We start from the raw sequence: 113,687 nt of genomic DNA on the forward strand, positions 1-113,687 counted from the left end.
AGCAGCCTCACGGGCCTTGCGGATCGCGGTCTTCAGGGAGGACTTGACGGCCTTGTTGCGCAGCCGGGCCTTCTCGTTGGTCTTGATCCGCTTGATCTGGGACTTGATGTTCGCCACGAATGAGCCTCTACAGATTCAGGCACGCGAGGATGGACCGCGGACGGCCCGCCTCACGCGCCGGTGATTTCTTGAAGACGTGCCCCGTACGACCTCCCGAGGAGGGGCATGAGACACAGCGCATCAGAGTACCAGTGGCCCTCCGAGTGGCCCAAACCGGTCACCGGTCCGCGGCCGTGGGACCATGGAGGCTACGTATCGATCCGACCCGAGACCGCAGACGGACAAGCACACGTATGCGGACGCCTCAAGAATCAGGACCCTGCGTGCCCGCGACCCCTCTCCATGCGCCCGAGCCGAGCCGTACCGACCCGGCTCTGCTCCGCAACTTCTGCATCATCGCGCACATCGACCACGGCAAGTCCACGCTGGCCGACCGGATGCTCCAGCTGACCGGTGTGGTCGAGCAGCGGCAGATGCGCGCTCAGTACCTCGACCGCATGGACATCGAGCGCGAGCGCGGCATCACGATCAAGTCCCAGGCGGTGCGTCTGCCGTGGGCCCCGACCGGCGATCCGGGCAACACGCACATCCTGAACATGATCGACACCCCGGGTCACGTCGACTTCACGTACGAGGTCTCGCGGTCGCTCGCCGCCTGTGAGGGGACCGTCCTCCTCGTCGACGCCGCCCAGGGCATCGAGGCGCAGACCCTCGCCAACCTCTACCTGGCGATGGAGAACGACCTCACGATCATCCCGGTCCTCAACAAGATCGACCTGCCGGCCGCCCAGCCGGAGAAGTTCGCCGAGGAGCTCGCCAACCTCATCGGGTGCGACCCCGGCGACGTGCTGAAGGTCTCCGCCAAGACCGGTCTCGGCGTCGACGCGCTGCTGGACCGGGTCGTCGAGCGGATCCCGGCCCCGGTCGGCGTCGCCGACGCCCCCGCCCGCGCGATGATCTTCGACTCGGTCTACGACTCCTACCGCGGCGTGGTCACCTACGTCCGGGTCGTCGACGGCAAGCTCAACAAGCGCGAGCGGATCCGGATGATGTCCACCGGCGCCACCCACGAGCTGCTGGAGATCGGCACCAACTCGCCGGAGATGCTCCCGGCCGACGGCCTCGGCGTCGGCGAGGTGGGCTACCTCATCACCGGTGTGAAGGACGTCCGCCAGTCCAAGGTCGGTGACACGATCACCAGCCAGGCCAAGGGCGCCCAGGAGCCGCTGGGCGGCTACAAGGACCCCAAGCCGATGGTCTTCTCCGGCCTGTATCCGCTGGACGGCTCCGACTACCCCGAGCTGCGCGAGGCGCTGGACAAGCTCCAGCTCAACGACGCCGCCCTGGTCTACGAGCCGGAGACCTCCGCGGCCCTCGGCTTCGGTTTCCGCGTCGGCTTCCTCGGCCTGCTCCACCTTGACGTGGTCCGCGAGCGGCTGGAGCGCGAGTTCGGGCTCGACCTGATCGCCACCGCGCCCAACGTGGTCTACCGCGTGATCATGGAGGACGACACCGAGCACACCGTGACCAACCCGAGCGAGTTCCCCGAGGGCAAGCTCGCGGAGGTGTACGAGCCGGTCGTGCGGGCCACGATCCTCGCGCCCACCGAGTTCATCGGCGCGATCATGGAGCTGTGCCAGACCCGGCGCGGCACCCTGCTCGGCATGGACTACCTGTCCGAGGACCGCGTCGAGATCCGCTACACGCTCCCGCTCGCGGAGATCGTCTTCGACTTCTTCGACCAGCTGAAGTCCAAGACCCGCGGCTACGCCTCCCTCGACTACGAGCCCACCGGCGAGCAGAACAGCTCCCTGGTCAAGGTGGACATCCTGCTGCACGGCGACAAGGTGGACGCCTTCTCGGCGATCACCCACAAGGACCAGGCGTACGCGTACGGCGTGCGGCTCGTCGCCAAGCTCAAGGAGCTGATCCCGCGGCAGAACTTCGAGGTGCCGGTGCAGGCCGCCATCGGCTCGCGGGTGATCGCCCGCGAGACCATCCGCGCCATCCGCAAGGACGTCCTCGCCAAGTGCTACGGCGGCGACATCTCCCGCAAGCGCAAGCTGCTGGAGAAGCAGAAGGAAGGCAAGAAGCGGATGAAGATGGTGGGTTCCGTGGAGGTTCCGCAGGAGGCCTTCATCGCGGTCCTCTCCAGCGATGACAGCGCGGGGTCGACCAAGGGCAAGAAGTAACCAGGGGTTACCCGCGGTTGCCCCGGCAAACCGGGTGGAAAGGGGGTCCGTCATGCGAAAGCGCGGCGGGCCCCTGTGCGTGCGGGCGGTAGCTCTCTGTAGGAAGTGACAGTCCGCTGCCCCTTACGCGGTGGCCGGTCGCGCTTTACTCTGATCCCTGCTCGATAGTTACTCGCGAGTTAAACAAGGTCGCGAGTCACCCCAGCCGCACTGAGCCAGCCGCACTGCCGCGGGCCCCGGAGGATGTCGTGAGCGACGCACAGACCCTGATCGAGAACCGTCCGCCGACTGTGGCGGCCCTCTTCCTGGAGCGCGTGGCGGCCACGCCGGACGCCGAAGCCTACCGCTATCCGGTGCCCCCCTCCTCGGGTACGGGCCCGGACGACTGGAAGTCGCTGAGCTGGGCGCAGGCCGCCGAGCGGGTCTACTCGATCGCGGCCGGGCTCATCGAGCTGGGTGTGCAGCCCGAGGAGCGGGTCGCTCTCGCCTCCTCCACCCGGATCGAGTGGATCCTGGCCGACCTGGGCATCATGTGCGCCGGCGCGGCCACGTCCACCATCTATCCGCAGACCAACGCCGAGGAGTCGGCGTTCATCCTCTCCGACTCCGAGAGCCGGGTCCTGATCGCGGAGAACGCCGAGCAGCTGGCCAAGGTGCTGGAGAAGCGCGCCGAGCTGCCCGACCTGCACCACGTCGTCGTCGTCGACCCGGCCGGCGTGGAGACGAGCGACTGGGTCCTCACCCTCGCCGAGCTGGAGAGCCGCGGCGCCGCCCACCTGGAGAAGCTCCCCTCGCTCATCAAGGAGCGGGTCGGCGCGATCACCCGGGAGCAGCTCGCCACGCTCATCTACACCTCCGGCACCACCGGCCGCCCCAAGGGTGTCCGCCTGCCGCACGACAACTGGTCGTACATGGCGAAGGCGATCGCCGCGACCGGGCTGGTCGGCGGTGACGACGTGCAGTACCTGTGGCTGCCGCTGGCGCACGTCTTCGGCAAGGTCCTCACCTCCGGCCAGATCGAGGTCGGGCACGTCACCGCCGTCGACGGCCGTGTGGACAAGATCATCGAGAATCTGCCGGTGGTGCAGCCGACGTACATGGCGGCCGTCCCGCGCATCTTCGAGAAGGTCTACAACGGCGTCGCCGCCAAGGCGCGCGGGGGCGGCGCGGCCAAGTACAAGATCTTCCAGTGGGCGTCCGAGGTGGCCCGCGAGTACGCCAAGGTCTCGCAGGACAACTTCCAGCGCACCGGCACCCACGCCGTGCCGTTCGGCCTGGCCTCCAAGCACAAGGTGGCCGACCGCCTCGTGTTCGCCAAGATCCGCGAGGCCTTCGGCGGCAACCTGCGGGCCTGTGTGTCGGGCAGCGCCGCCCTCGCGCCGGAGATCGGCTACTTCTTCGCCGGCGCCGGCATCCACATCCTGGAGGGCTACGGCCTGACCGAGTCCTCCGCCGCCTCCTTCGTCAACCCCGGCGAGGCCTACCGCACCGGCACCGTCGGCAAGCCGCTGCCCGGCACGGAGGTGCGCATCGCCGACGACGGCGAGATCCTGCTGCGCGGCCCCGGGATCATGCAGGGCTACCACAAGCTGCCCGAGAAGACCTCCGAGGTCCTGGAGACGGACGGCTGGTTCCACACCGGGGACATCGGCGAGCTGTCCGCGGACGGCTACCTGCGCATCACCGACCGCAAGAAGGACCTCATCAAGACCTCCGGCGGCAAGTACATCGCGCCGGCCGAGGTCGAGGGCCAGTTCAAGGCGGTGTGCCCGTACGTCTCCAACATCCTGGTGCACGGCGCCGACCGGAACTTCTGCACCGCGCTCATCGCCCTCGACGAGGTCTCCCTGATGGAGTGGGCGAAGGAGAACGGCCTCGCGGGCAAGTCGTACGCGGAGGTCGTCGCCGCGCCCGCCACGGTCGAGATGGTCGACGGCTACGTGAAGCAGCTCAACGAGGGCCTGCAGCGCTGGCAGACCATCAAGAAGTTCCGCCTCCTGCCGCGCGACCTCGACGTCGAGCACGGCGAGATCACGCCGAGCCTGAAGCTGAAGCGGCCGGTCGTGGAGCGCGAGTACAAGCACCTGATCGACGAGATGTACGCGGGCACCCGCGAGGCCTGAGCTGCCGTACGGCGGGAGCGGAGTCCCTGTGGGGCCCGCCCCCGCGGGCCCTAGTGGCCCCGCTCCCGCCGGATCGAGTCCACCAGCCGGTGCAGTTCGCGGACCTGCCGGTGTGCCTCCGGCACGTCCGGCGGGTCGGCGGCCAGCAGCGCGTCCACCGCGGCCAGCCGGGCGGCCACCGCGGCGCAGTGCGCCTGCTCCTGCGTCAGCATCCGTTCCAGCTGCCGGTTCTTGCGGTGCAGGTCGAGGAAGACGGAGACCTTGGCGCGCAGCACCCACGGGTCGAAGGGCTTGCGCAGGTAGTCGGCGGCCCCCGTGGCGTACCCGCGGAAGGTGAAGCCGGGGTTGTCCTCCGCGGCGGTCAGGAAGACGACCGGGACGTCCTTGGCCCCCTCCAGCCGCCTGATGCCCGCGGCCGTCTCGAAACCGTCCATGCCCGGCATGTGCACATCCAGCAGGACCACGGCGAACCGCCGCCGCGCCAGCGCCGCCAGTGCCTCCTCGCCCGAACGCGCCCGGACCAGAGGCTGGTCGAGGGGTTTGAGGACCGCCTCCAGGGCGGTCAGGTTGTCCTCCATGTCGTCCACGAGGAGGATGCCGGCCGTGTCGTCGGCCGTGCCCTCGGCGGTCATGCTGACGATGCCTCATTCGTTCGTGGTCGTGGTGAGCGGGCGGCGCGCCGCGAGTGCTCGGACTTCGGCCGGAATCCGTCCCTCTTCGAGCAGGCGCGTGGCACTGTTCTCACTCAAGGCGGCCCAGTTCGGTAACTCGGCGCTTATGGGTGCAGCCAGTCTGTCACTCTGTCCGCATCGACCGAGGCGTATTCGTCCGAACTTCTCGGGGAGTTGCCGATGGGGGTCATTCCCACGCAGCGGGAGACCGTCGCCCGTGCCTCCGAGGTGCCCACGCACCCGGGCGTCGAGGTGCTCACGCACCTCGACGCGGGCGGGCGCGCACAGGCGCGGGCGACCCTGCCCGGCGGCCCCCTCGCGCCCGGCTCCGCCCGCGCCCTGGTGCGCACGGCGCTGGCCGAGTGGGCGGAACACGGCCACGCCGTCGCCGCCCGGCTGACCGAGGACGCCCTGGTCGTCGTCAGTGAGCTGGTCACCAACGCCGTCGTGCACGCCGGCACCGACGTGGAGCTGGCCTGCCAACTGGAGCCGGACAGCGGCGCGTTCGTCGTCCAGGTGTCCGACCACCACCCCTCGCGCGCCCCTCGCGACACTTCCGCGGACCCGGCGCACCAGGCCCCGGAGTACGGCCGCGGCCTGCGCCTGGTCGCGGCGCTCTCCGAGGAGTGGGGCATCACCTACCGGACCGGTGCCAAGACGGTGTGGGCGCGGCTGCCCGCCGAGGGCGGCCCCGCGGACGACACGGGGGACGAGGGCGAGGAGGGCGAGGAGTACGCCGGGCAGCGCCACCTCGGCGTGGCCCAGGTCCTCGCCCCCGAGTCGCGGCGCGCCGAGTGGGACCGGGAGTGGCTCGGGCGCGGCGCCCTGTCCTTCCTCGCCGAGGCCTCCGACCTGCTCGCCGGGCAGCTCGACGAGGACCTGGTCGCCGCGCTCACCGGGCAGCTGATCGTGCCGCGCCTGGCCGACTGGTGCGCGGTGTGGCTGGAGGACGAGGCGACCGCCCGCGGCGGCTGGGTCGACGGGACCGGTGCGGCGGGGCCGCGGCTCGCCCGCGTCTGGCACGGCAGCGAGAACCGCATCGAGGAGCTGCGCCGGGCCCTGGAGAAGGACCCGCCGCGCGCGCTCGACGGCGTACGGTCCGGCCCCGCTCCCTACCCCTGGCCCGGGGAGGCCCTCGGCCCGGCAGGCGCCCACGGCTCCGCGCTCGCCTACCGCCTGATCGCGGGCGGCCGCCCGCTCGGCACGCTGGTCATCGGACGGGCCGGGCTGCAGCGCTTCCCCGACGAGATCACCGGGCTGGTCGAGGACCTCGGCCGCCGGGTCGCGCTCGCCGTCGGCGCGGCCCGGCAGTACGCCCGCCAGGCCACCATCAGCGCCGTCCTGCAGCGCGGACTGCTGCCCGGCGCGGTCGCGCAGATCCCCGGGGTGCGCAGCGCCCTGGTCTACGAGCCGTGCGACAAGGGCGGCCCGAGCGGCGACTTCTACGACCTCTTCCCGGCCGGGGACGGCCGCTGGTGCTTCGCCGTCGGCGACGTCCAGGGCAAGGGCCCCGAGGCAGCCGTGGTCATCGGGCTGGCCCGGCCCTGGCTGCGGCTGCTGGCCCGGGAGGGCTACGGCGTCGCCGACGTCCTGGACCGCCTCAACCAGCTGCTGCTCGACGACGCCACCGAGGCCGCGGACGCCGCCGCCCGGGTCCTGGTGGCCGCGGGCGGCCGCACCCCCGCCCCCGGCGACGGCCCGCAGACCCGCTTCCTGTCCCTTCTCTACGGCGAGCTCGCCCCCTTCGAGGGCGGCGTCCGCTGCACCCTCGCCTGCGCCGGGCACCCGCTGCCGCTGCTCCTCGGGCGCGAGGGCGACGTCCGTACGGTCGCCCGCCCCCAGACCCTGCTCGGCGTCGTCGAGGACGAGACGTACACCAGCGAGACCTGCGAGCTGGAGCCCGGCGACACCCTGCTGTGCGTCACCGACGGGGTGACCGAGCGGCGCTCCGGCTCCCGTCAGTTCGACGACGGCGACGGACTCGCCACGGCCCTCGCCGGGTGCGCCGGGCTGGACGCGGAGCTGGTCGCCGAGCGCATCCGGCGGCTGGTGCACGAGTTCGGGGCCGGGCCCCCGGAGGACGACCTGGCGCTGATGGTGCTCCAGGCGGAGTGAGCGGCCGAGGGCGGGCGCCCGGGGGCAGGGGCCTGGCGTGTGCGGCCGAGGGCGGGCTCCCCGTCGGAACCCGGCGGGGAGCGAACGTCCCGGAGCGGACGCCCGGGGTGTACGGCCGAGGGCAGGGGGCCTGGCGTGTGCGGCCGAGGGCGGGCGCCCGGCCGGGCCCCGGCGGGGAGTGAGCGCCTCGGAGCGGGCGCCCGGCCCGGGCCCCGGCGCCGGTGCTGGACAATGGAGGACATGCCTTCCGCACTTCCCGACGGCGAGCCCGTCCCCGAGGACGGCGCGCTGCCCGCGCGGGCGCTCGCCGGAGCCGCCGAGCGGCCCCTCGGGTTCTACCTGCACGTGCCCTACTGCGCGACCCGCTGCGGCTACTGCGACTTCAACACCTACACCGCCACCGAGCTGCGCGGCACCGGCGGCGTGCTCGCCTCCCGGGACAACTACGCCGGGACGCTGACCGACGAGATCCGCCTGGCCCGCAAGGTCCTCGGCGACGATCCGCGCGAGGTCCGCACCGTATTCGTCGGCGGCGGCACGCCCACCCTGCTGGCCGCGGAAGACCTGGTGCGGATGCTGCGTGCGATCCGCGACGAGTTCGGCCTCGCGCCCGACGCCGAGGTGACGACGGAGGCCAACCCCGAGTCGGTCGGCCCGGAGTATCTGGCGGCCCTGCGGGAGGGCGGCTTCAACCGGATCTCCTTCGGTATGCAGAGCGCCCGGCAGCACGTGCTGAAGGTCCTCGACCGCACGCACACCCCGGGCCGCCCCGAGGAGTGCGTCGCCCAGGCCCGCGCGGCGGGCTTCGAGCACGTCAACCTCGACCTGATCTACGGCACCCCCGGCGAGTCGGACGACGACTGGCGGGCCTCCCTGGACGCGGCCCTGGGCGCCGGCCCCGACCACGTCTCGGCGTACGCCCTGATCGTCGAGGAGGGCACGCAGCTCGCCCGCCGGATCCGCCGCGGCGAGATCCCGGCGACCGACGACGACGTGCACGCCGACCGCTACCTGATCGCGGAGGAGACCCTCTCCGCGGCGGGCTTCGCGTGGTACGAGGTCTCCAACTGGGCCACCTCCGAGGCGGCCCGCTGCCTGCACAACGAGCTGTACTGGCGGGGCGCCGACTGGTGGGGCGCGGGCCCCGGCGCGCACAGCCACGTGGGCGGCGTGCGCTGGTGGAACGTCAAGCACCCGGGCGCCTACGCCGCCGCCCTCGCCGGGGGCCGCTCCCCGGGCGCCGGCCGCGAGCTCCTCACGGACGAGGACCGCCGGGTGGAGCGGATCCTGCTGGAGCTGCGGCTGCGCGAGGGCGTACCGCTGTCCCTGCTGCGGGAGGCGGGACGCGCGGCCTCCCGCCGCGCGCTGTCCGACGGTCTGCTGGAGCGGGGGCCGTACGAGGCGGGACGCGCCGTGCTCACCCTGCGGGGCCGGCTGCTGGCCGACGCGGTGGTGCGGGACCTGGTGGACTGAGGGGCCGGCCCCCGCGGCCGCGGCTTCGCGGGCCTCGGGGAACGGTCACGTGCCTCAGGGCACCGTCACGTGGTCGATGAGACGCTCGACACATCCCAGCAGATCCGGCTCCAGGTCCCGGTACGAGCCGACCCGGGAGAGGATCCGCTGCCAGGCGGCGCCCGTGTTCTCCGGCCAGCCGAGTGCGCGGCACACGCCCGTCTTCCAGTCCTGCCCGTGCGGGACCCGGGGCCAGGCGTCGATGCCCACGGACGACGGCTTCACGGCCTCCCAGACGTCGATGTACGGATGGCCCACGACCAGCGCGTGCTCGTCGGTCACCGCCTCGGCGATGCGCCACTCCTTGCTGCCCGGCACCAGGTGGTCCACCAGGACGCCCAGGCGGGCGTCGGGGCCGGGTGCGAAGTCCGCCACGATCGACGGCAGGTCGTCCACGCCCTCCAGGTACTCGACGACCACGCCCTCGACGCGCAGGTCGTCGCCCCACACCTTCTCGACCAGCTCGGCGTCGTGCCGCCCCTCCACGTAGATCCGCCCGGCGCGGGCCACCCGCGCGCGGGCGCCGGGCACGGCGACCGAACCGGACGCCGTACGGGTGGGCCGCACCGGCCCCGACGCCGGCTTCGCCAGCGTCACCACGCGGCCCTCCAGCAGGAAGCCGCCAGGCTGGAGCGGGAAGACCCGGTGCTTGCCGAAGCGGTCCTCCAGCGTCACCGTGCCGGCCTCGCAGCCGACCACGGCCCCGCAGAAACCCGTACCCGGCTCCTCCACCACCAGACCCGGCTCCGCCGGCACCTCCGGCACGGGCCGGGACTTCTTCCACGGCGGGGTCAGGTCGGCGGAGTACTGGCGCATTCGAATGACGATAGGGAGAACGCCGCGGGCGATCAGCGCGACACGCCGAAACGCCGCGCCAGGGCGTCACGCTGCGCCCGGACGAACGCCGCGTCCACCACCGCGCCGTGACCGGGCACGTACAGCGCGTCCTCGCCCCCCAGGTCCAGCAGCCGGTCCAGGGCGGCCGGCCACCGCGATGGCACGGCGTCGGTACCGGCCTGCGGCTCCCCGGACTCCTCGACCAGGTCGCCGCAGAAGACCACATCCGGGTCGCCCGGCACCACGACGGCGAGGTCGTGCCGGGTGTGCCCCGGGCCGACGTCGTGCAGCAGCACCTCCCGGCCGCCCTTCAGCTCGACGACGGCCGTGCCCCGGACCTCCTCCCGGGGACGGACCAGGGTGTCCGCCGCCACCTCGGCGGCCCCGGCCTCCAGCCCGTTGCGCACCGCGTCCGCGCACAGCTCCGCGCCTCCGTCCTCGAACACCGCACGGGAGCCGCCTGCGGCGAAGACGTGCGCGCCCGCGAACACGGCCGCGCCGAAGACGTGGTCGAAGTGCGGATGTGTGAGTGCGAGAAACCGCACACGGCCGCCGGCCAGCCGCTCCGCCTCCCGGCGCAGCCGGACCCCCTCCGCCAGGCTCGACCCGGCGTCGACCATCAGCGCGCCGTCCTCGCCGAGGACCAGGCCCACGGTGCAGTCCCACACCGGAAGGCGGCAGCGGCCTACCCCGTCCGCCAGCCGCTCCCACCCCAGCTCTTCCCAAGTCACCGTCATACGGCGACGCTAGCCGTGACGGCCGTCCGGGCCCAGCCGTGACGGCGGTCGCGGCACGACCTCGCAGGCCGTCGCCGGACCGGCCTTGCCGCGGGCGTACCCCACAGCCGTACACTGGGCCGGGTAAAGCTGGCACTCGTATGCGTCGAGTGCCAGGCAAGGAGCCACGGGACGACTTCTGGAGGTGTGCGCGATGCTCAGCGAACGAAGGCTCCAGGTGCTGCGCGCCATCGTCCAGGACTACGTGGGCACCGAGGAGCCGGTGGGCTCCAAGGCCCTGACCGAGCGGCACAACCTCGGTGTCTCGCCCGCCACGGTCCGCAACGACATGGCGGCCCTGGAGGACGAGGGCTACATCGCCCAGCCGCACACCAGCGCCGGACGCATCCCCACCGACAAGGGGTACCGCCTCTTCGTCGACAAGCTGGCCGGGGTCAAGCCGATGACCGCGCCGGAGCGCCGGGCGATCCAGAACTTCCTCGACGGCGCCGTCGACCTCGACGACGTGGTCGCCCGCACGGTGCGGCTGCTGGCGCAGCTGACCCGGCAGGTCGCCGTCGTGCAGTACCCCTCGCTGACCCGCTCGACCGTGCGGCACGTGGAACTGCTGTCGCTCGCGCCCGCGCGTCTGATGCTCGTGCTGATCACGGACACCGGCCGGGTCGAGCAGCGCATGGTCGACTGCCCGGTCCCCTTCGGCGAGGCGTCCCTGGCGGACCTGCGCGCGCGGCTGAACAGCCGGGTCGCCGGCCGCCGCTTCGCGGACGTGCCGCAGCTCGTCGAGGACCTGCCGGACGCCTTCGACGTCGAGGACCGGGGCACGGTCTCGACGGTGCTGTCCACCCTCCTGGAGACCCTCGTGGAGGAGAACGAGGAGCGGCTGATCATCGGCGGCACCGCCAACCTGACCCGCTTCCCGCACGACTTCCCGCTCACCATCCGGCCCGTCCTCGAGGCGCTGGAGGAGCAGGTGGTGCTCCTGAAGCTGCTGGGCGAGACGAAGGATCCGGGCATGACGGTGCGCATCGGTCACGAGAACGCCTACGAGGGACTCAACTCCACATCCGTGGTGTCGGTGGGCTACGGTTCGGGCGGCGAGGCAGTCGCCAAGCTCGGCGTGGTCGGACCGACCCGCATGGACTACCCGGGAACGATGGGAGCGGTACGCGCAGTGGCACGGTACGTCGGACAGATCCTGGCGGAGTCCTAGGTGGCCACGGACTACTACGCCGTACTCGGCGTGCGTCGCGACGCGTCGCAGGAAGAGATCAAGAAGGCCTTCCGGCGGCTCGCGCGCGAGCTGCACCCGGACGTCAACCCGGATCCGAAGACCCAGGAGCGGTTCAAGGAGATCAACGCCGCCTACGAGGTGCTGTCGGACCCGCAGAAGAAGCAGGTCTACGACCTCGGCGGCGACCCGCTCTCGCAGGCGGGCGGCGGTGCGGGCGGCTTCGGCGCGGGCGGCTTCGGAAACTTCTCCGACATCATGGACGCGTTCTTCGGCACGGCGTCGCAGCGCGGGCCGCGCTCGCGCACCCGCCGGGGCCAGGACGCCATGATCCGGCTGGAGATCGAGCTGGACGAGGCGGCCTTCGGCACCACCAAGGACATCCAGGTCGACACGGCCGTCGTCTGCAACACCTGCAACGGCGAGGGCGCGGCCCCGGGCACCACCGCCCAGACCTGCGACATGTGCCGCGGCCGCGGTGAGGTCTCGCAGGTCACCCGGTCCTTCCTGGGCCAGGTCATGACCTCGCGCCCGTGCCCGCAGTGCCAGGGCTTCGGCACCGTCGTGCCCACCCCGTGCCCGGAGTGCGCGGGCGACGGCCGGGTGCGGTCGCGCCGCACCCTGACCGTGAAGATCCCGGCCGGTGTCGACAACGGCACCCGCATCCAGCTCGCGGGCGAGGGCGAGGTCGGCCCCGGCGGCGGCCCCGCCGGCGACCTGTACGTCGAGATCCACGAGCTGCCGCACCAGACCTTCCAGCGGCGCGGCGACGACCTGCACTGCACGGTCACCATCCCGATGACCGCGGCGGCCCTCGGCACCAAGGTGCCGCTGGAGACCCTGGACGGCATGGAGGAGGTCGACATCCGCCCGGGCACCCAGTCCGGCCAGTCGATCCCGCTGCACGGCCGGGGCGTCACGCACCTGCGCGGCGGCGGCCGGGGCGACCTCATCGTGCACGTCGAGGTGCAGACCCCGACCAAGCTCGACCCCGAGCAGGAACGCCTGCTGCGCGAACTCGCCAAGCTGCGCGGCGAGGAACGGCCCCAGGGCCAGTTCCAGCCGGGCCAGCAGGGCCTGTTCTCCCGCTTGAAGGACGCGTTCAACGGGCGCTGAGCCGGGTTGCGGCCTCGGCCGGGGTTCCGGGGGTTGTCCCCCGGGCGGACACGGTCAGCCGGGCCGGCAGGCCCTGTTCTCCCGGCTGAAGGACGCGTTCGACGGGCGCTGAGGCGACTCCGTTCACGGGGGCGCCGAGCCGGCTTCGTTTCCGGCTCTGTTCGGCCTCTCCGGCCGCCCCCCCGGCCGTCCGCCCGGACCGCCGGGGGGACGGCCGGATGCGGTGCGGTGGGCCGGACGTGACACCATGCGGGCATGTCCACCGCACTGACCGATCTCTTCCCGTATCCGATCGTGCAGGCCCCCATGGCGGGCGGAGTCTCCGTGCCGCGGCTCGCCGCCGCCGTGTCCGAGGCGGGCGGGCTCGGGTTCCTCGCCGCGGGCTACAAGACCGCCGACGGGATGTACCAGGAGATCAAGCAACTGCGCGGGCTGACCGGCCGCCCCTTCGGCGTGAACCTCTTCGTGCCGCAGCCGGACTACGCCGAGTCCGGCGCCGTCGACCTCTACGCCCACCAGCTGGCCGGCGAGGCCACCTGGTACGAGACCGAACTCGGCGACCCGGACAGCGGACGCGACGACGGCTACGACACCAAGCTCGCCGTGCTCCTGGACAACCCCGTGCCGGTGGTCTCCTTCCACTTCGGCGTCCCCGCCCCCGAGGTGGTCGACGCTCTGCACCGCGCGGGCACCTTCGTCCTCGTCACGGCGACCACCCCCGAGGAGGCGCTCGCCGTGCGGCAGGCCGGCGCGGACGTGGTGATCGCGCAGGGCCTGGAGGCCGGCGGTCACCAGGGCAGCCACCGCGACCTGCCCGAGAACGGCTGCCCCGGCACCGGCGTGCTCGCGCTCGTCGCGCAGGTCCGCGAGACGGTGGACATCCCGGTCGTCGCCGCGGGCGGCATCATGCGCGGCAGCCAGATCGCCGCGGTCCTCGCGGCGGGCGCGAGCGCGGCCCAGCTGGGCACGGCGTTCATCGCCACCCCCGAGTCCGGCGCGCACGCCCTCCACAAGGAGGCGCTGACCGACCCCGTCTTCCCCCGCACGGAGCTGACCCGCGCGTTCTCCGGACGCCCGGCGCGCGGCCTGGTCAACCGCTTCCTGCGGGAGCACGGCCCCTACGCGCCCGCCGCCTATCCCGAGATCCACCACCTCACCGCGCCGCTGCGCAAGGCGGCCGCGAAGGCGGGCGACGCGCAGGCCATGGCGCTGTGGGCCGGGCACGGCCACCGCATGGCCCGCGACCTGCCCGCCGGGCGGCTGGTGGAGGTGCTGGCGGCCGAACTGGACGCCGCCCGGGCGGCGTTGTCGGGCTTCCCCACGGCCGGAGGTGAGGTGCGATGACCGCGCCGGTGTTCGTCGTCGACCGACTCGACCGGATCGGGCCGGAGTTCGTGCTCGACGGCCCCGAAGGCCGGCACGCGGTCTCCGTCAAGCGGCTGCGCCCCGGGGAGGACGTCATCCTCACCGACGGGCGCGGACGCTGGGTCGAGGGCGTGGTGAAGGCCGCCGAGGGCAAGGACCGGCTGGTGGTCACGGACCTGGAGTCCGTGACCGAGGAGCCCGCCCCGTCCCCCCGGATCACCGTCGTCCAGGCGCTCCCCAAGGGCGACCGGGGCGAGCTGGCCGTGGAGACCATGACCGAGGTCGGCGTCGACGCGATCGTGCCGTGGGCCGCCTCCCGCTGCATCACGCAGTGGAAGGGCGACCGCGGGCTGAAGGCGCTCGGCAAGTGGCGGTCCACCGCCCGTGAGGCCGGCAAGCAGTCCCGCCGCGTGCGCTTCCCCGAGGTCGCGGACGCGGCGACGGCCAAACAGGTCGCCACCCTGCTCGCCGGCGCCGACTTCGCCGCCGTGCTGCACGAGAGCGGCGAGGAGCCGCTGGCCACCACCGCCCTCCCCACCGCCGGTGAGATCGTCCTCGTCGTCGGGCCCGAGGGTGGCGTGTCCCCGGACGAGCTGGAGCTGTTCGCACGGGCGGGCGCGAGGCCGTACCGGCTCGGGCGTAGCGTGTTGCGCACCTCGACCGCCGGTACGGCGGCGGCCGCCCTGCTCCTGGGCCGCACCGGCCGGTGGTCCTGACCCGAAGGGGGAGCCCGTGGAACTGGCACAGGTCCGGCTGCTCGTCGGCGACTTCGCCGCCTGCTACAGCTTCTACGCCGATGTGCTCGGCCTGAAGCCGCAGTCGGGGGCGGCGGAGGGGCCGTACGAGAAGTTCAGTCCGGCCACCGGGTCCGCGGGGATAGCCCTCCAGGACCGGGCGATGATGGCCGGGGTGCTGGGCGAACTGGGCGAGGAGGCCAACGGGCACCGCTCGCTGGTGGTGCTGCGCGTGGACGACCTCGACGCGACCTGCGCCCGGATCACCGCCCGCGGCGGGACCCTGCTGCACGGCCCGGCCCCCCTGACCGACCGGATGCGCGTGGCCCACCTCAAGGACCCCGAGGGCAACCTCGTCGAACTCCAGGAGTGGCTGCTGCTGCGCGGCTGACCGCGGGGGTCCGGCACGGTGCGTGCGGGCCGGCCTCGCACCCCGAGTGGGGGCCACGCCCGAGGGGCGGGCGGCGCGCGTGTGGCCGTATGCGCTCTACCGCGCGGGGCGGGCCGGTGGCAGGCTGCCGTGCATGGGGGTACCGAGGCGTATCGGGCAACGGCCGCGCGGGCGGCGGGTGATGGCCGTGGCGGGGCTCGCGGCGGTCGCCGTGGGCGGGGCCGTCGCGTGCGACCCCGGCGGGCCGAGCTCCGCGGCGGTGGCGTACACGACCGACAGGACCGCGACCGCGGAACTGAACCGGCGGCACGCCTCCGTGCGCTGGCTGACCTGCACGGCCGGCTACGAGGGCGGGAACAAGGCGTACACCCCGGGGAAGCGGGCGCCCTCGGCGTCCGTGACCACCGTCGCCACCGTCGACTGCCAGGGGCGGACGGACGACGGCCGGAGGATCACCGTCACCGGGGAGGTCACCCGCGCCGTCGACGGCGCCTGCGTGCGCGGGAACCTGACCGCGAAGGTGGGCGGCAAGGTGTGGTTCCACGTCGACGGCCTCGGCGACTGCGACGCCGCCCCCGGCCCGACGTACGCCCCGCCCGTCACCCACCGCCCCACCCACGACGGTCCCGGGCCGACGGTCACGGTGACCGTCACCAGGACCCTGTGGTGCAAGGGCGACCCCACCTGCTGGCCCGTCGAGGGCAAGTGAGGCCGCCCCCTTCCCGCGTCGGTCCGTCCCGTCCGGGTCCGACCTGCGGGGGAAGTGATCGAAACCCCTGTCCACGGGTGCCGTGGCTGCGTAGGGTGATCGGGTGACTCAGCCCACATCGTCAGCAAAGGCGTCGTCGTCTGCGTCGTCCGCCCCGCCGGCCGCCTCCGCCGCGTCGGCGTATCTCCGGTTCCCGCACCTGCACGGCGAGTTGGTCGCCTTCACCGCCGAGGACGACGTGTGGCTCGCGCCGCTCGACGGCGGCCGCGCGTGGCGGGTCAGCGCCGACAACGTGCCGGTGACCCACCCGCGCATCTCGCCCGACGGCGCCACGGTCGCCTGGACCTCCACCCGCGACGGCGCCCCCGAGGTGCACGCCGCCCCCGTCGACGGCGGCCCCGCCCGGCGCCTGACGCACTGGGGCAGCCGGCGGACCCAGGTGTGCGGCTGGACCCCGGACGGCGAGGTCCTCGCGATCAGCACCCAGGGCCAGGCGAGCCTGCGCCGCACCTGGGCGCGGGCCGTCCCGCTCGACGGGGGACCGGCCACCACCCTGCCCTACGGCCCCGTCGGCGACGTCGCCCACGGCCCGCACACCGTGCTGCTGTCCGCGCCGATGGGCCGCGAGGCGGCGTGGTGGAAGCGCTACCGCGGCGGCACCGCGGGCAAGCTGTGGATCGACCCCGCCGACGACGGGCAGTTCGTACGGCTGCACGAGGACCTCGACGGCAACATCGAGTGCCCGGTGTGGGTGGGCGAGCGCCTGGCCTTCCTGTCCGACCACGAGGGCACCGGAGCGCTGTACTCCTCCCTCGCCGACGGCTCCGACCTGCGCCGGCACACCCCCCTCGACGGTTTCTACGCCCGGCACGCGGCCGGCGACGGCAGCCGCGTCGTCTACGCCAGCGCCGGCGAGCTGTGGCTGCTGGACGACCTCGACGGCGCCGAGCCGCGCCGGCTGGACGTCCGGCTCGGCGGCTCCCGCGTCGACCTCCAGCCGCACCCGGTGAGCGCCGCCCGCTGGTTCGACCACGCCTCGCCCGACCACACCGCGCGCGGCAGCGCGGTGGCCGTGCGCGGCGCCGTCCACTGGGTCACCCACCGCTCCGGCCCGGCCCGCGCGCTCGCCGCGCGGCCCGGGGTACGGGCCCGGCTGCCGCACACCTTCCGCGCGGACGGGGAGGAGTGGGTGGTGTGGGTGACGGACGCCGAGGGCGAGGACGCCCTGGAGTTCGCGCCCGCCACCGGCGTCGCCGTCGGCGCGACCCCGCGCCGGCTCGCCGCCGGGCAGCTCGGCCGCGTCCTGGAGCTCGCCATGGCCCCCGACGGCAGCCGCGCCGCCGTCGCCTCGCACGACGGGCGGCTGCTGCTCGTCGAACGGGAGACGGGGGAGGTGCGCGAGGTCGACCGCAGCGAGGACGGCGACGTCGGCGACCTCGCCTTCTCGCCCGACTCCGGCTGGCTCGCCTGGTCGCACCCCGGCCCGCGCCCGCTCTGCCAGCTCCGGCTCGCCAACACCACCGACCTGTCGGTCAGCGAGGCGACCCCGCTGCGCTTCCAGGACTACGCGCCCGCGTTCACCCTGGACGGCAAGCACCTGGCCTTCCTGTCCAGCCGCTCCTTCGACCCGGTCTACGACGAGCACGTCTTCGACCTGGCCTTCGTGGAGGGCTGCCGCCCGCATCTGATCACCCTGGCGGCGACCACGCCGTCGCCGTTCGGGCCGCAGCGGCACGGGCGCTCCTTCGAGGCCCCGGACAAGGACGAGACGCCCGAGAGCGAGGGCACCCCGGCCACCCGCATCGACCTGGAGGGCCTGGCCGACCGGATCGTGCCCTTCCCCGTAGAGGCCGCCCGCTACTCCACCCTGCGCGCCGCCAAGGACGGCGTGCTGTGGCTGCGGCACCCGGTGCGCGGCGTCCTCGGTGCCACCCGCGCCACGCCCGACGACCCCGACCCGAAGACCGAGCTGGAGCGCTACGACCTCGCCCAGCAGCGCCTGGAGCACCTCGCCGCCGACGCCGACCACTTCGAGGTCAGCGGCGACGGCAAGCGGGTCCTGCTGTGGACCGACGGCAAGCTGAAGGTCGTCCCCAGCGACCGGCGCGCCTCGAACGACGACGACAGCGACTCGAACATCACCGTGGACCTCGGCCGGGTCCGGCAGACCGTCGACCCGGCAGCCGAGTGGCGGCAGATGTACGAGGAGACCGGCCGCCTGATGCGGGACCACTTCTGGCGGGCGGACATGGGCGGCGTCGACTGGGACGGCGTCCTCGGCCGGTACCGGCCGGTCCTCGACCGCCTCGCCACCCACGACGACCTGATGGACCTGCTGTGGGAGGTGCACGGCGAGCTCGGCACCTCGCACGCCTACGTCATGGCGGACGGCGGCTACGGCCGCGGGCCCCGGCAGGGGCTGCTCGGCGCGGACATCTCCCGCCACGAGGACGGCAGTTGGCGCATCGACCGGATCCTGCCCGCGGAGACCTCGGACCCGGACGGGCGCAGCCCGCTCGCGGCGCCCGGGGTGGCGGTGCGTGCCGGGGACGCGATCGCGGCGGTGGGCGGGCAGCCGGTCGACCCGGTGACCGGGCCCGGGCCGCTGCTGGTCGGCACGGCCGGCAAGCCCGTCGAGCTGACCGTCTCGCCGTCCGGCGGGGGCGAGGCGCGGCACGCGGTGGTGGTGCCCCTCGCGGACGAGGAGCCGCTGCGCTACCACGCGTGGGTGGCCGACCGCAGGGCCTACGTCCACGAGAAGTCCGGCGGCCGCCTCGGTTATCTGCACGTGCCCGACATGCAGGCGCCCGGCTGGGCGCAGATCCACCGCGACCTGCGCGTGGAGGTGGCCCGCGAGGGACTCGTCGTCGACGTGCGGGAGAACCGCGGCGGCCACACCTCCCAGCTGGTCGTGGAGAAGCTGGCCCGGCGGATCGTCGGCTGGGGCGTGCCGCGCGGGATGCGGCCGTACAGCTACCCGCAGGACGCGCCCCGCGGTCCCGTGGTCGCGGTCGCCAACGAGTTCTCCGGCTCCGACGGCGACATCGTCAACGCGGCGATCAGGGCGCTCGGCATCGGCCCGGTGGTCGGCACCCGCACCTGGGGCGGCGTCATCGGCATCGACAGCCGCTACCACCTGGTCGACGGCACGCTGATCACCCAGCCCAAGTACGCGTTCTGGCTGGAGGGCCAGGGCTGGGGCGTGGAGAACCACGGGGTGGACCCGGACGTCGAGGTGGTGCAGCGCCCGCAGGACCACGCCGCGGGGCGGGACGTCCAGCTCGACGAGGCGATCTCGCTGGCGCTGGCCGCGCTGGAGGACAGCCCGGCGAAGACGCCGCCGGACTTGCCGGAGCCCGGCCGGCGCACGGCTCGATAGCATGCCCCCGTACGCGATCAACCGGCGTGAGGAGGCACCCGTATGGCCGGGGAGCCGCAGGACGACTGTCTGTTCTGCAAGATCGTGGCGGGGCACGTCCCGGCGACGATCGTCCGTGAGACCGAGACGACCGTCGCCTTCCGTGACATAAACCCCCAGGCGCCCACCCACGTCCTGGTGATCCCCAAGGCGCACCACAAGGACGCCGCCGCGCTCGCCGCCGCCGACCCGGCCGCGGCGGCGGACGTCCTGCGGGAGGCGCAGTCCGTCGCCGACGAGGACAAGCTGGAGAGCTACCGCATCGTCTTCAACACCGGCCACGGCGCCGGGCAGACGGTCTGGCACGCACACGCCCACGTCCTCGGCGGCCGCGGCCTCGAGTGGCCCCCCGGGTGAGGTGCCGTGTCCGTCCGTGAACTGGTCGTCCTCGGCACCGCCAGCCAGGTCCCGACCCGCCAGCGCAACCACAACGGCTACCTGCTGCGCTGGGACGGCGAGGGCATCCTGTTCGACCCCGGCGAGGGCACCCAGCGGCAGATGGTGCGCGCGGGGGTCGCGGCGCACGACCTGAACCGGATCTGTGTCACCCACTTCCACGGCGACCACTGCCTTGGCCTGCCCGGGGTCGTCCAGCGGATCAACCTCGACCAGGTGCCGCACGAGGTCACCGCGCACTACCCGCGCTCGGGGCAGCGGTTCTTCGACCGGCTGCGGTACGCCACCGCCTACCGGGAGACCGTCCCGCTCACCCAGGCGCCGGTCGACGCCGACGGCGACCTGGCGGTGACCCCGGCGTACACCCTCCAGGCCCGCCGGCTCTCCCATCCCGTCGAGTCGTACGGCTACCGGCTCGTCGAGCCCGACGGGCGCCGCATGGTGCCCGAGCGGCTCGCCGCGCACGGGATCAAGGGGCCGGACGTGGGCCGCATCCAGCGCGAGGGGACCCTGGGCGGGGTTCCGCTGGAGGCGGTGAGCGAGGTGCGGCGCGGGCAGCGGTTCGCGTTCGTGATGGACACCCGGCTGTGCGACGGGGTGTACGCCCTCGCCGACGGCTGCGACCTGCTCGTCATCGAGTCGACCTTCCTCGACGAGGAGGAGGGACTCGCCGTGGAGCACGGCCACCTGACGGCGGGCCAGGCGGCGCGGGTGGCCCGGGAGGCGGGCGTACGGCATCTCGTGCTGACCCACTTCAGCCAGCGGTACTCCGAGTCTGGGGGCACCTCCCGGACGGAGTCTGGGGGAGAGTTCGAACGGCAGGCGCGGGCGGCCGGGTTCGAGGGGGAGCTGACCGTGGCGCACGACCTGCTGCGGGTGCCGGTCCCGAAACGGCGCTGAACCGGGTGTTCCGCATCGCCCGCCGGACGCCCTTACGATGCTGCGATGCCCCTCCCCAAAGCTGAACTGCACCTCCACATCGAAGGCACCCTCGAACCCGAGCCGGCCTTCGCCCTGGCCGCCCGCAACGGCGTCGCGCTGCCCTACGCCGACACCGACGCGCTCCGCGAGGCGTACCGGTTCGAGGACCTCCAGTCCTTCCTGAACCTGTACTACGAGCTGATGGCCGTGCTGCGCACCGAGCGGGACTTCGAGGACCTCGCCGACGCCTACCTCGCCCGCGCCGCCGCGCAGGGCGTGCGGCACGCGGAGATCTTCTTCGACCCGCAGGCGCACCTGGCGCGGGGCGTGGAGATGGGCACGGTCGTCGAGGGGCTGTGGCGGGCGCTGGGCCGCAGCGAGCGCAGCCACGGCGTCTCCACCCAGCTGATCATGTGCTTCCTGCGCGACGAGTCCGCGGAGTCGGCGCTGCGCACGCTGGACGCCGCGAAGCCCTACCTGGACCGCATCGTGGGCATCGGCCTGGACTCGGCCGAGGTCGGGCACCCGCCGGTGAAGTTCCGCGAGGTGTACGAGGCCGCCGCCGCCCTCGGGCTGCGGCGCGTGGCGCACGCCGGCGAGGAGGGCCCGCCGGAGTACATCACCGAGGCGCTGGACGTCCTCGGCGTGGAGCGGATCGACCACGGCCTGCGCTGCATGGAGGACCCCGCGCTGGTCGCCCGCCTGGTCCGGGACCGGATCCCGCTGACGCTGTGCCCGCTGTCCAACGTCCGCCTGCGCACGGTCGACACCCTCGCCGACCACCCGCTGCCCGCGATGCTGGACGCGGGCCTGCTCTGCACGGTCAACTCCGACGACCCGGCCTACTTCGGCGGCTACGCGGGCGACAACTTCGACGCGGTGCGCCGGACCCTGGGCCTGAGCGAGGACCGCCTGCGGGAGCTGGCCCGCAACTCCTTCGCCGCCTCCTTCCTGGAGCACGACGAGGAGCGGCGGCAGCGCTACCTCGCCGAGGTGGAGGCGTACGCCTTCCCGTAGGCGAGGTCCGCTCCGGGGCGGCGCGGGTCAGCGGGCGCCGGGGCCCGGCGCGCCCGCCGTGGCGTGCCGCGGGCCCGCGGTGCCGTAGGCGGGCCGCACGGGTGCGGCGGTGCCCTCCATCTCGATCTCCACCACCGGCTGCTCCGGGGCGCCGATCTGCGGCACCGCGCCCGAGGGGGCACCGGCGGAGGCGGCGACCACGGCGGCCGGGGTGCCGCCGCGGCGGCGGACCGTGCCGGGCAGCAGCGCGCGCCCGCCCGCGTGCAGGGCCACCGCCGTCATCGGCAGCCCGACCACCAGCAGCCCGACGGCCAGCACCGAGCCCATCACGGGGAATCCGGCCCGGGCGGACAGCACGCTGCCGGCCAGCGGACCCGCGGCCGTGCCCAGCGAGGAGGCCGAGCCGACGAGCACCGCCCAGCGGCCGCGCGGGTCGAGTGAGGCGGCGAGGCCGATCAGGTACGACAGGACGATCGGGTAGAGCGTGTTCCAGGAGATCTCGCCGGCGGCGAAGGACGTCAGATCGGTCGCGGACGCGCTCAGCACGATGCAGCCCGCGATGAGCGCCGTGCCCGCCCCGACCGGCATCGCCCGGCCGAGACGCGGACCGAGCGCCCCGGCCCCGATCACCCCGAGCAGTCCGGCGCCGAGCGACACCGCGAACACCGCGCCGACGGTGACCTCGCCGAGGTGCGCCTGGGTCAGGCCGATGCGGCCGCTCACCCCCCACAGGGAGTTCTGGGCGAGGGACCAGCAGAGCATGGCGGCGGCGAGCACCAGGCCCGAGCGGCGGTGCGGCAGCCGGGAGCCCTCCTGCACGGCCGTGCGCGCGGCCGTGCGCACCGGCAGACGGCCCGTCAGCGGCCAGACGGCGAGCGCGGTCAGCGCGATCGCGGCGGGCGGCTGCCCGTGTCCCGGGCCGAGGTGAGGCAGGGTCAGGTAGAGGGCACCCGCGAGCGCGGAGACGGCGAGCAGCCCGAGCGTGGAGATGCGGTGCGGGTCTCTGTGTGCGGCGATCCCGGTGGCGGCGACCGTGGTGGCCGTACCGGAGCCGAACCCGCCGACGACCAGGCCGGCGACGACCGCCGGGACCGCGTCGGTGAGCGCGGCCGCGCCGTAGCCGAGGACGGCGAGCGCGAGGCCGACGCGGGCGAGCGTGCGGGCCCCGAAGCGCTCGACCCGGGAGGCCAGGAGGAACCCGGCCGTGGCGGAACTCAGCAGCAGGGCGCTGCCGACGGCTCCCGCCTGGGTCGCGGACAGCGGGAGTCCCGTGTCCAGGCGACCGACGGTCGTCGGCAGCAGATACGGAGCGAGGTACCCGGCCGTGAACAGGGCGACGAGCGGCCAGGGGAGGGTACGAGCGGCGGACACGGGCGTTCCCAGGGCATGCGAAGGGGAGGTCTCAAAAAGAGGGGGAAGGGGCGCCGACCGTCGACGGACAGGAACGCGCGAAAAATTTGTATCAAGCACGGAGTCGTGGACGGGAATCCAGAGCGTGTGATCTGGAACACATTCTGTTTACGTCCATGTCGCCCGGGTAGAAGCGCCCGCTCAACCCCGAGTGCGGCGCCCGCCGGTGAGTTCCCCGTCCCCCGCACGGCTGGTGCACACTGGCCTGATCCGCACCACGTCAGGGAGCGCACCGTGACCGCGTCCAACGCGTCCGCCGGAGAGGGACCGGAGTACATCGTCGGAACACCGCACGCCCACGCCCAGGTCGACCCCCTGGCCGCCCTGCGCACCCCGGACGACCCGCCCTGGGACGTCTACCTGACCGGCACCGTCTTCCTCGACATCATCTTCACCGGGCTCGGCTCCGCCCCGGTGCGCGGGACCGAGTCCTGGGCACGCGGGATGGGGTCGAGCCCCGGCGGCGTGGCGAACATGGCGACCGCGCTGGCCCGCCTCGGCCTGCGCACCTCGCTGGCGGCCGCCTTCGGCGACGACCACTACGGCGAGTACTGCTGGGACGAGCTGGAACAGGGCGAGGGCATCGACCTCTCGCCCTCGCGCACGGTGCCCGGCTGGCACTCGCCGGTCACCGTCTCCATGGCGTACGAGGGCGAGCGCACCATGGTCTCCCACGGCCACGAGCCGCCCCCGGAGGAGCCCGCGCCGGACTGCCCGCCCCGCGCGCGGGCCGCCGTCGCCTCCCTGAACCCGGGCCGGCGCGCCCCCTGGATCGGGGCGGCCGCCCGGAAGGGCACCCGCGTCTTCGCCGACGTCGGCTGGGACGACACCGGGGCCTGGGACCTGGCGGGTCTCGCCGATCTGGAGCACTGCGAGGCGTTCCTGCCCAACGCCGAGGAGGCGATGCGCTACACGGGCACCGCCTGCCCCCGCACCGCCGCCCACGCGCTCACCGCGTACGTCCCGGTGGCCGTGGTCACCCTCGGCGCGGAGGGCGCCTACGCCGTGGACCGGCGCACGGGGGAGAGTGCCGAGGTGCCCGCGATCGAGGTCGAGGCGCTGGACCCCACGGGCGCGGGCGACGTCTTCGTCGCGGGTTTCGTCACCGGCTCCCTGGCCGGCTGGCCGCTGGCCGACCGGCTCGCCTTCGCGGGCCTGACGGCCGCCCTCTCCGTGCAGGAGTTCGGCGGCTCGCTGTCCGCCCCCGGCTGGTCCGAGATCGCGGCCTGGTGGCGCCGGGTGCAGTCGGTGGACGGCCAGGACCCGGCGGGCCTGCGGCGGTACGCGTTCCTGGAGGCCCTGGTGCCCGGGGCGAGCGTCGAGCCGTGGCCGCGCAGGCGGGCCGTGCCGACCATCGGCTTCCGCGGGTGACAGGCCGCCCCGGGGCCCGGCCCCGCCCCGGCACCCTCATACCCGTCTGACGGACCCTCACCGGCCGGGCCCGAGTTCGGCGCGTCTCCATGTCGTTGCGGCCTGCCCGTAAACCGTTCGTGCGATGCTCCGACCCGGAGCCCGGCATTGACAGGTGACGTTTGCTGCTCAATTATCCGCGGAATCAAGCACGATACTGCACGGGCTTTGGCACCTCCTGTCCCATGACTCCCGCCGTGACTCCCTCCGTCGAAGGACATGCGTCGTGCGCAGACCATCACCCAGGCCCCGACTGCTCCTCGCCGCCCTGCTCCTGACCCTCGCCCTCCCCGTCGGCACCTCGGCCCAGACCACCGCGCAGGCCGCCCCCGAACCCGCCGGTGCCCCCCGGGTCCACCCCACCGCCGGCGGACTCGCCCTCACCGTCCCGCGCAGCGGCAACGCCCCCGGCTACACGGTCGATGTGACGGCACGTCAACTCGCCTTCGCCGTACGCCGGTCCGGCCGCACCCTCCTCGCCACCGCGGACGGCGACACCGGATCCCTGCGCTTCCGCACCGGCGAGGACTGGCAGCACGCCACGCGGCTCACCGGCTGGTCCTGGACGAAGGGCGTCCTCACCCTCACCGCCGCCACCACCGCCCCCGGCGCCACCGTCGAGGCCCGCCTCACCCCGCGCGCCGACCGCTACCTGCTCGACTGGCAGGTCCGCGGCACCACCCCCGACCGCCTCGGGCTCGCCTACGACCTGAAGTCCGCCGGGCACTGGTACGGCCACGGAGAGGCCCAGACCCCCAAGGGCGGCCCCGCCACCGACCAGCCCTGGCCGCTCGACACCGGGCAGGTCGTGCACCCCTCCTTCAGCCCCGCCTCCTACTACATGATCGACCCGTTCTGGTTCACGTCCAGCGCCACCGGGCTGCACGTCGACACCGGGCAGGTCATGTCCGTGGGGATCAACGAGAGCGAGGACGGCCTCGGCCGCTTCGACATCGAGTCCGCCCAGCCGTACCGGGCGACCGTCTTCGTGGAGTCCACGGCCCTGGAGGTCTACCGCGACTACGTCGGAGTGGTCGGCCGGCCCGCCAAGAGCGACGCCACCGACGCGCAGTACGCCCGGCCGGTGTGGAACTCCTGGGCGCAGTTCTACACCCACGTCGACCAGGCCAGGATGCTCGACTACGCACAGGACCTGCACGACCACGGCGTGCGCGGGCACACCATCCAGCTCGACGACAAGTGGGAGTCCAACTACGGGAACATGACCTTCGACGAGAAGGCCTACCCGGACCCCAAGGCCATGTCGCGCCGGATCCACGACCTCGGCTTCGACTTCGGCCTCTGGGTGACCCTGTGGATCAACCTCGACTCCGACCAGTACCGGTACGCCGCCGACCACGGCTACCTGCTCAGGGACCGCGCCCATCCGGACGCGCCGTGCCGGGTCACCTGGTGGAACGGCACCGCCGGGATCGTCGACCTCGCCGACCCGGACGCCCGCGCCTGGTACGTCGGCCGGCTCAAGAACCTGATGAGCTCCTACGGCATCGACGGGCTGAAGTTCGACACCCGCTTCTTCGACGACCGGTGCGCCCCGAGCCCGGGCCACAAACCCACCGACTACCAGCGGCTCGGCGCCGAACTCGCCGACGAGTTCGACCTGCAGGGCGTCGGCATCCGCGTCCACTGGGACACCACCGCCCACCGCGCCGGATTCGTCACCCGGCAGGTCGACAAGGGCACCGGCTGGAACTCGCTGCGTGCCTCCGTCACCCAGAACCTGTCCATCTCCACGATCGGCTACCCGTTCGTCACCACCGACATGATCGGCGGCTCCAGCGGCCAGCCCGCCCCGAGCAAGCAGGTCCTGGTCCGCTGGGCCCAGTCCGCCGCCCTCCAGCCGCTGATGTACTCCTCCACCTCGCCGGTCGACACCATCGACGTGACCACCGGCCGGAAGGTGACCTACGACGAGGAGACCGTCGCGCTGTACCGCGCGGCGATCGCGCGCCACGAGCGCCTCGCGCCCTACATCCTCGATCAGGTGCGGCACACCCTGCGGACGGGCGACCCGATCATGCGGCCGCTGTTCTTCGACTTCCCGCGGGACGGGGCCGCCTACACCGTCACCGACGAGTGGATGCTCGGCCCGGCGGTCCTGGCCGCCCCCCAGCTCTCCGACAGCCCCACCAGGACCGTCCACCTGCCCGCGGGCGACTGGTACGACGTCGGGCACGGCCGGCGGATCCACGGCCCGGCGACCCTCACCGGCTACGCCACCCCGCTCGGCGTCACCCCCGTCTTCGTCAGAGACGGAGCCCCGGGCGCTGCCAAGGCCCTGCGCGCGCTGCGCTGACCCGTCCGTCGAAAAGCCCTTCGGCCCTGTCACCTCCGCGTCGTACCCTTGGAGTCGCGAGGCCGCCCTCAGCTACGCGGCCGTGAAGAGGAGGAACCGCAGGCCTTCAGCGCCGGCCCATGACTCAGACACCCACAGCCAGCAGCCCCGCGCAGGGGCAGGCGAGAGCGCAGTTCACCGTCCCCGCCCAGCACCCCATGGTGACCGTGCTGGGTTCCGGCGACTCCCTCCTGCGCGTGATCGAGAAGGCCTTCCCGGGGGCCGACATCCACGTCCGGGGCAACGAGATCAGCGCGGTCGGCGCCCCGGCGGAGGTCGCCCTCATCCAGCGCGTGTTCGACGAGATGATGCTGGTGCTCCGCACCGGGCAGCCGATGACGGAGGACGCAGTGGAACGCTCGATCGCCATGCTGAAGGCGAGCGAAACCGGGGAGAGCGACGGCCAGGAGACCCCGGCCGAGGTCCTCACGCAGAACATCCTGTCCTCGCGCGGCCGCACGATCCGGCCCAAGACGCTCAACCAGAAGCGGTACGTCGACGCGATCGACAAGCACACCGTCGTCTTCGGCATCGGCCCCGCGGGCACCGGCAAGACCTACCTCGCCATGGCGAAGGCGGTGCAGGCCCTGCAGTCCAAGCAGGTCAACCGCATCATCCTGACCCGCCCCGCGGTCGAGGCGGGAGAGCGCCTGGGCTTCCTCCCGGGCACCCTCTACGAGAAGATCGACCCCTACCTGCGCCCGCTGTACGACGCCCTGCACGACATGCTCGACCCGGACTCGATCCCGCGCCTGATGGCGGCCGGCACGATAGAGGTCGCGCCGCTGGCGTACATGCGCGGCCGCACCCTGAACGACGCGTTCATCATCCTGGACGAGGCGCAGAACACCAGCCCCGAGCAGATGAAGATGTTCCTCACCCGGCTCGGCTTCGACTCGAAGATCGTGATCACGGGTGACGTGACGCAGGTGGACCTGCCGAACGGCACGAAGTCCGGGCTGCGCCAGGTCCAGGAGATCCTTGAGGGCGTCGAGGACGTCCACTTCTCCCGGCTGACGTCCCACGACGTCGTCCGGCACAAGCTCGTCGGCCGTATCGTCGACGCGTACGAGAAGTACGACACCAAGCTCGGCACGGAGACCGGCGCGCACAAGGGCGGCCGGGCGAAGTCCGGGCACAAGGGGAAGTAGACAAGCACAGCGCCATGTCGATCGACGTCAACAACGAGTCCGGAACCGAGGTCGACGAGCAGGCGATCCTCGACATCGCCCGCTACGCACTCGCGCGGATGCGCATCCACCCGCTCTCCGAGCTCTCGGTGATCGTCGTGGACGCCGACGCCATGGAGCAGCTGCACATCCAGTGGATGGACCTGCCGGGGCCCACGGATGTCATGTCCTTCCCGATGGACGAGCTGCGTCCGCCGTCGAAGGACGACGAGGAGCCCCCGCAGGGCCTCCTCGGCGACATCGTGCTCTGCCCCGAGGTCGCCGCGAAGCAGGGCACCGAGGCTCCGACGGGGCACACCATGGACGAGGAGCTCCAGTTGCTCACCGTGCACGGCGTGCTGCACCTGCTCGGCTACGACCACGAGGAACCGGACGAGAAGGCCGAGATGTTCGGCCTGCAGGCCGCCATCGTGGACGGCTGGCGCGCGGAGAGGGGCCTGACCGGTCCGTCCCCGGCTCCGACCGTCTCATGAGCCCGCAGATCGTCCTCGGCGCGATCGCGCTCGTCGTCGTCGCGTGGCTCGCCGCCTGCGCGGAGGCGGGCCTCGCGCGCGTGTCCAGCTTCCGTGCCGAGGAGGCCGTGAAGTCCGGCCGCCGCGGCAGCGCGAAGCTCGCTCTGGTCGCCGCCGACCCGACCCGCTATCTCAACGTGGCGCTGCTGGTCCGCGTCACCTGCGAGATGGCGGCGGCCGCGCTCGTCACGTACGCCTGCCTCCAGGCGTTCGCGGGCACGGCCGAGGCGCTCGTCGTCGCCATCGCCGTCATGGTCCTGGTCTCGTACGTCGCCGTCGGGGTCTCCCCGCGCACCATCGGCCGTCAGCACCCGCTGAACACGGCGACCGCGGCGGCGTACGTGCTGCTGCCGCTGGCGCGGATCATGGGGCCGATCCCGCCCCTGCTGATCCTCATCGGCAACGCGCTCACCCCCGGCAGGGGCTTCCGCCGCGGCCCCTTCGCCTCCGAGGCGGAGCTGCGGGCGCTGGTCGACCTCGCCGAGCAGGAGTCGCTGATCGAGGACGAGGAGCGCCGGATGGTGCACTCGGTCTTCGAGCTCGGCGACACCCTGGTGCGCGAGGTCATGGTCCCGCGCACCGACCTGGTGGTGATCGAGCGCTACAAGACGATCCGTCAGGCCCTCACCCTCGCCCTGCGCTCCGGCTTCTCCCGCATCCCGGTGACCGGCGAGAGCGAGGACGACATCGTCGGGATCGTGTACCTGAAGGACCTGGCCCGCAAGACGCACATCAGCCGGGACGCCGAGAGCGAACTGGTGTCCACGGCCATGCGCCCGGCGGTCTTCGTGCCCGACACCAAGAACGCCGGCGACCTGCTGCGCGAGATGCAGAAGGACCGCAACCACGTCGCCGTCGTCATCGACGAGTACGGCGGCACGGCCGGCATCGTCACCATCGAGGACATCCTCGAGGAGATCGTCGGCGAGATCACCGACGAGTACGACCGCGAGCTGCCGCCCGTTGAGGACCTCGGCGAGGACCGCTACCGCGTCACCGCCCGCCTCGACATCACCGACCTCGGCGAGCTGTACGGCCTGGAGGAGTACGACGACGAGGACGTGGAGACGGTCGGCGGGCTCCTCGCCAAGGCGCTGGGCCGGGTGCCCATCGCCGGGGCCTCCTCGGTCGTCGAACTGCCCGACGGCCGCGAACTGCGGCTGACGGCGGAGGCATCCGCTGGCCGCCGCAACAAGATCGTGACGGTCCTGGTGGAGCCGGTCGGACCCGCGGACCCGCCGCAGGAGACGGAGCCGGAGTGACCCCGCAGGCGCTGCGCGCCCTCTGCCTGTCCTTCGAAGCGGCGGTGGAGGACTTCCCCTTCAACCCCGAGACCTCCGTCTTCAAGGTCCAGGGCCGTCTCTTCGCCCTGTCGGCCCTGGACGCCCGCCCGCTGACGGTCAACCTCAAGTGCGACCCTGAGGACGCGATCCGCCTGCGCGCGCGGTACCAGGGCCTGATCGTCCCGGGGTGGCACATGAACAAGCGCCACTGGAACACGGTCACCGCCGACGGCGATCTCCCCGACCGGCTCCTGCGCGAACTGGTCGAGGACTCCTACGACCTGGTGGTGGCGGGCCTCCCGCGCGCCCAGCGCCTCCGCCTGGACCGCCCGTAGGACGTGCGGGACCCGGTGCCGGGGCGGGCGGCGGGGTGACCTCGGCGGCCGCGGGTGGGGGCTCCGTGTGCGTGGTGTCCGGTGCGGCTTCGTATGCTCGGGGCATGACCGACAGCAACGCGCTCGATCCCGAGGACCGCAAGATCGTCACCCTGGCCCGCTCGACGCGGGCCCGCAACGGGGTCCCGGAGGGGGCGGCCGTGCGGGACGACACCGGCCGCACCTACGTCGCCGGGACGGTTCACCTGGCGTCGCTGAAGCTGAGCGCCCTGCAGACGGCGGTGGCGATGGCGGTGGCGTCCGGGGCGCAGTCGCTGGAGGCGGCGGCGCTGGTCAGCGAGACGGAGAGCGTCACCCCCGAGGACCTGGCCGCCGTCTCGGACCTCGGCGGGCCCAGGACGCCGGTGCTGCTCGCCGGTCCCGACGGAGCCGTCCGGCTGACCGTCCCGGCGGGCCCGGCCGCACAGTGGCCCGCAGATCCGGCCGATCCGGCCGATCTGGCCGACTGACGCCGACGACCCCGCCGACCGTGTGTCGGCGGGGTCGTGGTGTCCGGCGTTCGGTGTTCGTCGCGGCGTGCGGTGTGCGGTGTGCGGTGTCCGGGGCTCAGAGCGCGTCGGGGCCGCGCTCGCCCGTGCGGACCCGGACGACCGTCTCGACGGGCACGGCCCACACCTTGCCGTCGCCGATCTTCCCGGTCTGCGCTGCCTTCACGACCGCGTCGATGACGGCCTCGGCGTCCTCGTCCTCCACGACCACCTCGATACGGACCTTGGGCACCAGGTCCACCCGGTACTCGGCGCCGCGGTAGACCTCCGTGTGGCCGCGCTGACGGCCGTAGCCGCTCGCCTCGGTCACGGTCAGCCCGTGCACGCCGAGCTCCTGGAGCGCGGTCTTGACCTCGTCGAGGCGGTACGGCTTGACGACGGCGGTGATGAGCTTCATGGCTGGGTCTTGACCTTCTGGGCGGCGGAGACGAGAGCGGACGCGGCGACCGGGGCGCCGTGGCCCAGGACCCCGTGATCGTAGGCCGTCTCGGCGTGCACCGTAAGGTCCAGGCCGGTCTGCTCCTCATCCTCGCTCGCCCGGAAGCCCATCGCCCTGTCGAGCAGCTTGCCGAGGCCGTACGTCAGGGCGAAGGCGTACACCGCCACGGCCACCACCGCCACCAGCTGCTTGCCGAGCGGGGCGAGCCCGCCGCCGTAGAGGAGTCCCTCGGCGCCGCCGGTCATCGCCTTCACCGCGAACAGGCCGATCAGGAGCGTGCCGACGATGCCGCCGACCAGGTGGACGCCGACGACGTCGAGCGAGTCGTCGTAGTTCAGCTTGAACTTCCAGCTCACGGCGTAGCTGCACAGCACACCGGCGGCCAGGCCGACGACCAGGGCACCGACCAGGGAGACCGTGCCGCAGGACGGGGTGATCGCGACCAGACCCGCCACCGCGCCGGAGGCGGCGCCCAGCGTCGTCGGGTGCCCGTCGCGCTTCTGCTCGACGAACAGCCAGCCGAGCAGGCCGGTGCAGCCCGCGGCGAGCGTGTTGAGGAAGGCGGCGGCCGCGAGGCCGTTCGCGCCGAGCGCGGAGCCGGCGTTGAAGCCGAACCAGCCGAACCAGAGCAGCCCGGCGCCCGTCACCACCATCGGCAGGTTGTGCGGGCGCATCGCGTCCTTCCTGAAGCCCAGCCGCGGCCCGAGGACCAGGCACAGCGCCAGCCCCGAGGCACCGGAGGTGATCTCGACCGGCAGCCCGCCGGCGAAGTCGAGGGCGCCCAGGTCGGCCCCGATCCAGCCGCCGGGACCCCACACCCAGTGGGTGACCGGAACGTACACGAGCAGCGCCCAGACCGGCACGAAGACCAGCCACGCCCCGAACTTGGCCCGGTCGGCGATGGCCCCGCTGATCAGCGCGGCGGTGATGATGGCGAAGGTGAGCTGGAAGGTGGCGAACAGCACGGTGGGCACGGTGCCGTGGACGCTGTCCGGGCCGAGGCCCGCCATGCCTGCGTGACCGAGCCCGCCGACGAGTCCGGCGAAGGCGTCGTCGCCGAAGGCCAGGGAGTAGCCGCCCGCCAGCCACACCACCGTCACCAGGGCGATCGACACGAAGCTCATCATCAGCATGTTGAGGACGCTCTTCGTGCGGACCATGCCGCCGTAGAACAGGGCGAGGCCCGGGGTCATCAGCAGGACGAGGGCGGTGGCGGCGAGCAGCCAGGCGGTGTCGCCGGTGTCGATGTGCGCGGCGGCCAGGGGCACGGATTCCACGGGCGGGTCTCCTCGGAACGGGGGCTCGTCCGAGCCTCACCGGCCCGCGTTTCCTGTCGCGTACGGCTGTGTTTCCGTGACGTTTCGTGTTGCGCGGGAGTTTCCGGAAGCTCACCGCGGACGGCCGCGGGACGCGGGGTGCGGCGGGGCTCCGTGGATCAGGGACAATGGGCGCCATGAGCGTGCGTACCCAGTCATCCGAGCAGCCGGCCGAGACCGTTCACCGTGCCGGCTTCGCCTGCTTCGTGGGCCGCCCCAACGCGGGCAAGTCCACCCTCACGAACGCTCTGGTCGGGCAGAAGGTGGCGATCACCTCCAACCGGCCCCAGACCACGCGGCACACCGTGCGCGGCATCGTGCACCGCCCGGACGCGCAGCTGATCCTGGTGGACACCCCGGGGCTGCACAAGCCGCGAACCCTGCTCGGCGAGCGCCTGAACGACGTGGTGCGCGCCACCTGGGCGGAGGTCGACGTGATCGGCTTCTGCCTGCCGGCCGACCAGAAGATCGGCCCCGGCGACCGCTTCATCGCCAAGGAGCTGGCGGGGATCAAGAAGACCCCGAAGGTCGCGATCGTGACCAAGACCGACCTGGTGGACCCCAAGGCACTGGCCGAGCAGCTCATCGCGATCGACCAGCTCGGCGAGGAGCTGGGCATCACCTGGGCGGAGATCGTGCCGGTGTCGGCGACCGCCGGCAAGCAGGTGGACCTGCTGGCGGACCTGCTGATCCCGCTGATGCCCGAGGGCCCCGCGCTCTACCCCGAGGGCGACCTGACGGACGAACCCGAGCAGGTCATGGTGGCCGAGCTGATCCGGGAGGCGGCGCTGGAGGGTGTCCGCGACGAGTTGCCGCACTCCATCGCCGTGGTGGTGGAGGAGATGCTGCCGCGCGAGGACCGCCCCGCGGACAAGCCGCTCCTCGACATCCACGCGAACGTGTTCATCGAGCGGCCCAGCCAGAAGGGCATCATCATCGGCCCCAAGGGCAAGCGCCTGAAGGACGTCGGCATCAAGTCCCGCCAGCAGATCGAGGCCCTGCTCGGCACCCCTGTCTTCCTCGACCTGCACGTGAAGGTCGCCAAGGACTGGCAGCGCGACCCGAAGCAGCTGCGCCGGCTGGGGTTCTAGGTTCCGGACCCCCCGGCGCGGACCGGGCCGCCGGACAGCGGCCCGCCGCCGCCCGGCCGTGGTCACCGCTGCGTCCGCAGCACGTCCCGGAACCAGGCGTACGACGCCTTCGGCGTCCTCTCCAGCGTCTCGAAGTCCACGTGCACCAGCCCGAACCGGCGCGCGTACCCCTCCGCCCACTCGAAGTTGTCCAGCAGCGACCACACGAAGTAGCCGCGCACGTCGACGCCCGCCTCGACCGCCCGGTGCAGGGCGCGCAGATGACCGTCGAGGTAGGCGATGCGCTCCTGGTCGTCGAGGCCCTCGTACGAGCATCCGTTCTCGGTGATCATGACGGGTGGGAGGCGGTCGCCGTAGCGGTCGGCGAGGTGGGTGAGCAGCTCCGTGAGCCCCTCCGGGACCACCGGCCAGCCGAAGTCGGTGACCGGCCGGCCCTCGATCCCGCGCAGCGAGAAGGGCAGTTCGGCGGGCAGGGCCACACCGCCGACCTCGGTCTCCGTGCCCCGTGGGGCGCCCACCCTCGCCGGGGCGTAGTAGTTGACGCCGTACCAGTCGATCGGCTCGGCGACGATCTTCAGGTCCGCCTCCACCTCGCCCGGCATCAGCTCCCCGATGCCGTCCGGGTAGCGGCCGAGCAGCAGCGGCTCGCAGAACAGGCGGTTCAACAGCAGGTCGTAGAAGTCCGCCGCCGCCACGTCGGCCGGGTCCGTGGACGCGGGCCAGGTCGGTCCGTGCGAGTTGGCGATGCCGATGTCCGTGGCCCCGGCCGCGCGCAGCGCCCGGACCGCCAGGCCGTGCGCCAGCAACTGGTGGTGGGCGACGGGGAGGGCGTCGAACAGCAGCCGCCTGCCGGGCGCGTGCACGCCCAGGGCGTGGCCCAGCAGGGTGTGCTCGGCCGGCTCGTTGAGCGTGATCCACGTCGGGACGCGGTCGCCGAGGCGCCCGGCGGTCACCGCCACATGGTCGGCGAACCGCGCGGCGGTGTCCCGGTCCAGCCAGTCCAGCTCCGCCGGCAGGTCCCAGTGGAACAGCGTCGGCACCGGGCGCACGCCCACCGCGCACAGCTCGTCCACCAGGCGGTCGTAGAAGTCGAGGCCGCCGGGGGAGCTCACCCGGGGCCAGGAGACCGAGAAGCGGTACGCGTTCACGCCGAGCCCGGCCAGGAGCGCCACGTCCTCGCGGTGGCGGTGGTAGTGGTCGCACGCCACCGCCGCGGTGGAGCCGTCCTTCACCCGTCCCGGCTCGGCCGTGAACGTGTCCCACACGGACGCGCGGCGCTCGTCCGCGGCCCCCTCGATCTGGTGCGCCGAGGTCGACACGCCCCACAGGAAGCCGGCCGGGAACTGCGGTATCGGGTCCGTCGCCATGCGCGGATCATCCGTACCGCCGGTAACGGATGTCAACGCCCGTGCGGGAAACGGAAATTAAGCCCCCGGCGGGCGGGCGCGGGCCCCGGCGCGGCGGGCGGGGGCCGCTCACGCGCCCTCCTTCAGCACGCGTGCGACCAGCTCGCGCTGCTCCCGCGACAGCCGGGGATCGGCGAAGTACACCGTCCTGCCGTCCACGGTCAGCTCGTAGCCGAAGCCGTCCGGCACTCCGGGCGGTGGTGTGCCCTGGCCGTCGGCCAGCGCCTTGTCGGCCAGGGCTCGCCACTCGTCGGCGTCGGGCCGCCCCGAGGTGTCCATCTCGGCGTGGCGCTCGATGCCCGCGAATCCGCCCGTGCGCCTTACTTCGATACGCATGGGTCCCTGTCTAGTACGGAACTACAGCGTGCGCACCCCGACCTGCTCCCAGGCCTTGCGCACCGCCTCCAGTTCCTCGCCCTCGCCGTAGCGCTCCCGCGCCGTGGACAGCGTGAGGGTGGCGAAGTCCGCGAACATCGCGTCCTGCTTGAGCCGGCCGCCGGTCAGCACGTCGTACCAGATCTGCCCGGCCCGCTCCCAGGCGTGGCCGCCGAGCGCGGTCGCCGCGAGGTAGAAGGCGTGGTTGGGGATGCCGGAGTTGATGTGGACGCCGCCGTTGTCCCGTCCGGTGCGGACGAAGTCGTCCATCGTCGCCGGCTGCGGGTCCTTGCCGAGGACGTCGTCGTCGTAGGCCGTGCCCGGCTCCTTCATGGAGCGCAGCGCCTTGCCGGTCACCCGCGGGGCCAGCAGCCCGGCGCCGATCAGCCAGTCGGCCTCGGCGGCGGTCTGGCCGAGCGAGTACTGCTTGATCAGCGAGCCGAAGACGTCGGAGAGCGACTCGTTGAGCGCGCCGGGCTGGCCGAAGTACGTCAGGTTGGCGGTGTACTGGGTGACGCCGTGGGTCAGCTCGTGGCCGATGACGTCGATCGGGAGGGTGAAGTCGAGGAAGATCTCGCCGTCACCGTCGCCGAACACCATCTGCTCGCCGTTCCAGAAGGCGTTGTTGTACCGCTCGTCGTAGTGGACGGTGGCGTTCAGCGGCAGCCCGTTGGCGTCGATCGAGTCGCGCTCGTAGGCCTTCAGGTACAGCTCGAAGGTGGCGCCGAGGCCGTCGTAGGCGCGGTTGACGGTCGAGTCCTGGTTGTCCTGGTCCCCCTCGGAGCGGACCTTCGTGCCGGGCAGGTCGGTGCCGTGCCGGAGGTCGTAGATGGAGCGGTGCGGCTTGCCGGCCTCGGCCGCGGCGGGCGCGGCGACGGTCGGGGCGCCGATGACCGTGGTCAGCCGGCGGTGGGTGCGCTCGTAGGCGTCGCGTTCCAGGGTGCGGCGCGCGGGATCGGCGAGCGCGGGGTCCTCGTGCCGCGCGACGCGGTCGAGGACGTGGGGCGGCACGATCGTGCAGAAGACGGGCTCGAAGCCCCCGTTGTGGGTCATGCCCGGCACCATCGCACTCGGTTATGCCAATGTCACTACCCGCAACCATGATTGGTGAAATATCCGGGCACCGGATGTAACGCTCCGTGGCGAAGTGCTGGGGAGCGGCGGCCGGCGTGATATGGCGCACCAATTGTCCTATTGGTCCCTCTGGTTTCGCATACTGGGACAGGACCGCGCATCCGGCGCGGCTCGGCTAGGCTGCGGAGCATCATGCGTTTCGGGCTGCTTCTTCTTAGCTGCCGCGGCGAGGGCCTGTAGTCGAGGCCGACTCCCTCCCCGCGGAGTGTGGCGTTGCGCCGTCGGCCGTCCTTCCGGACCCGCGGACCCGCGGACTTTTCGAGGAGCCCACGCCCCCATGGCCAACCGCCAGCAGCCCAGTTCCCTGCCGATCCGCAAGTACGGCCGGTACGAGCAGGTCGACATCCCCGACCGCACCTGGCCGAACCAGCGGATCACCACCGCCCCCCGGTGGCTCTCCACCGACCTGCGGGACGGCAACCAGGCCCTGATCGACCCGATGTCCCCGGCCCGCAAGCGCGCCATGTTCGACCTGCTGGTCCGGCTGGGCTACAAGGAGATCGAGATCGGCTTCCCGGCCTCCGGCCAGACCGACTTCGACTTCGTGCGCTCGATCATCGAGGAGGAGGGTGCGATCCCCGACGACGTCACGATCTCCGTGCTGACCCAGGCCCGCGAGGACCTGATCGAGCGGACCGTGGAGTCCCTGAAGGGCGCCCGCCGCGCCAACGTCCACCTCTACAACGCGACCGCCCCGGTCTTCCGCCGGGTCGTCTTCCGCGGCTCCAGGGAGGACATCCGGCAGATCGCCGTCGACGGCACCCGCCTGGTCATGGAGTACTCGGAGAAGCTGCTGGGCCCGGAGACCGAGTTCGGCTACCAGTACAGCCCCGAGATCTTCACCGACACCGAGCTGGACTTCGCCCTGGAGGTCTGCGAGTCGGTCATGGACGTCTGGCAGCCCGGCCCGGACCGCGAGATCATCCTCAACCTGCCCGCCACGGTGGAGCGTTCGACGCCGTCCACGCACGCGGACCGCTTCGAGTGGATGCACCGCAACCTCTCCCGGCGCGAGTTCGTCTGCCTGTCCGCCCACCCGCACAACGACCGCGGCACCGCCGTCGCCGCCGCCGAGCTGGCCGTGATGGCCGGCGCCGACCGCGTCGAGGGCTGCCTGTTCGGCCAGGGCGAGCGCACCGGCAACGTCGACCTGGTCACCCTGGGCATGAACCTGTTCTCGCAGGGCGTCGACCCGCAGGTCGACTTCTCCGACATCGACGAGATCCGCCGTACGTGGGAGTACTGCAACCAGATGGAGGTCCACCCGCGTCACCCGTACGTGGGCGACCTGGTCTACACGTCCTTCTCCGGCTCCCACCAGGACGCCATCAAGAAGGGCTTCGACGCCATGGAGGCCGACGCGAAGGCCAAGGGCGTCACGGTCGACGACATCGAGTGGGCGGTCCCGTACCTGCCGATCGACCCCAAGGACGTCGGCCGCTCCTACGAGGCCGTCATCCGCGTCAACTCGCAGTCCGGCAAGGGCGGCGTCGCGTACGTCCTGAAGAACGACCACAAGCTGGACCTGCCGCGCCGGATGCAGATCGAGTTCTCCAAGATCATCCAGGCCAAGACGGACGCCGAGGGCGGCGAGGTCACGCCGAAGGACATCTGGGCGGCCTTCCAGGACGAGTACCTGCCGAACCCGGAGAACCCCTGGGGCCGCATCCAGGTCAGGACCGGCCAGTCGACCACCGACACCGACGGCGTGGACACCCTCACCGTCGAAGCCACCGTCGACGGCGAGGACACCGTGCTGACCGGCTCCGGCAACGGTCCGATCTCGGCCTTCTTCAGCGCCCTGGAGTCCATCGGCGTCGACGTACGCCTGCTCGACTACCAGGAGCACACAATGAGCGAGGGCGCCTCCGCGCAGGCCGCCTCGTACATCGAGTGCGCCATCGAGGACAAGGTCCTGTGGGGCATCGGCATCGACGCGAACACGACGCGTGCGTCGCTGAAGGCGGTCGTCTCGGCCGTCAACCGCGCGGCCCGCTGACCACTCCCACCGGCGAATTCGGGGCCCCGGCCGCCCACCGCGGCGGCCGGGGCCCCGTCGCATCTCGGCCATGTGCCGGTGGAGGTCACGGAAAGGTCTCGTCCGGGGTACTGACTCCGCCTCACCGATGTGGCTAACATCACGCCTGCGCGGCAATGATGCCGTGGGGTTACGGAGGTGCGACGTGCTGCCTGGACGGGGACGAGACGGCGGTGTGGTCCGGCGCGCGTGCGTGCTGGGCACCCGGACCGCGTGGTCGGCCGTCGGCGACGGCGAGTTCTTCTGCCCCGGCTGCGGCGGCGACCGCAACTACCAGCGCCTGAACGGGCGCCGGCGCTTCACCGTCCTCGGCGTGCCCCTGCTGTCGCGCGGGGTGACCGGGCCGGTCGTCGAGTGCGCCGCCTGCCGCGGCCACTTCGGCACCGACGTCCTCGACCATCCGACCACCATCCGCTTCTCCGCCATGCTCCGCGACGCCGTGCACACCGTCGCCCTGGCGGTGCTGGCCGCCGACGGCACCTGCGCCCGCCCCGCGCTGGAGACCGCAGCGGCCGCGGTCCGCGCGGCCGGCTTCGACGACTGCACCGAGGAACAGCTCGCCGTCCTGGTCGAGGGACTCGCCGCGGACACCGGACGGGTCCACGGGGAGCCGTGCGGCCCGGGTCTGGTCATAGAGCTGCACGAGGCGCTCGACCCGCTGGCCCCGCACCTCGCCCCCGCCGGCCGCGAGTCCATCCTCCTCCAGGCCGCCCGCATCGCCCTGGCCGACGGCCCCTACACCCCGGCCGAACGCGACGCCCTGACCACCGTCGGCGCGGCCCTGACCATCTGCACGGACGACGTCACCCGTCTGATGGCGGCGGCCCGGACGCCGTCGTGACCCGCTCCGCGCAAAACCAAGGGCCGCCGTCCTGCGGCCTCAGAGCAGCCCGGCAGCCGCCAGGTGTTTGCCCACCTGCTCCGTCTCCTCCGGTGACAGCGGGATCTGCGGATCCGCCGTGGCCGGGCAGTCGATGACGCCCCGCAGGTGCAGCGCCGCCTTGAAGGCGCCGAGGGCCGAGGAGCCCGGGCCCATGCGGACGGGGTCGCCGGCGCGGGTCATGCCGAACAGCGCACACAGGCGTTCCTGTTCGGCACGGGCGCCGTCCCAGTCGCCCGCGCGGGCGAGGCGGTAGAGGCGTACGTAGCCGTGCGGGTCGACGTTGGCCAGGCCCGGCACCGCCCCGTCCGCGCCCATCGCGAGGGCGGCGTCCGTGATCAGCTCGGAGCCGGTGAGCACGCTGAAGGCGGCGGTCGCCGGGTCGGTACGGGCGCCCGTGACGACCTCCCGGAAGCCCCCCAGATCGCCGCTGGAGTCCTTCAGCCCCGCCAGGACGCCCTCGGCCGCCAGCTCCAGGACCAGGGCGGCCGGAAGCCGGGCGGGCACCGACACCGGGATGTCGTAGGCGAGGACCGGGACCGGGCTGCCGGCCGCGATCCGGCGGTAGTGGCGGGCGATCTCCGCCGGGTGGGCGGCGCGGGCGTAGAACGGTGCCGTGACGACGACCGCCTGCGCACCCGCCGCAGTGACCGCCGCGACGTGCTCCAGCACCCGCGCGGTGGTCATGTCGATCGCCCCGGCCAGGACGGGCAACTGCCCGCCCATGTGCGCGACGACCGCCTCCACCACCTGCCGCCGCTGCCCGTCCGTCAGGAAGGCCGCCTCGGACGTCGACCCGAGCAGGAACAGCCCGTGCACCCCGCCCTCCACCAGATGGTCGACCAGCCGGAGCAGCGAGGGCACGTCCACCTCGCGGTCGGGGGTCAGGGGCGTGCACACGGGCGGGACGACACCGGTCAGCGGGGTGGGAAGAGTCATGAGGACTTGTATAGCCGCCCCGCCGGGCCGGAACACGTCACAGACGCGCGGTCCCCACCGCCCCGACGAACTCCGCCCATGCCGGACCCGCGACCACCAGCACGGCACCGTCCGGCACCTTGCTGTCCCGGACGGGGACGACTCCGGGGGCTCCGTCGGCGGCCTCCACGCATGACTCGCCGCCGCTGCCGCCGCTGTAGCTGCTCTTGCGCCAGCGGGCGGCGCCGGGGAAGTCGTATGCGGCCTCTACGCAGCTGCCGCCGTTGCCGTCGCTGTGGCTGCTCTTGCGCCAGCGGGCGTTGCTCAGGTCGTACTCGCGCATCGTCCGAAGTCCTCCGCCGCCGATTCGATCAGGGCCAGGGACGCCTCAGGCGACAGCGCGGCGGCCCTGATCTGATCGTATGCCGCGCGGGAACGCTTGACCACGGCCGGATCGTCCAGCAGATTCCCCGAATACACAGCTTCTGTATAGGCGGTTGGCGGGGCTTCGTCGAACTCCATGAGCACCAGCATCCCGTTCATGAGGGCGTACGCCGCCGCCGTGTAAGGCAGCACCTGCACCCGCACCGTCCGCTCCCGTGCAAGCCGCGCGATGTGGCCCAGTTGCTCCGCCATGGCCCCCGGCCCGCCGACCGGAATGCGCAGTGCGTTCTCGTGCAGGACCACCCAGTACAGGGGACGAGTGGCGTCCTTGAGGATGCGGGCGCGTTCCAGACGGCCGGACACCTTCTCCTCGATGTACGCGTCCGCCGCGAAGGGGTTCATCGCCACCGTGACCGCCCAGGCGTACGCCCTCGTCTGCAACAGCCCCGGCACCAGAGCGGGCGCGAACTCGCAGATCTCCGTCGCCAGCGTTTCCAGCTCCGCCGCTCTCGCGAAGTAATCCGCGTACCGCGGATCGTCAATCAGCTTCCTGCACAACCGCTCGAAAATACCGTCGGTTTGCAGTACCTCGTCGATTCGCCGGGCCACGTCCAACTGGGGTTTCCGGATGGCCTGTTCGAACTGGCCGATATAGCCGCCGGAGACGAAGACCCGGGCCCCCAACTCGACCTGGGTCAGCCCGGCGTCCTCCCGTCGCCGCTTGAGTTCCGCGCCGAAGAACTCCCACGCCGCCTGACGTGAACCGTTGGCCATGGCCAACCCCCTTGCGCTGCCTCGCTCTTGTAGGGCCTGCACCCCTTTCCGAGCGTAGACGCGGAAAGTCACCCTGGAGACACGAAGCGTGAAACAGGAAAGGGAGCGAACAGTGGCAGTAAGGAACCCGGTCCACTCGGCGGTCTGCGTGCGGGAGGCGGAGGAAACCCTCACCGAATTGCGGACCGCACTCGAAAAGGCCGGAATCACCCTGCCCTCCCTGGGGCTGGACCCGGCCGGGCTCGCCCGTGAGGCGCCCTGCCCGCTGGTCGAGTTGGGGCGCTGCTCGGTGGAGACGGCCGCCCGGCTCGTCGCGGTGCTGCGGTGAGCCCGGTCCGTCCGCCGGTCGGCTCGTACGCCATGGACACCGGCACGGGCCGGGTCGGTGTCGTCATGGGCCACGAGGGGCCGTACGTGCAGCTGCGCCCCCTCGGCGGCGGCCGGGAGTGGGACTGCGCGCCGGAGCTGGTGCGGGCCGCGACCCCTGCCGAGCGGCTCAGCGCGGCCACGGCCTACACCAACGCCCGCAGCCGCGGCGAGGTGCCGTGAGCCGAGTGTCCTCCCCGGCCGGGAGGCTCCTGCCGTAGGGTGCGGGCGCATGGGTTCGTGGAACGTGTCGACCTTGCTGAACATGTCGCGGCTGTCGAGGTGGAGGAGGCCGCGGGCCAGTCGCCGCTACCCGGTCCCGCTCACCCGGCACCAGCTGTGGATGGTCTCGTTGAGCGCGCCGGTGAGCCGTGGCCCGGAGGCCTCGCGGACCACGCTCTACCCGCTGCGGCGGATCGACGACGACAGTTCCCGGCGGTGGCTGGCCGACCAGTGGGAGATCACCACCCACCGGGAGCTGGCCGACCGGCTCGACTGGCTGGCGGGCGCCGGCTACCGCGCGCGGGCGCACCGGCTGCTCGGCGTCGCGCCGCTGGCCTGGGACGCCGCCCTGTACGCCGACATCTCCCGCCGGGGGTTCGCCGCCGGGCTGATCACCGAGGCCGACGCGTGGACGGCGCTCAAGAACATCGTGCCGTCGGTCGCGGGGACGTACGGTTCCTGGCGGGAGTACGCCGACCACTATCTGCTGGGGCGGAAGGTGTGGCGGGACGACCTCAGGGGCCGTAGCGGCGCCGTCGGCGCCTCCGACGGCGCCGGTCTCCCCGCCTCGCAGGCCGTCGCGGACGCCCATCTGCGCTCCCTGCTGGACCCGGGGAACCGGGCCAGCCCGTGGAACCTCGCGCCCTGGGACGTCATACGTCACCCCGACCGCCCACGCTGACCCCGTACGCGACACCACGCCGACCCCGTACGCGACAATGGGGCCATGAGTCTGTTCCGCGACGACGGCATCGTGCTGCGCACCCAGAAGCTCGGCGAGGCGGACCGGATCATCACGCTGCTCACGCGCGGGCACGGACGGGTGCGGGCGGTGGCGCGCGGGGTGCGGCGGACCAAGTCCAAGTTCGGCGCCCGGCTGGAGCCGTTCTCCCACGTCGACGTGCAGTTCTTCGCGCGGGGGAGCGAGCTGGTGGGCCGCGGGCTGCCGCTGTGCACGCAGAGCGAGACCATCGCCCCCTACGGCGGCGGGATCGTGGCGGACTACGCCCGCTACACCGCCGGTACGGCCATGCTGGAGACCGCCGAGCGGTTCACCGACCACGAGGGCGAGCCGGCCGTGCAGCAGTACCTGCTGCTCGTCGGCGCGCTGCGCACCCTCGCCCGCGGCGAGCACGCCCCGCACCTGGTGCTCGACGCCTTCCTGCTCCGCTCGCTGGCCGTCAACGGCTACGCCCCGAGCTTCGGGGACTGCGCCAAGTGCGGAATGCCCGGTCCGAACCGGTTCTTCTCGGTGGCGTCGGGCGGCTCGCTCTGCGTCGACTGCAGGGTGCCCGGCAGCGTCGTACCCTCACCGCAGACCCTGGAACTGCTGGGCGCGCTGCTCACGGGAGACTGGGAGACCGCGGACGCCTGCGAGGCGCGGCACGTCCGGGAGGGCAGCGGGCTGGTGTCCGCCTATCTGCACTGGCACCTGGAGCGCGGGCTGCGCTCCCTGCGCTACGTGGAGAAGTCCTGAACAGCACGACGTCCTGAGACGAAGGAGACGAGAGACACATGGTGGTAAGCGGGTTCCTGGGACGCCGGCGCCGCGAGTACAAGGCGCCGGAGCCGCACCCGTCCGGTGCCCGCCCGCCGAAGCTGCCCGGCGAGCTGGTCCCCGAGCACGTGGCGATCGTCATGGACGGCAACGGCCGCTGGGCCAAGGAGCGCGGCCTGCCCCGCACCGAGGGCCACAAGGTGGGCGCCGAGCGCGTGCTGGACGTGCTCCAGGGCGCGGTCGAGATCGGCGTCCGCAACATCTCCCTGTACGCCTTCTCCACGGAGAACTGGAAGCGCTCGCCCGAAGAGGTCCGCTTCCTGATGAACTTCAACCGCGACTTCATCCGCAAGACCCGCGACCAGCTCGACGAACTGGGCATCCGGGTGCGCTGGGTGGGCCGTATGCCCAAGCTGTGGAAGTCGGTCGCCAAGGAGCTCCAGACCGCCCAGGAGCAGACCAAGGACAACGACCGGCTCACCCTGTACTTCTGCATGAACTACGGCGGCCGGGCCGAGATCGCCGACGCCGCCCAGGCGCTCGCCGAGGACGTGAAGGCGGGCCGTCTCGACCCGTCGAAGGTCAACGAGAAGACCCTCGCGAAGTACCTGTACTACCCGGACATGCCGGACGTGGACCTGTTCCTGCGCCCGAGCGGCGAGCAGCGCACCTCCAACTACCTGCTCTGGCAGAGCGCCTACGCCGAGATGGTCTTCCAGGACGTGCTGTGGCCGGACTTCGACCGGCGCGACCTGTGGCGGGCGTGCCTCGAGTTCGCCTCCCGCGACCGGCGCTTCGGCGGCGCGATCCCGAACGAGGAACTGCTGGCCATGGAGGGCCGCAGCGAAGACAGTTGATCACTGCCGCTACGATCCCGCCTCATGGTCATGGACATGGGGCGGGATGCCGTGCAGGACGGGGTCGAGCTGGAGTACCGGCCGACGGTGAAGGACTTCACGGCCGCGCTGCGCCAGCGCAGCCGGATCGGGCGGGCGGCGCGGAGACAGAAACTACTGGTCGTCCTGGCGGCCGTCGTCTTCGCCCTCGAGGCCGCCCAGGCGCTGACCGGCGGGGGCGTCCACTGGTTTCCGCTGATCTGGGCCCCGTGCTTCGCACTGCTGCTGGTCGCCGCGCCGTGGCTGCAGGCCCGCCAGTTCCTGAAGCTCGCCGCACGCAACGGCGCGTACCGCGTCACCGTGTCGGACGCGGGCGTGACGGTGGCCACCGACCACAGCTCCTCGTCGGTCGGCTGGGCCGCCCAGCCCCGCTACCGGGAGACCCCGGAGATCTTCGTGACCTTCAGCGACGACAAGAACGCCAGCTGCTTCACGGTCCTGCCCAAGCGGGGCCTCGCGAACCCCGCCGACGTCGACCGGCTGCGGGAGATCCTGGACCGCCACCTGACCCGGGCGTGAGGCGCCGGGTTCAGGTGCCGGACGCCGCGCACTCCGCGCAGGTGCCGAAGATCTCCACGGTGTGGGCGACGTTGACGTAGCCGTGCTCCGCGGCGATCGCCTCGGCCCACTTCTCCACGGCCGGCCCCTCCACCTCGACGGCCTTGCCGCAGACGCGGCAGACGAGGTGGTGGTGGTGCTCGCCCGTCGAGCAGCGGCGGTAGACCGACTCGCCCTCGGAGGTGCGCAGCACGTCGACCTCGCCGGCCTCGGCGAGGGACTGCAGGGTGCGGTAGACGGTGGTGAGCCCGACCGAGTCGCCCTTGTGCTTGAGCATGTCGTGGAGGTCCTGCGCGCTGCGGAACTCGTCGACCTCGTCGAGGGCCGCCGCGACAGCGGCACGCTGCCGGGTGGCGCGGCCCTTCACGGGCGGTCCTGCGGTCGTCACCGGGTGCCTCCTTCTCGATGGCCCGTTCGCCTGCGGGGTGCGCCTCGCGCCGGCGCGCCCCGTCGGCTCCCGCACGGCCACGTGTGCGCCTGCCGGGCCATTGTGCCAGCCCGCACCGCGCGCGGTCAGACGCCGACCTCGTCCGCGGCGCCCCGGGTGGCCGGAATCGCGCACTCCGCCGGATCCCCGGCGGGCCGCCCGTCGCCGAGCCCCCGCGCGCGCCGCCGGGCCAGCGGTGCGGCCAGCGCCGTCAGCGCGACGAAGGCCGCGATGGTCAGCAGCACGATCGTCGCGCCGGGCGGGACGTCCTGGTAGAAGGAGGTGACCGTGCCGCCGATCGCGACGACGACGCCGATGCCGACGGAGATGGCGAAGGTGGCCGCGAAGCCGCGGCTGAGCTGCTGGGCGGCGGCCACCGGGACGACCATCAGCGCCGACACCAGCAGCAGTCCGACCACCCGCATCGCCACCGACACCGTGACCGCCGCCGTGACGGCCGTGAGCAGGTTCAGGGCGCGCACCGGCAGGCCGGTCACCCGCGCGAACTCCTCGTCCTGGCTGACCGCGAAGAGCTGGCGGCGCAGGCCCACGGTGACCACCACGACGAAGGCGGCGAGCAGGCAGATCGCCTTCACGTCGGACCGCGAGACCGTCGACAGCGAGCCGAAGAGGGACGACATCAGGTTCGCGTTGGAGCCGCCCGGGGCGAGGTTGACGAGCAGCACGCCGCCGGCCATGCCGCCGTAGAAGAGCATCGCCAGGGCGATGTCGCCGCGGGTCCTGCCGTACCAGCGGATCAGCTCCATCAGCACCGCGCCGAGCACCGAGACGGCCGTCGCCATCCACACCGGGGAGGCGGACAGCAGGAAGCCGAGGCCGACGCCGGTCATCGCCACATGGCCGATGCCGTCGCCCATCAGGGCCTGGCGGCGCTGCACGAGGTAGATGCCGATTGCGGGGGCGGTGATGCCGACCAGGACGGCGGCGAGCAGCGCCCGCTGCATGAAGTCGTAGTTCAGGAGGTCCATCAGCTCAGCAGTCCCGTCCGGATCGGATCGGCGCCCGGGGCGTCGTGCGGGTGTACGTGGTCGTGGCCGGGCAGGGCGTGCTGGCCGACCGCCTTCGGCGGCGGCCCGTCGTGCAGGACGCAGCCGTCGCGCAGGACGACGGCCCGGTCGATCAGGGGCTCCAGGGGACCCAGCTCGTGCAGGACGAGCAGCACCGTCGCCCCCGCCGCGACCTGCTCCCGCAGGGTGCGCGCGAGCACCTCCTGGCTGGCCAGGTCGACGCCGGCCATCGGCTCGTCCATGATCAGCAGTTCGGGTTCGGCGGCCAGCGCGCGGGCGATCAGCACCCGCTGGTGCTGGCCCCCGGAGAGGGCGTGCACCGAGTCCCTGGCGCGGTCCGCCATGCCGACCTGCTCCAGGGCACGCCGTACGGCCGTGTGGTCGGCCTTGCGGAAGACGCCGAAGCGGGTGCGGGAGAGCCGCCCCGAGGAGACGACCTCGGTGACGGTGGACGGCACCCCGCCCGCGGCGCTGGTGCGCTGCGGGACGTACCCCACGCACGCCCAGTCGCGGAAGCGGCGCAGCGAGGTGCCGAACAGCTCGATCTCGCCCGCGCCGACCGGCACCTGGCCGATGGCGCTGCGCACGGCCGTCGACTTGCCGGAGCCGTTCGCGCCGAGCAGCGCGACGACCTCGCCGCGGCGCACGGTGAGGTCGATGCCGCGCAGCACGGGGCGCGACCCCAGTTCGGCGCGGACGCCGCGCAGCGCTACGACGGGCTCGTCCACGGCGTTCGTGACGTCCATGACGTCCTCCCTCACGGTCACTTGGTGCCCAGGGCCTTGCGCAGGGCCTGGAGGTTGGCGTCCATGACCTGGATGTAGTCACGGCCGCGGGACTTGCCGGTGATGCCTTCGACCGGGTCGAGGACGTCCGTCCGCAGCCGCGCGTCCCGGGCGACGGTCCGGGCGGTGCCGTCGTTGACGAGCGTCTCGTAGAAGACCGTGGTGACCCCGTCGGCCTTCGCGATCCGCTCCAGGTCCTTGACCCGCGCCGCGCTGGGCTCCGACTCGGGGTCGAGGCCGCTGACGGCCTCCTCGGTCAGGCCGTAGCGCTCGGCGAGGTAGCCGAAGGCGGCGTGGGTGGTGAGGAAGACCCTGGTCCTGGTGTTCCTGAGCCCGGTGGCGTACCGGGTGTCGAGTGCCTTCAGCCTCTTCACCAGGGCGGCGGTGTTCTCGCGGTAGTCGGCCGCGTGGTCCGGGTCGGCCTTCTCGAAGGCGCTGCCCACGCCCTCGGCGATGCGCGCGTAGCGCACCGGGTCGAGCCAGACGTGCGGGTCCTTGGCGCCGGACTCCTCGCCGCCGTGCGTGTCGTGGGCCCCGGCGTGGCCGCCGACCTCGGTGCCGTGCTCCTCCAGCGTGGTCAGCGAGGTGGCGTCGATCTTCGTTCCGATCTCCGACTGCGCGACGGCGTCGTCGACGGACGGCTGAAGCCCCTTGAGGTAGAGCACCGCGTCGGAGTCCTGGAGCTGAGCGGTCTGCCGGGCGCTGATGTCCAGGTCGTGCGGCTCCTGGCCGGGCTGGGTGAGCGTGGTGACGTGCGCGTGGCGCCCGCCGATCTGCTCGGCGAGGAAGGCCATCGGATAGAACGACGCGACGACGTCGAACTTGCCGGTGCCGCCCGCGGCGCCCGCGGTCGAGCAGGCGGAGAGGGCTCCGAGGCCGAGGGCGGTGGCCGCCGCGGCCGCGGTCCCGGATATGAGGCGTCGTCGTACGTTCATGACAGTCATTTTCATCAAACATGGAAACCGTTGTCAACAAGCCGGGTCGGAGCCCCGCCGGAGGCCCGCATTCCGCCCGCACCCGGCACCGATTTGATTGAGGGGGAGCCCCCGCCGGTACGCTGAAGCATTCGCTCTGAAGCGTCTCGCTTCGTCGCCCGTCGTCGTAATGAAGAGAGCACCGTGGCCGCCGACAAGATCGACACCATCGTCAGCCTGAGCAAGCGCCGTGGCTTCGTATTCCCCTGCAGTGAGATCTACGGCGGCCAGCGCGCCGCGTGGGACTACGGGCCCCTGGGTGTCGAGCTCAAGGAGAACCTCAAGCGCCAGTGGTGGCGCTACATGGTGACGTCGCGCGAGGACGTGGTCGGTATCGACTCGTCCGTGATCCTTGCCTCCGAGGTCTGGGTCGCCTCCGGTCACGTCGCCACCTTCACGGACCCGCTCACCGAGTGCACCGCGTGTCACAAGCGGTTCCGCGCGGACCACCTGGAGGAGGCCTACGAGGCCAAGCACGGCCGCGTCCCGGAGAACGGCCTCGCGGACGTCAACTGCCCCAACTGCGGCAACAAGGGCCAGTTCACCGAGCCCAAGCAGTTCTCGGGCCTGCTGTCCACCCACCTCGGCCCGACCCAGGACTCCGGCTCCGTCGCCTACCTGCGCCCCGAGACCGCCCAGGGCATCTTCACCAACTTCGCCCAGGTGCAGACCACCTCGCGCCGCAAGCCGCCGTTCGGCATCGCGCAGATGGGCAAGTCCTTCCGCAACGAGATCACGCCCGGCAACTTCATCTTCCGCACCCGCGAGTTCGAGCAGATGGAGATGGAGTTCTTCGTCAAGCCGGGCGAGGACGAGAAGTGGCAGGAGTACTGGATGGAGCAGCGCTGGAACTGGTACACCGGCCTGGGCCTCCGTGAGGAGAACATGCGCTGGTACGAGCACCCGAAGGAGAAGCTCTCCCACTACTCCAAGCGCACCGCCGACATCGAGTACCGCTTCCAGTTCGGCGGCAACGAGTGGGGCGAGCTGGAGGGTGTGGCCAACCGCACCGACTACGACCTCGGCGCGCACGCCAAGGCCTCCGGCCAGGACCTCTCCTACTTCGACCAGGAGGCCGGCGAGCGCTGGACGCCGTACGTCATCGAGCCCGCCGCCGGTGTCGGCCGCGCGATGCTCGCCTTCCTGCTCGACGCCCATGTCGAGGACGAGGCGCCCAACGCCAAGGGCAAGATGGAGAAGCGCACCGTGCTGCGCCTGGACCACCGCCTGGCCCCGGTGAAGGTCGCGGTGCTGCCGCTGTCCCGCAACCCGGAGCTGTCCCCGAAGGCCAAGGGCCTCGCCCAGGCCCTGCGCCAGAACTGGAACATCGAGTTCGACGACGCCGGCGCCATCGGCCGCCGCTACCGCCGCCAGGACGAGATCGGCACGCCGTTCTGCGTGACCGTCGACTTCGACACCCTCGAGGACAACGCGGTCACCGTCCGCGAGCGTGACTCGATGAAGCAGGAGCGCGTGTCGCTGGACCAGATCGAGGGCTACCTCGCGAGCCGCCTGCTCGGCTGCTGAGGCCGCCCGCCGCTCGTCCCGCCGGTGCCGGGTCCCTTCCGGGGGGCCCGGCACTCGCGCGTCGGCGCCCCGGCCGCAGCCGGAGCGAGCCCGCCGCGGCCGGTCCGTGATCGTCCGCGACGGCGCTGCCGGTCACAGGTCGAGGTCCGCGCACCCGGTCACAGGTCGAGGTCCGCGTACAGGGCGGCGTGGTCGGAGGCCTCGTCGGCCTTCGACGTCACCGTGTCGAAGGACTTGATGGCCGGCGGCGCCCAGACCCCGCGCCGCTCCACGCCCACGTGCTGCACCCGGTCCCACAGCGGCGGCGGGAACAGCAGGTAGTCGAGCTTGTCGCTCGGCCTGGTGCCCGAGCCGTGGGTGCCGGGGTCGCCCCGGTAGGCGGGGTGGCTCATGGCGTCCCGCAGGCCGGCGTTCGTCAGCGTCCTGATCGGCGGGCTGTCCAGGAAGTCGTTGAGGTCCCCGGCGACCAGCACGTTCGGGGACCGCTCGGCCGCGGCCCGGTAGATCCTCGCGACCTGCTCCGCCTGGGCCAGGCGCAGCTCCGGGTCGTCGCCGGCCTTGCTCTTGAAGTGGTTGCCGAGGACCCACAGGGGCGCCCCGTCCAGTTCGACCTCGAACTCGGGGCAGTCGCGGCTGAACACGGGCCCGCCCGGGTGCTCCGGACTGGTGTCGAAGATGTGCGGGCGGACGGACCGGATCGGGTGCCGGCTGAGGATGCCGACGTCGATGCCGCGGCTGTCGTTGCCGTCGATCAGCATGTTGAAGGGGTAGGGCTGCCTGCCCAGCACCCCGCCCAGGACCTGCGTGTTGAAGCGGTCCAGGGTGAGGCGGTCCTCCACCTCGACGGTGAGCAGGACGTCGGCGTCGATCTCGGCGATCACCCGGCCGGTGTTCTTCACGGCGGCCCAGTCGAGGTCGTCACGCACGAGCTCGGCCCAACCGGCCCAGGTGCCGCGGCCCTTGGCGACGACGCGGATCTCCGGATCGTGCGGGTCGCCGCTCCTGCGGAAGAGCGCCGCGGCGCCGCCCCGGGTCTGGTTGACGTAGATGGGCGGCGGGTCGTGCGGATCGAGGTCGTAGGCCCGGTGCTTCTTGACGAGCGCGGCGATCCGCGCCTTGTCCGCCTCCTGGTAGTCCGCCTTGCCGAGCAGGGAGACCAACTCGTCGAAGTCGTCGAGGACTTCCTTGCGGTGGGCGTCGTCCGGGAGACCGAAGGCCTGGGGGCGGCGGAACAGGTTCTCGGCGTTGAAGGTGGCGATGCGGATGGTCATGGCGCGCCTCCTGCGGCGGCGCATGGGATGCCGCGTGGCCGGCGGCAGGCGCCGCCGGGGTGACTGCTCGCCGACAACATCCATTCTCCGAGCCGGGGCGGACCGTGTCGAATGCGGCGGCGCCGACGATCTTCGTCGCCGACGGGGCGGCCGGATACTGACAAGTGACGAATGACAGATATTGAAATCTGTCATTCGTTATGCCAAGGTGGAGGCATGACGATCCAGACCCGCCCCCTCGGAACCACCGGACCCCAGGTCTCCGCCCTCGGCCTCGGCTGCATGGGCATGTCCGCGCTGTACGGCGACGCGGACCGGACCGAGTCCGTCGCCACCGTCCACGCCGCCCTGGAGGCAGGCGTGACCCTGCTCGACACCGGCGACTTCTACGCCATGGGCCACAACGAGATGCTGATCGGCGAGGCCCTGCGGACCGCCCCCGCGGCCCTGCGCGAACAGGCGCTGCTCAGCGTCAAGTTCGGCGCCCTGCGCGACCCGGACGGCGGCTGGACCGGAGTCGACGGCCGGCCGGCCGCAGTGAAGAACTTCGCCGCCTACTCGCTCCAGCGGCTCGGCGTCGACCACATCGACGTGTACCGGCTCGCGCGCCTCGACCCGGACGTGCCGATCGAGGAGACCGTCGGCGCGATCGCGGAACTGGTCGAGAAGGGGTACGTACGCCACATCGGCCTGAGCGAGGTCGGCGCCGAGACCGTTCGGCGGGCCGCCGCCACCGCGCCCATCGCGGACCTGCAGATCGAGTACTCGCTCATCTCGCGCGGCGTCGAGGACCGCATCCTGCCCACCACCCGCGAACTGGGCATCGGCATCACGGCGTACGGCGTGCTCTCCCGCGGCCTGATCTCCGGGCACTTCGGCCGCGACCGGCAGCTCGCCGCGCACGACTTCCGGGCCCACTCCCCGCGTTTCCAGGGCGAGAACCTCCAGCACAACCTGAACCTCGTCGAGGCGCTGCGCAAGGTCGCCGAGCAGAAGGGCGTGACGGTCGCGCAGATCGCCATCGCCTGGGTGCTCTCCCGCGGCGAGGACATCGTGCCGCTGATCGGCGCCCGCAGCCGGCAGCGGCTCACCGAGGCGCTCGGCGCGCTGGACGTGACCCTGGACGAGGGCGACCTCAGGGCGATCGAGGAGGCCGTGCCGGCCGACGCCGCCGCGGGCGCCCGCTACCCCGAGGCGCAGATGGCACACCTCGACAGCGAGCGCTGACCCGGGCGCCGGGTACGGTCTATGCCATGGCCACCACCGCCGAGACCCTGACCGCCGAACGCATCCTCGAAGCCACCGAGGAGGTGCTGCGCCGCCACGGCCCGGCGAAGGCCACCGTGGTGGACGTGGCCCGCGCGCTCGGCGTCAGCCACGGCAGTGTCTACCGCCACTTCCGCACCAAGGCGGCGCTGCGGGAGGCGGTGACGAAGCGATGGCTGGACCGCACCTCCGAGGCGCTGGCCGACATCGCGGCCGACGGGGACCGTGACCCCGAGGCACGGCTGCGGGACTGGTTCGCGACCCTGTTCGAGGCCAAGCGCCGCAAGGCGGGCGACGACCCCGAGCTGTTCGCCACCTACTCGGTCCTGGTCGGCGAGAACGGCGCGGCGGTCGGTGAGCACCTCGCCGACCTCACCGCCCAGCTGACCCGGATCGTCGCCGCGGGCGCCGACGCCGGCACCTTCACCGCGGCCGACCCGGCCGCCACGGCCCGCGCCCTCTTCCACGCCACGGGCCGCTTCCACGACCCGTGCTACGCGCCGGAGTGGGAACAGGCGGGCATCGAGGCCGAGTTCGAGGCGGTGCTGGACCTGGTCCTGCGGGGGCTGCGGACCTGACCGCGCGGTCACGGGACCGCGGGCACGGGGGCGGGTGACCGGCCCGCCGGTGGTCATCCGCCCCCGCGTCCCTCGGGCCGCGGTGGGGTCCGCCCGGCGCCCGGCGGACCCCCCCGCGGCCCCCCGGCCCCCGGAGCTACCCCACGGTGCGCGGCAGGCGCAGGCTCAGCAGCGCCGTCAGTGCCACGCCCACGAGCTGGACGAGGAGCGTCGCCACCAGCGCGTCCCGCATCCCCAGGCCCGGGACCAGGGAGAGGAACAGGGTGCCCAGCGTGGCCACGCCCAGCGCCAGCGACGACTGCTGAGTGGTGACCATCACCCCGCTGCCGACACCGGCCCGCGCGGCCGGCACCTCGGAGAGGACGATCCGGAAGAGCACCGGCAGCTGGAGCGCCTGGCCCGCGCCGGCCACCGCCGCGCCGGGAAGCAGTGCGGCCGGCCCCAGGTCCGGCCAGTCCCGCCAGGCGGCCAGCGCCAGCAGTCCCACACCCACCGCCTGGATCAGCGCGCCCGCGGTCACCACGCGGGTGCCGTACCGGGCGACCAGCCGCGGCCCGGCGAGCGAGACGAAGAAGAACACGACCGCCATGGGGGCCAGCGTCAGCCCCGCCGGGACCGGACCGAGCCCCGCCCCGCGCTGCAGGGCCACCGCGACCACGAACATGAAGCCGCTGAACCCGATGGAGAACGGCACGATGATCACCAGCCCGCGCCGCAGCGAGGTGAGCGCGAACAGGCTCGGCGGCACCAGCGGCGTACGGCCCTGCCGGTCCGCCCGGCGCTCCACCGCGTAGAACGCGGCCGCCAGGCCCGGGAACGCCGCCAGCGACATCCAGGTCCACAGCGGCCAGCCCGCCGCGCGGCCCTCGGTCAGCGGGACCAGCAGCGCCAGCAGGGACGCCGCCAGCAGGACGGTGCCGGGACCGTCCACCGGCTCCGGGTGCGGGGAGCGGGTCTCAGGGACGGCCCGGGCCCCCAGCATCAGGCCCGCGATCACGAACGGCACGTTCACCAGGAACACCGAGCGCCAGCCGGTGCCCGCGACGTCGGCGGCGACGAGGACGCCGCCGAGGATCTGCCCGGCCACCATGGACAGGCCCGCCGTCGCGCCGTACAGGCCCATCGCCCGGGCCCGGCGGGGGCCCGAGGTGGCCGCCTGGATCGTGGCGAGCACCTGCGGCAGCATCGCGGCGGCCGCCGCGCCCTGCGCCACGCGGGCCGCGACCAGCGACCAGGCGTCCGGGGCGAGCCCGCACGCCAGCGAGGTCAGGCCGAAGGCCGCCATGCCGCAGAGGAAGAGGCGGCGGCGGCCGAACAGGTCGCCGAGCCGGCCGCCGAGGACGAGCAGGACCGCGTATGCCACCCCGTACCCGGCGACGACGAGTTCCAGGACGGACTCGCCCGCCCCGAGGTCCCGGCCGATGGTGGGCAGGGCGACGTTGACGATGAAGAAGTCGATCAGAGGCAGTGCCGCGGCCAGCAGCACCGTGAACAGTCCGAGTCCGCCGAGCGCGGGTGGTGCCACGGGTGACCGGACGGTGCGTGAGGAGATGGTTTCGGTCGTCACGGTCACGAGCCTGCGCCCGCCCTCAGGGTGGTACCAGAGTCTTCTTGTCCTGGTAGCGGGAGTACCTGGAAACAGGCTCAGGGTGCGGGCACTGTGGAACCATGACGACCATGGCCCAGGAGACGCCGGTACGTGAAGCCCAGGCCCCTCGCCCCCCGGAGGCGGCCGCCTCGGCGATCCGGCGGCACGAACTCGCCGCCTTCCTGCGGCACCGCCGCGAGCACATCAGCCCCGAGCGGGTCGGCCTGCCGCGCGGCAGCCGGCGCCGCACGCCGGGGCTGCGCCGCGAGGAGGTCGCGCACCTCTCCGCCGTCGGCGTCACCTGGTACACCTGGCTCGAACAGGCCCGCGACATCCAGGTCTCCGTGCAGGTGCTCGACGCCCTCGCCCGCACCCTGCTGCTCGACCCCAGCGAGCGGGCCCACCTCTTCCAGCTCGCGGGCGCCACGGACCCGACCCCGGCGACCACGTGCCCCTCGGTCACCCCGGCCCTGCGCGCCATCCTGGAGCAGCTCGAACCCATGCCGGCGTGCCTGCAGAACAGCCGCTACGACATCCTCGCCTACAACCGCACGTACTCCCTGCTGCTGTGCGACCTGGACGCGGTGCCGCCGGAGGACCGCAACTGCATGATCCTTTCGTACACGAACGAGGAGTGGCGCTCCTCGATCGTGCACCTGGAGGAGACCACCCGGCTCATGGCCGCCCGCTTCCGCGCCGCGATGGCCGGGCATCTCGGCGAGCCCGCCTGGAAGATGCTGCTCAAGCGGCTGCGCACGGAGTCGGCGGACTTCCGCGCAGCCTGGGACCGGCACGAGGTGGTCGGCGCCCGCACCAAGCGCAAGGAGTTCCGCAACACCCACGTCGGCCGCCTCGTCGTCGACCACACCGACCTGTGGCTGAGCCCGGACGTCGGCCCGCGCATGGTCACGTACGCACCGGCCGACGAGGAGACACGCGAGCGCCTGGAGAAACTGCACGCCATCGCCTCGGCGAGGTGACCCGCTCCACTGGACTCGCGGCCCGCGCCACCGGGGCCGGGGGTGTGCCGGGCGCTGGGCCCCTGCCACGCCCGGCCGCCGGTCGCGCCGCGCCGGTGTGTCGGTCTGCTTGCCGCGCCGGGGCGCCGGACCCTCGCCATGCCTGGTCGCCGGTTGCCGGTTGCCGGTTGCCGGTTGCCGGTTGCCGGTTGCCGGTTGCCGGTTGCCGGTCGCCGGGCTCCCGGGGCGCCGCGACGTCGGCGCGGATACGCCGAGACGCCGGTGCGGCTACGCCGAGACGCCGGTGCGGCTACGCCGAGACGCCGGTGCGGCTACGCCGAGACGCCGGTCGTCTGCCGGATCTCCGCCGACTCCAGGCGCCGGGCCGTCCGCTCGGCGGTGTGCCTGGCCCAGCGTCCGGAGGTCACCGCGCCCAGTGCCAGGACCGCCGCCCCGCACGCCACCAGGACCCACCAGCCCGGCCGCGCGGCCGTCACGAACGTGTCCGCGTACGAGGACGAGCCCACGCCCGCGGCCAGCAGCGCCCCGACCACCGCGACCCCGAGCGTCTGCCCGAGCTGCCGGCTCGTCGAGGCGACCGCCGCGGCGACCCCGGCCTGCGCACGCGGCATACCGGAGACCGCCGTGTTGGTGATGGGCGCGTTGACGAAGCCGAAGCCGATGCCGAACAGGACGTAGCCGACGAAGAGCGCCACGTTCGACGTCTCGGCCTCGAAGGCCGCGAAGAGCACCGCGCTCGCGGTCATCGCGCACCCCGCGACCAGCAGCGGCAGCCGCGGCCCCCGGCTGCCGACCAGCCGTCCGGACAGCGGCGCGCACAGGAACGTCGGCACGGCCATGGGCAGCATCCACAGGCCCGCGTGCAGGGCGTCCAGGCCGCGCACGTTCTGCAGGTACAGCGTGGACAGGAACAGGAAGCCGCCGAGCGCCGCGAACGCGCTGACCGCGATCCCGGTGGCCCCGCTGAACGGCGCGGAGTGGAAGAAGCGCAGGTCGATGAGGGGTTCGGCGCGGCGCGGCTCGTACCACAGCAGGGCGAGCAGGGCCGCGAGCGCCACGGCCGCGAAGGGCAGCACGGTGCCGGGGCCGGCGTCCGGCGCCTCGATGATCGCGTAGGTCAGCGAGCCGAACAGGGCGATCACCAGCACCTGCCCGACCGGGTCGGGGCGGCGGGGCTTCGGCGCCCGCGACTCGGGGACGAAGCGCAGGGTGAGCAGCAGCGCGGCGAGTGCCACCGGCAGGTTGACCCAGAAGATCGAGCGCCAGCCGACCGACTCCACCAGCAACCCGCCCACCAGCGGACCGGCGGCCATGGATATGCCGATCACGGCGCCCCAGGCGCCGATCGCGCGGGCGCGCTCGCGCGCGTCGGTGAAGGTGTTGGTGATGATCGACATGGCGACCGGGTTGAGCATCGAGCCGCCGACCGCCTGGACCATGCGGAAGACGACCAGCAGCTCCAGATCGGGCGCGAGGGAGCACAGCAGCGAGCCGGCGCCGAACACGACCAGGCCCGCTGTGAACACGCGCCGGCGGCCGATCCGGTCCGCGGTGGAGCCCGCGAGCATCAGCAGCGAGGCCAGGACCAGGGTGTACGCATCGATGGTCCACTGCAGGCCGGAGGTGGTGGCGCGCAGCTCGCGCTGCATCGAGGGCAGGGCGACGTTCAGGACGGTGTTGTCCAGGCTCACGATCAGCAGGCTCATGCAGCAGATCGCGAGCACCAGCAGCCGTCGTCGGTGGCTGAGCTCGGGCATGGGGGCCATGGTACGCGATTCAATAGTGCGGTTAACTAATGACTGATACATGATCTTTGCCCGGTGCCCGCCCGGTTGTCCACAGGCCGGGGGGAGCATCCGCCGGCGTACGGGACAATGGAGCAATGTCCACGCCGACCACCACCCCCGTGTCCCCGTTGCAGATCGGCCCGCACACGGTGCGGCCGCCCGTCGTGCTCGCACCGATGGCCGGGATCACCAACGCGCCCTTCCGCACCCTGTGCCGGGAGTTCAGCGGCGGCAAGGGGCTGTTCGTCAGCGAGATGATCACCACCCGCGCCCTGGTCGAGCGCAACGAGAAGACCATGCAGCTGATCCACTTCGACGCGACCGAGAAGCCGCGCTCGATCCAGCTGTACGGCGTCGACCCGGCCACCGTCGGCAAGGCCGTCCGCATGATCGCGGAGGAGGACCTCGCCGACCACATCGACCTCAACTTCGGCTGCCCGGTGCCGAAGGTCACCCGCAAGGGCGGCGGCTCCGCGCTCCCGTACAAGCGGAACCTGCTGCGGGCGATCCTGCGCGAGGCGGTCAGCGGCGCCGGTGACCTGCCCGTCACGATGAAGATGCGCAAGGGCATCGACGACGACCACATCACGTACCTCGACGCCGGCCGGATCGCGGTCGAGGAGGGCGTGACCGCCATCGCGCTGCACGGCCGCACCGCCGCCCAGCACTACGGCGGCACCGCGGACTGGGAGGCGATCGCCCGCCTGAAGGAGCACGTCCCGGAGATCCCGGTGCTGGGCAACGGCGACATCTGGTCGGCCGAGGACGCGGTGCGGATGGTCCGGGAGACCGGCTGCGACGGCGTGGTCGTCGGCCGCGGGTGCCTGGGGCGTCCGTGGCTGTTCGCCGACCTGGTGGCCGCCTTCGAGGGGCGTACGCAGGACGTCGCACGGCCCACGCTGCGCGAGGTCGCCGACGTCATGGTCCGGCACGCCACGCTCCTCGGCGAGTGGATCGGCGACGAGTCACGGGGCGTCATCGACTTCCGCAAGCACGTCGCCTGGTACCTCAAGGGCTTCGCGGTCGGCTCCGAGATGCGCAAGCGGCTCGCCGTCACCTCCTCCCTGGCCGAGCTGCGCGCCGGCCTGGACGAGCTCGACCTCGGCCAGTCCTGGCCCACCGGCGCCGACGGGCCCCGCGGCCGCACGTCGGGCAACAACCGCGTGGTGCTGCCGGACGGCTGGCTGAAGGACCCCTACGACTGCGCGGGCGTCTCCGAGGACGCCGAGCTGGACACGTCCGGGGGCTGAACCCCCTACGAGGCCGAGCACTCACGGGGCCGAGCATCGGGGGCCGAACCGGCCGGCGGCCCAGCCCCCCCCTGCCGGGTCCGGCGCGGTCAGCGCTTCGTCGGGTGCGGCGTGGAGCCGTACGCCGTCAGGAACCGGTCGCGGAAGGCGCTCATCTTCCACACCGGGGCGTCGTGCGCGGGGCGCAGCCCGTCCGACCAGCCCCAGCCGGCGATCTTCCGCAGCACCTTCGGGTCCTTGGCGACGATCGCGCAGGGCACGTCCCGGCTGGCGTGGTCGCCGCTGACCCGGGCGATGGGCTGGTGGTCGCCGAGGAAGACCAGCACGGTGTTCTCGTTGCCGTACCGCTCCAGCCACTGGGTGAGGGCGGTCACCGAGTACTGGACGGACTTGCCGTACTCCTCGCGGGAGCGGGTGGGGTCGGTGATGATGTCCGCCGGCCTGGTGCCCGCCGCCTCGATGCCCTTGTAGACCGAGCCGTCGCCGAGCTGGTCCCAGCCGACCGTCTTCGGGATGGGCGCCCAGGGCTGGTGGCTGGAGGTCAGGATGACGAACCCCATCAGCGGCTTGTCGCGCTTACGTCCGTGCTCCAGGCGCTGGAAGGACTCCAGGGCGTACTGGTCGGGCATGGTGGACCAGCTGAACTTCGGTCCCCTGTAGCCCAGCTGGAAGGCGTTGTAGACCTTGTCCAGGCCGTACCACTTCGCCTCCGGCCAGCCCTTCTGCACTCCCGGCATGACCCCGACCGTTTCCCAGGCGCCGGTCTTCTTGAAGGCGTCGGTGAGGGTGAGGTGGTTCCCGGCGGTCACCGTGCGGTAGCGGTACTGGTTGTCGATCCACAGGCCCGACATGAACGTGGAGTGCCCGAGCCAGCTCCCGCCGCCGTACGTCGCCGACGTCAGCCAGCCGCTCTTGGCGTGGAAGCCCGCCTTGGCGAGAGCCTGGGTACTGGTGTCGAGCGTGCGGTCGACACCGGGCGCCATGATCGGGTCCTCCACGGCGCTGCGGCCGTAGCTCTCGATGAACGTGAAGATCATGTCCTTGCCGCGCAGGTCGGGCACCAGCTCGCTGCCCGGGGTGCCGCCGAACGCGTCCGCCCGCGCCGTCCTCGCGAACTCCCGCTCGTCCCGGATCGTCGAACGCAGCGCCTGCCCGTGGTACTTGAGCATCGCCACCGTGTGCTCGGCGGCCAGCGGGACCCCGCGGACCTCCAGGTTCAGGGACGCGCAGGTCATCCAGAGCGCGCAGAGCAGCAGCAGCCCGCGGGTGGAGCGGGCCCGGTGACGCCCCAGCCAGGTGCCGACGCGGACGACCGCCAGGGCCATCAGCGCCAGCACGGCGAGCACCAGGACGACCAAGCCGCCGGTCGCGAGCAGCGCCACCGTCCGGCCCATCGTGTCGACCAGGTAGGACTGGGCGTCGTCGAGGAGCTGCCAGTCCAGGATCACGTTGAAGCTGCGGCCGAGGTACTGGTTGAACTCGATGTCGGTCAGGTTCAGCACCGTCAGCACGCCGAGCGCCACCCCGCCGAGCGCCGCCACGACCGTCCGCGCCCGCCGCGGCAGCGCGATCAGCAAGGCGGCGCCGAGCAGCGCCTCCACCGGGATACGGGTGAACTCCGCGATCCGGAACTGCTCCCTCTTGTTCGGCAGCAGCAGTGCGACGAGGACCACGGCCAGGGCCAGTCCGGTGAGCGCTACGGAGAGCCCCCGGGCGGCCACCGGATGCCCGGCCTTCCACCCAACCCAGGCCCGCCGGACGGCCCGGGGCCGGAGCGCGCGCAGGAAGCGGAGGGGGCTGGGAGCGGGGGAGGCGTCGGCCGGGCCGGGTACGCCTTCGGCTGCGTCGGCCGGGGCCGCTCCGTCTTCCGCGGCTTCGGCCGCGACGGGCTCGCTCCGGACTTCGCCGCCCGGGGCGGGCTCGCCTTCGGTTCCGTCGGCCACGAGCCGCCCGCCGTCCGGTCCGTCGGCCGGGGCGGGTCGGTCTTCCGCGGCGTCGGCCGCGACGGGCTCGCCCTGGGCTTCGCCGCTCGGGGCGGGCGTCCTTCCGGCCGCGTCGCCCGCTGCGGCGACCTTGTCTTCGGTCGACGGGGCAGCGGTCTTGTCGCCGGTCGCCGGGGCGACGGTCACGTCTCCGGTCGACGAGGCAGCAGCCTCGTCCCCGGTCGCTGGGGCAGCAGCCTCGTCCCCGGTCGCCGGGGCAGCGGCCTCGTCTCCGGTCGCCGCCGCGGCGGTCTTGTCTTCGGTCGTCTCCGCTTCCGGCCTGGTCGCTTCGGTCGTCTCCGCTTCCGGCCCGGTCGCTCCGGTCGCCTGGGGCGCCCCCGCCGTCACGGCCGTTTCGGCTTTCCCGGCCGCGTCGGTCGTCGCGGCCGCTGCCGCTTCTTCGGTCGCCTCCGCTTCCGGCGCCCGGGTATCGGGCGCCCCGCCCGCCGGGTTTCCGCCCTCCGGTTTCCCGTGCTCCGGTTTCCCGGCCGTCGGTGGCCCTTCCGGTGGCAGGACTTCGGCCTCGCCCGCCCCGGCCGTACCCGATGACTGGCGTGTACTCGTGTGCTGAGGCACCCCGGAGGTCCTTCCGTGCGACGTGGCGAAGCGGCGGGCCACGCTGGGGAGGAGGGGCCCGCCGCACTCCCGTACGGCCTGCCCGCCGCCCCTGTTCACGGCACTCGGCAAACACCCGGCAAACGACCGGCCGACCGTGACACCTACGCGCCTCCCACCGCCGTGAGCAGGGCCAGGGGGGCCGAGGCCGAGCGGGACTCGCGGACGCAGGCGTGCGGGTAGGGGACCGGTTCGGCGTGCGTGTCGCGGCCGTAGCCCGCGAGCACCTCGGGGAGCCGGTGGCCGGTGGCGGTCGCCGCGTCGACCAGGCCGTGGGCGACGGTGCGCGCCTCGTCGTGCAGGCCGTAACGGGCGAGCCCCAGCGCGATCAGCGCGTTGTCGTGCGGCCACACCGAGCCGCGGTGGTACGACAGCGGGTGGTACGCGGGCTGCCCGGCCGCCAGTGTCCGTACGCCCCAGCCGGAGAAGAAGTCCGGCTCCAGCAGCCTGCGCCCCACGGCCTCCCCGTACTCCTTGTCCAGCAGCCCCGACCACAGCAGATGCCCGGCGTCCGAGGCCAGCGCGTCCACCTGGCGGCCCTGGCCGTCCAGCGCCAGCGCCGGGAATGACCGGTCCGGCATCCAGAAGTCCCGCTGGAAGCGGTCCCGCAGATCACCGGCCGCCTGTTCGAGCAGCGCCGCGTAGACCTCGTCCTCCCACGCCGTGCGCGCGATCCAGGCGGTGCGGCGCAGCGCGTCGTACGCGTACCCCTGGGCCCCCGCCGCCATCACCGGGCCGGAGGCGCGGGTGCCGTCGGCCGAGCAGATGGCGCCGGGGGAGTCCTTCCAGTTCTGGTTGGCGAGGCCGCCCCGGTCGGCGCGGTAGACGAGGTAGCCGCGCGAGGTCAGTCCGCCGTGGTCCAGCATCCAGCCGATCGCGGCGCGGGCGTGCGGTTCCAGGCGGCGGGCCAGCGCCGTGTCGCCGGTCCGCTCCACGTACGCGCCCAGCAGGACGAGGAACAGCGGGGTGGCGTCGACCGAGCCGTAGTACCGCCCGAACGGCACCTGGCCGAAGTGCGCCAGCTCCCCCTGTCGCACCTCGTGCACGATCTTCCCCGGCTGGGCGACCGACCGCGTGCTGGTCTCCCCGGCCTGGGTGGCGGCCAGGGCGAGCAGCGTGGCGGCGGCCGGCCGGGGGTGGTGGGGCAGCACGAACAGCGAGGTGAGCAGGGCGTCGCGGCCCAGCAGGGTGAGGAACCAGGGGGCTCCGGCGGCCGGCACCCGCAGCTCCTCGCCGTCGGGACCGGCCGCCGGGACCTGGAGCGCGGCCAGGTCCGCGAGGCCGCGGGCGCAGGCCGCCGCCAGCTCCGGCCAGCCGGTCGGGAAGGCCACGCCCTCCACGAACGCGCCCTCCAGGGATCGGAGTTGCTCGGTGACGGCGGAGGGGGAGCGCGGCACCCGCACGGCCCGCCGGTCCCCGTGCGGCCGGGCCATCACCCGCAGCGTCAGCTCCGCCGTGCCGTGCGGTGCCAGCTCCAGCGTCCACACCAGGCGGCGGGCGCCGGTGCCGGTCTCCTCCACGCCGTCCGGGGCGGGGTCGGCGGTCACCGTCGTGCAGGACCGCCACTCGCCGCGCCGGTAGCGGAACTCCACCCCGTCGACCAGGATCTGACGGGAGCGCACGATGCCGGTCTTGGCGTAGGTGCGGTGGTCGGCGCGCAGCTCGAACTGGTCGGCGAAGTCGGCGTCGGCGGTGACCGCGAGGCGGACCGTCGTGGCCACCGGGCGGTTGCTGGTCACCCGCAGGCACTCCACGAACGCGCTGTCGGCGACGGCCTGTTCGCGGAAGAGCGTGTACGCCGGCGGCTCGCTGCGCCCGCCGCGCGGCACCAGCACGCAGCGCGCGGCGTCCCCGTCCCCGACCGGCGCCAGCGCCTGCGGGACCGCCCCGTCGACGGTGAGCTGCCAGCGGCTCAGATGCCGGGCGTCGCGCACGAACAGCCCGTCCGGGGAGCTGCCGCCACGTACGCCGCTGATGTCCCCGCCGTCGCCCACGGCGGCGAACGTCGTGCCGTGCACGAGCAGATGATGCCGGTCCGTCATCCCCGGTCCCCTCCCTTGACGTCCTGGGCTGCCTCGTCTTGCCTGCCGAACGTGCCGGTGCCCGTGGGGGACACGGCGTGTCCCAGGGGCTCGTGCAGCAGGTCGAGCGTGAGCGCGGCGGTCCAGCCGAAGCCGAGCGCCCCGCAGGCCTCGCCGGTGTACGGGTCGACGTACTCCGCGAAGCCGGTCGTGTCCGCGGTGCGCAGGGCCGCGTCCCGCAGCGCGTCGGCCGTCTCCCGCTCGCCGTGCACCCGCAGCCCGCGCTCCACCAGCCAGCACGTGTTGAACCAGGCCGGCCCCCGCCAGTAGCGGTGCGGGTCGAAGGCCTCGCCGAGCAGGTCGTAGCTCGGGACGAGGCGGGTGCTGGTGCCCAGCCCGAAGTGCGGCCCGCGCAGGGTGCGCACCAGCGCGGCGGCGACCTCGCGGGGCAGGTCCGGCAGCAGCAGGGGGACGAGGCCGGACACACCGCGCTCGGGGATCGGCCGCCCGGTGCGCACGTCCCGGCAGAGGAAGATGCCCTCGGCCGGGTCCCACAGCCGCCCGATCAGCGCCGCGGTCAGCCGCTCGGCGCGCGCGTGCCGGGCCGTGCCGGTCGCGCCCAGTTCGCGGGCGATCCGCGCCAGCGCGTGTTCCGAGGCGATCAGCAGGGCGTTGAACGCCGGGTCCTCGACCGCGAAGGCGCCCGCCCCGTCGGTGTAGGCCCGGTTCCGGTAGTCCGCCGCCAGCCGCACGTACCGCCCGTAGTCCAGGTCGGTCGGCCGGTCCTCCGGGGCGCCGTGGTCGAGGTCGGCGCGGCGGAAGGAGCGGGCCGGGGCCGGGGTGACCCGGGAGAGCGGGGCGTCCCAGCAGGGGCTGTTGTCCATGCCCTGCTCCCAGGGGTGCACGACGGAGGCGAGCCCGCCGCCGCCCAGGTCGCGTCGGTGCAGCAGATAGCGGTGCCAGGCCGCGAGCCGCGGGTGCGCCCGGGCCAGGAAGCCGCGGGCGCGGGACAGCCCCGGGTCGGCGCAGTGCACCAGCCAGGCCGCCAGCGCGTGCACCGGTGGCTGCACGATGCCCGAGGTCTGTACGGTGCGCGGGGCGCCCGCGGCGCGCCCGGCAGTCGACGAGCGCCAGAAGTCGGGGCTCGGGAAGTAGGCGTCGAGGGGCACGGAGGGGTTGAAGACGATGTGCGGGATCCGCCCGTCGCCCCACTGGGCGTCCAGCAGCGTCTCCAGCTCCGTCTGGGCCCGTAACGGGGAGATGTGCCGCAGGCCGACGGCGATGAACGCGGAGTCCCAGGACCACTGGTGCGGATACAGCCCGCGCGAGGGGACCGTGGAGCCGCCCGTCCAGTTGTCCTCCAGCACCCGGGCGGCCCTGACGTGCAGCGGATCCGGGACGGAGGGGGGATCGTATGCGACGGCGGGCGCGGTGTGCCCGTCGTGGCGGGCGGTGAGTTGGGCGGTGCGATCCACTCGGGGCTCCCCGAAAGACGTCCGGCCCGACCGGTTCGGTCATGGCCACCGTAGAGTTACGTCTATTTAACACGCAAAACCCAATATGTAATGCAGGGTTGGGAAACACAAGGGGGTGCGCATGACGGGACGGAGCACGGCACGGAATCAGGTCGGCGCCGGCGACCTGCTCGAACTCGTGCGCAGCGGCCGGGCCACCACGCGCGGCGCGCTCCAGCAGGCCACCGGTCTGTCCCGGGCGACCGTGGGCCAGCGGCTGGACCGTCTGTTCCGCGCGGGCTGGCTGCGCGAGGGCGCGGGCGGCCCCGTCGACTCCCCGCTGGGCGGACGCCCGTCCATCACCCTGGAGTTCGACGACGCCCACGCGGTCGTCCTCGCCGCCGACCTCGACACACGGCACGCGCGCGCCGCCGTGCTGTCGCTCACCGGCGAGATCCTCGCCGAGCACGGCGGCACCCTGGTCGTCGAGGACGGCCCGGATGCGGTGCTCGGCGAACTCGGCTCATGGTTCGCCGAGTTGCTGCGCGGGGCCGGCCACCGGCCCGACGAGGTGTGCGGCATCGGCCTCGCGGTGCCGGGGCCGGTGGACAGCGAGACCGGCCGGGTGGTGCAGCCGCCGATCATGCCGGGCTGGGACGGCTACGACATAAGAGGCCGCCTGGCCCGGGCCTTCACCGAGCACACGGGCGCCCCGCCGGTGCCGGTGCTCGTCGACAACGACGCCAACCTCCGGGCGTACGGCGAACAGCGCACCGGATACCCCGACTGCTCGGCCTTCGTGCTGGTCAAGGTGTCCACCGGAATCGGCGCGGGCGTCGTGGTCGGCGGCTCGATCTACCGGGGCGTCGACGGGGGCGCGGGCGACATCGGGCACATCCGGGTGGGCGCCGAGGCGCTGTGCCGGTGCGGGTCCCACGGCTGCCTCGCCGCCGTCGCGAGCGGCGGCGCCGTGGCGCGGCGGCTCGCGGAGGCCGGGGTGCCGGCCGCCTCCGGCTCGGACGTGCGGGACCTGCTGGCGGCCGGGCACCCTCGGGCCACCGCGCTCGCACGCGAGGCCGGGCGCCTGGTCGGGGACGTGCTGGCCACGGTGGTCACCCTGCTCAACCCCGGGGTGCTGATGATCGCGGGCGACCTGGCCGGCACGCCCTTCGTGACCGGCGTACGGGAGCTGCTGTACCAGCGGGCGCTGCCGCGCTCCACGGCCCATCTTGACGTGGTGACCTCGCGGCTCGGCGAGCGGGCGGGGCTGGTGGGGGCCGGGGCGCTGGTCGTGGAGCACCTGTACGCGCCGGACCGGGCGGAGGAGCGGCTGCTCGCGCTCGGCGTGTGAGCGGTCCGCCCGGGTCCGTGCCGCCCCGCCCGTACCGGCGTGTGAGCGGTCCGCCCGGGTCGGCGCCGCCCCGCCCGCACCGGCGTGTGACCCGCGGGTTTCCTCCCCCGGCACCTGTCCGTACGCGCGTCCGGATGGTGAAATCCGCGTCCGTGTGAAAGCGTGATTCTCGCCACCCCTGATAAGGGTTGCGCTCAGATGAGCGGATCTTGAGCGGCTGCACTTCTCCAAGGAGTGGCACTCAGTGCCACCCTTTGATCGTTCATCGATCGAACTCACTCGAAGTACAACCCGCTCATGCGAGCAGTAAAGCAGGGCCATCGGCCATGGTGCGTTCAAGAAGTGAAAACATCGGGCCCTGACTCTGTGCCCTGCCTTGACTTTCGATCTGCTGGCTGACGATCGGTTACAGGCACATGACGCGCGAGTGGACGTACCCAGGCGCCTTCGATCTGGGTATGTTCCTCGCCGTCAGGGCAGCCACCGCGTCCTCGAGGAGTCGAGACCCGTGTCGGAAAACAAAGATCCCCAGGTAGCCGGGCAGGGCACCAGCGTTGAGGGGGTGAAGTTCGTCTACGACTTCACCGAGGGCAACAAGGACCTCAAGGACCTGCTGGGCGGCAAGGGCGCGAACCTCGCCGAGATGACGAACCTGGGCCTCCCCGTCCCGCCGGGCTTCACCATCACCACCGAGGCCTGCAAGGTCTACCTCGACAGCGGCGAGGAGCCGGCGGCACTGCGTGACGAGGTGAGTGCGCACCTCGACGCCCTCGAGCAGAAGATGGGCAAGAAGCTCGGCCAGCCCGACAACCCCCTCCTCGTGTCGGTCCGCTCCGGGGCGAAGTTCTCCATGCCCGGCATGATGGACACCGTCCTGAACATCGGCCTCTCCGACAAGTCCGTGCAGGGCCTGGCCAAGCAGGCCGGCGACGACCGGTTCGCCTGGGACTCCTACCGCCGCCTCATCCAGATGTTCGGCAAGACCGTCCTCGGCGTCGACGGCGAACTCTTCGAGGACGCGCTGGAGAAGGCCAAGGAGGCCAAGAAGGTCACCGTCGACACCGAGCTGGACGCGGCCGACCTGAAGAAGCTGGTCACCCGGTTCAAGAAGATCGTCAAGACCGAGGCCGGCCGGGACTTCCCGCAGGACCCGCGCGAGCAGATGGACCTCGCCATCAAGGCGGTCTTCGACTCCTGGAACGGCGAGCGCGCCAAGCTCTACCGCCGTCAGGAGCGCATCCCGCACGACCTCGGCACCGCCGTCAACGTCTGCTCGATGGTGTTCGGCAACCTCGGCCCGGACTCCGGCACCGGCGTCGCCTTCACCCGCGACCCCGCCTCCGGCCACCAGGGCGTGTACGGCGACTACCTCCAGAACGCCCAGGGCGAGGACGTGGTGGCGGGCATCCGCAACACCGTCCCGCTGGCGGAGCTGGAGCAGATCGACAAGAAGTCGTACGACCAGCTCATGCAGATCATGGAGACCCTGGAGAACCACTACCGGGACCTCTGCGACATCGAGTTCACCATCGAGCGCGGCCAGCTGTGGATGCTGCAGACCCGCGTCGGCAAGCGCACGGCGGGCGCCGCCTTCCGCATCGCGACCCAGCTGGTGGACCAGGGCCTGATCGACGAGGCCGAGGCGCTCCAGCGCGTCTCCGGCGCCCAGCTCGCGCAGCTGATGTTCCCGCGGTTCGACGACGGCGCGAAGGTCGAGCAGGTCGGCCGGGGCATCGCCGCCTCGCCGGGCGCGGCGGTCGGCAAGGCCGTCTTCGACTCCTACACCGCGGTGAAGTGGTCCCGCTCCGGCGAGAAGGTCATCCTGGTCCGCCGCGAGACCAACCCCGACGACCTGGACGGCATGATCGCGGCCGAGGGCATCCTCACCTCCCGCGGCGGCAAGACCTCCCACGCGGCCGTGGTGGCCCGCGGCATGGGCAAGACCTGTGTCTGCGGCGCCGAGGAGCTGGAGGTCGACACCAAGCGCCGCCGGATGATCGTGCCCGGCGGGCACGTCGTCGAGGAGGGCGACGTCATCTCCATCGACGGCTCCACGGGCAAGGTCTACCTGGGCGAGGTCCCGGTCGTGCCGTCGCCGGTCGTGGAGTACTTCGAGGGCCGGATGCACCCGGGTGCCGACGACGCCGACGAGCTGGTCGAGGCCGTGCACCGGATGATGGCCTTCGCCGACCGCAAGCGCCGGCTGCGGGTGCGCGCCAACGCCGACAACGCCGAGGACGCGCTGCGCGCCCGCCGCTTCGGCGCCCAGGGCATCGGCCTGTGCCGCACCGAGCACATGTTCCTCGGCGACCGGCGCGAGATGGTCGAGCGCCTGATCCTCGCCGACACCGAGGACGAGCGCGAGGAGTCCCTCAAGCAGCTCCTGCCGCTGCAGAAGCAGGACTTCGTCGAGCTGTTCGAGGCGATGGACGGCCTCCCGGTCACCATCCGCCTGCTCGACCCGCCGCTGCACGAGTTCCTGCCCGACATCACCGAGCTGTCGGTCCGCGTGGCGCTGGCGGAGTCCCGCCAGGAGCCGCACGAGAACGAGCTGCGCCTGCTCCAGGCGGTGCACCGCCTGCACGAGCAGAACCCGATGCTGGGCCTGCGCGGCGTACGCCTCGGCCTGGTGGTGCCCGGTCTGTTCACCATGCAGGTCCGCGCCATCGCGGAGGCCGCCGCCGAGCGCAAGGCCGCCAAGGGCGACCCGCGCGCCGAGGTCATGATCCCGCTCGTCGGCACGGTCCAGGAGCTGGAGATCGTGCGCGAGGAGGCCGACCAGGTCATCGCCGAGGTGCAGGCGGCGACCGGCACGGAGCTGAAGCTGGCGATCGGCACGATGATCGAGCTGCCGCGCGCCGCGCTGACCGCCGGCCAGATCGCCGAGGCGGCCGAGTTCTTCTCCTTCGGCACCAACGACCTCACCCAGACGGTGTGGGGCTTCAGCCGGGACGACGTGGAGGCCTCGTTCTTCACCGCGTACCTGGAGAAGGGCATCTTCGGGGTGTCGCCGTTCGAGACCATCGACAAGGACGGCGTCGGCTCCCTGGTGAAGTCCGCCGCGAAGGCCGGCCGGGAGACCCGCCCCGACCTGAAGCTCGGCGTCTGCGGCGAGCACGGCGGTGACCCGGAGTCCGTCCACTTCTTCCACGAGGTGGGCCTGGACTACGTCTCCTGCTCGCCCTTCCGCATCCCGGTGGCCCGCCTGGAGGCCGGCCGCGCCGCGGTGACCGCCGAGGGCAGCGACCACCGGTAGAGACTCCGGGGTCCTCGTCGTTGTCCCCGACCCTCAAGACCGACGCGACGAGGACTCCGGCCTGCGAAAGGAAGGGGCGGCACCCTGTGCGGGGGTGCCGCCCCTTCGGCGTGCGTCGACGTCGTGCCGGGCGTCAGCCGGCGCGCACCTCGTACGCCGTCACCCGTACCCCCTCGTCGTCAAGGCACTGGCCGGAGAGCAGGTCGAAACGCTGCTTGAGCAGGGGGGAGGCGACGAACGGGCGCCCCCGGTGGGTGCCGGTCAGGCCGCGGGAGAGGACCGCGGCGCCGGTGAACGGGTCGCGGTTGTCGATGCCGTACAGCCGGCCCGAGCGGTCGCGGAACAGGGCCGCCTGGCGACCGTCCGGCAGCAGGGCCGCCACCCCGCGGCCGGGGAGCAGCGTGCTCAGGTCGCAGACGGTGAGCCAGCCGGCGTCGAGCCGGAGCCGGACCTTCAGGTCGGTGGTCTCTGGGGCCAGGGTCATCGCTGGGCGCTTCCTTCCAGGACGTCGTGGGCAGGGCGCCTGCCGATGGAGAGCAGCGGCAGGTCGGGCTTGATCTGGTCGCGCTCGGGGACGAAGCCGACGACCGGGTCCGGGGTGTCGGGGGCGTTGACGAAGGACACGAACCGGGCGAGCTTCCCGGGGTCCTCGATGGTCTCGGCCCACTCGTCGCGGTAGTGCGCCACATGGGCGGCCATCAGCGACTCCAGCTCCCCGCAGATGCCCAGCGAGTCGTGCACCACCACGTCCCGCACATGGTCTAGGCCGCCCGGGATCCGCTCCAGCCACACCGAGGTGCGCTCCAGGCGGTCGGCGGTGCGGACGTAGAACATCAGGAACCGGTCGATCAGCCGGACCAGTTCGGCGTCGGACAGGTCCTGCGCGAGCAGGTCCGCGTGGCGCGGGGTGGCGCCGCCGTTGCCGCCGACGTACAGGTTCCAGCCGCTCGCGGTGGCGATCACGCCGAAGTCCTTGGACTGCGCCTCCGCGCACTCGCGGGCGCAGCCGGAGACCGCCGACTTGAGCTTGTGCGGCGACCTGAGTCCGCGGTAGCGCAGCTCCAGGTCGATCGCCATCCGCACGGAGTCCTGGACGCCGTAGCGGCACCAGGTCTGCCCGACGCAGGACTTCACCGTGCGCAGCGACTTGCCGTAGGCGTGGCCGGACTCGAAGCCCGCGTCGACCAGCCGGGCCCAGATCAGCGGCAGTTGCTCCACCCGCGCCCCGAACAGGTCGATGCGCTGACCGCCGGTGATCTTGGTGTAGAGACCGAAGTCCCGGGCTACCTCGCCGAGCACGATCAGCTTCTCCGGGGCGATCTCGCCGCCGGGGATGCGCGGCACCACCGAGTACGAGCCGTTCTTCTGGAGGTTGGCGAGGAAGTGGTCGTTGGTGTCCTGGAGCGCGGCCTGCTCGCCGTCCAGGACGTAGCCGTCGGCGCCGATCGCCGGGGCGAGCGAGGCGATGACCGAGGCGACGGCCGGCTTGCAGGTCTCGCAGCCGTCGCCGCCCCGGGCGCCCTCACGGCCGTAGCGGTCCAGCAGGTCCTGGTAGGAGGTGACGCGCAGGGCGAGGACGATCTCGTAGAGCTCCTCGCGGGTCTGCGGGAAGCAGCCGCACAGCCCCTTGTCGATCTCGACGCCGCTCGCCTCCAGCTCGTCGTTGACCAGCTGGGTGAGCACCTTGACGCAACTGCCGCAGCCCGTACCGGCCTTGGTGCACTTCTTGACCGCCGGCACGGTGGTGCACCGGTGCTCGGCGACCGCGCCGCGGACGGCTCCCTTGGTGACGTTGTGGCAGGAGCAGATCACCGCCTCGTCCGGCAGCGCGGACGGGCCCAGCTGGGCCGGGGCGCCCGCGCCCGCCGGGAGGACCAGCTGCTCCGGCGAGATCGGCGGCACCGAGCCGGTGAGCGCGCGCAACGTGCCGTAGGCCTCCGCGTCGCCGACCAGGATGCCGCCGAGCAGCGTGCCGTCCCGGCCGACGACCAGCTTCTTGTACAGGCCCGCCCGGGAGTCGGAGTAGACGACGTCCAGGCAGCCCTCGGTGCTGCCGTGCGCGTCGCCGAAGGAGGCGACGTCGACGCCGAGCAGCTTGAGCTTCGTGGACAGGTCGGCGCCGGTGAAGGAGGCCTCGTCCTCGGCGATGGCCGCGGCCGCCGTCTCCGCCTGCTCGTAGCCGGGGGCCACCAGGCCGTACACCCGGCCGTCCGACGCCAGCGCGCACTCGCCGATCGCGAACACGTGCGGGTCGGTGACCGTGCGGCACTGCTCGTCGACGGTGATGCCGCCGCGCTCGCCGACCGCCAGCCCGCAGTCCCGGGCGAGCTGGTCGCGGGGGCGGACACCCGCGCTGAACACCACCATGTCGGTGGCGAGTTCGGAGCCGTCCGACAGCTTCATGCCGGTGACCGCGCCGTCCTCGCCGACGACGATCTCCTGCGTGCCGACCCCGGTGTGGACGGACAGGCCCATGTCCTCGATGGTGCGCAGCAGAGCCGCGCCACCGCCCTCGTCCACCTGCACCGGCATCAGGCGCGGCGCGAACTCGACGATGTGGCTGGTGAGCCCGAGGCCCTTCAGCGCACCGGCCGCCTCCAGTCCGAGCAGGCCGCCGCCGACCACCGCGCCGGTCGTGGCGCGGGTCCGCGCGTACTCCTCGATCGCGAGCAGGTCCTCGATCGTGCGGTAGACGAAGCAGCCCTCGGCGTCCTTGTGGGGGACGGGTGGAACGAAGGGGTAGGAGCCGGTGGCCAGCACGAGGACGTCGTAGTCGACGACGAGCCCCGAGCGGGCGGTCACCCTGCGCGCCTCGCGGTCGACCGTCTCCGCCGGATCGCCAACGTACAGCTCGATGCCGTGGTCCCCGATGAACCCCATGTCGGTCATGGAGAGGTCCTCGGGGGTCTTCCCCGAGAAGTACGAGGTCAGCTGCACGCGGTCGTACGCGGGCCGTGGCTCCTCGCACAGCACGACCACGCGGTGCGTGGCGGTCAGGCCGCGCTCGGCGAGCGCTTCGAGGAAGCGCTGGCCGACCATGCCGTGGCCGACGAGCACGATCGTGGGGCGGGGCCGGGCGGCCGTCGTGGACATCAGGAGCCTCCGTCGTTGGTGAGCAGATGGAGCAGGGGGCCGCCGTCCGAGGGGAGCGGCTCCGCCCCCTCCCAGGCGCGGGCGAGCGCGCCGACGGTGCCGAGTTCGCCGACGAGGACCCCGCCGACCAGGCGGTCGTCGCGGACGACGACCTTGCGGTAGGTCCCGCGGGTGGCGTCGGCGAGCCGCACCACGTCGTCGCCGGGCAGCGGCTCGGTCTCGCCGAAGGCGGCGAGGTCGAAGGGCGCGTCCCGCCCGGTCAGGGTGAGCCGGGTCAGGGAGCGGGTGCCGGTGTAGCGGGCGGCCGGGCCGTCCGTGTCCCCGGCCAGCGACTCGGCGAGCGCGTACGCCTGTTCGATCGCGGGCGCGGCGAGGCCGTACACCGTTCCGTCGTGCTGGGCGCAGTCGCCGACGGCGTGGATGCGCGGGTCGGACGTCCGCAGCGCGTCGTCGACGAGGACGCCCTTGCGCACCGCGAGCCCGGCGTCCTCGGCGAGCCCCACCCGCGGGTGGACACCGCAGGCCAGGACGACGAGGTCGGCGTCGAGGGCGTAGCCGTCGGCCATCTCCACCGAGCGGACCGCGCCGCCGGCGCAGCGCACGTCCCGCACCCGGCACTCGGTGTGGACCTCCACGCCCAGGTCCGTCAGGTGCCGCAGCACCAGCCGTGACGCCTCGGGGTCCAGTTGGCGTTCCATCAGCCGCTCGGCCTGCTGGGCGAGCACCACCTGGGCGCCGCGCAACGCCAGCGCCCGCGCGGCGGACACCCCGAGCAGCCCGCCGCCGATGACGACGGCCCGCACCCCCGGCCGGACCGCCTTGGACAGGCCGAGGCAGTCGTCCATGGTCCGGAACGCGTGCACGCCCTCGGGCAGTTCGTGCCGACCGGTGGTGAACAGGCCGCGCAGCGGCGGCAGTACGGGGTTGGAGCCGGTCGCCAGGACCAGCCTGTCGTATGCGATCTCCGTGCCGTCCGCGCACCGCAGCCGCCGTGCGGTGCGGTCGATGCCGGTGACCCGGGCGCGGACCAGACCGGCGGGCGCCGGAAGGGCGATCACCTCGGGGGCGTACCGGCCGGCCAGCACCTCGGCGAGCAGGACCCGGTTGTACGGGCGGTGCTCCTCCTCGCCGACGAGCAGCGCGGGCGTGCCGAGCTCGGCCAGCCGCCGGGCGAGCGTCACACCCGCGAGTCCGGCGCCGATCACCACCACACGCGTATTCGAGGTCATGCACCGCAGCGTGCGGCGTCGACGTTACCCGGCCGCATCACGTCTGTTTCCCCCGGGGAACGCTGCCCTCAGCGGGAGCGGGGATCAGGTGTGAGGGGTGCGCGGGCGGGGCGGGACGGTGCTGTGAGGTGGGCGCGGGCGGTCCCGGGCGGTGCCGTGAGGTGTGTGTGCGGGCCGGGAGGATGCTGCGGGGTGCGCGGGCGGCGAAGCTCTGAAGTCCCTCAGGTGCGTGGACGGCGCACGTATCGCGTCTCTAGGGTCGCGATCATGCCCCAGATATCGCCGACCGTGGTCGCCCTGCTGTGCCTCGCCGCCCTCGCGGCCGGGTGGATCGACGCCGTGGTCGGCGGCGGCGGGCTCCTGCTGCTGCCCGCGCTGCTGCTCGGGCTGCCCGGCGGTACCCCGGCCGCGTACGCGCTCGGCACCAACAAGGCGGTCGGCATCGTCGGCACCACGGGCGCGGCCGTGACGTACGCCCGCCGCGCGCCCGTCGACGTGCGCACCGCCGTCCGCATCGGTCTCGCGGCGCTCGCCGGCTCCGGCGCGGGCGCCTTCTTCGCGGCCGGGATGAGCACCGAGGTCCTCAAGCCGCTGATCATGGTGGTGCTGCTCGCGGTCGCGGCCTTCGTGATCCTGCGGCCCGCGTTCGGCACCGCCCCCGCGCCCGGCCCGGCCACCCGCCGCCAGGTGCTGGCCGCGATCGGCCTCGCGGGTCTCGGCATCGGCTTCTACGACGGCTTCGTCGGCCCCGGCACCGGCACCTTCCTGGTGCTGGCGCTCACCGCGGTCCTGCACCTCGACCTGGTGACCGCCTCCGCCACGGCCAAGATCGTCAACTGCTGCACCAACGCGGGCGCCCTGGCCACCTTCGCCTGGCAGGGCACGGTCCTGTGGCAACTGGCCGCGCTGATGGCCGTGTTCAACCTGGCGGGCGGCACCCTGGGCGCGCGCACCGCGCTGAAGAAGGGCAGCGGCTTCGTCCGCGTGGTGCTGCTGACGGTGGTGTTCGCGCTGGTGGCGAACCTGGCGTACGAGCAGTGGGTGGCGTAGGGGCCCGACCCCCGGAAGACCGGGCTCCGGCCTCGACGGGCCGGGTGGCCGCGGGCCGGTCGGCGGCTCCCGGTCAGCTGCTGCCGGTCAGATGGGCGAAGACGACCACGTTGCCCTGGTAGCCGGTGGTCCGCGAGTAGCCGCCGCCGCAGGTGATCACCCGCAGCTCGGGGCGCTTCGCGGCGCCGTACACCTTGCCGTCGGGGAAGTTCTTCGCCGCGTAGACCTCGACCGCGTCCACGGTGAAGCGGGCCACGGAGCCGTCCCGCCGGTCCACCTCGATGGCGCTGCCCTTCTTCAGGGCGCCGAGGTCGTAGAAGACGGCCGGTCCCTCGATGTTGTCGACGTGGCCGGCGACGATCGCGGTGCCGGTCTCGCCCGGGGTGGTGCCGGCCTCGTACCAGCCGGCGAGGTTCTTCTGCCCGGCGGGCGGGACGTCGAGGCTGCCGGAGCTGGTGAGGCGGAGGCCCATCAGCGGGGCGTTCACCCGGATCGAGGGGATGCGGATGCGGTCCGGCGGGGACGGCGGCAGCGCGGGGGCCGTGAGCCGCGCCTCGCCGGGGTCGGGCAGGCCCTCGGCCACGGAGGGCTGGGGCGGGGCGTGCCCGGCGCCGTGCAGCAGCCAGGCGCCGCCGCAGAGGGCGGCCACGGTGACGGTGGCTATGGAGGTGTTGCCTATCCTGCGCATACGTACTCTCTTCCGGACTCGGTGCCCCGCCCCCTCCGGGCCACGAGGGGCGTCGGACCCGGAGGGGGAGGGGCGTGCGGTACCGGCGGACGGACAGCGGAGGGCGCCCGTCAGATCCCGTCGCCTCTCGCCCGGCGATGCAGGAGCCAGGTACCGCCCGCGGCGGCGACGGCGAGAGCCGCCACGCCGGCCGCGGACTGCACGGGGTCGGGGCCCAGCGCGCCGCCGACCCCCGTCTTCACACTTCCTCGGGGCAGCACCTGCCCGCGCACCGCGGTCAGCGTGACCACCAGGTCGCCCCTGACCTCCTTGCCGCCCTCGGCGCACCGCACGACGATCTCGTACGTCCCCTGCTGGGCGCTCTCCGGCACCCGGAACTGGCCGATGGCGTCGCCCTCGTGCGCGCTGGGCGCCAGCGTGAAGGGTCCGGCGCCGACCGCGCTGGCGTCGCCCGCCGCGGTGGCCTTCTCGCCGCACGCCTTCGTGTTCACGGTGACCTGACCGCCCGGCACCACCGAGGACGGGTACACCTCCAGGCCGGCGGTGTCCGCGGCGTACGCGGGCGCGGCGAGGCCGCTCGCGGCGGCTACGGCGAGCGCGGCCCCGGTCAGCGGACGGGCGGGTCGTCGCATCGGTGCTCCTCCGAGCTCTGCGGTGGGGTCGCGGCCCGCGGCATCTCCGTGTGCCGCCGTGTCGGTCGCGCCCCTGCCCTTCCGAGATAAGCCGCCCCGGGGCGGGCTCGCCTTTCGACAAAGAGTCAGAAAGTAGGATGAATGGGTGTCCATGAGGCGGCCGGAGGGCCCGGGCGGAGCAAGTTTGGGCAGGTCACGGCTGTCATGCTGACGGCCCGTCGAAAACATCCCGAAGGGTGCGGGCCACGGGGGTGAACGGGTGAGCGGTCCGCCGTGGTACGCCGGGCCGCCTCCGTGGCGCTCACCCCGATGCCGTACACGCGCGAGAGGCCGGCCCCACCGGGGCCGGCCTCCTTCACGCGGGGTGGTGCGTCGCCCGCTCAGGGGCGGTACGTCGTGCACACGGGAGTGGTGCGTCCTGTGCACGGGAGTGGTGCGTCGTGCCGGATCAGCCGACGTTGACCGCGCTCCAGGCCGCCGCCACCGCGTTGTACTCCGCGCTGCCGGCGCCGTAGAGGTCCTTCGCCGCGTTGAGCGTCGCGGTGCGCGCGCCCGCGTAGTTCGTGGACGACGTCATGTAGACGGTCAGGGCGCGATACCAGATCTTGCCCAGCTTGTCCCTGCCGATGCCGGTGACCGAGGACCCGTTGCAGGTCGGGGAGTCGTAGCTGACGCCGTTGATCGTCTTCGCGCCGCTGCCCTCGGAGAGCAGGTAGGCGAAGTGATTGGCGACGCCGGAGGAGTAGTGGACGTCGAGGTTGCCCACCGAACTGCTCCAGCAGTCGGCCGAGTTGCCGTCCTTGGACGGCTTGTCCATGAACCGCAGCGCCGCCTTGCCGAAGCCCGAGCGGACGATCTCCTCGCCGATGAGGTAGTCACCGGGGTCGGAGGAGTTGTTGGCGTACCACTCCACCAGGGTGCCGAAGATGTCCGAGGTGGCCTCGTTCAGGCCGCCCGACTCGCCCGAGTAGGTCAGCGCCGCGGTCTTCGACGTCACGCCGTGCGACATCTCGTGCCCGGCCACGTCCAGGGCCACCAGCGGCCCGAACGTGCTGCCGTCGCCGTCGCCGTACGTCATGCAGAAGCAGCTGTCGTCCCAGAAGGCGTTGTTGTAGTTGTTGCCGTAGTGGACGCGGTTGTACGAGCCCTTGCCGTCGCCCGCGATGCCGTTGCGGCCGTGGACGTTCTTGTAGTAGTCCCAGGTCGCGTTGGTGCCATACTGCGCGTCCACGGCCGCCGAAGCCCGGTCCGCCGTCGTGCCCGTGCCCCAGTGGTTGTCGGCGTCCGTGAACAGCGTCGCGGGGGCGCGCTGGAAGCAGATGCCGAGGAAGCAGAGGTCGGTCTTGTTCGCGGCGTCACCGGTGTACGTGTTGCCGCGCGTCGGGTCCTTCAGCTGGTACGTCGATCCCGACAGGGTGGTCTCCAGCGGCACCGTGCCGCTGTAGAGCCCCTTGCCGTCGCCGGTGGCCGTCTCGATGCTGTCCCAGCTGTCGATCTGCGCGCCGGTGCGCGCGTCGGTCAGCACCGTACGGGCGACCGGGTTGCCGCGGGAGTCCTGCCCGACGGCGTCGGTGCGCCAGGCCAGGCGCGGGGTGCCGTGCAGGGCGTCGACGAGGAGGTGGGGCTTGGCCGTGACCCGGCGCAGGGTCTCGCCGAGGTTCGCGGCGCGCAGCGCGTTCACCGCGAGGTCGGCGGCCTTGGGCGCGCCCACCGTCGGGGTGACGCTCTGGAGGGAGATGGCGCTCCTGGTGGCCCGGTTGGCGCTGCGGTAGGCGCCGTCGGGGGCCAGGTGGACCACGAAGTCACCGCCGAGGACCGGGAGTTGCTTGTACGTCCGGTCGTAGCGGACGTGCTGGGTGCCGTCCTTGTCGACGACCACGTCCCGTACGGTGGTGTCCTGGGCCGCGGTGAGGCCCAGGGTGGTGGCGTGGTCCGCGAGCGCGGAGGCGGCGTTCTGGATCGCGGTGGACCGGGTCGGTCTGTCGTCCGCGTGCGCGGCGGGGGAGAGTGCGGCGGCCAGCAGGGTGGCTGCGGTGGCGGCTGTGCCGGCCGTGGCGAGACGGGAGCCTCGGGAGTGCCGTGTCCGACTCATCGTTCTCCTTGAGCGCGGGCGCCCTCGGGCGCGTGGGGGTGGCGCTGGTGATGACTGAGATTTAAGGGGCCATGACATGTCATGTCCATAGCGCAGGCGGGGGGATGTGTGAGGGGAGAGAATCGTTTCTGTGACTCTCCCGTTCTTCGTCTACGGCACTCTTCGCCCAGGTGAGACCAACCACGACCGGTTTCTGCGCGGCCGCACCAGCTCCGCGGAGCCCGGCAGGCTGACCGGATCCGTTCTCTACGAGGGGCCCGGTTATCCGTACGCCGTCGACGAGTCGGGCGGCGTGGTGCACGGCGAGCTCGTCACCGCACGGCCCGGGGAGTACCGGGAGTTGCTGGCCGTCCTGGACGGGCTGGAGGAGTACGCGCCCGGCGACGCGCGGAACCTGTACGAACGGGTGGAGCGGGGGGTCGTCCGCGCGAGCGACGGCCTGGTGGTGCAGGCCTGGGTGTACGTCGCCGCGCCGCCCGTCGCGGCACGGCTGCGGGCGGGCGGGAGGCGGATCGAGGGCGGTGACTGGCGGATCCGCAGCTGACGGGCTGTCAGCTGTCTTCTGTCGCCCGGGCCTTCACGGCCTCCAACCGTACGGCGCACACCTTGAACTCCGGCATCCGCGAAGCCGGGTCGAGCGCCGGGTTGGTCAGGGTGTTCACGCGTCCCTCGCCCGCCCAGTGGAAGGGCATGAACACCGTGTCCGGCCGGATGCCGCTGGTGATCCGGGCGGGGGCCACCGCCCGCCCGCGCCGTGAGACGACCGCGACCGGGTCGCCCTCGGCCGCCCCGAGCCGCGCCGCCAGCCGCGGGTGCAGTTCGACGAACGGGCCGGGCGCGGCGGCGTTCAGCTCGTCCACCCGCCGGGTCTGGGCGCCGGACTGGTACTGGGCCACCACCCGCCCGGTCGTCAGCAGCACCGGGTAGTCGTCGTCCGGTTCCTCCGCGGCCGGCCGGTGCGACACGGCCGCGAACCGGGCCCGCCCGTCGTCGGTGGCGAACCGGTCGAGGAACAGTCGGGGAGTGCCGGGGTGCTCCGGCCCGGGGGCGCCGGACGGGGCGTCGCGCCGGTGGGTGCCGGGGTGCATCGCGGGCCGCGGGGTACGGGGGCGGGCTCCGGGCTCGGTGACGCGGGACGGGGCGTCGGGCCGGTGGGTGCCGGGGCCGGGGAGGCCGGTCGAGGCGTCGGACCGGTGGGCGCCGGAAAGGGCTTCGAGCGGCGGGGGAGCGACGGCGGCGTCGTCGCGCGCCGGGTCGTCCGCGACGACGTCCAGGCAGGCGTCCTCGCCGTCCGCCACGGAGGCGGTGGACGCGGTGGACGTGGCGGTGGAGGCGCCGGTGGACATGGTGGCGAGCGTGGCGCCTCCTCCGCCCCCGCCGCCGTTCGCCTCCTCCGCGCCCTCCATGTACTCCGCGTCCCCGGCCGGCGCGGGGCAGGGCCAGAACACGCCGTTCTCGTCCGCCAGCCTGCGGTAGGTGATCCCGGAGTAGTCCGCCGGACCGCCCGCGCTGGCCCGGCGGAGCTCCTCGAAGACCTCCTCGGGGTCGGTCGGGAAGCCCTTCTCCACCCCGAGGCGCGCCGCGAGTTCGTGCAGCACCTCCAGGTCGCTGCGGACCCCGTCCGGCGGGGTGAGCGCGCGCCCCCGCAGCAGCACCCGCCCCTCCAGGCTGGTCGTCGTGCCCGTCTCCTCGGCCCACTGCGTGACCGGCAGGACGACGTCCGCGAGGGCCGCCGTCTCGGACAGCACCACGTCGCACACCGCCAGGAAGTCCAGCGACCGCAGCCGCTCCTCCACATGGGCGGCGCGGGGCGCCGAGACCACCGGGTTGGACCCCATCAGCAGCAGCGTGCGGATGTCCGTGCCGAGCGCGTCCAGCAGTTCGTACGCGCTGCGCCCCGGACCCGGCAGCGTGTCCGGGTCCACGCCCCACACCTCGGCCACGTGCCGCCGCGCCGCCGGGTCGGTCAGCTTGCGGTAGCCGGGCAACTGGTCGGCCTTCTGGCCGTGTTCGCGTCCGCCCTGCCCGTTGCCCTGCCCGGTCAGGCAGCCGTACCCGGACAACGGGCGGCCCGCGCGCCCGGTCGCCAGGCACAGGTTGATCCACGCGCCCACGGTGTCGGTGCCCTTGGACTGCTGCTCGGGACCGCGCGCGGTGAGCACCATCGCGGCCTCCGGCTCGCAGAACAGCCGTACCGCCTCGCGCAGTTGCGGGACCGGCACCCCGGTGATCCGCTCCACGTGCTCCGGCCAGTGCGCCATGGCCGCGGCCCGCGCCTCCTCCCAGCCGGTGGTGCGCTCGCGGATGTACGCCTCGTCGGCGCGGCCCTCGGCGACGACCAGGTGCAGCAGGCCAAGCGCCAGCGCGAGGTCGGTGCCCGGACGGGGGGCCAGATGGAGGTCGGCCTGCTCGGCGGTCCGGGTGCGGCGCGGATCGACGACGACGAGCGTGCCGCCGTTCTCGCGCAGCTCGTTGAAGTACCGCAGCGACGGCGGCATCGTCTCCGCCGGGTTGGAGCCGACCAGGATCACACAGCCCGTCCTCGGGATGTCCTCCAGAGGGAACGGCAGCCCGCGGTCCAGCCCGAACGCCCTCGTCCCGGCGGCCGCCGCCGACGACATGCAGAAGCGGCCGTTGTAGTCGATCTGCGAGGTGCCGAGCACCACCCGGGCGAACTTGCCGAGCGCGTACGCCTTCTCGTTGGTCAGACCGCCCCCGCCGAACACCCCGCAGGCGTCCGGACCGTGCGCGGTGCGCGCCCGGGAGAGCCCCTCGGCGATCCGGTCCAGGGCCTCCTCCCAGGTCGCGGGTGTGAGGGTGCCGTCGCCGGAGCGCACCAGCGGGGATGTCAGCCGCACCCGGGAGGAGAGCACCGCCGGCGCCGTACGGCCCTTGCCGCACAACGCCCCCCGGTTGACCGGGAAGTCCGCGCGCTCGGTCACCTCGACGCCACCGCCGGGGACGGGCGTGAGATTCATCCCGCACTGCAGGGCGCAGTACGGGCAGTGCGTGGGCGTCGCGGAGGTCTGCATGCCGCCCAGCGTGCGTCGGGCGTGTTACGGACCCGGGCGGCCCCCTGTTACACGGCCGGGACGGTGACCTCCCCGTCCGCCCCCGCCCGCCGTGAGGTGGAGGTCAGCGGCCGTCGGCCAGGGCGCGGGCCACCCCCGGCTCCTTCGGCCCGAGGAACCTCGGATCGGGCTGGAACAGCACGTCCAGGGCCGCCTTGCCCGCCGCGAAGACCTCGCGGGTGCCGCCGTAGTACCAGGTCACGTCGTGCTTCTCCTGCACGCCGACGCCCCAGGAGTCGACGCCCGCCGCGTCGCACAGGGCGACGGCCCGGCGGATGTGGAACGCCTGGCTGATCAGCACCGCCCGGCGCACCCCGAAGATCTTCCTCGCGCGCACGCAGGAGTCCCAGGTGTCGAAGCCGGCGTAGTCGGTCACCACCCGGGTGCCGGGGACGCCGTGCCGAGTGAGGTACGCCCGCATGGCGTCCGGCTCGTCGTAGTCGTCGCGGCTGTTGTCGCCGGTGACCAGGACGGCCCTGATCCGGCCCGCGCGGTACAGCTCCGCCGCCGCGTCCAGGCGGTGCGCCAGGTACGGCGACGGCTCGCCGTCCCACAGACCGGCCCCGAACACGACGGCGACCTCGGTGCGCGGCACGTCCGCCGTGGTGCGCAGGCGGTCGCCGGTCACCGTGTACATCCAGGTCGCCGGAAGCAGTGCCAGCACGCATCCGGCCACCAGCGCCTGCACCAGGCGCCGCCGCCCTCCCCGAGTGCGCGGCAGGCGCGGTCGTGGCGGCTTCGGTCGGCGCATCGGACGTCCCCTCCCCGGGCGGCCCGCTCGGGCCTGCCCCGATCATGGAGGACGCGGCGCGCGGCACCCCGGTTCGCCTTCCGCGCACCACCTTCGCAACAGCCCGCGCACGGCGGACACCGACGCCCGTACGCCCCGAAATGCGCCCCCGCACCGCCTCACACCCTCTCGCGCCGCCCGGTGATCGCCTGGAAAACACCTGTCACGGTCACGCAACGGCGGCGCAATCCGCGGCCGGGAGAATCCCTGCATGACGGCGTCGAACCCTCCTCGCGACGAGTCCTTCCAGCGCCCCGGCGGCCCCCCGCCCGGCGGTGTCCACCTCGACAGCACGGCGCAGATCATGAACAGCATCAGCAGGCACCTGGCCGGCCGGCTCGGCCTGGTCGCGCTCGACGGCAGGCGCCGCCCCGGGCCGCCCGCCCTCGTCCTCGTGGCGCACGGCAGCCGCGACCCGCGCGCGCTGACCACCGTACGGGCCCTCATGGACCGGGTCCGCGACCTGCGCCCCGGGCTGCCCGTGCGCCTCGGCCACATCGAACTGAACGAGCCGCTGCTCCCGGACACCCTCGCGGACCTGGCGGGCGCCCCGGCCGTACTGGTGCCGCTGCTGCTCAGTCGCGGCCACCACGTCAAGCGGGACATCCCCGAGACGGCGGCGGCCGCCCCGGCACACGCACGCGTGGCCGCCCCGCTCGGCCCGCACCCGCTGCTCGTGGAGACCCTCCACGACCGGCTGGTGGAGGCCGGGTGGCGTCCGGGCGCGGGCGGCGCCGCCCGGCGCGCGAGCGGGGTGGTCCTCGCCGCGGCCGGCTCCCACGACCCCGAGTCCGCGGCCGACACCCGCACCACAGCCCGGCTGCTGGCCGAGCGTCTCGGCGTGCCCGTCGTCGCCGCCTACGCCTCCGCCGCCACGCCGACCGTCCCGGACGCCCTGCGCGCCCTGGCCGCCCGGGGCCGCCACCGCGTCGCCGTCGCCTCCTGCTTCACCGCCCCCGGCCGCTTCGCCACCCAGTGCGCCGAGGCCGCGCCCGGGATCGCCGCCGCCCCGCTCGGCGACCACCCGGCGATGGCCCGCCTGGTCCTGCACCGCTACGACCAGGTCCTCGCCGCGCCGGAGACCACGGCCGGACCCGCGCTCGCCTCGGCCTGAAGCGCCACGGGAAACGGACGCTGACGTCCCGAATGTCACTGCCTGCGCTTACTGTCGAGACATGGAAGGCATCGCTCCCGGGGCACCGCGGACGTACGAGACGGAACCACAGACCTACGAGAACCACGTACCGCCCGTCGGCTACGAGGCGTCGGCCGTCGAGCGCTGGGCCGCCGAGCCCGACAAGCGGCCCGGCCGCACCGCCTTCCAGCGCGACCGCGCGCGCGTGCTGCACTCCGCCGCCCTGCGGCGCCTGGCGGGCAAGACGCAGGTGGTCACCCCGGGGACGCGCAGCCAGGTCTGGGACGCCAGCCCCCGCACCCGGCTCACCCATTCGCTGGAGTGCGCCCAGGTCGGCCGCGAGCTGGGCGCCGCCCTCGGCTGCGACCCCGACCTGGTGGAGGCGGCCTGCCTCTCCCACGACCTGGGCCACCCGCCCTTCGGGCACAACGGCGAACAGGCGCTCAACGAGTTCGCGCGCGACTGCGGCGGCTTCGAGGGCAACGCCCAGTCGCTGCGGCTGCTCACCCGCATCGAACCCAAGCGGTTCGTCCGCGACCCGGAGACCGACAGCCTCGTCAGCGTCGGCCTCAACCTCACCCGGGCCACCCTCGACGCCGCCACCAAGTACCCCTGGCCGCGCGGCGCCCACCCCACCGACCCGGCGTCCGGCAAGTTCGGTGTCTACGAGGAGGACCGGCCCGTCTTCGACTGGATCCGCAAGGAGGCCCCCGGCACGCGCACGTGCTTCGAGGCGCAGGTCATGGACTGGTCGGACGACGTGGCGTACTCGGTGCACGACGTGGAGGACGGCCTGCACGCCGGCCACATCGACCCCAACTGCCTGCACGCCGAGCCGGAGCGGCAGGCGGTCTTCGGGGTCGCCGTCGGGCGGTACGTGCCCGCGGACACCGACACCGAGGAGCTCGCGGAGGCCCTGGACCGCCTCCTGGACCAGGAGTGGTGGCCGCACGGCTACGACGGCTCGGCGGTCGCCCAGGCCCGCCTGAAGGACGCCACCAGCCAGCTCATCGGCCGCTTCTGCCTGGCCGCCGAGGGCGCCACCCGGGAGGAGTACGGCAGCGGCCGCCTCACGCGGTACGGGGCCGAGCTCGTCGTCCCGCGCGCCGCCCGCATGGAGTGCGCCGTCCTCAAGGCGGTCGCCGACCGGTACGTGATGCAGCGCGCCGAGCAGGAGCGGCTCCGCGCGGACCAGCGGATCGTGGTCGCCGAGCTGGCCGAGGCCCTCACCGCCCGCGCCCCCGACGGCCTCGACCCGCAGTTCCGCGCCCTGTTCGACCAGGCGGGCGACGACCGCGCCCGCAAGCGCGTCGTCGTCGACCAGATCGCCTCCCTCACCGACGCCTCGGCCCGTTCGCTTCACGCCCGTCTGACGGGGCACATATGACACTGGCGAGGGCCCCGCAGGTACGCACGGGACCCAGGTGATCCAGGGGTCCCGAAGGTGACCCTCCGTGGCCTGATCGGGTCACTCCCTCTTCCCGCATCACGCTCCGTGCGGGACGCTCGCAGATGGCGGCACCGTTACGAGGAGGCATCAAGTGGTCGACGCGGATCAGACATTCGTCATCGTCGGAGGCGGTCTCGCCGGCGCGAAGGCGGCCGAGACCCTCCGCGCGGAGGGCTTCAGCGGCCGCGTGATCCTCATCTGCGACGAGCGCGACCACCCCTACGAACGGCCGCCGCTGTCCAAGGGCTACCTGCTCGGCAAGGACGAGCGCGACAGCGTCTTCGTCCACGAGCCCGCCTGGTACGCGCGCAACGACGTCGAGCTGCACCTCGGCCAGACGGTCGTGGCGATCGACCGCGCCGCGAAGACCGTCCACTACGGCGACGACGGCACCCATGTGCGCTACGACAAGCTGCTGCTGGCCACCGGCGCCGAGCCGCGCCGCCTGGACATCCCCGGCACCGGCCTCGCGGGCGTCCACCACCTGCGCCGCCTCGCCCACGCCGAGCGCCTCAAGGGCGTCCTGGCCCACCTCGGACGGGACAACGGCCACCTGGTCATCGCGGGCGCAGGCTGGATCGGCCTGGAGGTCGCCGCGGCGGCCCGCGAGTACGGCGCCGAGGTCACCGTCGTCGAGCCGTCCGCCACGCCCCTGCACGCCGTGCTCGGCCCCGAGCTCGGGCAGCTCTTCGCCGAGCTGCACCGCGAGCGCGGCGTCCGTTTCCACTTCGGCGCCCGGCTCACCGAGATCGTCGGGCAGGACGGCATGGTGCTGGCCGCCCGCACCGACGACGGCGAGGAGCACCCCTGCCACGACGTGCTCGCCGCGATCGGCGCCGCGCCCCGCGTCTCGCTCGCCGAGGCCGCGGGCCTGGACATCGCCGGCCGCGAGCACGGCGGCGGCATCGTCGTCGACGAGCGGCTGCGCACCTCCGACCCCGACATCCACGCCGCCGGGGACGTCGCCGCCTTCCCGCATCCCCTCTTCGACACCCGGCTGCGCGTCGAGCACTGGGCCAACGCGCTCAACGGCGGACCGGCCGCGGCCCGCGCGATGCTCGGCAAGGACGTCACCTACGACCGCGTGCCCTACTTCTTCTCCGACCAGTACGACCTGGGCATGGAGTACTCCGGCTGGGCGCCCCCGGGGTCGTACGACGAGGTGGTGATCCGCGGGGACGCCGGGAAGCGCGAGTTCATCGCGTTCTGGATGAAGGAGGGCCGGGTCCTCGCCGGGATGAACGTGAATGTGTGGGACGTCACAGAGACCGTGCAGCGGCTGATCCGCGCCAAGGCGCCCGTGGACACCGAGGCGCTCGCAGACCCGCACGTCCCGCTGGAGAGCCTGGTCCCGTAGCGCGGGGAGTGTCCGTCCCGCCCCGTAGAATTCACGCGTGGCAGGACGGATCAACGACGAGGACGTGAAGGCGGTACGGGACGCGGTCCCGATCGACGCCGTGGTGTCCGAGTACCTCCAGCTGCGGAACGCGGGCGGCGGCAACCTGAAGGGCCTGTGCCCGTTCCACGACGAGAAGTCCCCGTCCTTCCAGGTCAGCCCGAGCAAGGGGCTCTTCCACTGCTTCGGCTGCCAGGAGGGCGGCGACACCATCACGTTCGTGATGAAGATCGACCACCTCACCTTCTCGGAGGCGGTCGAGCGTCTGGCCGGCCAGGCCGGCATCACCCTGCGGTACGAGGAGGGCGGGTACAACCCCTCCCATCAGCGCGGCGAGCGCATCCGCCTGGTCGAGGCGCACAAACTGGCCGCCGAGTGGTACGCCGAGCAGCTCGCCACCGGCGCCGAGGCCGAGACCGGCCGGGTCTTCCTCGCCGAGCGCGGCTTCGACCAGGCCGCCGCCCAGCACTTCGGCGTCGGCTACAGCCCGCAGGGCTGGGACCACCTCACCCGCTTCCTGCGCGGCAAGGGCTTCACCGACAAGGAGCTCCTGCTCTCCGGCCTGTCCCAGGAGGGCCGCCGCGGCCCGATCGACCGCTTCCGCGGCCGCCTGATGTGGCCGATCCGCGACATCGGCGGCGAGGTGGTGGGCTTCGGCGCCCGCAAGCTCTACGAGGCCGACAGCGGCCCCAAGTACCTCAACACCCCCGATACCGCGATCTACCGCAAGTCCCAGGTCCTCTACGGCATCGACCTGGCCAAGAAGGAGATCGCCAAGTCCAGCCGCGCCGTCGTCGTCGAGGGCTACACCGACGTCATGGCCTGCCACCTCGCCGGTGTGCCCACCGCGATCGCGACCTGCGGCACGGCCTTCGGCGGCGACCACATCAAGATCCTGCGCCGGCTGCTGATGGACAACGGCTCGGCCCGCGTGATCTTCACCTTCGACGGGGACGCCGCCGGCCAGAAGGCCGCCCTGCGCGCCTTCGAGGACGACCAGAAGTTCGCCGCCGAGACCTACATCGCGATCGCCCCGGACGGCATGGACCCCTGCGAACTCCGCCTGGCCAAGGGCGACGAGGCGGTCGCCGACCTGGCCGAGCCGCGCACCCCGCTGTTCGAGTTCGCGCTGCGCCAGATCGTGGCCCGCTACGACCTCGACACCCCCGCGGGCCGCGCGGCCGCGCTGGACGAGGCGGCGCCGATCGTGGCGCGGATCAAGAACAGCGGCGCCCAGCACGAGGTCGCGGTGCAGCTCGCCGGGATGCTCGGCATCCTCGACACCCAGTTCGTGGTCAAGCGGGTGGCGCAGCTGGCCCGTTGGGCGCGCGAGGGCGGCCGGGGCCAGGCGCCGGACCGGCAGCAGCAGCGCTCCCCGCAGCGGTACGCCGCCGCCGCGTCCCCGGCCCGCGGTCCCGCCCTGCACCTGCGCAACCCCGTGCACGCCACCGAGCGCGAGCTGCTGAAGCTCGCCCTCCAGCGCCCCGAGCTGGTCTCCCCGGCCTTCGACGCGTACGGCGTCGACGAGTTCACCGCCCCGCCCTACGCCGCCGTACGCCAGGCCGTCCTGGACGCGGGCGGCGCGGAGTACGGCGTCCAGGACCCCCAGGAGTACCTCGTGCGGGTCCGGGAGCTGGCCCCCGACGACAGCGTCCGCGCGATGGTCACGGAGCTGGCCGTCGAGGCGATCATGATGCCCAGGGGAGCGAAGGGGGCGGACGAGGTCTACGCGGGCGCCCAGCTGGTCACCGTGCGCCGCCGCGCGGTGGAGCGCCGGGTCCGCGACATCCAGTCCCGGCTCACCCGCCTGGGCGCCGGCGGCGACCCGGCCGAACTGGCCGCCGTGCAGAACGAGTTGTGGGTGCTCCAGCAGTACGACCAGGCGCTAAGGGTGCACGGCACCGACGCCCTGTGACCCGCCCTCGAAGGTCGGGGCGACGGCACGGACCAGCCGGTCGACGAACATCTGCTCGTCGTCCCGGTGCTGCGGGTACTCCGCCACGAAGTGGTTCCACTCGACGTACCCCAGCATCTCCACCACGTCGTCGAGGGTGACGGACTTCCGGTCCGGGTAGGGCCACTCGCCCGACAGCTCGAACACCTGGCGCAGCAGCTCGTAGGGCAGCGGGTGCCGCTCGGCCAGCAGAACCGCGTCGTACAGGTCCTTGCCCTGCGCGTAGGCGTCGTTGATCAGCCACATCATCTTCCAGGCGAGCGACAGCGCGGGCGTGGCCCCGTGCACGACCCGCCGCCGGGCCCTGCGCCAGGCGTCGGTGCGGGCCGGGTCGGTGGCGCGGTAGGCGTTGGGGTACTGCTTCATGGCCGGGTCGAAGACCAGGCGCTGGGTGACCTCCTCCCCGGGCACGGTCACGAACCGCTCGTGCCGGCCGTCGCCGAGGGCCCGCCGCGCGTTCCAGGACAGGTGCGCGCCGTGCGGCACCACCCGGGCGGCCAGCGCGTCCAGATCGGTGCCCGCGGCCGGCCGCAGCTTCACATGGTGCTCGAAGTACTGTGCCCCGCCGCACGGTTCGGCCGGCACCTCCGGCGCCCACGGCGCCGACTCCGTCTTCACCCGCACCGGCGCGAACCCGTCCGCCCGCAGTCGCGCCGCGACGCTCTCGGCCTGCGTCCTGGCCGCGTCGTAGCTCCTCGCGCCCGTCAGGGTCAGCATGGGCTGCGACCGCATCCGCCCGCGGGCCAGTTCGATGCGGGTGAGCTTCAGGCCGGCCGCGGCCGCCCAGCCGGTGAGCCGCTCGGAGTCGGCGGAGCTGTCGCAGCGGACCGTCACATGGCTTTCGTACAAGGATGCGGACACCCGGGGATCTTGCCAGATCAGTACGCGCGAGGGCATCCGTGTTCGCCGTCCCCGTAATCGCGCGGTCACGGGACGATCGCAAAAAGTCACCGCACGCCCCTCGTGGCAGTGATGTGTCGTACCCCACACTGGGTCCGGTGCCTGAGTCCTCGGAGCGCGGCCGATCCGTCCCCCACGGGTCCTACACCCCCGCGGTTCCACTCATCGCGTACGGGACGGACAGCGGCGTGGCCGCCGACTCCGCCCCCCGAGTACCGCTGCCGCTCCCCCTGGCAGCGATCATCCTGGAGGTCGCCCCCGTGCAGACCCAGACCCTCGCCCAGACCGACGTCGCCGGTGGCCTCGCGGTCGCCGCCGTACCCCCGCAGGACCGGGTCACGCTCCACTCGGAGGCGGAGCCGGACGGCCCGGCCGCGGATCCCGCCGGACCCGGGGAACCGCCCGCCGGCGAGCTGGAGGAACCGCCCGCCGAAGCCCTGGAGGGCGCCGGGGCCGCCGAGCCGGCCGAGCCCGCCGCACCGGCCCCGACCCGCACCGAGACCGGTAGCCCCTCCTCGGACCTCTTCCGCCAGTACCTGCGCGAGATCGGCCGGATCCCGCTGCTCACCGCGGCCGAGGAGGTCGAACTGGCCCGCCGGGTGGAGGCCGGGCTGTTCGCGGAGGAGAAGCTGGGCAGCACCCCGGACCTGGACAGCCGGCTCGCGCTCGACCTGGACCGGCTCGTGGTGCTGGGCCGGATGGCCAAGCGCCGCCTGATCGAGGCGAACCTGCGGCTCGTCGTCTCCGTCGCCAAGCGGTACATCGGCCGCGGCCTGACCATGCTCGACCTGGTGCAGGAGGGCAACCTCGGCCTGATCCGGGCGGTGGAGAAGTTCGACTACGCCCGCGGCTACAAGTTCTCCACCTACGCCACCTGGTGGATCCGCCAGGCGATGTCCCGCGCCCTCGCCGACCAGGCCCGCACCATCCGCGTCCCGGTCCACGTCGTCGAACTCATCAACCGTGTCGTCCGCGTCCAGCGCCGGATGCTCCAGGAACAGGGCTACGAGCCCACCCCGGAGGAGGTCGCCGCCCACCTCGACCTGCCGCCCGAGCGGGTCAGGGAGGTGCTGCGGCTGGCCCAGGAGCCGGTCTCCCTGCACGCGCCGGTCGGCGAGGAGGACGATGTCGCCCTCGGCGACCTCATCGAGGACGGCGACGCCGCCTCACCCGTGGAGTCGGCCGCGTTCCTGCTGCTCCGGGAGCACCTGGAGGCCGTGCTGTCGACGCTCGGGGAGCGGGAGCGGAAGGTGGTCCAGCTCCGCTACGGCCTCGTCGACGGCCGTCCGCGCACCCTGGAGGAGATAGGGCGCATCTTCGGCGTGACGCGGGAGCGGATCCGCCAGATCGAGTCCAAGACCCTCGGCAAGCTGCGCGACCACGCCTTCGCCGACCAGCTCCGCGGCTACCTGGACTGACCGGGGCCCCTCACGCCGGGCAAGCGGCCCCGGGCCGGCTACGGACGCACGCGGCCGGGTGCCCACTCACCACGCGGGAGGGCACCCGGCCGCCGCACGGAGAACGCCTGGGCGTGGACGCGTCGGCGCAGCGGCACCCGTCGCGGGGCTGACGCCGAATCCAGGGGCGAAGGTCGGCGTCACGAGGACAGAGCGGCCCGCTCGGATTCGGCGAGCAGCACGCAGAACTCGTTGCCTTCCGGGTCGGCGAGAACGACCCAGCCCCAGCCGTCGGGTCTGCGGCGGTCGGCGACGAGGGAGGCGCCCAGCTCCGTCAGCCGCTGGACCTCGGCGTCCCGGGAGGTGTCGGGACGCAGACACAGATGGAGTCTGTTCTTGGCCGACTTGGGCTCCGGGACCTGGTTGAAGTGCAGGGCCGGGCCGCCCGGAAGCATGATCTCGGTCTCCTCGTCCCCCGGGCCGTCCCCGGGGTCCAGGGGGTGGCCGGTCACATCGGCCCAGAACCGTGCCAGCCGGTAGGCGTTCGCACAGTCGATCGCAATGTTCGTCACCGTTGAGGGCATGCGCGCGATCATGTCCGAGCGGCGCCGCACCCGCCACCGAAATACAGCCGCACCCACCCCCGGGCTGCCTGGGGTCGCCGTCGGAGGGGCGCGCTCCCCACACGCCCGGTGGCCGTGGGCCGCGCAAGGGCTCGCGCGGCCCACGGCCACCGGACCGCCCCAGCCCCGCCACCACGGCAGCCCGGGGCGTCCGGCTCCGGACGTGACGGCCCGGGCCGGTCCTAGTCGACCTCGGCGACCGCCTGCGCGAACTGGGCCTTGTACAGCCGTGCGTAGGCCCCGTCGGCGGCCAGCAGTTCGTCGTGCGCGCCCTGTTCGACGATGGACCCGTTCTCCATGACGAGGATCGTGTCCGCGTCCCGGATCGTGGAGAGCCGGTGCGCGATGACGAACGACGTCCTGCCGTGCTGGAGTTTGGCCATCGCCTTCTGGATGAGCACCTCGGTACGGGTGTCGACGGAACTGGTCGCCTCGTCGAGGACCAGGATCACCGGGTCGGACAGGAACGCCCGCGCGATGGTGATGAGCTGCTTCTCGCCCGCGCTCACCCCGGAGCCCTCGTCGTCGATCACGGTGTCGTAGCCGTCGGGCAGGGTGCGGACGAACCGGTCCGCGTGCGCGGCCCGCGCCGCCTCCTCGATCTCCCCGCGGGTGACCTCGCGGGAGGCGCCGTAGGCGATGTTCTCCGCGATCGTGCCGCCGAACAGCCAGGTGTCCTGGAGCACCATGCCGATCGCGGAGCGCAGTTCGTCCCGGGACATCCGCGCGACATCGACGCCGTCGAGGGTGATGCGCCCGCCGGACACCTCGTAGAACCGCATGAGCAGGTTGACCAGGGTGGTCTTGCCCGCGCCGGTCGGGCCGACGATCGCGACGGTGTGGCCGGGCTCCGCCTTCAGGGACAGGTCCTCGATCAGCGGCTTGTCGGGGTCGTAGCGGAAGGAGACGTGCTCCAGCGCGACCCGTCCGCGCAGTTCCTCCGGCCGCGTGGCCGGCACCGGGTCCGCCTCCTGCTCCTCCGCGTCCAGGAGTTCGAAGACCCGCTCGGCCGAGGCGACGCCCGACTGCACCAGGTTCGCCATCGAGGCGACCTGCGTCAGCGGCATCGAGAACTGCCGCGAGTACTGGATGAAGGCCTGCACGTCACCGATGGACAGGGCGCCCGAGGCGACCCGCAGCCCGCCGACGACCGCGACCAGCACGTAGTTCAGGTTCGACACGAACATCATCAGCGGCTGCATGATCCCGCTGTTGAACTGCGCCCGGAACCCGGCCTCGTACAGCGCCTCGTTCTGCTCGGCGAACTGCCGCGCCGACTCCTCCTGCCGCCCGAACACCTTCACCAGGGTGTGCCCGGTGTACATCTCCTCGATGTGGGCGTTGAGCTTGCCGGTGGAGCGCCACTGCTGCACGAACTGCGGCTGCGACCGCTTGCCGATGCGGGTGGCGACGACGAACGACAGCGGCACCGTCACCAGGGCGACCAGCGCGAGCAGCCAGGAGACGTAGAACATCATCACGAGCACGCCGATGATGGTCAGCAGCGAGTTGATGAGCTGCCCCATCGACTGCTGGAGCGTCTGCCCGATGTTGTCGATGTCGTTGGTGGCCCGGCTGAGCACCTCGCCGCGCTGCCGCTTGTCGAAGTACGACAGCGGCAGCCGCGACAGCTTCGCCTGGACGTCCTCGCGCATCCGGAACATGGTCCGGTTGACCGACCGGTTCACCAGCCGGGTCGCCACCGCCATCAGCAGGCCGGCGAGGAGGAACGTGCCGAGCGCGAGCAGCAGCACGTTCCCTACGGCGCCGAAGTCGATGCCCTTGCCGGGGGTGAAGTCCGTGCCCTTCAGCATGTCGGCGACGGCGCCCTGGCCCCGCTGCCGCATGGAGTCGAGGACCTGCTCCTTGGTCGGCCCGGACGGCATCCGCCGTCCGACGATCCCCCCGAAGACCAGGTCGGTCGCCCGGCCGAGGATCTTCGGGCCGATCACGCTCAGGGTGACGCTGAGGACCACGCACAGGACCAGCCCGTAGATCGTGACCCGTTCGGGTCGGAACCGGGCGATGAGCCGTGCGCCCGACTTCCTGAAGTCCATCGAGCGGTTGTCGGGGCCGCCCCCGGCCATCATCCGCCCCATCGGCCCGGCCATCAGGCAGCCTCCGCTTCCGTCAGCTGGGAGAGGACGATCTCCCGGTAGGTCTCGTTGTCCGCCATCAGTTCGTGGTGGCGGCCGGTGCCGACGACCCGTCCCTCGTCCAGGACGACGATCCGGTCGGCGTCCCGGATGGTGGCCACGCGCTGGGCGACGATGACGACGGTCGCCTCCGCCGTCTCCTCGGCCAGGGCCGCCCGCAGCGCCGCGTCGGTGGCGTAGTCGAGGGCGGAGAAGGAGTCGTCGAAGAGGTAGATCTCCGGGCGCTGCACCAGGGTGCGGGCGATGGCCAGGCGCTGGCGCTGGCCGCCGGAGACGTTGGTGCCGCCCTGCGCGATCGGCGCCTCGAGGCCGCCCTCCAGCGCGGTCACGAAGTCCTTGGCCTGCGCAACCTCCAGCGCGTGCCACAGTTCCTCGTCCGTGGCGTCCGGATTGCCGTAGCGCAGGTTGGTCGCCACGGTGCCGGCGAACAGGTACGGCTTCTGCGGCACCAGCCCGACGGTCCGGGCCAGCAGTTCGGGATCGACGGTCCGCACGTCCACCCCGTCGACGAGGACCTCGCCCTCGGTGGCGTCGAACAGGCGGGGCACCAGCCCCAGCAGCGTGGACTTGCCGCTGCCGGTCGAGCCGATGACGGCCGTCGTCTCACCGGGCCGGGCCACCAGGTCGACGGCGCGCAGCACGGGCTCCTCGGCCCCCGGATAGCGGAAGCCGCCCGCACGGATCTCCAGATGGCCGTGCCGGCGCAGCTCGGTGACCGGGGCGAGCGGCGGCACCACGCTGGACTCGGTGCCGAGGACCTCCTGGACGCGCTCGGCGCACACCTCCGCGCGCGGCACCATCATGAACATGAAGGTCGCCATCATCACGGACATCACGATCTGCATCAGATAGGCGAGGAACGCGGTCAGGTCGCCGATCTGCATCCCGCCGCTGTCGATGCGGTGCGCGCCGAACCACACCACGGCGATGGACGACAGGTTCACCACCGTCATGACGATCGGGAACATCAGCGCGAGCAGTCGCCCGGTGGCCAGCGACATGTCGGTGAGGTCGGTGTTGGCCCGGCGGAAGCGGTCCTTCTCGTAGTCGTCGCGGACGAAGGCCCGGATCACCCGGTTGCCGGTGATCTGCTCGCGCAGCACCCGGTTCACCGTGTCCAGGCGCACCTGCATGGAGCGGTACAGCGGGCGCAGCCGGCGCACGATCAGGGTGACGCAGACGCCGAGCACGGGAACGACCGCGACCAGCACGGCGGACAGCGGCACGTCCAGGCCCAGCGCCATCACGATGCCGCCCACGCACATGATGGGCGCCGACACCATCAGGGTGAACGTCATCAGCGCCAGCATCTGCACCTGCTGGACGTCGTTGGTGGTCCGGGTGATGAGGGAGGGCGCGCCGAAGTGGCCGACCTCGCGCGCGGAGAAGGACTGCACCCGGTCGAAGACGGCGGCGCGCACGTCCCGGCCGAGCGCCGCCGCGGTCCGGGCGCCGTAGTAGACGGCACCGATGTTGCAGACGACCTGCGCCAGCGAGATGCCGATCATCAGGGCGCCGTACGTGAGGATGTAACCGGTGTCGCCCTTCACGACGCCCTCGTCGATGATGTGGGCGTTCAGGGTGGGCAGGTAGAGGGTGGCGCAGGTCTGCACGAACTGCAGCAGCACCAGTACGGCGATGGGTTTTCGGTACGGCCTGAGATAGGTCCGCAGAAGTCGTATGAGCACGCTGGGTCTCTCGGAGTCGGCGGTGGGGAGTGGTCGACGTCCCCTGGCCCCTATCGTCGGACACTCCACCCGTGTTACCCCAACCGATTAACCCGACAGCGGGCCAACGACCGACGGCCCGTCAGCCATTGGCCCTAGGTCTCCGGTTTCCGCTGGGCCCCTGAACGGGTGACCCCCGCGGGGGGAAACGTCCCCGTACGGGTGACCGTCCCGTCCGCCCGAGCCTCCGCGGCCCGAGCCCGGAGCCCAGCCCGAGCCCGGAGCCCAGCCCAAGTCCCCGGGCCCAACCCGAGCCCCGGCCCTCGCGCCCGGCACGAGTCCCCGGGCCGCCCCGGGTTCACGACCGGAGTGCGCCGGGGTGGGTCTGCTCGCGCACCGACACGTACTGCTGGCGCACCGCCTGGCCCACCGCCAGGTCGTCGCCGGGCTCCAGGACCTGGGCGACCGCGCCCTGCCAGGCCGGCGGGGTGCGCGGGTCGAGGGCGCCCTGGGAGACGCCGAGCGCCCAGGCGGCCTGCCGGGCGGCGCCGACCGCGGCGTAGTCCGCCGGCTGCGGCACCACGACCTGCGTCCCGAACAGCGGGGGCGCCGCCGCCTGTACGGCGGACAGCTCGGCGGCCGGCCCGAGCAGGAAGATCCGGCGCACCTCCACGCCCCGGCCGCGCAGCACGTCGAGCGCGTCCGCGAGCCCGCACAACATGCCCTCGAAGGCGGCCCGCGCCAGGTGCTCCGGCTTCATCGACTCCCGTCTCAGGCCCGCCAGCGTGCCGGCCGTGTGCGGCAGGTTCGGCGTGCGCTCGCCCTCCAGATAGGGGAGCAGGACGAGCCCGTGGGACCCCGGCGTGGACTTCATCGCCAGGTCGGACAGGCTCTCCAGGTCGGGCAGGCCGAGCAGTTCGGCGGTGCCGCGCAGGGTCCGTACGGCGTTGAGCGTGGTGACGACCGGCAGGTGCATACCGGTGGCGTCGGCGAGCGAGGTGATCATTCCGCTCTGGTCGACGAGCGCCTCGGGATGCACGGCCATCACCGACCCGGAGGCGCCGAGCGACACCACCGCGTCGCCGAGACCCAGCCCGAGCCCGAAGGCGGCGGCCATCGTCTCCCCGGTCCCGGCCGAGATCAGCAGGCCCTCCGGCGTCGTGCCGGCCGCCTCGGCGGGCCCGATCACCTCGGGCAGCGAGACCTGCTGACCGAGCGCCAGCTCGACCAGGTCGGCCCGGTAGGCGCCGGTCGCCGCGGACCAGTAGCCGGTCCCGGACGCACCACCGCGGTCCGTGGTCCGGCGGGCCGGCCGCCCGAGGAGCTGCCACACCAGCCAGTCGTGCGCCTGCAGCAGGCCGGCGATGCGCCGGGCGGCGTCGGGCTCGTTCCTGGCGAGCCAGCGCAGCTTGGTCACCGGCTGCGCGGCCTGCGGCACCGACCCCACCGCCTGCGCCCACGCCTCGCGCCCGCCGAGCGCGTCGATCAGGTCGGCGGCCGCCACCTGGGCCCGCCGGTCGCCGCCGACCAGCGCGGGCCGCACGGTGTTGCCCTGCGCGTCCAGCGGGATCAGCGCGTTCTGCTGCGCGGACACGCCGATGGCCTGCACGCCCTCCAGCAGTCCGCCGCCGGCCGCCTCGCCGAGCGACAGCAGCCACGCCTGCGGATCGACGTCGGCGGGCCGTCCGCCCTCGGGGCTCTCCACCGGATGCGGCGCATAGCCCTGCCTGAGCACGGCCCCCGAGTCCGTGTCGCAGACCACGATGCGAGTGAAATCGGGCGAACTGTCCAGCCCGGCGACTATCCCCATGGCGAAAATTCTGCCGCACCGCGAGGGGTGACCGCGCCGGGTCGGTGCCGCGGGGTGCCGCGGGGTGCGGGGCGCGGCTGTGACGTACGTCTCGACGGGCCGCCCCCGTGTGCCGGGAGCGGCCCGTCGGTCGAGGCGTCGTGGGCGCTACGTGTCGCTGGTGCCCCAGTCGTCGGGGCGGTTGCCGTTGGTGTGGCGCCCGCGCAGGGAGTGCACGCGCTGGGTCACCGACTCGGGCATGCGGTCGCCGACCTTCTCGCTCACCGCGTGGTACGCCTTGCCCGCGAACTGACGGCCCTGTTGTGCCGCCGACTCCGCGGTGTTGCGCACCGCCGGGTTCTGCGCGACCTGGCGGGCGGACTTCTTCAGCTGCTCGTAGCGCTCACGTCCGGCCCTCGTGCCCAGCACGTAACCCAGAGCGAGCCCGGCGATGAACGTGAGCCGGTAACGCATGGCGGCCACCCTTCCCTTGCGTCGTGGTCCAAGCCCGGGGATACCGATTGGCGGAGCACCCCCCTGCTTGCGCTAATGTATGTGTCGCAGCGAGCGCGCGCCCTCTGGCGAATACCCAGGTAGGTGCGTTCGATGCAACGAGGCATTCCTCCGTAGCTCAATTGGCAGAGCAGCCGGCTGTTAACCGGCAGGTTACTGGTTCGAGTCCAGTCGGGGGAGCTCGGTCCTCCGTAGCTCAATTGGCAGAGCAGCCGGCTGTTAACCGGCAGGTTACTGGTTCGAGTCCAGTCGGGGGAGCATGTCGAACGAGGGCCCTTCGGGGTCCTTTTTCATGTCGTCCTCATGCCCGCGGGAACCGCCGGACCCACGGTGAAGTCCTCAAGGTCATGAGGGGCCGCAGGAAGCCGACCATGGCGAAGCAGGAGATCGTATGAGCGGCTATGCTGCGGCAGACGGCGCGCACACATGTACGCGACGCGCCGTTACGGGGCGGTAGCTCAGCCGGTTAGAGCAGCGGACTCATAATCCGTCGGCCGTGGGTTCGAGTCCCACCCGCCCCACCGCACGCTACGCGTGCAGAAGCGTTTCTAGCTGCGGCGACGCAGAAGCGGGGGACGCCGCTCCGCGGGGCGTCCCCCTTTCACCCGATGTGATTGCCCCGCGTACGGCGGACGGGTGAACCGCCCGCACATCAGGGACGGCAGGACTCGATCGCGACCCGCAGCGCCGTGCGGATCTCCTCCGGCGGCGGGGGAGCGTCCGGCTGAGTGCCGGCGGTGATCATCGCGGCCACCGCGCGCAGCTTGGTGTTGGACCGTTGGGAGACCTCCCGCAGGATGTCCCAGGCCTGGCGGGACGTGCAGCCGTGGGCGGCCATCAGGATGCCCCGCGCCTGGTCGATCACCGGGCGGGTGCGGAGGGCCTCGCGCAACTGGTCGAGCTCCTGGCGCAGCAGCAGGAGCTGCTCCGTCCGCTCCGCGGCCACCACGGAGGAGACCGGGGGCGTGGACCGCGGCCGGGCCGGGCGTTCCGTGGGGTTCAGCGGGTCGGTGGTGTCCAGGCCCGCCAGTTCGAGGATCCGGCGGGGCTGGCCGGTCCAGCCGGTGGCCGTCACCGGGACCGCGTGCCGGCGGCCGTACGCGTCGAGGGTGTCCAGGAACTGCAGCGCCGCGGTGTCCATGAAGGTCACCCTGGCCATGTCCAGGTCGATCCGGGACGAACCCGGGGACACACCGGCCAGGGCTCTGCTCAGGATGCCCGCGCAGCCGTGGACCAGCTCCCCGCGCGGGGTGAGCACGGCCCGGCCGTCCGCCTCTCTGCGGACGTCGATGACCAGAGTGTCGACCAGGATGTGCGTCCGCCGCGTGAGCGGTGGTGATGCCGTTGAGGCCATGTCCCCGCCTTGTCGTCTCCCCGACCGTCCTCCTCGCGCGTCCTCGTGACGCCGCGTCCCCCGCCGCCGCCGGGCGGCGGTGCACTGGTCGCCTGCCCCTTTCCGGGGGGGACTAACCGCCACGAGGAGGGCGCGATTCCGCACCGCGTGCCCTCCCCGGCCCGCGACGGAGGGCACGAGGACGCGGGCGCACCGCTGACGCGTGCGGCGCGGACGCACGAGGACAGGAGAGGACGCGAGAGGGCGGGGAGAGGACGGGCGAGGGCGGGGAGAGGACGGGGGATCCTCACCACAGCGGACCCGCGGGACCCGCGGGTCCCCGGCGACGCGCGCATACTGGGTCACACCTTCAGGTGTCCAGGAACAGCTAGGGAGACGGTGTGGACATCCCGGACCCCGCTCGCCGTCCGCCGCCCCCGCCGCGGCGGACGCCGCGGACGTTCTGCCCGGATCCGCCGGAGACCGGGGATGAGACGCCGTGACCGGCGCCCCGACCGGCACCGCCCGGGCCGGCGCCTTCGTCCATCCCGCGCTGTTCTACCGGAGCGAGCGGGAGTACCTCGCCGGGACGGTGCCCTTCGTGCGGGCCGGGCTGGAGTCCGGCGAGCCGGTGGCGGTGGCCGTGCCCGGCGAGCGGCTGCGGCTGATCGAGGCGGAGCTGGGCGCGGACGCGGCCGGGGTACGGCTGCTGGACATGCGGGAGGCCGGGCGCAACCCCGGCCGGATCCTCCCCGGGGTGCTGCACGCCTTCGCCGACGCCCAGCGCCCCGGACGCCGGGTGCGGATCATCGGCGAGCCGGTCTGGGCCGGGCGCACGCCCGACGAGTACCCGGCCTGCGCCCAGCACGAGGCGCTGATCAACCTGGCGTTCCGGGGCCGCGAGGCGACCATCCTGTGCCCGTACGACGCCGTGCGCCTCGACGGGCGGGCCCTCGCCGACGCCCACGCCACCCACCCCGTCGTGATCCCGGCCGGCACCGACGAGTGGCGGGAGAGCGCCGCCTACGCCCCCGAACAGGTCGTCGCGCGCCGCAACGAGCCGCTGCCGCCCGCGCCGGACGCGCCCGTCCTCGACTTCGCCGCTCCGACGCTGCCGCTGGCCCGGCACGTCGCCACCGCCGAGGGCGCGCGGCACGGTCTCGCGGGCACCCGGCTGGCGGACCTGGCCCTGGCCGTCGCCGAGCTGACCACCAACAGCGTGGTGCACGGCGGGGGTTCGGGAGAGCTGCGGGTGTGGGCGGAGGGCGGACGGGTGCTGTGCGAGGTGCGGGACCGCGGCCGCCTGACCGACCCGCTGGCCGGCCGCCGGCCGGCCTCCCGCGACCAGCGCGGCGGCCGCGGCCTGCTGCTGGTCAACCTCGTCGCCGACCTGGTCCGCGTCCACACCGGCGAGACGGGCACCACGGTCCGCTGCTGGTTCGGCGGCTGACCGGGCCGGGCCCGGGCCCGGCCCGCGCGTCGCACGGCGACGGCCGTACGGGCGAGGGTGCCCGGGGCGGCCTCAGGCGCTCAGGGGGTCCAGGACCAGGGGCTCGATCCTGCCCTCCAGCATCTCGCCCAGGCCCTGTACGGCGCACACGTCGGGGCGTTCGGCGATGTGCACCGGCACGCCGGTCGCCTCGCGCAGCATCTGGTCGAGGCCCGGGAGCAGCGCTGAGCCGCCGACCATCATGATCCCGCGGTCGGCGAGGTCGGCCACCAGGTCCGGCGGGCACTCCCGCAGCACCCTGCCGATGCCGTCGAGCACCGCCGTCAGCGGTGTCTGGATGGCGTCCCGTACGGCGGCGGTGTCCACCCGCACGGAGCGGGCGAGCCCCGTGGCGACGTCCCGCCCGTGGATCTCCGTGGACTCCGGGCCGTGGGCGGTGAGGCCGTTGCCGGACAGGGCCAGTTGCAGGGGCCGTACCGACTGGCTGGGCAGCATCAGCGCGTGCTCGTGGCGCAGGTGCTGCACGATCGCGTGGTCGACCGCCTCGCCGCCCACGGGGATGCGCTGGGCGGTGACGATCGAGCCGAGGGAGAGGACGGCCACCTGGGTGGCCGCGGCCCCGCACACCATGATCATGGTGGCCTCTGGCTGTTCCACGGGCAGCCCGCAGCCGACGGCGGCGGCGATCAGGGTGTCGACGAGTTCCACGCGGCGGGCGCCGAGTCCGACGAGCGTCTCGATCGTGGCCCGCTGGGCGAGCGGATCGGCGTCGTGCGGGGTGCAGGCCGCCGCCCGCAGCCGGGGCCGGCGGCGCAGCGACCGGCGCAGCCGGTCGCCGAGCAGCTGCCGCAACATCCGCTGCGCCATCTCGATGTCGACGACGGTGCCGCCGGAGACCGGGCGCATCACGCGGATGTAGTCGGGGGTGCGGCCCGTCATCTTCTCCGCGAACTCGCCCACGGCGATCAGCGCGCCGTTGCGGGTGTTCATCGCGGCGACCGAGGGCTGGTCCACGACCAGCCCCGAGCCCTTGACGTACACACGGGTCCGGGCCGCTCCCAGATCGACGGCGAAATGGCAGCGGCGCAACTGCTCCAGATTGGCGGTCATGGCAGATCCTCCCGAGAGCACGGACCGTGAGGGCCGCCGGCGGTCGGGGCCTCCCTGGCATCGTGCGGGGGAACGGGGCCCGGGCGCCTTCTGGAGGGGGCCGGGCGGGGCGCCGCTGAACGGGGTATTCGGCCGTCCCGGTGACGGTGGCCGTGGTGCTGCCGGGGCGGCCGGGGTCACGGCGAGCGGCCGGTGTCCGGCCGCTGGGGTTGCAGCAGGGCCTGCCGCTCCGAGGTCAGCCGGACCGCGCACGTCACGGCGAGCCCGGGCACCGGCCATTGGCGCACCGCGTTCTGCGCGGCGCGCTGGGCGGCGCTCGCGTGCCGGACGGGGTAGCGGCGGGTGATGCGTGACGCCTCGTCGACGAAGCGGCTCAGCAGCCGGGCGCCGACGCCGGAGGGCCGGCCGTGGACCACGGCCACCGGATCGTCGACGTGCCAGGACAGCTCGACCGTCGCCCGGAAGGCGCCCTTGCCCGAACTCGGCAGGGACACCTCGTGGGTGGCGCGGTGGGTGGTGAGGTCGACCTCGTAGTACGTCGTGACCCGCGGCGCGCGCTCGCCGCGCGGCCGGGCCGGGTCCAGCAGCGTCGGCGGGCCGCTGGGCGGGGCGTGCACGAGGGCGGTGCCGCCCGGGACGCGGTGATCGAGCCCGGCGGGGTCGCCGGTGCCGAAGGGGCCGCGCACCAGGTCGCCGCCCTCCGGCCCGGCCGCCCCGCGCAGCGGGAGGCACCAGGCGAGCGGCGGGTCCTCGGGGGTGCCCCCGTACAGCGGCCGGAAGGACGGGAAGCCGGGCGCGGCGGAGCTGCGGGCGAACTCCTCGTACAGCGCCGGGGACACGACGACCACCGCGTCCTCGGTGACCCGCCGCACCGCCGACCGCGCCGAGCGGGACAGGACGGACAGGTCGGGATCGCCGGTCCAGGGGGCCCGCCAGAACGACACCCGCAGCCGCGGGACTCCGGCGGTCGCGGCGCCCGCCCCGGGGAGCGGGCGGAGTACGGCGACCAGCAGGGGCAGGACGGACACGCAGGGCTCGGCGACGACGACACAGCCGTTGCGGCGGCCGAGGACCGCACACCGGCCGGGGTCGAGACCGCCCCGGGCCACCAGCCCGGTGACGGTGCGGACGAGGGCGTCGCGCAGCAGCGGCCGGCCGGGCAGGGCGTCGGACTCGAACGCGATCACGGAGCGGGCGCGGTCCCCGCCCGGCGGGCCGGTCTCCGCCGGTTCCAGGTCCTCGGATCCGGCGGTGAGCGACCGGTGCAGGGAGCGCAGCCGGACGCGGGTGGCCTCCGCGAAGGGGCCCGGGACCCCGTCGAGGGGGTCGCCGCGGAAGAGGCCGAGGGCCTCCTGGGTCAGGGCGCGCCGGGCCCGCAGGTCCTGCCACGGCGTACGGCGGCGGCGGGCGAGGAGTTCCTCGCAGTGCACGACGTCGAGGTAGCCGCCGGCGGTGTGCAGGGCGTAGCCGTCGGGGAGCGCGGCGAGGGTGCCGGGGCCGAGGTGCCGCACCAGCTCCTCGGCGAGGCGGCCGACGCGTTCGCGGGTCGCGGGGCCGGTGGGCGCGGGCGGGTCGGGCCAGATGCCGTGGGCCAGTTCGTGCCAGGTCACCCGCCGTCCGTGCCGCAGCAGCAGCACGCACAGCAGTGCCCAGGCCTCGGGGGACTCGGGGCGCGGACCGGCCGGGAGCCGTCCGCCGAAGGAGACGGCGGGCCGCCCGAGCAGGGTGAAGCGCAGCCGGTCGGCGTGCTGGGCGGAGTCCAGCAGGGCCGCCGCGGACCGGGCGGTCAGCCGGCGGCCGTCGAGCTGGGCCAGCAGCGCGAACTCCCGGGGCGCCCGCACGGTGGGGAGCAGCCGGCGCAACAGCCGGTCCAGGACGCGGAAGTCCCGCGCCGGGCTCATGCCCTCGGACTCCTCGCCCAGCGCGAACCGGCTGAGCACGACGGTGCCGTCCGGCCGCAGCAGCAGCCCGTCCGCGCCCGCCTGACCGCGCACCAGACCACGTGCGTGCAGCGCCTGGAGCCCCGCGACGGTCTGGCACGCCAGCCGGGCGAAGACCCGGAAGCAGACCCCGGGCCCGCTGCCGGCCTCCAGCTCCGTCAGCGTCACCCCGTCCACGAACTCCGCGACGAGATAGGGGGTGTCGCCCTCGACGCCGTACGCCGTCACCGGCACCACGTGCGGGCCGTCGACCGCGGCCAGCTCCCGGGCCTGGCGCAGGAACCGCTCCGCGGACGCCTGCTCCGGGTACAGGTGCACCACCACCGGGCGGCCGGTCCGCTCGTCCACCGCCTCCCACACCCGCTCGCCGGCGCCCCGCCGGTCGACCAGCCGGAACCGCCCCCCGATCAGCTCGCGGGCGTCTTCCGGGTCCGTGCCGCCGAGCCGCCGTACGCTCCGCCGCCGCACGGCGGCGATCGGCTCCCCGGCCGCGTCCTGCCCGCCGCCCGGCGCCAGCACCCGCAGTTCGCCGGCCCGCACCCCGGCGCGCGCGTCGATCACCGCGCCCACCCGGGCCAGCAGTTCCGCCGTACGGGAGCGGTCCGTGCGCGGCAGGGTGCGCAGCAGGACCTCGCGCACGCCGGGGCGGAACGCGTACGACCCCGGCGGGCCGTCCGCGGTGGTCAGGACCCCGCTGAGGATCACCTCGGCCAGGTGCTGCGGGCGCGGGGCGTCCTCGATGGCCGCCTGGACCAGCCGCATGACCGGCAACTCCGGCCTGCCCACGGCCAGATGACCGGCGAGCCGGAAGGCCTGCGGCGAGGCGATGGAGCGGAAGCGCAGCACCAGCTCCTCCGGGGACAGCCGGGCCACGTCGCCGCGGCCCTCCTCGTCGACGGGCGCGGGCGGCGGCGCGGCGCCCAGCAGCCCCACCGCACCCGGCAGCGCGACCCGCGCCGCGGACCCCACCAGCTCCGCCCAGTGCGCCAGCCAGGGCGCCGACGCCTCCAGGACGGGCAGCGGCAGGACTCCGGCGGGCAGCTCCCCGGACCCGTAGGAGTCCACGGCGCAGGCCGTGTTGGGGGCCGCGCGCCCGGGTGCCGACAGCCGGGCCGGCACGGTCGGCAGGGCGGTCGTCCGCCACAGGCGCTCCGGCAGCGGCTGGACCACCGCGACCGGCATCGCGGCCGCCCAGCGCCGCAGGGTGCGGTACCAGCGGCTCCCCTCCGGGCCCTCCCGCCACTGCGCGCCCATGCAGTCGCTGACCACGAGGGCGGCGCCGCGCCCGGCGGTGTGCAGCGGCGGCGCGCTGCCGTGCCGGACGGTGCCGTCGGCCGCCAGCCGGTGCAGTTCCACCGTGCGGAACACCCCGGACTGGCCCAGAGCGGTGTGCAGTTCGCGGATCAGCGGGCGCCACACGGGCATCGTCGGTCCGGCGTCGTACACGAGGTGCAGGGTGAGCCAGCGTTCGGTGGCGGGGCGCAGCACGGGCAGCCAGCAGCGGGGGTGGGCGCCGAGCCGGGCGATGCGGTGTGCGGTCGCCTCCTCGTCGACCTCCCGGCCGTGGGGGGCGGGCACCAGGCGCTTGAGCGGACGCAGGGCGCGCTGGAGCGCCAGCGGGTGGGACAGCATCGGGGGAGCGGGGGCGAGCAGCGCCCGGTGGGCGCCGGGGCGGTCCCGGGCGCCGGGCAGGCTGAGCGGGACGCGCCGGCCGGCCTGCCGTTGCGGACGGTCGGCGGGCGGCCGCGGGGGGCCGTCCGGCGGGAGCGCCGGGCCCGGTTCGCTCTCGGGAGGGTGCGGGAACGGGTCGTGGTCCGCGGTCCGTTCGGAATCCGCCGGCTTCGGCGGCTCGGGGCTGCGCAGGTGTCCCGCCAGCCACAGGACCTCCGCCAGTTCCACCGATGTCGGCCGGTGGCCGCCCCTGGTCTCGGCGAGCAGGTCGGCCAGCCGGGCCACACCCCCCGGCGACCCGTCGTCAGAAGGCATCCGCGTCGTCCCGGGTACGGCTGAGATACGGCATGACCCGCTCCGCCAGCTCGTCCAGCGAGCCCGCCTCGGCACCGGCGGCGCCGGTCAGGTAGATCGCGTTGAGCAACTGGTCCGTGGCCAGCTCGCCCTCCGTCCCGCGGGCCAGGAAGCGGTCGATGAGCTCACGGGCGTACGGGCCGGGCTCGCCCAGGTGGGCGCGGACGATGCTCTCCAGATGGGCGTCGCGCGGCTGGTGCAGCTCCAGGCGGACACAGCGGCGCAGGAAGGCCGGCGGGAACTCGCGTTCGCCGTTGCTGGTGAGCACCACGAACGGGAACGCCCGGCAGCGGACGCGGCCCCGGGAGACCGTCACCCGTTCGTCCGTGCCGTCGGCCATCACCTCCGCGGCCGGGGTGTGGCGGGCGGCGCGGACCAGCTCCGGGATCTCGTACTGACCCTCCTCCAGCACGTTCAGCAGGTCGTTGGGCAGATCGAGGTCGCTCTTGTCGATCTCGTCGATGAGCAGGGCGCGCGGGCGGCCGTAGGGCAGCAGCGCGGTGCCCAGCGGGCCGAGACGCAGATGGTCCTGGAGGTCGCCGTCCGGGGGCAGTTCGCGGGCGGCCGCGCGACCGGCGGCGTACAGGCGGGAGAGCGGGTCGTACTGGTAGAGGCCGTCGCGCAGGGTGGTGCGGCTGGTGACGTTCCAGCGCAGCACCGGGCCGAGCCGCAGCTCCCGGGCCACCGCGTAGGCCAGGCTCGACTTGCCGCTGCCCGGCGGGCCGGTGACCAGCAGCGGACGGCGCAGATAGAGCGCGGCGTTGACGAGCTGGACCGTCTCGTCGCCGGGGCGGTAGGAGCGGGCGCGGTGGCGGCGGTCGGGCGAGGCTGCCGCCCGGTCGGTGTCCTCGGTGGGCGTGGGCAGGACCGGGCCGCCGTCGAAGTCCCGCCAGGGCGGCGGCGCGGGAAGCCGGCCGATGCCGTCGTGGGGCGCGCTCGCGCCGGTGTACACGGGCCACAAGGACATGCGTTCTCCCTAGGGTCGCCGTGGCTCAGCCGACGGGCGAGTGCTGGTAGGCGACGGGGTCGGGCAGGCAGCGGGGGTCCTCCCACAGCAGTGCCAGGTCGTGCGCCCAGTGCGGTTCGGGGCCGTCGGAGGCGTACGCGGCCTCCCGCAGCTCGTGGACGTAGGAGGGCAGTTCGCTCGGCGGCAGGTCCGCCAGGTGCTCGGCCAGGCGGTCGAGGAACTCCGCGCCCCGACAGTCCGCGTGCGCCGGGCCGCCGCGGCAGCCGGAGCGGGGCCACAGCAGCACGGGCACGGCGGCGTTCAGGCTCGCGGTGAACAGCCGCCGGGTGCCGTCGGCGCGCGGCGGGGTGCCGAACCCGACGATGTCGGCGTCGTGCCGGCGCAGCCCCACGGTCAGTTTCACCGGGTCCTGGCCGAGAGCGCCGCAGCCGACCCGGTGCAGCCGGGCCGACTGCCGGTCGTCGAGCTGCCGCCACTTGCGCACCAGCTTGTGCTGGAGCCCGCCGCTGCGCCGCCGCTCCAGGTCCAGCACGACGACCGGCGCGAAGGAGCCGAGCGGACTGTCGTCGTCGGCGCTGCGCTGCCAGTGCGCCACATCCGTGTTGAGCCAGCGGCGCGGCAGTACGAAGGCGATCAGCTCCCGTGCGTCCGGGTCCAGTTCGCGGTAGGCCTCGTCGATGCGCTCCAGGGCGTAGCCGCGCACGCCGCGCATCGGCAGGGTGCGCGAGCCCACCACGCGGCGGTGCCGGTCGGTGTAGGCGGACACCTCGACCAGGAAGCGGTCGTCGCCCAGACCGCTGGGCGCGATCTCGACGAGGATGGGGGACCAGCCGGGCCGTGCGGCGGGCCGCGCCGCCCGGGCCGGGGCGCGGTCGGTGTGCGGCCAGGCGCGCAGCGCGTACCGGGTCGGCCCGTCCTCGGCGAAGTCGGCCAGGCGCAGGGCGAACCGGGTCACCGCGGCCGGGTCGGGCACCTCGGACAGCAGGTACCAGGCCGCGTCCCACAGCGAGCGGAAACCGTGCGCGGGCGGTTCCGGGCCGAGCGGGCCGACGGCCTCGCGGTAGAGCCGCTCGGGAGGGCAGGCCGGGGCGCCCTGCCGGGACACCGCGTCGATGAGCGCGCGCAGCCGCTCCTTGTCCGCGCGGCCGAAATACGGCGTCGGGATCAGCTCGCCCAGCCGCGGCCAGTAGCGGGCCATGACCTGCGCGGGCAGCATCCGGCCGTTGCGGACGTCGGGGCCGCGCGCGGCGGCGGACACCATGCCGACGACCTGGCCGGTGTCGGCGAGCGTCACCGCCGCGCCGCTGAAGCCGGGCGCCAGCGGCTGGCCGTGCGCGGCCCACGCCTCCAGCTGCACCCACTCCCCGGCGATCAACTGGGTCGCGGTGGCGCGGTATTCGGCGAGGGTGCCCTCGTCGTAGCGCTTGGGGAAGCCGTACGCGACCAGCCGGCGCGGGGGGTCGCCGTACGCGTCGGAGGGCGCGGCGAACTCGGCCGGCTTCATGGGCACGGGGCGGTCCAGTTCCAGTACGGCGAGGTCGCCGGGGTCGGTGGCGCGGCCGGCCCAGCCGCCGTGCCCCACCACGCGGGCCGTCCGCTCCTCGGCGCCGGCCGAGCCGTGGGCGAAGGTCACGCTGACCGCGTCCGTGTCCCCGTGCGCCACCACATGGGCGCAGGTCAGCACATGGCAGTCGGTGACGAGGAACCCGGCGCCCGTCTCCCGCCCGCAGCCGATCCTGGCGTGCCAGGCAGCGCTCGTCATGAGCCGGGCGGGGTCTCCGGGGAGCCGTCGGACCGCCCGGGGGACCAGGAGAGCTTGACCACGAGCTGGCCCTCGACCGCGCTCTTCGCGATCAGGGCGCCGGCCTCCGCGGTGAGTTTCACGCCGAACTCGATGTCGACCGAGTCCGGTTTGAGCGAGCCGTCCCGGAAGACGCGCAGCGCGGACTCGGCGGCCGCCCGCACTCCGTCCAGCGCGCCCTCGAAGGTCCGGGTCGCCTGGAGCGCGCCGTCGTCGCCGCGGGCGACCAGCCGGGAGCCGTACTCGTCGTCCGGGGTCTCGACCCGGACCACGGTGCCGTCGGCGGTCCTGAAGTCGACCAAGCCTTCCATCGTGCCCCCGTGGTGCTGTCTGTGAGCGTCTCCGCTGTTACGGACGGTGCCGGTGTCGTCCCGGGAGCAGATGATCCCGCAGATACGCCGTCCGCAAAAACGCGCCACGGCGTCAACCGCCGGTTTCGGCCAACTCGCCCGCCTCACCGACTCGTCGGCGGCGAGGGGGCCACGGCCTGCCGGGCGGGGAGCCGCTCAGCCCTGGGTCAGCGCCCGCTTCATGATCTTCCCCATGTCGTTGCGGGGCAGGGAGTCGAGCAGGCGCACCACCCGGGGCCGCTTGTGCGGGGCGAGCCGGCCCGCCACATGGTCCGCCAACTCCCGTGCGGAGGGCGGCGCCTGAGGGTCGGCCGGAACGATCCAGGCGACGATCCGCTCGCCGAGGTCGGCGTCGGGCTCCCCGGTGACGGCGGCCTCGCGCACCCCGGGGTGCTCCAGGAGCGCGTTCTCGATCTCGCCCGCGCCGATCTTGTACCCGCCGCTCTTGATCAGGTCGGTGGCCCTGCGACCGACGATGCGGACGTAGCCGTCCGGGTCGCGCACCGCCATGTCGCCGGTGCGGAACCAGCCGTCGGCGGTGAAGGCGGCGGCCGTCGCGTCCGGCCGGTTCAGGTACTCGGTGAACAGGTTCGGACCGCGCACCTGGATCTCGCCGACGCTCTCCCCGTCGTACGACGCGACAGGCGTGCCGTCGTCCTCGACGAGCCGCAGCTCCACCCCCGGCAGCGGCACCCCGACGGTGCCCGCGCGGGGTTCCCCGTCCGCCCGCACGCTGGTGTTCATGAGCGTCTCGGTCATGCCGTACCGCTCGATGACCCGCCGCCCGGTCGCGGCGGCGATCCGCTCGTGGTCATGCACGGGCAGCGCGGCGGAACCGGAGACCAGCAGCCGCGCCCCGGCGAGCGCCCGGGCCAGCTCCGGGTCGCCGGGCAGCGCCTCCGCGATGCGGTGGTACATGGTCGGCACGCCGAAGAGCATGGTCGCCCCGTCGCCCAGTTCCCGCGCCACGCCCTCCGTGGTGAACCGGCCCAGGTGCCGTACGGACCCGCCGCGGCGCAGTGGTCCGAGGACGCCGAGGACCAGCCCGTGCACGTGGAACAGCGGCAGCGCGTGGACCAGCACGTCCGCGCCGGTCCACTGCCAGGCGTCGGCGAGGGCGTCCAGGGTGACGGCGACGGCCCGGCGGGAGAGGACGGCGCCCTTGGGCGGGCCGGTGGTGCCGGAGGTGTAGACGACGAGGGCGGGGTCGCCGTCGGCGGCGCGGTCCTCCGGCGCGGACCCGCCGCCGTGGCCGAGGGCGCCGTCGATGTCCACGTCGAGGCGCGCCAGGCCGGCGAGGGCGGCGGGCAGGTCGTCACCGGCCGCCGCCAGCACCGTAGTGGGCGCGCTGTCGGACACGATGTGCCCGAGCTCCTTCTCCCCGGATTTCGGGTTGAGCGGTACGGCGGGCACCCCGGCGAGCAGCGCGCCGACGACCGCGACCGCGGTCTCCGGCGCCGGGGTCGCCCACACGGCGACCCGCCCGGCCTCCCGGATCCGGGCGGCCGTGGCCCCCGCGGCGGACGCGAGGTCCCGGTACGTCAGCGTCCGGTCGCCGAACCGCAGGGCGACCCGCTCGCCCGGACTGCCCGCCAGGGCCGGAAAGAGGGAGGACACGCGAGGACTCCTCACACGCTCGGGGACGACACCACCAGGCACCACCAGGCACCACCAGGCACCACCGGGCACCACCGGGCACCACCAGGCACCACCAGGCCCACACCGCGGCGCACCGCGAGTCCGGCGCCCACCCCCGTTCCTACACCAGACCCCGCCCCCTCGGCCGCCCGGCACCCCCTCGCCCTGCGCCCACCGCCCGCTGCCCCCGCCCCGCCGGTTGTTAGCCTGCGAGGCGATCAGCACCGCACCGGACCGCACGGGACGGACCGCACCGCACCCGGCCGCACCGCGCCGCCGTACGAAAAGAGGGGGAGCCCGTCGTGCCCCGCATCGCGCTCGTGACCTGCCGGCCCGGACCCGAGGTCAGTGCCGACCCCGACCTGCCCGCGCTGGTGGAGGCGTTCGCGGCGGCCGGGGCGGAGGCGGCGGCCGTGGAGTGGGACGACCCGGAGGCCGACTGGGCCGGATTCGACCTCGCCCTCATCCGGTCGACCTGGGACTACAGCTGGCGGACCGCCGACTTCCTGGCCTGGGCCGAGCGGTGCGGCACGCTCACCCGGCTCGCCAATCCGCCGGAGGTCGTGCGGTGGAACACCGACAAGCGCTACCTGGGGCAGCTCGCCGCGGCCGGGGTGCCCACCGTCCCCACCCGGTACATGGCCCCCGGCGAGGCGGCCGGCCTCCCGGACGACCACGAGTACGTCGTCAAGCCCACCTCCGGGGCCGGCGCCCGGTTCGCCGCCCGGTACACGCCCGCCGAGCGGGACACCGCCGTACGGCAGCTCGCGCGGATGCACGCCGAGGGGTTCACCGCGATGGTGCAGCCCTATCTCCAGGGAATCGACGTCACCGGCGAGCGGGCGCTGCAGTTCTTCGGCGGCCGGCTGCTGCACGCCAGCCGCAAGGGCGCCGTCCTCGCCCCCGGCACGCCCTACGACCACAAGAAGGTCGCCCACCCCGAACTCCGGCCCTGGACTCCGACCCCGGCCGAACTCGCCACCGCCGAACGCGCGCTGGCCGCCGTGCCCGGCGCGCCCGAACTGCTCTACGCCCGCGTCGACCTGGTGGACGGGGAGGACGGCGAGCCCCGGGTGATGGAGCTGGAGCTGGTCGAGCCGAACCTGTTCCTGTTCCTGCACCCGGACTCGCTGCCGCGGGTGGTGCGGGCGACGCTGGAGGCCGCTACCCGCTGACCCGGGTCCGCTGCAGCAGCCCCCAGGTGAACTCCGCCACGACCTCGCGCGGCGCGCCCTCCGCGTCCGGGGCGGTGAACGCCAGTCCCCAGCGCGTGGGGGCGGTGCCCTCCAGCGGGCGGGCGGGGGCGAAGGCGCGGGCCGCCTCGTCGACCGTGCAGGACCAGGGGGCGAGGTCCTCCAGCGTGCGCAGGCGGGGTGCCGGGGCGCCCGGGGCGCGCACCAGCCACTCGTTCCAGACCCGGCCGTCCGGCCCGGACAGCACCTCGAAGCGCAGATCCGGCCAGAGCGGCACGGCCCACCGCCGGGCTTCGCAGTCCAGGTCGCCGATCCGGCGGACCGCCACCGACTCGGGGCTGCCGAGGACCGAGCGGTACCGGGCGGCGGCGGACCTCGACCGCGGTGAACGGGCCATGGCCTGCCACCGCTTGTTGGCCTCGCGCATCTCGGTGAGGGACACGCCGAGCCGGTGGCGGGCGTCCTCGACCAGGTCCGGATTGTGGTCGGCCATGCGGCGCAGCAGCACCAGCTGAAAGCCGAGCGGGCCGAAGGAGCCGGCGGGGCCGGTGGGGCGGGTTCCGGAGGACATGCCCCCATCGTCACCCACGCCGCCCCCGCCCCCCGCCCGGGTCCGTGCCCTCCGGCCCATTGCCCGGGTCCCCCACTGTGACTAGCCTGTGTTCGTCATGCCGACCGCCTGTTGAGATTTCGAACATAGGCCTGGATTCAAGGGAGGGGGCCGGTTGTGGGACGTCTCGTACCCGCTGTGACCCGGGCTCTCGACATCCTCGAGCTCTTCCTCGACGGGGACGGCACGCTCTCCGCCCCCGACATCGTGCGCAGGCTCCAGCTCCCGCGCACCACTGTGCACGAGCTGGTCACGACGCTCGCGGCCCGCCAGTACATCGTCCCGCTGGCCGGGCAGCCGGGACGCTATCGCCTCGGCGTGCGCCCGTATCAGCTCGGCAGCCGCTACGCCGAGCAGCTCGACCTCGCCGCGGAGGGCCAGCAGGTCGCCCGCTCGGTCGCCGAGACCTGCGACGAGACGGTGCACGTGGCGATCCTGGAGGACACCGACGTCATCTACATCGCCAAGGTGGACTCCACACACGCGGTGCGCATGGTGTCGGCGGCCGGCCGCAGGCTGCCGGCGCACTGCACCTCGGTCGGCAAGATGCTGCTCGCCTCCCTTCCCGAACAGGAACTGGCCGCCCGCGTCCCCGACGACGCCGAACTGGCCGCCATGACCCCCAACAGCATCACCGACCCGGCCGCCCTGCACGAGGCCCTGGGCGAGATCCGGCGGCGGGGCATCGCCGTGGAGAGCCGCGAGTCCAACCCGGACGTCAGCTGCGTGGCCGCCCCGGTGCGCGACCGCGCCGGCCAGGTGGTGGCCGCCCTGTCCATCTCCGTGCCCATGATCCGCTGGAGCGAGGAGCGCCGCGCGGAGCTGGAGCAGCTCGCCGCGAAGGGCGCAGCCGAGCTGTCGGAGCGCCTCGGCCACCGGAGCGCCGCATGACCTGGGAGGTGGCGGTACGCGCCGAGGCGCTGCTCGGCGAGGGACCGACCTGGGACCCGGCGGCCGGGCGGCTGATCTGGGTGGACATCCTCGGCGCCCGGGTGCACACCTACGACCCCGGATCGGGCCGGCGCTCGGTGCGCACGACCGGCCAGCACGTGGGCGCGGCCAAGCCGCGCGCCGGGGGCGGGCTGGTGCTGAACCTGCGGGACGGCGTGGGCCTGCTGGACCCCGACGGTACCTTCCGCTGGCTGCACCGCGACCCGGTCCCGGGCCGCCGCGGCAACGACGCCGCCGTCGCGCCCGACGGCTCCCTGTGGGCGGGCACCATGCGCTACGACGAGGCCCCGGGCGGCGGCACGCTGTCCCGCCTCACCGGCGACGGCTCCGCCGAGGTGGTGCTCGACGACGTGGCGGTGAGCAACGGCACCGGCTGGAGCCCCGACGGGCGGCTGATGTACTACGTCGACTCGCCGACCCGCCGGATCGACGTCTTCGACCACGACGGTGAACGGGTCTCGGACCGGCGGCGGTTCGCGGTGGTGGAGGAGGGCGCCGGGTTCCCGGACGGCCTCACCGTCGACGCCGACGGCTGTGTCTGGGTGGCCCTGTGGGACGGCGGCGCGGTCCGCCGGTACGCGCCCGACGGCACGCTGGACCGCGTGGTCGAACTGCCCGTGCCGCGCCCGACGGCATGCGCCTTCGGCGGCACCGGCCTGACCGACCTCTACGTCACCACGGCCCGCACCGGCCTGCCCGCACCCCCCGCCCTGGCGGGCTCGCTCCTGGTCCTCCCAGGCGCCGGCGAGGGCCTGACCCAGCCGCCGTTCAGGGGCTGAGCCTGCCCCAGACTCCCGTTCAGGGGCTGAGCCTGCCCCAGCCTCCGTTCAGGGGCTGAGCCTGCCCCAGCCTCCGTTCAGGGGCTGAGCCTGCCCCAGCCTCCGTTCAGGAGCTGACGGCCCGGTCGCCCGCCCGCTCGTGTGCCGAGGGCACCGGGCCGCCCGTTCCCGGTTCCCCGGCCGCCGTGCCGGGGGCGGCGGGCCGGCCCGGTGCCGGGCCGGCGGCGCGGGCGCGGACGCGTGCCAGGCGGTCGGGGTGGCCGAGGGCGCGGGAGACCGGCCCGATCTCCCGGAGCAGGTCGGTCGGGTCCGGGCCCGCGGCGCCGTCGCTCTCCGGGCCCCGGGCGCGGGCGTCGGCGGCGTCCAGGATCGCCACCGCGGCGGCGGCCGCCCGTGCCGCGTCGGGCGCGTACCCGAGGGCGAGTGCGGCGTCGTACGCCCGGCGGCGCAGATCCTCGTCGATGCGGCGGGCGAGCGGCAGCAGCACGTCCCGGATGAACGTCTCGCGCCGGGTCAGCCGCAGCTCCGGGCTGGCCCACAGCCCCACCGGCACCCCGCCGCCGCCCACGGTCCGGGTCAGCGCGTACAGGTGCCGCAGTTCGTGGTGGGCGAGCCGGACGCGCCAGCGTTGCTGCAGGAACTGCCCGGCGTGCGGCAGGATGAAGCCGACCGCGATCAGGATGGCCGACAGGCAGGCGACCGGCGGCGCGAGAGCGGTGCTGAGCCAGTCCAGGTCGTGTCCGGTCCAGCGGGTCACGACGGCGGTGAGCTTGGAGGCGTCGAAGATCAGGTTCAGTCCGTAGCCGACGCCGAGGGACTTCAGCCCCCACCGCAGCCAGGCGTCGAGCCCGTCCGTGCGCACCCAGTTCCAGATCAGCCGCCCGGTGATGAGGA

General features: G+C 73.4%; 94 protein-coding genes and 3 tRNA genes (2 of these 97 running past the window's edge). 51 read left to right on the plus strand and 46 right to left on the minus strand.

Annotation, left to right across the window (positions count from 1 at the left end; genetic code table 11):
- On the minus strand, positions 1-117 hold the beginning of the coding sequence (gene rpsT / locus ACIQ9G_RS02000) for a 30S ribosomal protein S20 (protein ID WP_356180869.1). It extends 150 nt beyond the left edge of the window; only the first 117 of its 267 coding nucleotides appear in the window; the start codon lies at positions 115-117; its stop codon lies beyond the left edge, outside the window.
- 266 nt (positions 118-383) lie between these two features.
- Between rpsT and lepA the strand changes: the two genes are divergently transcribed.
- Together lepA and ACIQ9G_RS02010 are read left to right on the plus strand one after the other, a co-directional pair.
- Positions 384-2,252 carry a translation elongation factor 4 gene (gene lepA / locus ACIQ9G_RS02005; protein ID WP_403604845.1) on the plus strand — a complete coding sequence of 623 codons (1,869 nt, stop codon included), beginning with the start codon at positions 384-386 and terminating at the stop codon, positions 2,250-2,252.
- Between the two features lie 248 nt (positions 2,253-2,500).
- Complete coding sequence (locus tag ACIQ9G_RS02010; protein WP_403604848.1) at positions 2,501-4,375, plus strand: AMP-dependent synthetase/ligase; 1,875 nt, start codon at positions 2,501-2,503, stop codon at positions 4,373-4,375.
- A gap of 50 nt (positions 4,376-4,425) precedes the next feature.
- Here the strand turns inward: ACIQ9G_RS02010 and ACIQ9G_RS02015 are convergent, their stop codons facing one another.
- Entirely contained in the window at positions 4,426-5,007 is a 582-nt protein-coding gene (locus ACIQ9G_RS02015) for a two-component system response regulator (protein WP_403604851.1), read from the minus strand.
- A 219-nt stretch (positions 5,008-5,226) separates the two neighbouring features.
- Between ACIQ9G_RS02015 and ACIQ9G_RS02020 the strand changes: the two genes are divergently transcribed.
- Positions 5,227-7,161 carry a SpoIIE family protein phosphatase gene (locus ACIQ9G_RS02020; RefSeq protein ID WP_403604854.1) on the plus strand — a complete coding sequence of 645 codons (1,935 nt, stop codon included), beginning with the start codon at positions 5,227-5,229 and terminating at the stop codon, positions 7,159-7,161.
- 240 nt (positions 7,162-7,401) lie between these two features.
- Entirely contained in the window at positions 7,402-8,634 is a 1,233-nt protein-coding gene (hemW, locus tag ACIQ9G_RS02025) for a radical SAM family heme chaperone HemW (RefSeq protein WP_403604857.1), read from the plus strand.
- Positions 8,635-8,688: 54 nt separating this feature from the next.
- On the opposite strand, the gene ACIQ9G_RS02030 is transcribed toward hemW, so the two are convergent.
- Positions 8,689-9,489 (minus strand): DUF3097 domain-containing protein, encoded by an 801-nt coding sequence (locus ACIQ9G_RS02030; protein WP_403604860.1) that lies wholly within the window; start codon positions 9,487-9,489, stop codon positions 8,689-8,691.
- 32 nt (positions 9,490-9,521) lie between these two features.
- Complete coding sequence (locus ACIQ9G_RS02035) at positions 9,522-10,247, minus strand: MBL fold metallo-hydrolase (protein WP_403604863.1); 726 nt, start codon at positions 10,245-10,247, stop codon at positions 9,522-9,524.
- Positions 10,248-10,440: 193 nt separating this feature from the next.
- Between ACIQ9G_RS02035 and hrcA the strand changes: the two genes are divergently transcribed.
- The 10 genes from hrcA to ACIQ9G_RS02085 all read left to right on the plus strand — a co-directional run bounded on the left by hrcA (position 10,441) and on the right by ACIQ9G_RS02085 (position 21,542).
- Positions 10,441-11,457 (plus strand): heat-inducible transcriptional repressor HrcA, encoded by a 1,017-nt coding sequence (gene hrcA / locus ACIQ9G_RS02040; protein ID WP_403604866.1) that lies wholly within the window; start codon positions 10,441-10,443, stop codon positions 11,455-11,457.
- Positions 11,458-12,591, plus strand: coding sequence for a molecular chaperone DnaJ (gene dnaJ / locus ACIQ9G_RS02045; protein WP_403604869.1), 1,134 nt, complete (start codon positions 11,458-11,460; stop codon positions 12,589-12,591).
- Positions 12,592-12,846: 255 nt separating this feature from the next.
- Positions 12,847-13,935, plus strand: coding sequence for a nitronate monooxygenase (locus ACIQ9G_RS02050; protein ID WP_403604872.1), 1,089 nt, complete (start codon positions 12,847-12,849; stop codon positions 13,933-13,935).
- The gene (locus ACIQ9G_RS02055) at positions 13,932-14,672 is read left to right on the plus strand and encodes a 16S rRNA (uracil(1498)-N(3))-methyltransferase (RefSeq protein WP_403604875.1); all 741 of its coding nucleotides are present in this window, start codon (positions 13,932-13,934) and stop codon (positions 14,670-14,672) included. The genes ACIQ9G_RS02050 and ACIQ9G_RS02055 overlap by 4 nt, the downstream gene beginning before the upstream one ends.
- Before the next feature lie 16 nt (positions 14,673-14,688).
- Positions 14,689-15,081, plus strand: coding sequence for a VOC family protein (locus ACIQ9G_RS02060; protein WP_403604878.1), 393 nt, complete (start codon positions 14,689-14,691; stop codon positions 15,079-15,081).
- A gap of 133 nt (positions 15,082-15,214) precedes the next feature.
- Positions 15,215-15,790: a hypothetical protein gene (locus ACIQ9G_RS02065; protein WP_403604881.1), complete on the plus strand. Its 576-nt coding sequence runs from the start codon at positions 15,215-15,217 to the stop codon at positions 15,788-15,790.
- Between the two features lie 211 nt (positions 15,791-16,001).
- Positions 16,002-19,169 carry a S41 family peptidase gene (locus tag ACIQ9G_RS02070; protein ID WP_403606726.1) on the plus strand — a complete coding sequence of 1,056 codons (3,168 nt, stop codon included), beginning with the start codon at positions 16,002-16,004 and terminating at the stop codon, positions 19,167-19,169.
- 42 nt (positions 19,170-19,211) lie between these two features.
- Positions 19,212-19,565, plus strand: a complete 354-nt coding sequence (locus tag ACIQ9G_RS02075) for an HIT domain-containing protein (protein WP_403604884.1) — start codon at positions 19,212-19,214, stop codon at positions 19,563-19,565.
- A gap of 6 nt (positions 19,566-19,571) precedes the next feature.
- Positions 19,572-20,504 (plus strand): ribonuclease Z, encoded by a 933-nt coding sequence (locus ACIQ9G_RS02080; RefSeq protein ID WP_403604887.1) that lies wholly within the window; start codon positions 19,572-19,574, stop codon positions 20,502-20,504.
- A 45-nt stretch (positions 20,505-20,549) separates the two neighbouring features.
- Positions 20,550-21,542, plus strand: coding sequence for an adenosine deaminase (locus ACIQ9G_RS02085; protein WP_403604890.1), 993 nt, complete (start codon positions 20,550-20,552; stop codon positions 21,540-21,542).
- 27 nt (positions 21,543-21,569) lie between these two features.
- Here ACIQ9G_RS02085 and ACIQ9G_RS02090 read toward each other — a convergent pair whose 3' ends face one another.
- Positions 21,570-22,913 carry an MFS transporter gene (locus tag ACIQ9G_RS02090; protein WP_403604893.1) on the minus strand — a complete coding sequence of 448 codons (1,344 nt, stop codon included), beginning with the start codon at positions 22,911-22,913 and terminating at the stop codon, positions 21,570-21,572.
- 273 nt (positions 22,914-23,186) lie between these two features.
- On the opposite strand from ACIQ9G_RS02090, the gene ACIQ9G_RS02095 reads away from it, so the two are divergent.
- The 7 genes from ACIQ9G_RS02095 to ACIQ9G_RS02125 all read left to right on the plus strand — a co-directional run bounded on the left by ACIQ9G_RS02095 (position 23,187) and on the right by ACIQ9G_RS02125 (position 30,547).
- Entirely contained in the window at positions 23,187-24,323 is a 1,137-nt protein-coding gene (locus ACIQ9G_RS02095; protein WP_403604896.1) for a carbohydrate kinase family protein, read from the plus strand.
- A gap of 265 nt (positions 24,324-24,588) precedes the next feature.
- Positions 24,589-26,679: a glycoside hydrolase family 31 protein gene (locus ACIQ9G_RS02100; RefSeq protein WP_403604898.1), complete on the plus strand. Its 2,091-nt coding sequence runs from the start codon at positions 24,589-24,591 to the stop codon at positions 26,677-26,679.
- Between the two features lie 119 nt (positions 26,680-26,798).
- A complete protein-coding gene (locus ACIQ9G_RS02105) occupies positions 26,799-27,869 on the plus strand; it encodes a PhoH family protein (RefSeq protein ID WP_403604900.1) in 1,071 nt (356 codons plus the stop codon).
- A 14-nt stretch (positions 27,870-27,883) separates the two neighbouring features.
- Positions 27,884-28,381, plus strand: coding sequence for an rRNA maturation RNase YbeY (gene ybeY, locus ACIQ9G_RS02110; RefSeq protein WP_356180923.1), 498 nt, complete (start codon positions 27,884-27,886; stop codon positions 28,379-28,381).
- Complete coding sequence (locus ACIQ9G_RS02115) at positions 28,378-29,682, plus strand: hemolysin family protein (protein WP_403604904.1); 1,305 nt, start codon at positions 28,378-28,380, stop codon at positions 29,680-29,682. The genes ybeY and ACIQ9G_RS02115 overlap by 4 nt, the downstream gene beginning before the upstream one ends.
- The gene (locus ACIQ9G_RS02120; RefSeq protein WP_403604906.1) at positions 29,679-30,038 is read left to right on the plus strand and encodes an MmcQ/YjbR family DNA-binding protein; all 360 of its coding nucleotides are present in this window, start codon (positions 29,679-29,681) and stop codon (positions 30,036-30,038) included. Before ACIQ9G_RS02115 ends, ACIQ9G_RS02120 begins: the two co-directional genes overlap by 4 nt.
- A 104-nt stretch (positions 30,039-30,142) precedes the next feature.
- Positions 30,143-30,547 carry a cytidine deaminase gene (locus ACIQ9G_RS02125; RefSeq protein ID WP_403604909.1) on the plus strand — a complete coding sequence of 135 codons (405 nt, stop codon included), beginning with the start codon at positions 30,143-30,145 and terminating at the stop codon, positions 30,545-30,547.
- A 97-nt stretch (positions 30,548-30,644) separates the two neighbouring features.
- On the opposite strand, the gene ACIQ9G_RS02130 is transcribed toward ACIQ9G_RS02125, so the two are convergent.
- Positions 30,645-30,983, minus strand: a complete 339-nt coding sequence (locus tag ACIQ9G_RS02130; protein WP_403604912.1) for a P-II family nitrogen regulator — start codon at positions 30,981-30,983, stop codon at positions 30,645-30,647.
- A complete protein-coding gene (locus ACIQ9G_RS02135; RefSeq protein WP_403606729.1) occupies positions 30,980-32,293 on the minus strand; it encodes an ammonium transporter in 1,314 nt (437 codons plus the stop codon). Before ACIQ9G_RS02135 ends, ACIQ9G_RS02130 begins: the two co-directional genes overlap by 4 nt.
- 185 nt (positions 32,294-32,478) lie before the next feature.
- Between ACIQ9G_RS02135 and era the strand changes: the two genes are divergently transcribed.
- Entirely contained in the window at positions 32,479-33,432 is a 954-nt protein-coding gene (era, locus tag ACIQ9G_RS02140) for a GTPase Era (protein WP_403604915.1), read from the plus strand.
- 62 nt (positions 33,433-33,494) lie between these two features.
- Here the strand turns inward: era and ACIQ9G_RS02145 are convergent, their stop codons facing one another.
- From ACIQ9G_RS02145 to ACIQ9G_RS02155, 3 genes are all read right to left on the minus strand, one after another.
- Positions 33,495-34,799 carry a GH1 family beta-glucosidase gene (locus ACIQ9G_RS02145; RefSeq protein ID WP_403604918.1) on the minus strand — a complete coding sequence of 435 codons (1,305 nt, stop codon included), beginning with the start codon at positions 34,797-34,799 and terminating at the stop codon, positions 33,495-33,497.
- Between the two features lie 108 nt (positions 34,800-34,907).
- Positions 34,908-35,174, minus strand: a complete 267-nt coding sequence (locus ACIQ9G_RS02150) for a protealysin inhibitor emfourin (protein ID WP_403604921.1) — start codon at positions 35,172-35,174, stop codon at positions 34,908-34,910.
- Between the two features lie 21 nt (positions 35,175-35,195).
- Complete coding sequence (locus ACIQ9G_RS02155) at positions 35,196-36,266, minus strand: M4 family metallopeptidase (protein ID WP_403604924.1); 1,071 nt, start codon at positions 36,264-36,266, stop codon at positions 35,196-35,198.
- A gap of 358 nt (positions 36,267-36,624) precedes the next feature.
- Between ACIQ9G_RS02155 and leuA the strand changes: the two genes are divergently transcribed.
- Positions 36,625-38,346 (plus strand): 2-isopropylmalate synthase, encoded by a 1,722-nt coding sequence (gene leuA, locus ACIQ9G_RS02160; protein WP_403604927.1) that lies wholly within the window; start codon positions 36,625-36,627, stop codon positions 38,344-38,346.
- A 184-nt stretch (positions 38,347-38,530) separates the two neighbouring features.
- Positions 38,531-39,226 (plus strand): TerB family tellurite resistance protein, encoded by a 696-nt coding sequence (locus ACIQ9G_RS02165; RefSeq protein ID WP_403604930.1) that lies wholly within the window; start codon positions 38,531-38,533, stop codon positions 39,224-39,226.
- 39 nt (positions 39,227-39,265) lie between these two features.
- Here the strand turns inward: ACIQ9G_RS02165 and ACIQ9G_RS02170 are convergent, their stop codons facing one another.
- Genes ACIQ9G_RS02170 through ACIQ9G_RS02180 form a run of 3 tightly spaced genes read right to left on the minus strand, consistent with a single transcriptional unit; the run spans position 39,266 to position 41,341 of the window.
- Positions 39,266-40,204 carry a dihydrodipicolinate synthase family protein gene (locus tag ACIQ9G_RS02170; protein WP_403604933.1) on the minus strand — a complete coding sequence of 313 codons (939 nt, stop codon included), beginning with the start codon at positions 40,202-40,204 and terminating at the stop codon, positions 39,266-39,268.
- Positions 40,205-40,241: 37 nt separating this feature from the next.
- Complete coding sequence (locus tag ACIQ9G_RS02175) at positions 40,242-40,526, minus strand: DUF397 domain-containing protein (RefSeq protein WP_403604936.1); 285 nt, start codon at positions 40,524-40,526, stop codon at positions 40,242-40,244.
- Positions 40,508-41,341 carry a Scr1 family TA system antitoxin-like transcriptional regulator gene (locus tag ACIQ9G_RS02180; protein WP_403604939.1) on the minus strand — a complete coding sequence of 278 codons (834 nt, stop codon included), beginning with the start codon at positions 41,339-41,341 and terminating at the stop codon, positions 40,508-40,510. The genes ACIQ9G_RS02175 and ACIQ9G_RS02180 overlap by 19 nt, the downstream gene beginning before the upstream one ends.
- A gap of 112 nt (positions 41,342-41,453) precedes the next feature.
- Between ACIQ9G_RS02180 and ACIQ9G_RS02185 the strand changes: the two genes are divergently transcribed.
- Genes ACIQ9G_RS02185 through ACIQ9G_RS02210 form a run of 6 tightly spaced genes read left to right on the plus strand, consistent with a single transcriptional unit; the run spans position 41,454 to position 44,842 of the window.
- Positions 41,454-41,669, plus strand: coding sequence for a hypothetical protein (locus ACIQ9G_RS02185; RefSeq protein WP_403604942.1), 216 nt, complete (start codon positions 41,454-41,456; stop codon positions 41,667-41,669).
- A gap of 32 nt (positions 41,670-41,701) precedes the next feature.
- Positions 41,702-41,890 (plus strand): hypothetical protein, encoded by a 189-nt coding sequence (locus ACIQ9G_RS02190; protein ID WP_402426959.1) that lies wholly within the window; start codon positions 41,702-41,704, stop codon positions 41,888-41,890.
- Between the two features lie 49 nt (positions 41,891-41,939).
- Positions 41,940-42,611 (plus strand): DUF1266 domain-containing protein, encoded by a 672-nt coding sequence (locus ACIQ9G_RS02195; protein ID WP_403604945.1) that lies wholly within the window; start codon positions 41,940-41,942, stop codon positions 42,609-42,611.
- Positions 42,612-42,656: 45 nt separating this feature from the next.
- A complete protein-coding gene (recO, locus tag ACIQ9G_RS02200) occupies positions 42,657-43,406 on the plus strand; it encodes a DNA repair protein RecO (protein WP_356180969.1) in 750 nt (249 codons plus the stop codon).
- 38 nt (positions 43,407-43,444) lie between these two features.
- The gene (locus tag ACIQ9G_RS02205; RefSeq protein WP_356180972.1) at positions 43,445-44,284 is read left to right on the plus strand and encodes an isoprenyl transferase; all 840 of its coding nucleotides are present in this window, start codon (positions 43,445-43,447) and stop codon (positions 44,282-44,284) included.
- A gap of 24 nt (positions 44,285-44,308) precedes the next feature.
- Positions 44,309-44,842 carry a YcxB family protein gene (locus ACIQ9G_RS02210; protein WP_403604949.1) on the plus strand — a complete coding sequence of 178 codons (534 nt, stop codon included), beginning with the start codon at positions 44,309-44,311 and terminating at the stop codon, positions 44,840-44,842.
- Between the two features lie 10 nt (positions 44,843-44,852).
- On the opposite strand, the gene ACIQ9G_RS02215 is transcribed toward ACIQ9G_RS02210, so the two are convergent.
- The 4 genes from ACIQ9G_RS02215 to ACIQ9G_RS02230 all read right to left on the minus strand — a co-directional run bounded on the left by ACIQ9G_RS02215 (position 44,853) and on the right by ACIQ9G_RS02230 (position 48,056).
- The gene (locus ACIQ9G_RS02215; protein WP_402426985.1) at positions 44,853-45,269 is read right to left on the minus strand and encodes a Fur family transcriptional regulator; all 417 of its coding nucleotides are present in this window, start codon (positions 45,267-45,269) and stop codon (positions 44,853-44,855) included.
- A 125-nt stretch (positions 45,270-45,394) separates the two neighbouring features.
- A complete protein-coding gene (locus tag ACIQ9G_RS02220) occupies positions 45,395-46,297 on the minus strand; it encodes a metal ABC transporter permease (protein ID WP_403604952.1) in 903 nt (300 codons plus the stop codon).
- Positions 46,297-47,082: a metal ABC transporter ATP-binding protein gene (locus tag ACIQ9G_RS02225; RefSeq protein WP_403604955.1), complete on the minus strand. Its 786-nt coding sequence runs from the start codon at positions 47,080-47,082 to the stop codon at positions 46,297-46,299. Before ACIQ9G_RS02225 ends, ACIQ9G_RS02220 begins: the two co-directional genes overlap by 1 nt.
- 17 nt (positions 47,083-47,099) lie before the next feature.
- Positions 47,100-48,056, minus strand: coding sequence for a metal ABC transporter substrate-binding protein (locus ACIQ9G_RS02230; protein WP_403604958.1), 957 nt, complete (start codon positions 48,054-48,056; stop codon positions 47,100-47,102).
- A 183-nt stretch (positions 48,057-48,239) separates the two neighbouring features.
- Between ACIQ9G_RS02230 and ACIQ9G_RS02235 the strand changes: the two genes are divergently transcribed.
- Positions 48,240-49,622 (plus strand): glycine--tRNA ligase, encoded by a 1,383-nt coding sequence (locus ACIQ9G_RS02235; RefSeq protein ID WP_403604961.1) that lies wholly within the window; start codon positions 48,240-48,242, stop codon positions 49,620-49,622.
- A gap of 158 nt (positions 49,623-49,780) precedes the next feature.
- On the opposite strand, the gene ACIQ9G_RS02240 is transcribed toward ACIQ9G_RS02235, so the two are convergent.
- Positions 49,781-50,893: an endonuclease/exonuclease/phosphatase family protein gene (locus ACIQ9G_RS02240; RefSeq protein WP_403604964.1), complete on the minus strand. Its 1,113-nt coding sequence runs from the start codon at positions 50,891-50,893 to the stop codon at positions 49,781-49,783.
- Between the two features lie 216 nt (positions 50,894-51,109).
- Here ACIQ9G_RS02240 and ACIQ9G_RS02245 point away from each other — a divergent pair, with 216 nt between their 5' ends.
- The gene (locus ACIQ9G_RS02245; RefSeq protein WP_403604967.1) at positions 51,110-52,120 is read left to right on the plus strand and encodes an aldo/keto reductase; all 1,011 of its coding nucleotides are present in this window, start codon (positions 51,110-51,112) and stop codon (positions 52,118-52,120) included.
- Positions 52,121-52,146: 26 nt separating this feature from the next.
- Complete coding sequence (locus ACIQ9G_RS02250) at positions 52,147-52,737, plus strand: TetR family transcriptional regulator (RefSeq protein WP_403604970.1); 591 nt, start codon at positions 52,147-52,149, stop codon at positions 52,735-52,737.
- A 136-nt stretch (positions 52,738-52,873) separates the two neighbouring features.
- Here the strand turns inward: ACIQ9G_RS02250 and ACIQ9G_RS02255 are convergent, their stop codons facing one another.
- Complete coding sequence (locus tag ACIQ9G_RS02255; protein ID WP_403604973.1) at positions 52,874-54,304, minus strand: MFS transporter; 1,431 nt, start codon at positions 54,302-54,304, stop codon at positions 52,874-52,876.
- 110 nt (positions 54,305-54,414) lie between these two features.
- Between ACIQ9G_RS02255 and ACIQ9G_RS02260 the strand changes: the two genes are divergently transcribed.
- On the plus strand, positions 54,415-55,305 hold the full coding sequence (locus tag ACIQ9G_RS02260) for a helix-turn-helix transcriptional regulator (RefSeq protein ID WP_403606733.1): 891 nt from the start codon (positions 54,415-54,417) through the stop codon (positions 55,303-55,305).
- 311 nt (positions 55,306-55,616) lie between these two features.
- On the opposite strand, the gene ACIQ9G_RS02265 is transcribed toward ACIQ9G_RS02260, so the two are convergent.
- Complete coding sequence (locus tag ACIQ9G_RS02265) at positions 55,617-57,062, minus strand: MFS transporter (protein ID WP_403604976.1); 1,446 nt, start codon at positions 57,060-57,062, stop codon at positions 55,617-55,619.
- Positions 57,063-57,187: 125 nt separating this feature from the next.
- Between ACIQ9G_RS02265 and dusB the strand changes: the two genes are divergently transcribed.
- Positions 57,188-58,342, plus strand: coding sequence for a tRNA dihydrouridine synthase DusB (dusB, locus tag ACIQ9G_RS02270; protein ID WP_403604979.1), 1,155 nt, complete (start codon positions 57,188-57,190; stop codon positions 58,340-58,342).
- 89 nt (positions 58,343-58,431) lie between these two features.
- Here dusB and ACIQ9G_RS02275 read toward each other — a convergent pair whose 3' ends face one another.
- The 3 genes from ACIQ9G_RS02275 to ACIQ9G_RS02285 form a co-directional block, all read right to left on the minus strand.
- Entirely contained in the window at positions 58,432-60,126 is a 1,695-nt protein-coding gene (locus ACIQ9G_RS02275) for a CDP-alcohol phosphatidyltransferase (protein ID WP_403606736.1), read from the minus strand.
- Between the two features lie 917 nt (positions 60,127-61,043).
- Positions 61,044-62,981, minus strand: a complete 1,938-nt coding sequence (locus ACIQ9G_RS02280) for a glycogen debranching N-terminal domain-containing protein (protein WP_403604982.1) — start codon at positions 62,979-62,981, stop codon at positions 61,044-61,046.
- Positions 62,978-64,435, minus strand: a complete 1,458-nt coding sequence (locus ACIQ9G_RS02285) for an MGH1-like glycoside hydrolase domain-containing protein (RefSeq protein WP_403604985.1) — start codon at positions 64,433-64,435, stop codon at positions 62,978-62,980. The genes ACIQ9G_RS02280 and ACIQ9G_RS02285 overlap by 4 nt, the downstream gene beginning before the upstream one ends.
- 121 nt (positions 64,436-64,556) lie before the next feature.
- Here ACIQ9G_RS02285 and ACIQ9G_RS02290 point away from each other — a divergent pair, with 121 nt between their 5' ends.
- Together ACIQ9G_RS02290 and ppdK are read left to right on the plus strand one after the other, a co-directional pair.
- Positions 64,557-65,765, plus strand: a complete 1,209-nt coding sequence (locus ACIQ9G_RS02290; RefSeq protein WP_403604988.1) for an ROK family protein — start codon at positions 64,557-64,559, stop codon at positions 65,763-65,765.
- A 508-nt stretch (positions 65,766-66,273) separates the two neighbouring features.
- On the plus strand, positions 66,274-69,021 hold the full coding sequence (gene ppdK / locus ACIQ9G_RS02295) for a pyruvate, phosphate dikinase (protein ID WP_403604991.1): 2,748 nt from the start codon (positions 66,274-66,276) through the stop codon (positions 69,019-69,021).
- A gap of 133 nt (positions 69,022-69,154) precedes the next feature.
- Here ppdK and nirD read toward each other — a convergent pair whose 3' ends face one another.
- Genes nirD through ACIQ9G_RS02310 form a run of 3 tightly spaced genes read right to left on the minus strand, consistent with a single transcriptional unit; the run spans position 69,155 to position 73,343 of the window.
- Positions 69,155-69,505, minus strand: a complete 351-nt coding sequence (nirD, locus tag ACIQ9G_RS02300; RefSeq protein ID WP_403604994.1) for a nitrite reductase small subunit NirD — start codon at positions 69,503-69,505, stop codon at positions 69,155-69,157.
- Positions 69,502-72,114, minus strand: coding sequence for a nitrite reductase large subunit NirB (gene nirB / locus ACIQ9G_RS02305; protein WP_403604997.1), 2,613 nt, complete (start codon positions 72,112-72,114; stop codon positions 69,502-69,504). Before nirB ends, nirD begins: the two co-directional genes overlap by 4 nt.
- Positions 72,114-73,343 (minus strand): NAD(P)/FAD-dependent oxidoreductase, encoded by a 1,230-nt coding sequence (locus ACIQ9G_RS02310; RefSeq protein WP_403605000.1) that lies wholly within the window; start codon positions 73,341-73,343, stop codon positions 72,114-72,116. The genes nirB and ACIQ9G_RS02310 overlap by 1 nt, the downstream gene beginning before the upstream one ends.
- Positions 73,344-73,610: 267 nt before the next feature.
- Here ACIQ9G_RS02310 and ACIQ9G_RS02315 point away from each other — a divergent pair, with 267 nt between their 5' ends.
- Positions 73,611-74,393, plus strand: coding sequence for a sulfite exporter TauE/SafE family protein (locus ACIQ9G_RS02315; protein WP_403605003.1), 783 nt, complete (start codon positions 73,611-73,613; stop codon positions 74,391-74,393).
- Between the two features lie 73 nt (positions 74,394-74,466).
- Here ACIQ9G_RS02315 and ACIQ9G_RS02320 read toward each other — a convergent pair whose 3' ends face one another.
- The 3 genes from ACIQ9G_RS02320 to ACIQ9G_RS02330 form a co-directional block, all read right to left on the minus strand.
- Positions 74,467-75,081, minus strand: a complete 615-nt coding sequence (locus tag ACIQ9G_RS02320) for a class F sortase (protein WP_403605005.1) — start codon at positions 75,079-75,081, stop codon at positions 74,467-74,469.
- Between the two features lie 110 nt (positions 75,082-75,191).
- Positions 75,192-75,713, minus strand: a complete 522-nt coding sequence (locus ACIQ9G_RS02325) for a hypothetical protein (protein ID WP_356181033.1) — start codon at positions 75,711-75,713, stop codon at positions 75,192-75,194.
- Positions 75,714-76,161: 448 nt separating this feature from the next.
- Positions 76,162-77,805, minus strand: coding sequence for a M4 family metallopeptidase (locus ACIQ9G_RS02330; RefSeq protein ID WP_403605009.1), 1,644 nt, complete (start codon positions 77,803-77,805; stop codon positions 76,162-76,164).
- Positions 77,806-77,935: 130 nt separating this feature from the next.
- On the opposite strand from ACIQ9G_RS02330, the gene ACIQ9G_RS02335 reads away from it, so the two are divergent.
- Positions 77,936-78,349, plus strand: coding sequence for a gamma-glutamylcyclotransferase family protein (locus ACIQ9G_RS02335; protein ID WP_403605012.1), 414 nt, complete (start codon positions 77,936-77,938; stop codon positions 78,347-78,349).
- 7 nt (positions 78,350-78,356) lie between these two features.
- On the opposite strand, the gene ACIQ9G_RS02340 is transcribed toward ACIQ9G_RS02335, so the two are convergent.
- Positions 78,357-80,837 carry a molybdopterin oxidoreductase family protein gene (locus tag ACIQ9G_RS02340; RefSeq protein ID WP_403605015.1) on the minus strand — a complete coding sequence of 827 codons (2,481 nt, stop codon included), beginning with the start codon at positions 80,835-80,837 and terminating at the stop codon, positions 78,357-78,359.
- A 103-nt stretch (positions 80,838-80,940) separates the two neighbouring features.
- Positions 80,941-81,627, minus strand: a complete 687-nt coding sequence (locus ACIQ9G_RS02345; RefSeq protein WP_403605018.1) for a vancomycin high temperature exclusion protein — start codon at positions 81,625-81,627, stop codon at positions 80,941-80,943.
- A gap of 250 nt (positions 81,628-81,877) precedes the next feature.
- On the opposite strand from ACIQ9G_RS02345, the gene ACIQ9G_RS02350 reads away from it, so the two are divergent.
- From ACIQ9G_RS02350 to dnaG, 4 genes are all read left to right on the plus strand, one after another.
- Entirely contained in the window at positions 81,878-82,780 is a 903-nt protein-coding gene (locus ACIQ9G_RS02350) for a sirohydrochlorin chelatase (RefSeq protein ID WP_403605021.1), read from the plus strand.
- A 61-nt stretch (positions 82,781-82,841) separates the two neighbouring features.
- A complete protein-coding gene (locus ACIQ9G_RS02355) occupies positions 82,842-84,188 on the plus strand; it encodes a deoxyguanosinetriphosphate triphosphohydrolase (RefSeq protein ID WP_403605024.1) in 1,347 nt (448 codons plus the stop codon).
- Between the two features lie 154 nt (positions 84,189-84,342).
- Positions 84,343-85,608 (plus strand): NAD(P)/FAD-dependent oxidoreductase, encoded by a 1,266-nt coding sequence (locus tag ACIQ9G_RS02360; RefSeq protein ID WP_403605027.1) that lies wholly within the window; start codon positions 84,343-84,345, stop codon positions 85,606-85,608.
- 37 nt (positions 85,609-85,645) lie between these two features.
- Positions 85,646-87,562 carry a DNA primase gene (gene dnaG, locus ACIQ9G_RS02365; protein ID WP_403605030.1) on the plus strand — a complete coding sequence of 639 codons (1,917 nt, stop codon included), beginning with the start codon at positions 85,646-85,648 and terminating at the stop codon, positions 87,560-87,562.
- On the opposite strand, the gene ACIQ9G_RS02370 is transcribed toward dnaG, so the two are convergent.
- Entirely contained in the window at positions 87,533-88,462 is a 930-nt protein-coding gene (locus ACIQ9G_RS02370; RefSeq protein WP_403605033.1) for a hypothetical protein, read from the minus strand. The two genes, dnaG and ACIQ9G_RS02370, sit on opposite strands and share 30 nt — an antisense overlap.
- Positions 88,463-88,599: 137 nt before the next feature.
- Here ACIQ9G_RS02370 and ACIQ9G_RS02375 point away from each other — a divergent pair, with 137 nt between their 5' ends.
- Positions 88,600-89,919 (plus strand): RNA polymerase sigma factor, encoded by a 1,320-nt coding sequence (locus ACIQ9G_RS02375; RefSeq protein ID WP_403605036.1) that lies wholly within the window; start codon positions 88,600-88,602, stop codon positions 89,917-89,919.
- A 179-nt stretch (positions 89,920-90,098) separates the two neighbouring features.
- On the opposite strand, the gene ACIQ9G_RS02380 is transcribed toward ACIQ9G_RS02375, so the two are convergent.
- The 5 genes from ACIQ9G_RS02380 to ACIQ9G_RS02400 all read right to left on the minus strand — a co-directional run bounded on the left by ACIQ9G_RS02380 (position 90,099) and on the right by ACIQ9G_RS02400 (position 96,607).
- Positions 90,099-90,482: a VOC family protein gene (locus tag ACIQ9G_RS02380; RefSeq protein WP_403605038.1), complete on the minus strand. Its 384-nt coding sequence runs from the start codon at positions 90,480-90,482 to the stop codon at positions 90,099-90,101.
- A 221-nt stretch (positions 90,483-90,703) separates the two neighbouring features.
- The gene (locus tag ACIQ9G_RS02385) at positions 90,704-92,632 is read right to left on the minus strand and encodes an ABC transporter ATP-binding protein (RefSeq protein ID WP_403605041.1); all 1,929 of its coding nucleotides are present in this window, start codon (positions 92,630-92,632) and stop codon (positions 90,704-90,706) included.
- Entirely contained in the window at positions 92,632-94,365 is a 1,734-nt protein-coding gene (locus ACIQ9G_RS02390) for an ABC transporter ATP-binding protein (RefSeq protein WP_403605044.1), read from the minus strand. Before ACIQ9G_RS02390 ends, ACIQ9G_RS02385 begins: the two co-directional genes overlap by 1 nt.
- Positions 94,366-94,702: 337 nt before the next feature.
- Positions 94,703-96,154, minus strand: a complete 1,452-nt coding sequence (locus tag ACIQ9G_RS02395; protein WP_403605047.1) for an FGGY-family carbohydrate kinase — start codon at positions 96,152-96,154, stop codon at positions 94,703-94,705.
- 147 nt (positions 96,155-96,301) lie between these two features.
- Positions 96,302-96,607: a YtxH domain-containing protein gene (locus ACIQ9G_RS02400; RefSeq protein WP_403605050.1), complete on the minus strand. Its 306-nt coding sequence runs from the start codon at positions 96,605-96,607 to the stop codon at positions 96,302-96,304.
- A 146-nt stretch (positions 96,608-96,753) separates the two neighbouring features.
- On the opposite strand from ACIQ9G_RS02400, the gene ACIQ9G_RS02405 reads away from it, so the two are divergent.
- The 3 genes from ACIQ9G_RS02405 to ACIQ9G_RS02415 all read left to right on the plus strand — a co-directional run bounded on the left by ACIQ9G_RS02405 (position 96,754) and on the right by ACIQ9G_RS02415 (position 97,167).
- Positions 96,754-96,826, plus strand: a tRNA-Asn gene (locus ACIQ9G_RS02405).
- 5 nt (positions 96,827-96,831) lie between these two features.
- Positions 96,832-96,904 (plus strand) — tRNA-Asn (locus ACIQ9G_RS02410).
- Between the two features lie 189 nt (positions 96,905-97,093).
- A tRNA-Ile gene (locus ACIQ9G_RS02415) sits at positions 97,094-97,167 on the plus strand.
- 131 nt (positions 97,168-97,298) lie between these two features.
- Here the strand turns inward: ACIQ9G_RS02415 and ACIQ9G_RS02420 are convergent.
- On the minus strand, positions 97,299-98,000 hold the full coding sequence (locus ACIQ9G_RS02420; RefSeq protein ID WP_403605053.1) for an ANTAR domain-containing protein: 702 nt from the start codon (positions 97,998-98,000) through the stop codon (positions 97,299-97,301).
- Positions 98,001-98,478: 478 nt separating this feature from the next.
- Here ACIQ9G_RS02420 and ACIQ9G_RS02425 point away from each other — a divergent pair, with 478 nt between their 5' ends.
- Positions 98,479-99,429 carry an anti-sigma factor RsbA family regulatory protein gene (locus ACIQ9G_RS02425; RefSeq protein ID WP_403605056.1) on the plus strand — a complete coding sequence of 317 codons (951 nt, stop codon included), beginning with the start codon at positions 98,479-98,481 and terminating at the stop codon, positions 99,427-99,429.
- A 72-nt stretch (positions 99,430-99,501) separates the two neighbouring features.
- Here the strand turns inward: ACIQ9G_RS02425 and ACIQ9G_RS02430 are convergent, their stop codons facing one another.
- The 6 genes from ACIQ9G_RS02430 to ACIQ9G_RS02455 all read right to left on the minus strand — a co-directional run bounded on the left by ACIQ9G_RS02430 (position 99,502) and on the right by ACIQ9G_RS02455 (position 109,239).
- Positions 99,502-100,539 (minus strand): rod shape-determining protein, encoded by a 1,038-nt coding sequence (locus ACIQ9G_RS02430; RefSeq protein WP_403605059.1) that lies wholly within the window; start codon positions 100,537-100,539, stop codon positions 99,502-99,504.
- 176 nt (positions 100,540-100,715) lie between these two features.
- Positions 100,716-104,465: an SAV_2336 N-terminal domain-related protein gene (locus tag ACIQ9G_RS02435; protein ID WP_403605062.1), complete on the minus strand. Its 3,750-nt coding sequence runs from the start codon at positions 104,463-104,465 to the stop codon at positions 100,716-100,718.
- Positions 104,455-105,471, minus strand: a complete 1,017-nt coding sequence (locus tag ACIQ9G_RS02440) for an AAA family ATPase (RefSeq protein ID WP_403605064.1) — start codon at positions 105,469-105,471, stop codon at positions 104,455-104,457. Before ACIQ9G_RS02440 ends, ACIQ9G_RS02435 begins: the two co-directional genes overlap by 11 nt.
- A gap of 25 nt (positions 105,472-105,496) precedes the next feature.
- Positions 105,497-107,233 (minus strand): trypsin-like peptidase domain-containing protein, encoded by a 1,737-nt coding sequence (locus tag ACIQ9G_RS02445; protein WP_403605067.1) that lies wholly within the window; start codon positions 107,231-107,233, stop codon positions 105,497-105,499.
- On the minus strand, positions 107,230-107,583 hold the full coding sequence (locus ACIQ9G_RS02450; RefSeq protein ID WP_403605070.1) for a CU044_2847 family protein: 354 nt from the start codon (positions 107,581-107,583) through the stop codon (positions 107,230-107,232). The genes ACIQ9G_RS02445 and ACIQ9G_RS02450 overlap by 4 nt, the downstream gene beginning before the upstream one ends.
- 195 nt (positions 107,584-107,778) lie before the next feature.
- Positions 107,779-109,239, minus strand: a complete 1,461-nt coding sequence (locus ACIQ9G_RS02455; protein ID WP_403605073.1) for an acyl-CoA synthetase — start codon at positions 109,237-109,239, stop codon at positions 107,779-107,781.
- Positions 109,240-109,562: 323 nt separating this feature from the next.
- Between ACIQ9G_RS02455 and ACIQ9G_RS02460 the strand changes: the two genes are divergently transcribed.
- The gene (locus ACIQ9G_RS02460; protein WP_403605076.1) at positions 109,563-110,435 is read left to right on the plus strand and encodes a RimK family alpha-L-glutamate ligase; all 873 of its coding nucleotides are present in this window, start codon (positions 109,563-109,565) and stop codon (positions 110,433-110,435) included.
- Here ACIQ9G_RS02460 and ACIQ9G_RS02465 read toward each other — a convergent pair.
- The gene (locus ACIQ9G_RS02465; RefSeq protein WP_403605079.1) at positions 110,425-111,024 is read right to left on the minus strand and encodes a hypothetical protein; all 600 of its coding nucleotides are present in this window, start codon (positions 111,022-111,024) and stop codon (positions 110,425-110,427) included. The genes ACIQ9G_RS02460 and ACIQ9G_RS02465 overlap by 11 nt on opposite strands.
- A 156-nt stretch (positions 111,025-111,180) precedes the next feature.
- On the opposite strand from ACIQ9G_RS02465, the gene ACIQ9G_RS02470 reads away from it, so the two are divergent.
- Both ACIQ9G_RS02470 and ACIQ9G_RS02475 read left to right on the plus strand, forming a co-directional pair.
- On the plus strand, positions 111,181-111,954 hold the full coding sequence (locus tag ACIQ9G_RS02470) for an IclR family transcriptional regulator (RefSeq protein WP_403605082.1): 774 nt from the start codon (positions 111,181-111,183) through the stop codon (positions 111,952-111,954).
- Positions 111,951-112,793, plus strand: a complete 843-nt coding sequence (locus ACIQ9G_RS02475) for an SMP-30/gluconolactonase/LRE family protein (RefSeq protein WP_403605085.1) — start codon at positions 111,951-111,953, stop codon at positions 112,791-112,793. Before ACIQ9G_RS02470 ends, ACIQ9G_RS02475 begins: the two co-directional genes overlap by 4 nt.
- Before the next feature lie 106 nt (positions 112,794-112,899).
- Here the strand turns inward: ACIQ9G_RS02475 and ACIQ9G_RS02480 are convergent, their stop codons facing one another.
- Positions 112,900-113,687 carry the 3' portion of an MAB_1171c family putative transporter gene (locus tag ACIQ9G_RS02480; RefSeq protein WP_403606739.1) on the minus strand. 514 nt of this gene lie beyond the right edge of the window, so only the last 788 of its 1,302 coding nucleotides appear in the window; its start codon lies beyond the right edge, outside the window — the gene reads right to left on this strand; its stop codon occupies positions 112,900-112,902.

The sequence above is a fragment of the Streptomyces sp. NPDC096152 genome, from assembly GCF_044763235.1.
GTDB lineage: Bacteria > Actinomycetota > Actinomycetes > Streptomycetales > Streptomycetaceae > Streptomyces.

What these genes read in the sequence shown, in the direction of transcription:
- ACIQ9G_RS02015 (WP_403604851.1), bottom strand. Translation starts at nt 5,007, where the DNA reads ATGACCGCCGAGGGCACGGCCGACGACACGGCCGGCATCCTCCTCGTG.
- ACIQ9G_RS02020 (WP_403604854.1), top strand. Translation starts at nt 5,227, where the DNA reads ATGGGGGTCATTCCCACGCAGCGGGAGACCGTCGCCCGTGCCTCCGAG.
- hemW (WP_403604857.1), top strand. Translation starts at nt 7,402, where the DNA reads ATGCCTTCCGCACTTCCCGACGGCGAGCCCGTCCCCGAGGACGGCGCG.
- ACIQ9G_RS02030 (WP_403604860.1), bottom strand. Translation starts at nt 9,489, where the DNA reads ATGCGCCAGTACTCCGCCGACCTGACCCCGCCGTGGAAGAAGTCCCGG.
- ACIQ9G_RS02035 (WP_403604863.1), bottom strand. Translation starts at nt 10,247, where the DNA reads ATGACGGTGACTTGGGAAGAGCTGGGGTGGGAGCGGCTGGCGGACGGG.
- hrcA (WP_403604866.1), top strand. Translation starts at nt 10,441, where the DNA reads ATGCTCAGCGAACGAAGGCTCCAGGTGCTGCGCGCCATCGTCCAGGAC.
- ACIQ9G_RS02050 (WP_403604872.1), top strand. Translation starts at nt 12,847, where the DNA reads ATGTCCACCGCACTGACCGATCTCTTCCCGTATCCGATCGTGCAGGCC.
- ACIQ9G_RS02055 (WP_403604875.1), top strand. Translation starts at nt 13,932, where the DNA reads ATGACCGCGCCGGTGTTCGTCGTCGACCGACTCGACCGGATCGGGCCG.
- ACIQ9G_RS02065 (WP_403604881.1), top strand. Translation starts at nt 15,215, where the DNA reads ATGGGGGTACCGAGGCGTATCGGGCAACGGCCGCGCGGGCGGCGGGTG.
- ACIQ9G_RS02075 (WP_403604884.1), top strand. Translation starts at nt 19,212, where the DNA reads ATGGCCGGGGAGCCGCAGGACGACTGTCTGTTCTGCAAGATCGTGGCG.
- ACIQ9G_RS02085 (WP_403604890.1), top strand. Translation starts at nt 20,550, where the DNA reads ATGCCCCTCCCCAAAGCTGAACTGCACCTCCACATCGAAGGCACCCTC.
- ACIQ9G_RS02105 (WP_403604900.1), top strand. Translation starts at nt 26,799, where the DNA reads ATGACTCAGACACCCACAGCCAGCAGCCCCGCGCAGGGGCAGGCGAGA.
- ybeY (WP_356180923.1), top strand. Translation starts at nt 27,884, where the DNA reads ATGTCGATCGACGTCAACAACGAGTCCGGAACCGAGGTCGACGAGCAG.
- ACIQ9G_RS02115 (WP_403604904.1), top strand. Translation starts at nt 28,378, where the DNA reads ATGAGCCCGCAGATCGTCCTCGGCGCGATCGCGCTCGTCGTCGTCGCG.
- ACIQ9G_RS02125 (WP_403604909.1), top strand. Translation starts at nt 30,143, where the DNA reads ATGACCGACAGCAACGCGCTCGATCCCGAGGACCGCAAGATCGTCACC.
- ACIQ9G_RS02130 (WP_403604912.1), bottom strand. Translation starts at nt 30,983, where the DNA reads ATGAAGCTCATCACCGCCGTCGTCAAGCCGTACCGCCTCGACGAGGTC.
- era (WP_403604915.1), top strand. Translation starts at nt 32,479, where the DNA reads ATGAGCGTGCGTACCCAGTCATCCGAGCAGCCGGCCGAGACCGTTCAC.
- ACIQ9G_RS02145 (WP_403604918.1), bottom strand. Translation starts at nt 34,799, where the DNA reads ATGGCGACGGACCCGATACCGCAGTTCCCGGCCGGCTTCCTGTGGGGC.
- ACIQ9G_RS02150 (WP_403604921.1), bottom strand. Translation starts at nt 35,174, where the DNA reads ATGCGTATCGAAGTAAGGCGCACGGGCGGATTCGCGGGCATCGAGCGC.
- ACIQ9G_RS02155 (WP_403604924.1), bottom strand. Translation starts at nt 36,266, where the DNA reads ATGACCCACAACGGGGGCTTCGAGCCCGTCTTCTGCACGATCGTGCCG.
- leuA (WP_403604927.1), top strand. Translation starts at nt 36,625, where the DNA reads ATGGCCAACCGCCAGCAGCCCAGTTCCCTGCCGATCCGCAAGTACGGC.
- ACIQ9G_RS02170 (WP_403604933.1), bottom strand. Translation starts at nt 40,204, where the DNA reads ATGACTCTTCCCACCCCGCTGACCGGTGTCGTCCCGCCCGTGTGCACG.
- ACIQ9G_RS02175 (WP_403604936.1), bottom strand. Translation starts at nt 40,526, where the DNA reads ATGCGCGAGTACGACCTGAGCAACGCCCGCTGGCGCAAGAGCAGCCAC.
- ACIQ9G_RS02180 (WP_403604939.1), bottom strand. Translation starts at nt 41,341, where the DNA reads ATGGCCAACGGTTCACGTCAGGCGGCGTGGGAGTTCTTCGGCGCGGAA.
- ACIQ9G_RS02190 (WP_402426959.1), top strand. Translation starts at nt 41,702, where the DNA reads ATGGACACCGGCACGGGCCGGGTCGGTGTCGTCATGGGCCACGAGGGG.
- ACIQ9G_RS02195 (WP_403604945.1), top strand. Translation starts at nt 41,940, where the DNA reads ATGGGTTCGTGGAACGTGTCGACCTTGCTGAACATGTCGCGGCTGTCG.
- recO (WP_356180969.1), top strand. Translation starts at nt 42,657, where the DNA reads ATGAGTCTGTTCCGCGACGACGGCATCGTGCTGCGCACCCAGAAGCTC.
- ACIQ9G_RS02205 (WP_356180972.1), top strand. Translation starts at nt 43,445, where the DNA reads ATGGTGGTAAGCGGGTTCCTGGGACGCCGGCGCCGCGAGTACAAGGCG.
- ACIQ9G_RS02210 (WP_403604949.1), top strand. Translation starts at nt 44,309, where the DNA reads ATGGTCATGGACATGGGGCGGGATGCCGTGCAGGACGGGGTCGAGCTG.
- ACIQ9G_RS02220 (WP_403604952.1), bottom strand. Translation starts at nt 46,297, where the DNA reads ATGGACCTCCTGAACTACGACTTCATGCAGCGGGCGCTGCTCGCCGCC.
- ACIQ9G_RS02225 (WP_403604955.1), bottom strand. Translation starts at nt 47,082, where the DNA reads ATGGACGTCACGAACGCCGTGGACGAGCCCGTCGTAGCGCTGCGCGGC.
- ACIQ9G_RS02230 (WP_403604958.1), bottom strand. Translation starts at nt 48,056, where the DNA reads ATGAACGTACGACGACGCCTCATATCCGGGACCGCGGCCGCGGCGGCC.
- ACIQ9G_RS02240 (WP_403604964.1), bottom strand. Translation starts at nt 50,893, where the DNA reads ATGACCATCCGCATCGCCACCTTCAACGCCGAGAACCTGTTCCGCCGC.
- ACIQ9G_RS02245 (WP_403604967.1), top strand. Translation starts at nt 51,110, where the DNA reads ATGACGATCCAGACCCGCCCCCTCGGAACCACCGGACCCCAGGTCTCC.
- ACIQ9G_RS02250 (WP_403604970.1), top strand. Translation starts at nt 52,147, where the DNA reads ATGGCCACCACCGCCGAGACCCTGACCGCCGAACGCATCCTCGAAGCC.
- ACIQ9G_RS02260 (WP_403606733.1), top strand. Translation starts at nt 54,415, where the DNA reads ATGGCCCAGGAGACGCCGGTACGTGAAGCCCAGGCCCCTCGCCCCCCG.
- ACIQ9G_RS02265 (WP_403604976.1), bottom strand. Translation starts at nt 57,062, where the DNA reads ATGCCCGAGCTCAGCCACCGACGACGGCTGCTGGTGCTCGCGATCTGC.
- dusB (WP_403604979.1), top strand. Translation starts at nt 57,188, where the DNA reads ATGTCCACGCCGACCACCACCCCCGTGTCCCCGTTGCAGATCGGCCCG.
- ACIQ9G_RS02280 (WP_403604982.1), bottom strand. Translation starts at nt 62,981, where the DNA reads ATGACGGACCGGCATCATCTGCTCGTGCACGGCACGACGTTCGCCGCC.
- ACIQ9G_RS02290 (WP_403604988.1), top strand. Translation starts at nt 64,557, where the DNA reads ATGACGGGACGGAGCACGGCACGGAATCAGGTCGGCGCCGGCGACCTG.
- nirD (WP_403604994.1), bottom strand. Translation starts at nt 69,505, where the DNA reads ATGACCCTGGCCCCAGAGACCACCGACCTGAAGGTCCGGCTCCGGCTC.
- nirB (WP_403604997.1), bottom strand. Translation starts at nt 72,114, where the DNA reads ATGTCCACGACGGCCGCCCGGCCCCGCCCCACGATCGTGCTCGTCGGC.
- ACIQ9G_RS02310 (WP_403605000.1), bottom strand. Translation starts at nt 73,343, where the DNA reads ATGACCTCGAATACGCGTGTGGTGGTGATCGGCGCCGGACTCGCGGGT.
- ACIQ9G_RS02315 (WP_403605003.1), top strand. Translation starts at nt 73,611, where the DNA reads ATGCCCCAGATATCGCCGACCGTGGTCGCCCTGCTGTGCCTCGCCGCC.
- ACIQ9G_RS02320 (WP_403605005.1), bottom strand. Translation starts at nt 75,081, where the DNA reads ATGCGCAGGATAGGCAACACCTCCATAGCCACCGTCACCGTGGCCGCC.
- ACIQ9G_RS02325 (WP_356181033.1), bottom strand. Translation starts at nt 75,713, where the DNA reads ATGCGACGACCCGCCCGTCCGCTGACCGGGGCCGCGCTCGCCGTAGCC.
- ACIQ9G_RS02330 (WP_403605009.1), bottom strand. Translation starts at nt 77,805, where the DNA reads ATGAGTCGGACACGGCACTCCCGAGGCTCCCGTCTCGCCACGGCCGGC.
- ACIQ9G_RS02340 (WP_403605015.1), bottom strand. Translation starts at nt 80,837, where the DNA reads ATGCAGACCTCCGCGACGCCCACGCACTGCCCGTACTGCGCCCTGCAG.
- ACIQ9G_RS02345 (WP_403605018.1), bottom strand. Translation starts at nt 81,627, where the DNA reads ATGCGCCGACCGAAGCCGCCACGACCGCGCCTGCCGCGCACTCGGGGA.
- ACIQ9G_RS02350 (WP_403605021.1), top strand. Translation starts at nt 81,878, where the DNA reads ATGACGGCGTCGAACCCTCCTCGCGACGAGTCCTTCCAGCGCCCCGGC.
- ACIQ9G_RS02355 (WP_403605024.1), top strand. Translation starts at nt 82,842, where the DNA reads ATGGAAGGCATCGCTCCCGGGGCACCGCGGACGTACGAGACGGAACCA.
- ACIQ9G_RS02380 (WP_403605038.1), bottom strand. Translation starts at nt 90,482, where the DNA reads ATGCCCTCAACGGTGACGAACATTGCGATCGACTGTGCGAACGCCTAC.
- ACIQ9G_RS02385 (WP_403605041.1), bottom strand. Translation starts at nt 92,632, where the DNA reads ATGGCCGGGCCGATGGGGCGGATGATGGCCGGGGGCGGCCCCGACAAC.
- ACIQ9G_RS02395 (WP_403605047.1), bottom strand. Translation starts at nt 96,154, where the DNA reads ATGGGGATAGTCGCCGGGCTGGACAGTTCGCCCGATTTCACTCGCATC.
- ACIQ9G_RS02400 (WP_403605050.1), bottom strand. Translation starts at nt 96,607, where the DNA reads ATGCGTTACCGGCTCACGTTCATCGCCGGGCTCGCTCTGGGTTACGTG.
- ACIQ9G_RS02420 (WP_403605053.1), bottom strand. Translation starts at nt 98,000, where the DNA reads ATGGCCTCAACGGCATCACCACCGCTCACGCGGCGGACGCACATCCTG.
- ACIQ9G_RS02430 (WP_403605059.1), bottom strand. Translation starts at nt 100,539, where the DNA reads ATGACCGCCAATCTGGAGCAGTTGCGCCGCTGCCATTTCGCCGTCGAT.
- ACIQ9G_RS02435 (WP_403605062.1), bottom strand. Translation starts at nt 104,465, where the DNA reads ATGCCTTCTGACGACGGGTCGCCGGGGGGTGTGGCCCGGCTGGCCGAC.
- ACIQ9G_RS02440 (WP_403605064.1), bottom strand. Translation starts at nt 105,471, where the DNA reads ATGTCCTTGTGGCCCGTGTACACCGGCGCGAGCGCGCCCCACGACGGC.
- ACIQ9G_RS02445 (WP_403605067.1), bottom strand. Translation starts at nt 107,233, where the DNA reads ATGACGAGCGCTGCCTGGCACGCCAGGATCGGCTGCGGGCGGGAGACG.
- ACIQ9G_RS02450 (WP_403605070.1), bottom strand. Translation starts at nt 107,583, where the DNA reads ATGGAAGGCTTGGTCGACTTCAGGACCGCCGACGGCACCGTGGTCCGG.
- ACIQ9G_RS02465 (WP_403605079.1), bottom strand. Translation starts at nt 111,024, where the DNA reads ATGTCCTCCGGAACCCGCCCCACCGGCCCCGCCGGCTCCTTCGGCCCG.
- ACIQ9G_RS02475 (WP_403605085.1), top strand. Translation starts at nt 111,951, where the DNA reads ATGACCTGGGAGGTGGCGGTACGCGCCGAGGCGCTGCTCGGCGAGGGA.